A 109496-nucleotide genomic window follows, 5' to 3' on the forward strand; every position below is an offset into this window, starting at 1 on the left:
CGACGAGGCCCGGCGGCTGCTGGAGCTGCCGCCCGAGGTGGAGGGGCGGCCGGTCACCGAGCTGGGGCTCGATCCGGGGCTGGCCGAGCTGCTGGCGTCGGGGCGGGCCGCCACCGACGAGGTGCACCCGGCCGAGGGCCGGCTGCTCGCGGTGAACAACCGCCCCACCGCGCCGTTCGGCGGCGGGCCCGGCAGCGTCGCGACGATCCGGGACACCACCGAGCTGCGGGCGCTGGCCGGGCAGGCCGAGGCGGCCCGGGCCCGGCTGCAGCTGATCTACGACGCCGGGCTGCGGGTCGGCACCACCCTGGACATCGTGCGGATCGCCCAGGAACTGGCGGATGTGGCGGTTCCCCGCTTCGCGGACTTCGCCACCGTCGAGCTGGCCGAGGCGGTACTGCGCGGTGACGAGCCGCTCCCGGGCACGGGCGTCGCGGGAGGCCCGCGGATCCGCCGGGTGGCCGCCGGCGGGCCCCGCGAGGACTGGCCGTTCTACCCGGTGGGCTCGCAGATCAGCCCGCTGCCCGGCACACCGGAGGCCACCACCCTCGGGAGCGGGCGCACCACGCTGGTGGCCGACCTGCGTCGGGCGCAGGCCTGGCGGGCACGCGACCCGCGGACCGCCGACCGGATCCTCGCGTACGGGGTCCACTCGCTGATCTCCACGCCGCTGAACGCACGCGGTCTGACCCTGGGCACGGTCAGCTTCTGGCGCGCGGCGCAGTCCGAGCCGTTCGGGAAGGAGGACGTCACCTTCGCCGAGGAACTGATCTCCCGCGCGGCGATCAGCATCGACAACGCCCGCCGCTACACCCGCGATCGCCGGATGGCCGAGGCGCTGCAGCGCAGCCTGCTGCCCCGCGGACTGCCCGAGCAGAGCGCCCTGGAGGCGGCCTACCGCTACCTGCCGGCACTGCACAGGGTCGGCGGGGACTGGTTCGACGTCATCCCGCTGCCCGGCTTCCGCGTGGCACTGGTCGTCGGCGACGTCGTCGGCCACGGCCTGCACGCCGCCGCCACCATGGGCCGGCTGCGCACCGCCGTCCTCAACTTCGCCGCCCTCGACCTGCCCCCGGACGAGCTGCTCGCCCGCCTCGACGAACTGGTCGCCCGGCTCGACCAGGGCGAGGCGGGGCCGGGAGAAGGCGACGTCGAGGGCCAGGACGAGGACGAGGACGAGGGCGAGCGGGCGGTCACGGGCGCCACCTGCCTGTACGCGATCTACGACCCGGTCTCCGGACACTGCGCCATGGCGCGGGCGGGTCACCCACCGCCCGTACTGGTACACACCGACGGCAGCGTGGAGTTCGTCGACCTGCCCGCCGGCCCACCACTCGGCGTGGGCGGCCTGCCCTTCGAAACCACCGAACTCCAGCTGGCCCCAGGCACCCTCCTGGTCCTCTACACCGACGGACTCGTCACGAACCGCGAGCGCGACCTGGAGACCGGACTCGCCGCGCTGCGCCGCTCCCTGGCGCAGGCCCGTGCCGACGCATCCCCCGAGGAGACCTGCCGGGCCGTGTTCGACGCGCTGGCCCCGCCGCGTCCGAGCGACGACATCGCCCTCCTCGTCGCCCGTACGCAACTGCTCGCGCCCGACCAGGTGGCCACCTGGGACGTACCCGACGACTTCGCCGCCGTCTCCCGCATCCGCAACGCCTGCGACGACCAGCTCATCGCCTGGGACCTGGAGGAACTGACCTACACCACCGAGCTGATCCTCAGCGAACTGGTCACCAACGCCATCCGCTACGGCACCGAGCCCATCCGCGTCCGCATGCTGCGCGACACCAGCCTGGTCTGCGAGGTCTCCGACGCCAGCAGCACCGCCCCCCACCTGCGCTACGCCGACACCGCGGACGAGGGCGGCCGGGGCCTGTTCCTGGTGGCCCAGCTGGCCGCACGCTGGGGGACCAGGTACACGGCCCGCGGCAAGGTCATCTGGTCCGAGCAACCGCTGACCGCACCCGAGTTCCAGTTCGAGGCGATGCTGCTGTAACTCCCCCGCGGTGTAGCTCTCGCTCAACCTCGTCCTTCCCGGCGTCACCACCGTTGTCCGAGCTGCGATCGTGGCCCCGTCCGGATCGGTCGACCTCCTCGGCGACACCGTCCACAACGGCGCCGACGCCTGCTGAACCCTGGCCGCCGCCGTGCCCTGGGTCGCCCCTGAGCCGCAGGGTCGGCAGCGTTCGGAGCTCAACCGGCGTGGTGGCGGGAGGAGCTGTCCGGTCGCCGACCGCCGCCGTGCCGCCCTGCTGTGGCAGTGGCAGGGGTTGCCGGACCGGTCAGGTGCACCAGAACAGGAGCTGCGTGCAGGTCGGCTTCGGGCTGCTGCTCGGACTCGGCCCCGTCTGGGTCGGCTCGGGCGAGCCCGGGTGGCCGGCCGCGGGCGTCGGCTGGGTGGCCGGGACGGCCGGAGTACGGCCCGGTTCCGGTGAGGTGGAGGACCCGGGTCGGACGGCTCCGGCTGTGCCCGAGCCCGGCAAGGCGGTGGCTGAGGCATGGCCGGGCCCCGCGGTGGGGGAGGGCGAGGCGGGGTGGGGCTTCGGGGTGGGCGATGCCGGGTGGTGACTCGGGGGGAGGCTGGGGGAAGGGGTGCCGGGTGCGGTGGTGGTCGGCTGGGCACTGGGCGACCCGACAGGCTCGGCGGCGCCGTCCGAACCGTTCGACTGGAGGGCGACCGCGCCCAAGCCGATCACGGCGAGGCCCAGCACGCCGATACCGGCTGCCAATCGCCACCGCTTCAGCCGGCCGCCGGGGCGGAGATCCAGATCGGCGGCGGGCGGTTCGGCATGCGGCTCGGGCTGGAGCCCGTACGCGGCTGCGGGATGGGGCGGGGTGTCCGCCGGCAGTTCGGGTCGGGCAGCGGGTGTCCCCCAGTGGCTCCGCCTTCTGCCGACTCCAGGGAGGCGTCCGTGTCCCCCTCCCCTTCCGCGGCAGGGCGGTGGTCGGCCGCGAGAGCCGGAGCTCCTGCCTGCTCGGCGGGTGCCGTCTTCGCGGGTGCGGTGTCGGTGTCGGCGGCGGGGTGGGCGCAATCCGGGCAGGGGGTTGGGGGTCGGGCCGATTCTCGCAGGACGAGCAGTGGTCCATTCGATCTTTCCGTAGGTGACGGCGCCACCGGTACCGGCCGGTGGTCGTGCTCGGGGGCACAAGCGGAATCGCGTGCTCCGGGAGCTTGGTGTGCGGGTTGTGCAAGGAGCGGGCGTGGTTGGTAAGACTTCCGGAAAGATCTGCGCATCGGTGGCCGGAGGGCCAGGTGCACCAGAAGTCGGCCGATGGGCCGCTGGAGTGATGTGCGGCGACATGGTCGTCAATGTGGCCGTGAATGGTTTGCGGAGCCATTTCCCGCACCGCATGATCGGCCGTGTCCGGTCTTTTCCGATTTCGGGCAGTCGGTGCGGTGTCCCGCGCGAACGCTCCCGGCCGGGCGCCCGGGAGCCATGGTCCAGGTCAGAGAGGGACGGCATGTCGCAACGCTTCGGCAGGACCCGCTGGAAGCGCTTCGCCGTCATCCTGCTGCCGTGCCTCGCGGCCACCGCGGCCCTCGTGGCCGGGGTGGCCCAGAACGCGCTCGCCGCGTCGTTCCTGATCTCCGGTGAGGAGTTCAAGCTCTCCGCCGACGAGCTCCACGGTGAAGGTTTCAGCCTGTACGGCACGGTCGACCTCACCCGCGAGCACGACCCGGTGCCGGTCATGGTCACGGGGTTCGAGTCCGCCACCATCCACGGGCTCTGCCAGTCCGCCGTCTTCCCGATCCCGGTGCTCGGCACCTTCACGCTGCGGCTCACCGGGGACAAGCGAGCGGCCACCGCGAAGGGGTTCTTCATCGACGCGAAGCACTTGGCGGCCGACCAGTCCAGCGCCCATCATCTCGACATCGGGGTCGCCGCCGGAGCGCTCACCAAGGGCGAAGTCAGCAAGGGCGACCGGGAGTCGCGCTTCTTCAACCCCAACAGCCCGGCGCAGCAGGCCAGTTCGATCAACCTGACCGACGTGCGGGTGGCCGCGGTCGCGGTGGCGGCCAGCAGCTTCGATGTTCCCGGGCTGGGCGTGTCGCTGGTGCACGGCCGGGACGAGTGCTTCTGACCCGTTGCCCCGGCAGCCCGTCTCGATCCCACTGACCGTACAGGGAGGTGCCACGTGTGGAACAGAACCACGGCCCCGTGGTCCAGGCCGCGCGAGGCGATCGCCACAGCCCGGCGGGAGTTCCGGGCCTGGCGCGGCACCCGCCCCTTCTGGGCCGGCCTGCTGACGTTCGTCGGCGGCCTGCCGATCCTCTACTTCCCCTTTCCCTACGCCCACCTCACCCTGGGCGGTCTCGGCCTGGCGCTCTCCACCACTGCGGGCGCGGGCTCACTCCTCGTCGGGAGCCTGCTGATCACGCTGGGTGTCACGCTCTGGCTCCAGCAGCAGGTGCGGATCTTCGCCGGGGTCGCCGCGATCCTGCTCTCACTGCTCTCCGTGCCGGTCGCCAACTTCGGCGGCTTCTTCCTGGGCATGCTGCCCGGGCTCATCGGCGGCTCGCTGGCCTGCGCCTGGGCTCCACCGGACAACGGCGGCTGAACGTCACGGCCTTCTGGGTGCGACCCGCCAATGGCGCCGACCGGCCTACCACCCCCTGCGCCATGGACCACGCCGGCTGACGACCCGCCGCAACGACGTGAATTCTTCCGGTGAATGACGGTCTGTCGACATTGCGTATCTGTGCAACGCTGACGTGGGGGTGGACGTGGCCGACGGCCTGCCGGGCAAGAGGAAGAAGACCGAGCTCAAACCGATCGAAGAGGACGTCGAGGGCCCGGACCGACTTCTCATGGAACGTCTTCGCGAGCTGTATGCAACAGCTGGGCCAGCCTTCGGGAGTTCAGTGAGGCGATCGGGCGAGTGAGGGCACGCAAGCCCGGTACGACGGTCGTCGTCAGGCCCGGTGATCGCTCAGACGGCCCACTGCTGGTTGGTCCGGCCGTTGCAGGTCCACAGGTCGATCAGGGCGCCGTTGGCTGTGGATCCGGCGGTGACGTCGAGGCAGAGTCCGGACTGGGCGCTGGTGATGGTGCCGTCGGCGTTCACCTTCCACTGCTGGTTCGCCTGGTTGTTGCAGGTCCAGATCTCGACCTTGGTGCCGGGTGCGGTCTGGCCGTTGTACGCGTCCAGGCACATCTGGGAGCCGCCCGAGTAGACGGTCAGCTGGCGGGAGGAGGTGCGGGTCCAGGTCTGGTTCGATTGGCCGTTGCAGTCCCAGATGATCAGCTGGGTGCCCGGGGTGGTGGTCGAGTTCGGCACGTCCAGGCACTTGTTCGCACCGACCGCGCGCACCGGGCCGGCCGGGTTCGTTCCGCCGCCGGTGCCGCCCGCGACGCGGAGCATGATGGTGCCGTGCGCCGGAACCGAGGCGCTGATGGTGCCGCTGGTGGTCGACGTCGCGCCGGACCACAGGTCGGTGATGCCGTAGCTGGAGGCCCCGGTCTTGCCGATCGCGGCGACGGAGGTGCTGATGGTCGCGGTCGATCCGGTCTCGTTGAACAGGGCCACCGAGACGTCGCCGTTCGCCAGCGGCTTGGCCAGCACGTCGAGACCGCCGCCGGAGGACACCAGCGTGCCCTGCTTGCCGAGCGAGTCCTGGTCCACCGCGATCACCCCGGCGTTGGTGAGCGTGGCCAGGGTGGCCGGGCTGGCCGAGGCGATGTTGGTGCCGGCGATCAGCGGAGCCGCCATCTCCGCCCACAGGCTGAACTCCGAGCGGCTCTCGGTGTCGGTGAGAGAGCCGTTGCCGACCTCGAGCATGTCCGGGTCGTTCCAGTGACCGGGCCCGGCGTAGGAGGCCAGGTTCACGTTGCTGTGGAAGATCGACAGCATGCTGGAATAGCTGGCGTTGATGTCCCCGGTGGTGCGCCAACTGTTGCCGACACCGGCGCCCCAGGTCCACACACTGTCCTCGCCCCAACTGCACAGGCTGAACAGGATGGGCCGACCGGTCGCAGCCAGGGCGTCGCGCATCGCGGTGTAACGGGTCTGCGCGGGCGCCTCGGTTCCGTTGGGGCAGGAGTTCAGCCAACAGCCCGGCCCGGCATAGCAGTTGTCGTACTTCAGGTAGTCCACGCCCCAGGCGGCGAAGGCCTGCGCGTCCGTGGTCTCGTGGCCCAGGCTGCCCGGGAAGCCGGCGCAGGTCTGCAGTCCGGCGTCCTCGTAGATGCCCAGCTTCAACCCCAGCGAGTGGACGTAGTCGGCGGTGCCCTTGATCCCGTCCGGGAACTTGTTCGGATCAGGCACCAGGCGCCCGTCGGAGCCCCGGGTGTGGGTCATCCAGCAGTCGTCGATGTTGACGTACCCGTACCCTGCGCGCTGCATGCCGTTGTTGTGCATGGCCAGCGCCGTGCTCTTGATCAGCGGCTCGGAGACGTCGCAGCCGTAGGCGTTCCAGTCGTTGAAACCCATCGGCGGCGTGGTCGCCAAACCGTTTCCCAGGGCCGCAGCTGACGGGGCCGCGCCCAGGGAGAGCAGTGGAATCGCCAAGGACAGGAGTAACGCCGAGAGTACGCAGCCAAGCGTCCTCCGCAGCCGTGTGCGCGCCGGTGGCCGGGTGGCGCGCAGGTTCGCGTGGAGCATGGGGTCGCCTCCTGATGGAGTGGTGGGGGAGGTTTCTGTTCCTCGCGGTTCGGCATTCACCCAACTTCGTTGTGGGCATGACAAACACGCTTCGGTGGATGGCCTCACAGTTGCGGGGTGGGAACTCCGAGAAGACTCGATTGCGCAGCGAGGTCGCCGCGTGAAGAAATGGAGGACTGCACGCCGGTATTTCCGGTGCGGCTTCCCTGGCATATCGGGGCGGCGAATCCAACCGGATCTCCGGTCCGGCCTCGTGGGTGTCGGAAGAAGCGGAAGAAGCGGCGAGTTGGCGCGACTACTCGCTCGCCGTCCGACCGCGCAGTACGCCGGGTGGCCGCTCGTGGCGCTCAGGTCCGCATGCCGGCCTCCCGATCGGCGGTGGATTCGACGAGTGGATGTTAGCGCTAACAATCAATCGTAAAAAAGATCACCGAGGTGAATGTCCCCGGCGTTGGCCAATGGGAGCTTCCAATACCCTGCGTGCAGTGTCAACCCTTCTTGCAACAATGCGCGCCTCTCGGTGGTCTGAATCGCCCCGGGTTCGGTAGAGATTCAGGTCGTGGCTGTGACCAGGGTTTCGTGTTCGTCAGGTAGTAGTTGGTCTCGTACTAGACGGGCGGGGATCTCGCATCAGTGCCCGCGCGATGACGACCCGTTGAGCCTGACCGCCGGAGAGCCGCTCGCCCCGTTGACCGGCCTGGTCGGTGAGCCCAATAGGGTCCAGCAACTCGTCGGCACGGCTGAGCCGCTCAGCCCGGCCGATGCCGTGGTAGCGCGCGTGGAAGAGCAGGCTCTGCCGCAGGTCCAGGGAACGGTCCAGGTTCTGGCGTTGGGGCACGACCGCGAGCAACCGCTTGGCCGCGGCCGGTCGGGCCACCACGTCCGTGCCGAAGAGCAGGCATCGGCCCGCGGTCGGCAGGATCCGGGTGGTCAGCACGCCGACGGTGATGGACTTCCCCGCCCCGTTCGGACCGAGCGGGCCGAAGACCGTGCCCGGTCGACCGTGAAGCTCAGACCGTCCACGGCGGCCGCCGCGTGCGGGTGGTAGCGCTTGACGAGGCCGCTGACGGTGACGGCGTGGCTCATGCGTTTCTCTCCCCCTTTCGTGCGGTCCGGTTCTCGTGCGGTCCGGTCCTCGTGCGGTCGGGCTACAGACGGCCGCCGCTGTCGACGAAACCGATCAGATCCTGGATCCGATCCAGCGCGGTCACCCCGTGCACGTCCTCGACGGCGCGGGAGACCACATGGCAGATCAGGTTGCGTTCCAGCTCACCGATGCCGAGGCGGTACATGTTGAGGTACAGCCAGTTGAGTACGACCCGGTACTGCTGGAAGGCCTGCCAGCCGCCGAGTTGGTCGGCCGCTGCCCGGTGGCCGCCGAGCGCCTGGTGGAACGGGCTGCGCTCGGACCACTCGCTCCAGGTCGAACCCCATGCCTCCGGGTCGCCGTTCTCGTCGGTGTTGAGCGTCAACTCCCCGGATTCCAGGAGCCCGGCGGCCTGGTTGCGGTAGTGGAGGAGGGTGTCCGGGAGAGCGCCGAACAGGATGACCTCGTGGTGGTCGGCGGCCGCGGTGATCTCGACGACCCGTCGCCGGAAGTGCTCCGCGTTGGCCTCGTAGACCTGGTCGAACCGTGCGCGCAGGCCGTCGGGCATCTTCGCGATGAAGGCGTCGGCGTGTCCGCGGAAGGACATGTAGCCGTAGGTCACCGGCGGGAGGAACCGGTTCGCCACCGCGATGAACAGGTCCACCGCGAGCGCCATCTTCGAACCGCCGCCACGGACCCAGTCGAGGATGTCGAAGACGATGTCGTTGGTGTCGACGTAGTAGTCGGCGAGCAGGTCCGCCGCAGTCTGCCCGCCGAGCACGTGCAGGCGCTGGTCGTGGGGACCGGTCTCGACGGTGTTGTTGGGTGCCCAGGGCGTCAACGGCCCGCGTTCGCGCTCGTACCGGGCGAGCCGGACGTGCTGCGGGTGCGCGGCCCGCTCGTCCAGAACCACGGTGGACGGATGTGCCCGCAGGTACTCCTGGAGTACGTCGGCGACGGCCGGTGCGACGACGCCGTCGAAGGTCTCGGCGCTCGCCCGGATCGGAATGCGGACGTGCGGCCCGCGCCGCCAGTGCGGCTGGTAGTACACCTTGGACACGGCAGGGGCCACGGCCGTGATGAAGGGGCGCACCGCGTCCAGCAGCAGATCGGTCCGGTCGCCGTCGTGGTGGAAGACGTTCACGCTGCGCCACGAGGACTCCGTCATTTTCCATCTCCTTGACAGTTCAGCTCGATCACGTACTCGGTCACTCGGGGCGCGCCCCTGTCGTCGACGATGGCGGTCTCCGGCTCCGGTGCGACCTCCTGGAACACCGCCGCGCAGGCCGGGTCCCTGGCCAGCCGCTCGAAGGCCAGCACGAGTGGCGGTGACCCGATGTCGACGTACATCGGCTTGCGGGCACGATCGCCGGCGAACGCACCCGCCGACACGGCGCCCGTCCGCAGGACGGAGACGAAGAACCGGGGTGGGATGCCGTGCTCGGCCAGCCAGGTCACCAGTGTGAGCAGGAAGTCCGCGTCGGGCTGGCCGGCTCCGCGGCGCGGAAGCGTGCCCGGCTGGGCCACCCAGGTGGCTCGCCGGAGCACCACGCGCCCGATGGTCAGCCGCGGCGCGTGCAGCACCCGGCCCTCCCCGCTGCCGGCGCTCGCGTCGTGCTGCAGCGGTTGGTCGGGCCGCAGCAGGATGGGGTTCTCGCCGAATGCCTCGATCAGCAACGCCATGACCGGCGGGAGCAGCCGCTCGTAGGACAGCCCGCCGTGGACGGGCCGGACGGCCGACCCGTTGTCGAACAGGACCGGAAGTCCGTCCTCACCCACGCCGACCGTCAGCCGGGCGGGCGGCGGGTAGTCGAGCCGGTCCGGCAGGGTGATCTCGCGCTGGTTGAGCGAAGTGGCCTGGGTCTGGGTGAACTCCGCGTACGTCGGCGCTGGCGGGTGCACCGGGTCGACCGGGAGCGGATCCTCCCCGACCTGGTGCAGCAGTCGGCGCACCTGGGACCGGCCCCGGCCGAAGCCGGAGTTCACCGCGTTGACGATCAACGCGGTGCCGTCGTGCTGGGCGTACACGGCGACCGACCCGGCCGGGCGCACCCAGGTCGGCAGCGCGTCGAGCGCCTGCTCGATCCGCTGCCGGTCCGGCATCGCGCGCCGGATGCCGGCGATCAGGCCGACCAGGTGGCGTACCTCCGCGATCGGGCTTGCCGCGAGGGTTTCGGTCGGCCCGGCCATGTCGAAGGCGACAGCGCGGGGATGTAGCCGCATCGCCTCGCGGCCGTCGCGCACCAGTTCGGCGTAGAACCGGTCGAACGGCACCGGTGCTTGCGTGCCGAAGCGTTCCCGGACGAACGCGGCGATCGCCAGTTTGAAGGGCAGCGTGTGGTCGAAGACCGCGAGCAGCCGACAGGCGACGGCCAGTTCGTCCACCGTGTCCTGCCAGGACGGCAGGCCCGCTTCGACCACGACGCCGGGGATGACCGACTGTTCGGTGACGACCTCTCGCACCGTGCCGGTGATGCCGAGGGCCAGGAGCCGCTCGCGCAGCACCGGTCCGAGCGCGACCCGGTCGGTTCCGTCCGCGTCCCGGTACTCGCGCAGCGTCTCCCGGACCGGGGCCAGCCCGGGAACGCGTTCCGCCAACTGCCCCAGGGGGTCGACCCCGTGTTCGTCGAGGTCGGGCCGGACCAGCAGCAGACCGGACGCCAGGAGCGAGCGCAGGTATCCGGCCGCCCGCTCCGGCGGCGCGGGGAGGCCCGCGGCCAACTCGGCCAGCGTCGGCTGACCGGCGGCGGCCCGCAGGCAGTACCGCAGCGGCGGGGTGAGGGGCAGGGTGAGGAGTTCCTCGGCCGGTGCCGGGCCGAGGAACCGGACGCTGTCGGCCACGAGGCGCGCGCTCGGGTTGATCCGGACCCTCGTCCCGGCCAGCCCGGCGGTCAGCGGGGTGAGGACCGACAGGTCGAGGTCGACGACCGATCGGGCCGGCGCGGTCGCGGCCCAGCGCAGCGCCGGCCCGTCCGGGACGAACCGGCCGAGGCCGCTGGCCGTGAACGTGCTGAAGGGGCTGGTCTTGACGGCGGCGCGGGCCGCGTAGACGGCCAGCCGGATCAGCTCCTGCCGCCCGGGCTTGCGCCGGAGGACCTCGTGCAGGGTGGGGCTGGCGTGCGCGAGGCCCTGGTCGAAGCGGGGATCCGCGCCGATCTCGCGCAGGTTCGCGGCGATGGCGCGGTCCGCTTCGGCCAGCACGGTCGGCAACTGCGCGCGGTCAGCCCGGTACCGGCCCACCGCGTGGCCGAACTCGGCGATGTCCGCGGTGAGTTCGACGCCGAGGGCGGCGGCGACCGGGGGCTCGGCGAGCAGCCGCGCCGGATCGCGCAGCTGGTGCACGGTCCGGCGCAGCGCGACCAGCTTCGGTTTGGCGCCAGGGTCGCCCAACGCCCCGATCACGCCGTGGCAGCGGTCGGACAGCACCGCGGCGTCCGCCGTCAGCGCGGCCACCGCGTGCGCCGCCGTCAGCAGGGCGTGTCGCAGCCGCTCGTCGACGAGTTGGTCGAGCACGGTGGCGGGCAGGCCCGCGACGCGTACGGCGAACGTGGTGGCGTGGCTGGTCATGGGAACGGGTGGGGGTGGGGGTTGAGATCGGCGTCGGTCAGCGGGCGCGGCGCGTACCCGAGCCGGTGGGGCACCTCCCGCAGCCGGGGCAGGTCGGTGACCCTCCGGTTGCGATGGCCGAAGGTCATGGGCAGCGCGCCGGGCACGATCACCTTCACGCAGTGCAGGTCGGCGGCCTCGTGCAGCGGCGAGGTCTGGTTGACGACCACGACGTCGGTGCCACCGGCCAGCATCCGGTCCACGGCCTCGGTCAGGTCGTCCCGCAGATCGGCGTGGAACGGCCAGGGGTCGCGACCGAGTTGGTCCCAGCCGGTCCTGCGGTCGCCGGACAGCAGGAAGGAGAAGCGGTCGAACGCCTCCGGCGTGGCGCTGCACAGCGAGTGGTCGGTCATGATGCGCACCAGATCGGGATCGGCGGCCATTCGCCGGGCCCGCTCGGCCTCGGCCGGGTACCTGCGCACCTCCTGTTCGACGATGGGGGCCAGTTCGCCGAGTGCGGTGAGCACGGCGGCGACCGGGTCCAGCGCCGATCCGCTGGTGCAGACGACCCTCGGCCGGGTGGTGTCGCCGGTGGTGTCCTGCGCCAGCACCCAGAACGCGGGGATCGCCTCGGTGAGCGTCATGTCGAAGACCCGCACCCGGTAACCGGTGCGTTCGAGGCGTTCGACGACGAGCCCGACGCGCGGGTCGGGCGCCCGGGCGAGGTCCACCTCGGGGACGGGCATCCGGGCGTACCAGGTCATCAGGAACGCGTCCCGCTCGACGACCTCCAGGATCCCGTGCAGGATCGCCTCCTCCAGGCAGCCGCCGAGTGCGCAGCCGTTGGAGATCTCGAAGGTGAAGGGTTTGTCCGCTCGGGCCCCCGGTTGCATGGCCGTCCGGTAGTACGCGTACGTCTCCGGGACGAGCACCGGCCGGGCCCGGCGGAACGAGTACGCCCACACCCAGGACACCACGGCGTCCTCGGTGAACGGCTGGTAGGGGCAGTCCGGCTCCTGGTAGCGCTCCGGGGGGAACAGGCCGAGCGACCGCGGATCGAGGGCGTCCCCGGCGAGTTCGGCGTAGCTGCCGCGTACGGTCGTCCGCTTGCCCCAGGGCCATTGGCCGCCGAGCCGTTCCAGGGCCTCGGCGACTGCGGTGGCCCGGCAGGAGGCGAAGTCGCGGGTACGTCCGAACCCGGCCTCGCCGCGGTAGCCGTACTCGGCCAGGACCGCTTCGGCCAGCGGGAACAGCGAGTCGCGCAGGCCGTTGGGCGGGGCGACCACTCCGGTCTCGGCGTCCACGTACAGCTCGGTCAGCCGGGACTCGGAGAGTTCGCGGATCCTGCTGGCGCGCGCCTTGGGCTTGGGCCGCGGCAGGGGCGTGATCGCGGCTTGCGCGGCCGTGTCGTTGGGCAGCACGCCGCAGACCGGGCACAGCGGGTCCGGGAGGAACGCGTGCCGGGTCACGGACAGGTCGCGCAGGTCGAGGTACCAGCAGCAGTCCCGTGCGGCGCCCGAGTGCACCAGCTCGTGCACGGCGTCGGCGGCGAAGTCCGACAGCCAGGGGGACGGCTGGGTCGCGATCCGGTCGTCCTTGCGTAGCTCCGCGGTCCACTGGTCGCGCTGGGGCGCGCTGGAGCGCCACTTCTGCAGGCACCAGACGCAGCCGGGCTCGCCGGGCCGGACGACCGGGCCGACCACGACCCGGTCGAGCTCCGTCCACACCGGCAGCCAGGGCTCGCCCCGGTCGTGCGCCGCGGACCAGTCGCCGGTGTCCCAGCCGTCGCGCGCCACCACCAGCATCGACGGCGGGCGCCGGGCGATGGCATCGGCCAGCAGGCCGGCACCGAGTACCGCGTTGCTCATGAGCCCGCCCCGCTTCGCCCGGCGGTCGCTCCGCGGAACGCGCAGCTCGTGGTCGTTCGTTCGCTGTGCTCGTTCACGAGCGGTTCTCCCTCACCAGGTCAGCCGGAACTCGGGGCGCTGCCCGGCCGGATGCTCCGTACCGAAGTGCGCCATCAGCAGGGTCCGTTTCCGCCCCGTCAGGCCGAACCAGGCGTCCAGCAGATGGGTGAGCACGTCGTTCTGGATCCGGCTCGCCACGTCGATGGACGCGGCGGCGAGGCAGGCGCGGTGCAGCGCGGCACCGGCGGCCGCCTGCTGCACCCGGTACCAGCGGTCGCCGAACCGTTCCTCGGCGGCGTCGGCGTCTCCCACCGGCAGCAGCCACACGTTCGCCGTGCGGGCGCCCTGCTGGGTCAGCGCGGCCAGCGCGGCGTCTCGCAGTCGCTGCCGGGGATCGCCCTCGCTCACCAGCTCCAGCTGGTGCTCACCGGGAAGGTAGCGGTAGGCACCGGCCGGGATGCCGGCCACGTCGGCGATGACGCAGTAGAACTCGACCAGGTCGGCCGGCAGGTCCCAGCGTGCCTGCTGGCCGTAGGCGGTGAGGATCGTGGCCAATGCGTCGATCGACATGACCTCCCCGCTGAAGCCGCGCATGGCCGCGTGACGGGTCCGGGTCCCGGCCGCCAGATCCGGTCGCGCGTGCGGCAGGCCGATCCGCTCGGCCTCTCCGGCAGGCTCGGCCGGCAGCGGTTCAGGGCCGGGGCGGCTCTGGGCGAGCACGGCCGCGTGGGCGCCGAACGCGCGCGGGAAGGCGGCCAGTGACGGACCGCCGAACGCGGAGGGCACCGGCGGAACGAGCTCGACGACCGCGTGCACCCCCTCCTCGCGCGGGTCGAGCCCCAGCAGTTCGGTGACGTCGGCGTCGGGGAAGCACAGCCGGGCCGTGGCGTTGTCGTCGCCCGCGACCACCAGCGCCTGGGCCACCTGGATTCCCGCCTCCAGGCAGGCGAGGCGGTAGTACATCTCGCCGTACTTGGCGGCCAGCCGCCAGAACACATTGGTCTGCACCAGGACGGTGGCGGCGGGTCGGGACGCCACCCAGCTCCGGTAGTCACCCGAGCGCAGGCGCACCAGGTCGTGCCGGGCCGGGTCGTAGTAGTGGACGCCGGTGGGCACCTCCGAGTCGGGACCGGCGATCACGTACCACTCGGCGCTGTACCGGGCGCCGCCCGACGGCGTCGGGCGGCGGGTCACCAGCCACTGCAGCGGATCGTCGTCCGGGATGGCCTCGAAGCTGTCGGTGAAGGGCAGCATGTCCAGCGGGGTCAGCCACTGTGACCGGGTGATGCCGCCGAGGTCCGCGAGCAGCCTGCCCAGCCGGTGGCCGGACTTCTCCGGTGGCCAGGGCAGGGGGTGCCGCGGTGCGTCCGGGTAGCTCTTGACCACCCGGGGCGGGTACGCCTCCGGGTTCGCCACCTCGGTCGGGGAGTGCACGTCCTCCTGGTAGCGCCTTGCCGCGTTGCCCACGGGTCACACCGCGCACAGGTCGAACGCGGCCCTGGTCAGCAGCAGCCGCAGGTGGGACTCCTGTGCCAGGTTGATGCCGAGCCGGTTGCACATCAGGTGCGCGCACCGTTCCACGATCAGCTGCGGTACCAGGTGGTTGATGTGTCCCAGCACGTCGGCGGGCGCCTCGAAGCTGGGGTAGGCGTCCAGTCGGCCCAGCAACTCCAGTTCGACCAGGGTGTCGTTGAGCTCCCGCACGGTCGACAGCCAGTTGCTGACCACGGACGCCTCGGGCAGCGCGACGCCCCTCGTCGCCGCCCACACCGTCTCCAGACTGCCGCGCAGCTGGGCCTTGTTCGCGTCGAAGTGCCGCTCGAACTCCGCCGATCCCAGCAGCTCCGCCGCCGCGCCGCCGCTCTCCACCATGAACCGTGCTTGATAGGCGAGTTCGGGCAGGATGCCGGTGAACAGGGTGCGGTTGGCGGCCAGCATGGCGAAGGCGTCCATGGCCCGCTGCCCCGGGGTGCGACCTCGGGCGATCAGTTCGACCGCCAGCACGCTGGCCGCCATGAGCTGGTTCTCGACCGCGGCCAGCGCGCGGCCCGTACCGAACACCCCGGTCTCCGGCACGTAGTCGATGAACGCGACCGAGTTGTCCGGGTGCAGCACCGGGTCGTGGCTGGTCATGCGTTCCAGCTCGGCGAGACCGGGCGCGGATTCGGCGTAGTCCTGCGCGGAGATCGGGGATTGCGACGGGGACGTCCGGTAGAACTCCGCGGCGGTCTCCTCGATGACCGAACGGACCTGCTGGACGTGTTCCGGACGGGTGAGCACCCGCAGCCGCACGTGCGGGCCGCCCTCCCAGTAGCGGAGGAAGAAGAAGCCGTCGGCCTGTCCGGCCCGGCGCAGCCGTTCGACCGCGGGCCGGACGACACCGACGATCACGGCATCCTGGTCGGCGTGGTAGAAGAGGTGGGCGCTGACCCAGGTGCGATCAGACATAGGTGACTCCAGGCTCGTTGAGTTCCACGATGTACTCGGCGACGCGCTCGCCGCGGATCTGGCCGGGGTCCGGCACCATCTCGCTGATCTGCACGATCGCGTTCGGCTCGGCGAGCCGGCGTTCGAATCCGAGCAGCAGCAGCATGCTCGCGAAATCCAGGTAGTTCGGTTTGGCGTCGTTGCCCGGCCCCCGGCCGGTGCCGTCCCGGCCGATCGTGCCCGGGTCGAGCACGGTCACGAAGCACCGCTCGGGGATGCCGTGTTCGGCCAACCAACCGGCCATCCTCAGCATCCAGGCCGCGTCGGTGGTGGCGTCCGTCCGCCGGGGCAGCCGGTCCGCGCGGGTCATCCACATGGCGCGTCGCAGCACGACGTTCCCCACCATCAACCGCGGCAGGTGGAGCACGCCGTCGTCCGCGCGCGGGTCCGAGGTCATCCGGAGTTCGGTGTGCGGGCCGAACCAGGTGTTGGACTCGCCGAACGCCTCGACCATGAACCGCGCGGCGGGCGGCAGCAGCCGGTCACCGAGCCCCGGGTGCACCGGGCAGATCTGCTTGCCGAGCCGCCGCGACACCAGCGCGAGCAGCCCGTCGTCGCCGCGCCGCACGTACAGGTCGTTGACCGGCAGCAGGTCGTCGTGCTCGCGCGAGCTGCGCACACCGGGGTAGTCGACGACCAGCCCGACACCGGGCTTCCGGACGTTGATCGCGGACCGGGCCACGGCCTCGAACTCGGCGAAGAGCACGTCGTCACGGCCGGCGGCCAGCCCCGGTTCGGCCGGCGCGCCGTTGTGCAGGTCGAGCGTGTCCAGGATCTGCCGCACCCGGTTGCGGCCCCGGCCGAAGCCGCAGTTGATGTTGTTGACCACCAGTTCCGGTCCGTGCGCGGCCTCGGCGAGCTGGCAGTAGACCGCGACCGAGGTCGGTGTGCGCACCCAGGCCGGCCATTCCTCGGCCAGTGCGCGCACCTCCTCGGGACCGACGCGGACCACGCTGTCCCGGTCGGGCGTCCGTTCGCCCAGCAGCCGCTTGGCGGCGGTGCGCAGGCGGTACAGCTCGCGCACGGCCTCGACCGGGCTGTCCTGGCCGGCGAACCGGCTGTGCGTCGGCCGCGCCGCGCGCGCGGCCGGGGGCGCCTCGTCCGCGGCGGACTGTTCGGCCAGCACGTCCCGGTAGAACACCAGCAGCGGAACCTCCGCGCCGGCCGGGTAGCGGCTGTGGAACAGCGAGCTGAGCGTGAGCTTGAACGGCAGGTCGGGCCCGATCAGGCCGAGCAGGGTGCGCACCGCATCGAGGTCGTCCAGCAGCGGCTGCCAGCTCCTCCGGTCCAGCACGGCCGTCGTGCCGGGGTGCACCGCGTTCTCGTAGAAGCTGTACCGGCCGAACTCCTGGGCCAGCTTCGGGCTGTTCAGGTGGGCGTGGTCGCCCACCTCGCGCAGGGCCGTGTCCAGACCGCGGATCACGGCGTCGCGGACGGCGACCCGGTCGCCGGGCGCCTCGATCGTCGAGTAGCTCGACAGCGCCTCCTGCACCCCGTGCAGGGTGCGGTCCAGCCGTTCCAGGCCGGGCTGCCGGAGCTGGTGCAGCCAGGCGCGCAGGTCGGCGACCGGGTCCGGGGTCTGGTCGGCGAGCGGCGGCACGAGTTCCAGCACGCCCAGCGTCACCAGGCGCCGGAGGAACACGTCGACCTGGCTCCCGTCGGTCGCCTGGGCCAGGAGCGTGCCCCGCAGATCGTCGAGCGTGCTCCCGGGCGTGATCAGTTCCATCACCCGGCGCAGGGTGGGGGTGAGGGCGAGGCTGTGCACGTGCTCGGCCGGACGCCGCCCCAGGAAGACCAGCGTGTCATCGGTGGCGGTGGCGCTGGGGTTGATCCGGATCGGGCAGCGGCCGACGACCTCCGGGCGCTCGCAGACGGCGCGCGCGATCCGGTGCAGCGACCCGACGCTGATGTCGGTCGCGGTCGCCGCGGCGACCTGCCCCCCGGACAGCTCGACCAGGGCGTCGGACCGGCTCCAGGAGGCCAGGCCGCTGGTGGTGAACGTGCTGTACGGGCTGGTCTTCGCCGCCGAACGGGCGAGGTACTGCGCCAGGCGCAGCACGGTCTGGCGCTGCGGCGCGCGTCCGGTGCCGAACCACTTGCGCAGGGCCAGGAACGCGTCCGGATTGGCGTGCACGAGCCCGAGTTGGAACCCGGGCAGCCGGGCCGCGGCGCCCAGCGCCTGGCAGCTCGCGGCCCAGTCCTGTTCGAGCAGGTCCGGCAACTCGGCCGTCAGCCGGTCGCGTTCGGCGAGCCGCGCGGTCCATTCCCGGACCGGGGCGGTCAGTTCGGTGGGCAGGTCGGCCAGCCGCGCCGGATCGACCCGGCGGCCGCGGTGCACTGCCCGGCGCACCGCGACCAGTCCGGCCTTCCGCTCGCCGTCGCCCGCGGCGCCGATCGCGGTGTACAGCTGGTCCGACAGAGCCCCGGCGGCGTCGGCGATCTCGGCGCGCAGCCGCACCAACTCCCGGGCGGCGTGCCAGCTCAGCGCACCGCGCAGCCCTTCCAGCACGGCGACCGGGCTTCCGGCGAGGCGGACCACGGCGGCCGAGCCGGTCAGGTGATGCGCCTCGCCGGGGCGGGCTTCCGACAGGCTGGTCATCGGTCCACCTCCTCGGGTTCGACGGGTACGATCACGCGTCCGCCCGGCCCCGTCCGGGCCAGCAGGATCTGGAAGACCGGCGTGTGGCGTTGCTCGGTCAGCCCGAGGGCCGCGCGGACTCCCTCGGCGTGGTAGGCGTTGACGACCCGGCCGGACAGGCCCTGGGCCGCGGCCGCGACGCACACCCGGTGCGCGAGTAGCCCCGCCTCCTGGTTGATCACGCGGTAGCCGCGGTCGCCGAAGGTGTCGAACGCCCAGTCGCGGTCGCCGATGAGGTGGACGACGGCGTTCATGTTCCGGAACACCGGTCCCGGGATGGTGACGCGCTCGATCGCGGTGATGGCGTCGACGCCGCCGGCCGCGCGGGCGACCGGGTGCAGGGCGCCGGTCTGCGGGTCGAGCCGGTAGACGCCCGCGGGTATTCCGGTGAGGTCGCCGACGCTCAGGAACATCTCCAGTGGGACGGGCGCGCCGGCCGGGACGGCGTCGCTGGTGACCCCGGCGCGGGCCCGGGCCAGCCGGGCCCAGAGTTCGACGCCGTCGACCCGGGACGCGACCGGCCGGAAGATCCCCGGGCCGGAGTCCCGGGCGCGCAGGACGTCCGCCAGGTTCACCTCCGGAACCTCGGTCCCGGGCAGGGCCAGCGGTTCGCCGTCGGACACGTCCGGTACGGCCGGTTCGGCCGTGGCGAAGGCCGCGGTGTCCACGCGCAGCGACGCGCGGTTGACCTCGGTCAGCGTCGGGCAGGTCGCTGCGACCCGCAGTCCGCTGCGCACCACGTCCGGTTCGATCGGGTCGATGCCCGCGGCCAGCGCCGCGGCCGTTTCCACGACCGGGGCGCGCCGGGTGACGGCGCCGGCCAGGTGCAGTGGCATGACCAGCAGGGCCGGTTCCTCGTCGGCGTCGAGTCCGAGCAGTCGGTGGACGGGCTCGTCGACGAACTGATGGTGCAGGTGAGCCCGCAGACCCATGGACCGCGCGACCAGGTCGATGTTCCCGGCGAGCAGGCCCGCCTCCTGGGTGCACAGGCGGTAGGCGTAGTCACGGTAGATGTACGCGGCTTTGGCGAACAGCCCGGAGAGCACGAACACGGCCTCCGGCAGGCTGCCCGCGGTTCCGGTCGCCCTGGTGAGCAGTCGTCGGTGGTCCCCGTCGCGTAGCAGTACCAGCACGTCGTGGGCGGCGTCGTAGTGGTAGACGCCGTCGGCCAGGCACACGTACAGCTGGACACCGAACAGGCAGCGCGCGGACGCGACCATCCGGTGGTACGGCCAGGTGCCGTTGGTGTCGAACTCCTGCCGGGAGATGCCGTAGCCGTAGCGCAGCAGCGTCGCCAGCGCCGAGTCGTCGAAGGCCTCGACCGCGGTCAGCTTCCCGGGCACCCTGGTCGTCAGCGGGCGGCGGGGCCGACCGCGGTAGATCTTGAACTTCAGCGGCTCGTCCGGGTTGCCGTACTCCGACTGCCGGGTTCCCATCGCCTCGGCGAGGTCCTCCAGGGTGACTCGCCAGAACTCCCGGCCGACTCCGTCCTCGCGCTCGATCACGGCGTCCTCGATCACGGGAAGGGATGCGGGTGCGGATTGCGCACCTGGGGCAGCCGGGGCAGTCCGGTCACTCGCCGAGCCGTGTGCCCGAAGGTCATCGGCACCGAGCCCGGTGCTATCACCTTGACGCATCTGAAGCCTCCCGATGCCTGTTCCGTGGAGGTGGTGTCGACGGCGACGACGTCCATGCCGGCCGCGGCGAACCGCCGGACGGACTCGTCGAGATCCGCGCCGATGTCGGTGTTGCGCGGCCAGTTCCAGCGTTCGAGTCCCTGCTGCCAGGTCAACGCCACCGGGTCGTCGGTCAAGAAGGAATACCGGTCGAAGGTGGCCGGGTTCGCGGCGCAGAGCAGGTGGTCCGCCATCGACAGGACGTCGTCCGGATGGTCGGCCAGGTGCCGGGCACGGTCGAGCCAGCCCGGATCGAGCGCGAGCACGGTCACGTATTCGACGGTCTGGCTGAGTTCGTGCAGCGCGGCCAGGATCGCCTCGGTCGGGCGCAGCCCGCTGCCGCCGGTCGACACGGCTCTGGGCCGTTCGGTTCCGGTGACGTCCTCGGCGAACGTCCAGAACGACGGAATCCCGTGTTCCCGCGTGGTGTCGAAGACGCGCACCCGGTAGCCCTGGCGCTCGATGCGCTCGGCCACCAGCGCGATCCTGCGGTCGGGAACGGTGGCCGGGTCGATCTCGGGCAGCGGGGTCCGCCCGTACCAGGCCATCAGGAAGGCGTCACGCTCGGCGACTTCGAGGATGCCGTGCAGCACCGCCTCCTCGTAACACCCCCCGAGGGCGCAGCCGCTGGAGATCTCGCACGCGAACCCGGCCTCCCCGCCGGACAGCCGCAGCCGGTAGTAGACGAAGCTCTCCGGCACCAGCACCGGCCGGTCCTGGCCGAAGGAGTGCCCCCACACCCAGTTGGTCACCGCGTCCTCGGTGAACTCCCGGTAGGGGAAGCCCGGGACGCCGAACCGGTCGTCGGGGTACAGCCCCAGCGAGCGGGGATCGATCGCGTCCTCGGCCACCTCGGCGTAGCTCGCCGTCACGCTCGTCCGCTTGCTCGGCGCGTACGCGGCGAGCCGCTCCAGCGACTCCGCCACCGCGATGGCCCTCGCCGACACGAAGTCCCGGGTGCGGCCGTAACCGGCCGCCTCCATGGTGACACCGGGCACCGCCAGCACGGCCTCGGTGAACGGGAACGAGTGCTGCGCATAGGCGGTGATCGAGGGGATCAGGCCGCTCTGCCCGTCGACGTAGGTCGCGTCGAGGCCGCTGGGGTCCAGCAGGCGGACGCGGCTCGACTCGGGCGAGAGCTTGGGCCGCGGCTCGCGGAGAATCCTCGCGCCCTGTTCGGTGTCGATGGGCACTGCCGAACACGCGGGGCAGCGCGGATCGGTGAGGAAGCCGTGCCGGGACAGCGTGAGCGTGGCCGGGTCGACGGTCCAGAACCGCTGCGCCCCGGACCCGGCCGAGGCCAGCTCGGCGACGGTGTCCGCCAGGAAGGTCGGCAGCTCCCGGTGCGGCACCGCGGCGGCCATCTCGGCGGCGCGTTCGGCGGAGGCCGAGGCGGCGCGCCGGGAGCGCAGACACTCCGGGCAGCCCGGTGGCCACGGCCCGACGATCACCTGCTGCGGTTCGAGGAGCACCTGGGGCTGGTCAGCCATGGACGACCACGGCGCGCACCACGAACGGACACAGCTCGGCGACGAGCGGATCGTGGTCGAGCGGTACCGCGACCACGCGGCCGCCGTCGCGCGTCAACCTCGTGACGACCTCGTCGAGGGTCACGGACGCCGGCCGCGCCCCGGCTTCCCCGCGCAGGTGCTCGGGCAGGTCGGGCACCTGCGTCGGCGCGTAACCGGGCTGGTTCGCGGCCCGGGACTGGTAGGCGAGCAGCGTCCGCTCCAACCCCTTCTCCAACGCGACGTCGACGTCCAGATCGCTCGTGCAGGCGACGGTGGCGTCCGGAGTGGTGAACGCGAACGTGGGCAGCCCGAGCAGGTCGGAGAGGTCATGGACCTCGAACGCCTGGTCGACGATCTTCAGCAGCTTCAGGTAGCGCGCGCCGCGCGGGGCCAGCTCCACCGCGTCCAGGTCCAACCGGGGCAGCGGTTCGGTCGCGGCGGAGAGTGCCGCGGCGACGTTCTCGGTGGCCGCCGCGACCACGGCGGCGCGCACGGCCGCGGCCCAGTCGTCCCCGGAGGCCGCGGTCCGCGCGGGGAAGACCTCCGCGGCGTCGACCGCGACCGGCTCACCGGTCAGCACGTCCGAGCCGTACAGCCGGTCGCCCTTGCGGGAGTCGACCATGACGGCCGCGTAGCGCTCGAAGGCGTGCCGGACGGCCCGCTGGCGCGACTCGACCACGCTCTCGCCGCAGCCGTGGACCGGGAACGGACCGCCGGCCAGGCCGACCGGGTCCGAGACCACGACCTCGCTGACGAACAGCGGCAGTTGTTCGTAGTCGCGTTCGGTGACCTCCGCGAACACGCCGGTTCGCGGTCCGACGCAGTCCACCGCGCGCCGGGCCAGCTCCTCGTCGTCGACGGGCGCCGCGGCCGCCAGTGCGGCCAGCCGGGCCGGGTCGTCGGGGACGCCGGGCCGGGCGAGCGGGTGCGCCAGGAAGGGGTGCTTCGCGGTCTCCAGGGTCTCCAGGTCGAACCGGACCAGGTGATCCGTTCCGGCGCCCGGGTCGATGCCGGTGAGGTGCCGGAAGGCCGCGAAGCACAGCTGGTTGGCGACCAGGGCGACGGTGGGGCCGCGTAGGAAGTCGCTCGGCGCGGCCTCCGGGTGGTCGCGCAGATCCGCGCCGACGAGGTCCGGTGCGAGCGCGCGCAGTCGGCGCCAGGCGGACTCCCAGGCGGTGGCGTCGCCGTCCTTGCCGATCACCGGGCCGAGCCAGGCCTCGTCGCCCGTCACGACCGCCTGTGCGAAAGCGGCGCCCGCGGAGCTCGCGATCTGCGGAAGCAGCAGGGCGCGTTCGATCATCGGGCGGTCCGCTACGTGCAGCACCATGGTGGCGTCGGCCGCGATCCGGTCGAGCTGCTCGGCGTCGACGTCCAGGTAGGCGATCCGCTGCTCCGGGTCCTGCGCCCGGCCCGCGGCGAGGTGCTCGGCGATGCGGTCGCGGTCGAGCTCGCCGAAGGGGGCGAGGGACACGGTGCGCACGCCGGAGCGCAGCTGCGAGTTGGTCAGGGCCTGCAGCAGCGGGCCGGATCCGGCCAGCACGATGCCGCTGTCGCGGTAGTGCTCGAAGCGCAGTTCCGGCGACTCGGTGAAGTACTCGATGAAGGCGATGTTGGCCGCGTAGGTCTTGGCCAGGTCGGCGGGCAGGGTGTGCGGACGGTCGTCCAGGACGTTCTTGACGTAGCCCTTGCCGAGCAGCAGCATCGTCAGCTTGGCCAGGTTGGCGCGGCTGGCCTCGGGCGCGGCCGCACAGAGTTCGCCGAGGGTCCTGGTGCCGTCCAACAGCGGTGCGATCCGTTGGATGAACTCGTATGTCGACGCACCCTTGAGCATCGACCCGCCCAGGTTGCTACGGATGTAGGCACCCTCCGGCACGCGCATGACGTAGACGTCCCCGCGCAGTCGCGGCCGGATCCGCTCGACATTGACTTCCATGACCACCGTTTCTTCACGCCTTCGTTGATGCCTGGTCAGGAGAAGGACCGAGAGCCACCCGGTCCCCGTTCACGAACACGCACCGGCTAGAGCACAGGTGCCGGGGACATCAGCACCTGGATCAGGTGCAGGAGCAGCACGGGCAGCAGCAGCAGCAGCTGCTCTGGCCGCCGGAAGCGGACAGCTCGGTCAGGCCGTAGCCGGCCGTCACCGACGCGGGCACCACCTCGCCCAGGTCCACCAGCTCGAAGGCGCTGTCGTCCAGCACCAGGTCGTCGAAACCCTCCATGACGTGCATTCACCTCCCTTCCCGTTCGATGCCGATCAGTGGTCATCGCCGCACCGGATCAGGTGCAGGAGCAGCACGGGCAGCAGCAGCAGCAGCTGCTCTGGCCGCCGGAAGCGGACAGCTCGGTCAGGCCGTAGCCGGCCGTCACCGACGCGGGCACCACCTCGCCCAGGTCCACCAGCTCGAAGGCGCTGTCGTCCAGCACCAGGTCGTCGAAACCCTCCATGATGTGCATTCACCCCCATTCTTTTCTCGGTGCTGCCTCCCCTGTTTCGAGGAGGCAACAGTCACAGTGATTTCACCTCGGGCAGAACCTTGTCACAGAAGAGCTCCAGGGTCTGCCCAGCCTCGGCGAGCGGCATCGCGCCGAAATCGATCTGCCACAGGATTTCGTCGACGCCGCCGATGTGGTTGTTGAAGGCGCGGATACGGTCGATGACCGTGGCCGGTGAACCGACGATCGCACCGCCTTCGGTGAAAAGCTTGGCGGGCTGCAGGCCGCGCAGCATCCAGCCGAATCCGGAGTAGCCGCGGTAGGCCGAGGATTCCCGGCGGTCCCACGGGTTCACGGCCTCCGCCCACACGTCCAGGTAGCGACGCAGGTAGGTCGTGGCGATCTCCTCCGCGCGCTCGTCGGTCTCGGCGACCACCAGCGGCAGGCTGGCCGTGACCCGGGGGCGGAGCCCGGAGCCGCCGTGCGTGGCCTGGAACGCGTCGCGGTAGAGGGTCAGGTGGTCACGGAACTCGTGCGGCGAGATCATCGGGGTGATCAGCAGCCCCAGCCCTTCCGTGCCCAGCCAGGCGAAGTTCTCCGGGGTGCGCACCGCGGCACCCCACATCGGCGGATGCGGCCGCTGGGTGGGCCGCGGCAGTCCGGTCACGTCGCGATAGGAGAAGAACGGCGTCTGCTCGCTGACCTTCTCCTCGGTCCAGATCCGCCGCACCGCGCGGATGGTCTCGCGGAACCGGTCGGTGCTCTCGTCCATCTCCACGCCAAGCGCGTCGAACTCGTCGGGCAGGTAAGCCCGCGCGAAGCCCACGTCGAGCCGGCCGCCGCTGATCGCGTCCACCTGTGCGGCTTCCGCGGCCAGCTGGATCGGGTGGTGGAAGACCGGCAGCACGCAGCCGGTCATCAGCCGGACCGAACTCGTTCGGGCGGCCACGGCGGACAGGAAACCCAGCGGACTCGGGCAGTATCCGCCGTAGTGGTGGAGGTAGTGCTCGGTCATCTTGACGGAGTCCAGTCCGCCCGCCTCGGCCCGGACCGACAATTCCAGCGCGTCGCTGAAATAAGTCTGCGGAGATTTCGTCTCCGGCGTGCAGTCGGGAAGAAAGGAAAGCCCGAAGCGCACCGATACCACTCCCTAACAACCGGATATTCGCCAGATCGGCGGCTGGGGTTAACACCCGCACGATTCGGGGCCGCTCGGCGCCGTCGGGGTGTTTCGCAGCTGACGCTACATCGGGCCTGCGGGGTCGTCAATATTCAGGTGGCCAAGCCCAGTGCAGGCTCAAAAGCTCAACGGAAGCTCAAATTCATTCGGGCTCGCGCAAGTATCCCCGGAGATACCTAGGATGCCAGGAGTGCGTTATTGACGCCTCTGTCCGGCGCTGCAACGGTGTATATCCGTTGCCGACATGTGTGCGGCCGGCTCCTTGCTGCCGGGGTGAGTGTCCGGAAAGTCGCGAGACGACCCTGGAATAGGAAAGCCGCCGCACCTCCGGACGGGCATCGATGCGGGAAATCGCGCGGAACGGCGAGGGCCGGCTCCGTCAGTGACCTCGAGGCAGGAGAGGCGACGACTCCCCGTCGCGCCGAGGCGGTCGAGCCACGTGCCACTTCCGCGTGCGGAACGTCCACTCCACCCGACTGTGTACGGATGTGCAGCTATGACCTCCACGATGGACACGATCCACGTTGCCACCGCCGGCCGGCCGTCAGCACCGGCGCCCGCCAGGAAGAAGTCCGTACAGCTCGTCGAGTTCACCGCGATGCACGGCGTCCGGTACAGCGTCACTCTCGGCTATCTCAAGGCGACTTCGGTCGCTGACCCGGTCCTCGACGAGAGCTGCGACTTCCGGATCAGCGTGCGCGAGCAGAGCGGTGGCGTGCAGGCGATGACGGAGCTGCTCGACTCCTGGGACGAGCCGTTCGTCGTCGCGCTGACCGTGTTCTTCTGGAACCGCGCCCAGTCCCTGGAACTGGCCCGCCAGGTGAAGCAGCGGTGGCCGAACTGCCGTGTCGTGGTCGGCGGCAACGACGTCAGCCACCAGCAGGATCCACTCTTCACCGAGGCCCCCTGGGTGGACGTGCTGGTGCACGGCGAAGGCGAACTGCGCTTCCGAGACCTGATGCACTGCTTCCTCGTCGACGGGGACCTCGCCGCGATCCCCGGCATCAGCCACTGGTCCGACGGCGTCGTGGTCACCAACCCGGACGCGGACCGCATCACCGATCTGGAGCAGGTCGCCTCACCGATCCTCACCCCGGTGTACTCCGACGAGGAAATCGCGGGCTCGTCCATGATCGTCTACGAGACCAACCGGGGCTGCCCGTACAAGTGCGCGTTCTGCTACTGGGGCGGCGCGACGAACTCCAAGGTGCGGCAGTTCGATCTCGACCGGATCTTCGCCGAACTGGACCGGTTGATCCGGCTGATGCCCACGGACGCGACACTCTTCATCGCGGACGCGAACTTCGGCATCCTCGCCCGCGACCGGCAGATCGCGGAGCACATCGTGGAACTCTGCCGGCGCCACGACAAGCGGCTGATCATCAGCACGAACTGGGCGAAGAACGGCAACGATCGCATCGTGGAGATCGCGAGCATGCTGCACGCCGCCGACCTGACCGGTGCGATCACGCTGTCCGCGCAGTCCTTCGACACGGAGGTGCTGAAGATCGCCAACCGGGCCAACATCCGCACCGACCACTACCGTCGGCTGCTCTCCCGGTTCCGCGATCTCGACGTGCCCACCTACACCGACCTGATCTGGGGCCTGCCCGGCGAGACCTACGAGTCGTACCTCGACGGTGTCGAGGAGGTGCTGACCGCCGGCGGATCGCCGGTGATCTACCCGCTGCTCCTGCTGAACAACACCGACTACTCGCGGGAGTCCTTCCAGGAAAAGCACAAGGTGACGACGCGCTGGATGCCCTGCGACGTCACCAATCCCGACCTGGTCGCCGACGTCGTCGTCGCGCACGACACCATGACCGTCGAGGAATGGGTGCACGGCATGGGGTTCCGGGTGGCCATGACGCTGTTCCAGAAGATCCTGCTGCGCTGCGCGCTACGCGTCATCCACTCGACCACCGGTGTCCGGATGGTCGAACTGTGCGGGAAACTCTGGACGTTCCTGCTCGACGACTGCGCCGACCCGTTCCTGCGCGCCGTCGCCCGCAACGTCGCCGCCGCCCACGAGGAACCGACCGCCGTGGACATGGCGCTGCTCAGGACGGTCATCGGCGACCGGGTCGTCGTGCCCGAAGAGGTGCACTTCCAGGCGCTGCTGTGCCGCGCGATCACCACCGAGCGCGCCACGACGGACCTGCTCAACGCCGCGGTCGACTGGCTGTGCGCCGAGCTGGCCGACTCCGGATTCCGAGTCGACCGGGTGCTGGTCGACGGCGCGCTGACGCTCGACATCGCGGCGACGACGATCCTGCGCGCGAGCATGCGTGGGGACCTCGACGAGGCGCGGTTCGCCGTGCCGCGGCAGGCCTGGGACCTGCTCGTCACCTCCGGCGACGTGCCGTCGAGCCTCGACGCGACCGGGCAGGGGGGCACCGTGCGCGGCACGGTGTGGGCGCCGCCGCGCTGGGTCCACTACCCGATCAGCGTGTACGCGCTGTCGATCTGGCACGGCACCGGCCGGCCGCTGCACGACCTGCTGTTCGCACTGCCCGACCGGCTGCCGGCCCACCCGTTGACCGCCTGACCCCGTCGGCGGCCCACCCGCTCACCGCCTGACCCGGCCGGCGGCCCGCCACCGGGCTCGACCGGCCGGGCCTTGGCCAACCTGCGCGGATCCGGGTCAGAGCCAGCCGCGCGTCATCGCGGTCCTGGCCGCATCCGTCCGGTTTCGCGCGCCCAGCTTGGCCATGGCACTGGACAGGTAGTTGCGCACGGTGCCCTCGGCCAGGAACAGCCGCGCCGCGATCTCGGCGTTGCTCGCCCCCTCCGAGACCGCGCGCAGCAGTTCGCGTTCCCGGTCGGTCAGCGGATCGGCCGCGTCCCACGCGGCCACCGCCAGTTCCGGCGCGACCACCCGTTCGCCGGCGTGCACCCGGCGCAGGGCCGCCGCCAGTTCGCCGATCGGCGCGTCCTTGAGGACGTACCCGGCCACCCCGGCGTCGACCGCGCGCCGCAGGTAGCCACTGCGCGCGAACGTGGTCACGATCAGCACCCGCGTGGGGTCACCCAGGGCGTTCAGCTCCACCGCCAGGTCCAGACCGGTGCGGCCGGGCATCTCGATGTCGGTCACCAGGACGTCCGGGCGGTGCTCGCGCACTGCGGCCAGCGCGTCGTCGCCGTTGGTCGCGGTCGCCACCACCGTGATGTCCGGTTGCAGGTCCAGCAGGGACGCGAACGCGCCCAGGACCATGCCCTGGTCCTCGGCCAGCACCACCCGGATCATCGGGCCACCTCGACCGGCACCGTGATGGTCAGCGTCGTGCCGGCCGAGCCGGTGCGCTGCACCGCGCCCCCGAGCTTCGCGATCCGCTCCCGCAGCCCGGTCAGTCCGGTGCCCTCCGGAGCCTCGCCGCCGATCCCGTCGTCCGCGATCACCAGCCGCACCCGCTCTCCGTCCGTGTCCAGTCCGATGTGGCAGGTGGACGCCCGCGCATGCCGGGCCACATTCGTCACCGCCTCCCGCAACGCCAGCCCCAACGCGTGCTCGGCGGCCGCGATCAGGATCAGCCCGTCCTCGAAGTCCACCCGCAAGGTCACCCCGGTCCCGGCCAGCGCTCGCCGCGCCGCCTCCAGCTCCGCACGGATGTTGGTCTGCCGCCAGCCGGTGACCGTGCTGCGCACCGCGGCCAGGGCCTCCCGCGCGTTGCGTTCGATCTCCTCGGCCTCGGCGCGCGCCCGCTGCGGGTCGGCCAGCACCAGTTCCTTGGTCAGCTGCGCCCGCATCACCACCGCGGTCAGTGAATGCCCGAGCAGGTCGTGCAGGTCACGCGCGATCCGTTCGCGTTCCGTGATGGTCGCGAGCAGTTCGACCTGCGAGGTGCGTAGCCGCTCGTTCTCCAGCTCCTGACGCCGGTCACGCTGTTTGAGTTCGAGCAGCCCGATCACCCAGATCAGCAACAGCGCCGATACGAAACCCCACAGCCGGTAGGGCATCGGGACCTGCGACACCAGCGCCGTGACACTGTCCAGCACGGTCAGACCCGCGAACCACAGCCGGGCGTCGCGCCACGGCAGCGTGTCGCCCGCGACGGCCGCCGCGTAGATGAACAGCACGCTCGCGTTGGTGTTGAACGGCGCGGTCAGTGTGCCGATCGCGGCCATCGGCACGATCGACGACCAGATGTGGCTCGCGGACGGGCCGCGCAACAGCGCAGCCGCCCACAGCACGGCGGTGGCCGCGCACACCGCGATCGCCAGCGGCCACTCCCACCACCGCGGATCCGGTGAGAAGTAGGGCTGCGCCAGCACGAACAGCAGGTAGCCGAGGTAGACCCAGTCCCAGGTCCGCAGCCGAGCGGCCACGGACCCGGGAACGGGGGCGTCAACAGTAGTCATATCCGCGCACGACGATAGGACATGGTGGCCACCGCGGTGGCCACCGCGGTGGTGACCAGCAGGGCGAGCACGTGGATCACCACGGTGCCGCCGCCGAGTTGGGCGAGCCCGAGCTGCGCGAGGTGGTACGTGGGCAGGAACTCCGCGATGTGCCGTACCACCGAGGGCAGGAACTGGATCGGGATCCACAGCCCGGACAGCATCGCCAGCGGGAACAGCACCGCGTTGAGCAGCGCGATCGTCGCCCCCGTGCGGAACCGCAGCCCGACGGCCACGCTGAACAGCGTGAACGGGACGGTGCCCAGCAGCAGCACCGCCGCGACGCGCAGCAGCGCCCAGGCCGAGGCGTGCAGCGTGCCGAACGCCGCGGCCGCCACTCCCATCAGCGCCAGCACGCCCACCCCGTAGAGCAGCGCGGCGGCGGCCTTCGCGGCGAGGCTGATCCCGATCGGCACCGCCGAGACCCGCTTCATACGCAGCCAGCCCAGGTCCCGGTCCTGCGCCACCCCGATGCCCGGCTGCAGGGCGGCCACGGTGATCACCCCGTAGGTGCCGAAGGTGGCCACCATGGCCGTACCGGCCGAGAGCCCCTGTGTGGTGTCGTGCCCGTACACCAGGTTGAACAGGACGAAGAACCCGACGGGCATGAGGATGCTGAAGAACAGCGAGGTCGGCTCCCGCACGATCGCCCGCAGTTCGTCCCGCAACTCGACCCCGAAGATCCGTGCCGTCACCGCGTTCACGCCGCCTCCGCTCGGTCCGTCAGAGCGAGCACGGCTTCCTCCAGGCCCGCGTCCCGCACCCGCAACTCCGACAGATCCGGATCCCGGTCGAGCAGCACGCGCAGCAGGTCCTCGGGGGTGCGCGTCTGGATCCTCACCAGGTCGTGCTCGGGCGCGACCGACAGGACGCCCGGCAACCGGTGCAGTTCGTCGTGGTCGAGGCCGGTCCTGACGGTCACCGTGCGGTCCGGCAACCGTGACACCAGCTCATCCGGCGGCGCGTCCGCCAGGATCCGGCCGCGATCGAGCACCACCACCCGGTCCGCCACCGCGGCCGACTCCTCGATCAGGTGCGTGGTCACCAGCACCGCGGCGCCCTGCTCCCGGCGGCGCGCCAGGATCTGCCAGAAGTGCCGCCGGGCGTTCGTGTCCAGGCCGACCGTCGGCTCGTCCAGCACCAGCAGGACCGGCTCGGTGACCAGCGCCATCGCCAGCTGCACGCGCTGCTTCTGGCCGCCGGAGAGCTTCGACACCCGCCTGCCCTTCAGCTCGGTCAGCCCGAGTTCCGCCAGGACCGGACCGGCCGCCGACGCCCGCAGCCCACCGCGGACCGCGGCACCGGTCACCAGCTCGTTCACGGTCAGCGTGTTCGGAAAGCCCAGCGTCTGCTGCGCCACGCCCAGCCGCCGACGGGTCGCCGCGCGGCGCGGATCACCGCCCAGGATCCGTACGGTCCCGTGCTGGGGCGCGAGCAGCCCGACGGCTATCGTGACGAGGGTCGACTTGCCGGCCCCGTTCGGCCCGAGCAGTGCGACGCACTCCCCGGGATCGACCCGAAGGTCCACGCCGTCCAGCGCGACCGTCTCCCCGTACCGGTACCGTAGCCCCTCGGCTGTCATCACGGCCTGTGTCGTTCCCATGGTCACTACGCTCCCGCCCGTCGACCACCGTCGGTAGTGACGCCGCGTCACCGGCCCCGAATGACAAATGTCAACCGCTGGTGCGACTGGCCGGCTCGGCGGCGGGAGGTACCCCGGGCACGTCCGGCACGGTCGTCGGAGAACTACCGGGGCGTCGAACCAGCTCCGGGGTCGGAGCTGCGACAGTCGTGCATGCGCCGGTCGTATTCCATTTGATGTGCCCGGATCTGGTCCGTGTTCGCGACCGTCCAGGCGCACAACTGGCTGAAAGGCTCCCACAGGGAGCTGCCGAGCGGGGTGAGGGAGTACTCGACGCCGACCGGCGAGGTCGGCAGCACGCGTCGCACGATCATCCCGTTGCGTTCCAGGCGGCGCAGGGTCTGGGTGAGGACCCGCTGGGTCACGCCGTCGAGGTGACGCTTGATCTCGTTGAACCGCTTGGGCTCGTCGAGGACTGTGAGCACGGCCATCGACCACTTGTCGGCGATCTGGTCGAGGATCGGGCGGGTGGTGTCGTCGCATCGGTAGGCGATGTCGAGGGCGGCACTGGTCTCAGAAGTGGCCATGTTCGTCTCTTTCGTGATCCTTACGATGCTGAAAGTGCGACATTGATGCCGCGCATTCGGCCGAGGGACGGCGAGGGTGGGCGAAAGCGGTCAGCAGATGCCGTGGGTGATTGAAAGTCGGACCATGGTGACAGCGGGGGTGGAGTCGTCGTCGACCGCGTTGACGTCGCCAACACCCGTACCGGTTCGGACATCCGGCAGGTCGCGGCGGTGGCCGCCTCCGGTCGCTCTCTGGATTCCGGGACCAGCCCGGCGACCGCTCCACGAGTGGTTCTCGGGCCCGGCGGAGGGGAGTTCACGGCAGCGGCACTGACGGCCGGATTTCGTATCAGCGCTGTTCAACCAATCTGCGCGGAACGCGCGACGGCGGATCGATGAAGCGTGGCCTGTCGGCTGGACGCCGTGAGGCCGGACATCGTGAAGCTATGTACTTTGTGACGTTCGATCAATAGTTGGTCATGTTACCGAAACCTGACGGTTACATGACGAATGACTGACGCCGCGGCGGTACGCGTTCAGTCCGACCGCGTGGCGGCAACGGGGAGCGGTGCGCGCGGTCGGGCAGTCGACGTCGGCTCCCAGGGCCCCGGTCGAGGTCCGGGGAGGCGACGACGTCCCGCGGGCGATCAGCGGGTGGAGGCTGTGCCCAGCCACGACGGGATGGCTTCGTCCTCGCCGAGAACCCCCACGGTGCCGCAACGTGCTTCACGGCGAGCACGCCAAGCCCCATTGGCCCCGTAGCGAAGGCGGTGCATTCGGTGTCGACACCGCAGACCCGGCCGAAGCGTTCGAGATCTGGCACGAGGAGTGTGCCCGATCCAACGCCATCGTGGACGCCGCCGAATCCCTCGACGTCACCGGTCACTTCGGTAGGGACGTCTTTTCGCTCCGCTACATCCTCACCCACGTGATCGAGGAGTACGCCCGCCACAACGGCCACGCCGACCTCCTCCGCGAACGCATCGACGGAGCTACCGGGGAATGAGAGGCGGCCCCGGTCAGCTGCTCGCGCTCATCGACCAGCAAGCACCGCCCCTCGACCCGCCGAAGATCAGTTGTCCGGCCGGGCCGGGGGGTGAACTTGGACCGTTCAGTCGGACGAACCGCTCAGCTTGAGCCGGGGATTGAACGCGACCTTCCGTTTGCCGAGCAGCGGGATCGTCCCCTGCCAGCCGCGCACCGTTACCTTCGCGCGGAGGGTCACCTGCAGGTCCTCAGGTACACCGGTGTCCGCGAAGCCGGCCAGGACGCTCAGTTCGCGGTCGGCGCGCAGCGGGGTCTCGCCCGCGCGCTCGAACGTCCACTTGGCCAGCTGCATGTCCTTCCCGCTCGCCTGGAGCGTGGGGAAGTAGACGTCCTGCTCCGTGCTGCGTTCACGCGCGATCTCGGGGGCCAGCTTGGTCACCGTCTTGTCGAAGGAGAGCCCGCCGGTGCGCTTCCTGACCACCTTGACGGGCTGGTCCGCGACCTCGGAGCCGGGGCTGAGGTCCAGCACCCGGCCGGGCCTGACCGACAGGCTGACGCTCAGCCAGTGCAGCTCGCACTCGGGATGCGGGTGGCCGACGCACCGCAAGGGAATCTCGAGCACCACGCTGCCCGCGGGGGCACCGGCGTCCGGCTCGACGGGCCCGAGGCTCAAGGTGAACCGGTTGTCCTTGGCCAACAGGCGTACCTCCTTGTCGAGTACGGCCGACTCGCCGTCCCGCTCGCCCAACGCCGCCTCGTCCACCTCCATGTCGAACTCGACGCAGGCTGCGCCGTCGGGCACGTCCACCATTTCAGCTCCTCCAGATCTGAGGCTCGGTCAACCATCCCGGCGCTGCTGCAGATTTACCCGATCTGCGGGTTCAGGTCCAGTCTCCCACGACCACGAAGGCCCCCCAGTGGTAGAGGTGCCTCTGCGGGTCCGGCCCACCGGCGGACCTGAGGGCCGCCCGATGCAGGGCCAGCGGTGCACCGGCCCCCAGTTCCTCGTGGAAGGCGGTGAGCAGCTCGGCCGCGGAGTCGTCGGCGACCTGCCACTGGCTGACCACCACGCACGAGCTGCCGCCGAGCAGCAGGGCCCGCGTGAGGCCCACCGGCTCGTCCCCGGGCCGCTGCTCGTTGACCCCGGTCTCGCAGCCGCTGAGCACCACCGTCCCGCAGGCGGCGGTCTGTCCGCCGAGCAGGGCGGAGGCCCGCAAGCGGCCGTCCGCGAGATCCATGCCGCGCTCGAAGCCGTCCCCGACCGACAGGACGCCGTGGGCGGCGAGGTGGACCAGGCCGTCCTCACGCAGGGCCTCGCGCACTCGGGCCAGTGAAACGTTCGCCCCCAACTCGGCCTTCACTCCTAGGAGGTCGGCCACGACCCGGGCCTCGTGCACCGCCCTGGGCAGGTTCTGGCGCGGATCACCGAACACCGCCGCCCGCCCCCGCCTGGCCTCACCCGCCCGCCTGGGCCGCTGCCACAGCCCGTGCAGGATCGCCGCCGAGGGCGCGTAGCACACGGGGTTGCGCAACAGCAGCGGGACGCCGTCCACGGGCAGGGTGTGCAGCGGCAGTTGGTGCAGCAAGCCGTACGGCACCAGATGGACGAGATCCCCGGGAGCGGACCACTCGGCCAGCGGGGACACCAGCGGCGCGAGGCGATACCAGTCGCTCACGTCGCCCTCGTAGTCCTCCATCATCATCCGGACCCCGCCCGGCACCTGGAACCACATCCGGGCCGACTCGGCAAGCGCCTCGTACGACAGCGGCACCGCGGCCATGCGGGGTTCGTCCCAGTCCGACCGCAGTCCGTACACCAGCGTGCCGGCGGGCACGCACCGGTACTGCACGAGCAGCACGCGCCGCCCGTCCGCGCGCTGCTCCTCCGCCTTCAACGCGATGCGCAACCGCGCCACAGTCACGGGCCCGGGCAGCGGGATCCGACTGATCCGCCCTTCGTCGGACTCGCCGAGCGCCTCGACGCCGTCGAGCAGCGCCCGGGCCTTGGCCCGCTCCAGCCACCACAGGGCGGCAGAGCTGTCCCCCAGACGGTACTGCTGGAGTTCGAAGCCCAGCCGGTAGACCTCCTCCTTCCCCCGGACCGCAGCCATCCTGGCGGCCTGCGCGCGCTCCGGAGCGGTGTCCGCCACGGCGGCCTTCGACCTCAGTCGGTCGATCGCGACGGCAGCGGCGTCGAGGAGCCGGGCGCTCGCCATCCAGCGTTCCCGGCGCACCTCCTGGTCCGGGTGCCGGTCTCCCGACTCCAGGGCGTTGACGGCCCGGTGGAAGGAACCGCGCCACGCCTCGCCCGCGTAACCGGCCCGACGGCGCAGCTCGGACGCCTCCGCCAGCAGAGCGTTCGTCTGCTCATACGCGTCGGCTCCCATCCGGTTGACCTCCATCAGGGTCAGGGCCTCGAACGAGAGCGTGTCGGCGAGCAGGAGACCCAGACCGTAGCCGCGGCAGACCGCCTCGGCGAGCGTCAGATACCGGCCGCAGCCGTCCCAGTCCCGGCGGATGAACGCCTCCTGGTGCCTGAGGTGGCACAGCTTGACCAACTGAACGTGGGCCGCGAGGTCGGGCGGCGTCTGCCCGAGGAGCCGCTCCGCCGCGGCGAAGCGCTCCTCGATCTCGGCGGGGGACGACACGGGGACACCCCGGCCGGCGGCCACGGCCGCAACCCACGCCGCCGTGGCCAGGCACTGCGCCTCCTCCGACCGCAGGCCCTGCCGGTGTGCCTGCGCTGCGCCCTGCAGCAGGACGGACACCGCCTCCCCGGGGCCGGAGTCCGCCAGGTGGGTACCCAGCGACAGAGCCACGTCCGCCGCCAGTGGCGACGGATGACCGGTCGACGCCGGCCCGTCCTGGACCTCGCGCAGTGTCGCCGCAGCCTCCTCGGTCAGCCCCATCAGGGAGAGCGCCGCGCTGCGCTGCACCGCCTGGGCAACGGACTCCTGCATCGAGCCCGATTGCGGGGAGGTGTGCAGTTCGGTCTGGCCGAAGTGGCCGCGCCGGGTCAGGTCCTCCAGGAACGCCGCCTGACGGGCGCTCTCCGCCGCCCACATTCCCGACTGCTCGCTGAGGGCCTGCGCGCGGACCAGGTGCCGCTCGGCTCGGGCCGCGTCCCCGCGCACCAGGTGCCAGCTCGACAGAGTCTGGTGGACCGACAGCTCACTGCCGATGTCACCGCCTTCACGGAAGCCACGGACGGCGGCCCTGGCCATGCCCTCGCCCGCTGGGACCCCGTACCGCAGCAGCAGGTCCGCAGCCGTCCACCGCGCCCGGGCGCGGGCCATGACTCCGCCTCCCTCGCGGATCCGGTCCGCCACCGCCTCCAGCGCCCGTACTCGCGCGCCCCAGGACTCCGGCGGAGGAGGAGCGCTCCCGAAGGCGTTCGCCTCGAGGATCTCCTCCAGGTCGGCCTCGGCCTGGAGGAGGTCGCTCTCGGCCACGGACCACAGGTCACCGCGGGCCTGGGCGGTCTCCCTCGCCCGCCCCAGCCACTCTGTCGCGCCCCCCGGGTCGGCCGGTGCAAGTCGCAGCAGCCGGAACGCGCGACGCTGCACCCGCTCGGCCGAGCGCGGTGCACCCACCTCCCGGCACAGCCGTACGGCGGTCGCCGCGTGGCGCAGTGACTCCTCCCGGCGCTCCGGTCGGCCCCCTTCGAGGGAGAACAGCACCGCACTGACCAGACAGGCGAACTCGGCCGCCCCGGCCCGATCGTGCGGGGAGCTCTTCGGGGCAGCGGCCACCGCCTGGGCATCCGCCAGCAGCTGAGCCGCCAGGCCCGGCTTCGCCTCCGGCGCCCGGGCGAGCAGCGGCGGGTACCGCATCCACAGGCCGGCCGGGCTGGACGAGGCGAAGCACCCCTTGGCGCGCTGGACCATCGCGGCCGCCGCCCCGACCAGCCCTCGCTCCAGCAGCGAGCGCAGGACGACCACCCAGGCCGCCGCATCGCACCGCAGCGACTCCTCTCCCAGCTCCGAGACCACCCGCTCCAGCGCGCGGTACCGCCGCTGGTCCAGCAGGCTCTGGAGCACCGCGCCTTCCGCTGCTCCCGATCGCACCGACACCAGCTCCCCTTCCAAGGATGCGGCCGGGCCGGCCGCCGAGGGCGATCGAGCACTCCCCAGCGCCCGTCCCGGCATGCTCACAGCGTGTCCCGCACCTGCCCCGTACCGCAGGAAGTCCGCCGTATCGCAGCAGGACCCAGCGCAGGGGCGAGGAGGCCGACCGAGTCGCCCAGAGCAACATCTCCGTCCCTTCGGCCCCAGCTCTCACCGTGGATTACGACATGCTTCTCACCCAGGAGTGCGGCGCTGACCGCATCGACGATTACACCCGAGCCTGGGCGCTGTCCACCAAGGACGTCCTCGACCGGGTCAAGGGGAACGGGGACAGATCCGGCGCGACCCGTGGGACGACGGCCCCGCGCACCCCGGCGCTGTCCCTCCTCGCCTTCACGACCGGCACGGTCCTGGTCGCCCTCGTCCTGTTCCGCTGGGAGCACGCCGAGTCCCGCTGACGAGAGCACCGCACCCGAATCGGAAAGGCCCCGCCTTCCCGGACGAAGTAGGAAGACGGGGCCGCGGACGGGGCGTACGCGCGCACTCGAGGGCCCGGTCGGCCAACGTCTCTCGGTCCACCCGAATCCGACCCCGCGCTGGCGTCTACGCCGGGCTCCCGGCCGGGGAGTCCGAGCATCTGGTCGCGGACTGCCGGGCCGGCCGTCAGGACGGCTGTGATCCCCCTCTCGCGAAGTGCCCGGCAGTTAGTTGTTATCGCCACTGAGCCTGCCGGTCTCCTCTGATGTCGGCGCAAGAGGCGTCGGCCGGCCAGGGGCGGCGCGCGTGGAAGTACACGGCCGTGCAGCCGCTCCGAGCCGCCAGGAAGAGCCAGGAGCCTTTCATGCATTCCGTTCGTCGTAGGCGGAGGATCGCCGTCGTCATGGCCACCGGTGCCATAGCCATCGTGCTGAGCGCATGCGGTCCGGACAACGGCGGATACGTTGCGGACACGGCAGGTGCCCCGCCGGCGACGGCGGCAGCGACCGGCAACGCCTCCCCGGCGGCGTCCGCCTCCCCGGCGGCGTCCGCCTCCGCGACCAGTGAGGGAGCCACACCGCCTCCGGCCACGGCCGCGCCGACCAGTCCGACAGCCACCACCGCCCCCTCCAGCCAGGCCACGGCGAAGGCCCGGACCCGGACTCCGACCCCGAGCAGGTCCGAGGACCACCGGAGTTCGGACAGGGCGACGTCGGCCAACGCCCCGGCGAGCCCCGGTCGCACGACGTCCGCGCCGGCCCCGGCGAGCCCCGACACCACGGGAGCGGACCGGGCCGCCGGCAGTGCCGAGGCGCTCTCGTTGAAGCTGATCAACGAGGAGCGTGCCCGCAACGGCGTCCCAGCCCTCGTCGTCAAGGCCGACCTGACGGACTTCGCCGTGCAGTGGACCCGCCACATGCGCGAGACCGGGTTCGCCCACTCCGAGAACGCCTCCGGTGCCGGGCCCAGCCTCACCGGTAGCCGGACGCTGACCGGAGAGTGCATTGTCATGTGGAGCGACGCCTCGCTCACGGGGGAGCAGGCCGCCGAGCGGTTCCAGGAGATGTGGACCGAATCCCCGGGGCACCACGCCGCTCAGATCAACCCCCGTTACAAGGAGATCGGTATCGGCCTCTACCACGACTCCAGCGGCTGGTGGGGCGTGCACGAGTTCGCAGGCTGACGCAGGGCACCGGTGCCGGTCCGGGGACACCGCGGAGCATCCCCGCCACGTGGTCAGCACGGAGACGGCATCACCGACCGGCTTCGACCCGAGGACGAAGAACGGCGCGGACATGACGGCCAGGAAGCTTCGCCATCGTCGAACGTGCTGGTCGGGGGTGCTGGCGCGGCGGTTCTTCGGGGCACGGGTGCTGTCTCCGGAAGCGGGGAGAGGGCGGGGGAGTCGCCCGGGACCTCGTGGGCCGGGCGGCTTGTGAAGATGCCGCGGCGGCGGGCGGGGAGGTCCCGCCCACCGCCGTGTGGCGTTGGTGTCGGGCGCGAAGCCGCCGGTCGTTCAGGCCGACGCACGGGTCGCGCAGTTCGCGGCGCCGGCGACGGCGAGGTAGTTCGGGTGATGCCGACGAGCCCATCACGCTTCGTCACCACCGACTACGGGACAGAGCCATTCGTCGGCCAGGAGTCCGACACGCTAGACGGGGGCGTGACCTCACGCAGGAGCATGTGTCCAATATGTGGCATTTGATACGTTTTTGGCCATGCTGAGGATGGTGGACGTGACGGTGAGACCCGCGATTGGATTCTCGGGCATCGCCCGGGCGGGTAGTGGCCGACGTGTGCGAGGCAGTCATGGGCCGGCCGATGCACCGGCACGTCACCCTGACGCGTCCCGGGTTCCGGGTCCCGGCCGTCTGGTCGCGAGCGGATATATCGGCACCCGTAGACGATGCCGCCTGCCACGCGCGGTCTGCGCCATGGTCCTTGCCCTCGCATCCGCGCTGACCTGGGTCGTGACCGGCCCGTTGGACACCGCCCGGGCCGCGACCGCGTGTACGGCGACCTTGTGCGTCCTCAACGCGAGCGCCGCGGACGCTCTGTACGTCCACCCCGGAAGTGTCCAGGTCACCGGCAGCATTCTGGTGAACTCGACGAACAGCCAGGCGGCGCTCGTCAGCGGCGCCACCTCGGTCATCGCGAACGGGGGCACCATCGGCGGCCCGGCGGCGCCGGGCGGCTTCGCCACGTCGAGCGGCGGATCGTACAGCCCGGCCCCGACCAACCAGCCCGCCGGCACCGACCCGTATGCCTCCCTGGCCCAGTGCCCGGCCGCGTCGGCCTGTCCCACGACACCGAGCCCGCCGTTCCCCACTGTCAACCACATCTCCGGGAACCAGACGATCAGTCCGGGGGTGTACTCCAGCATCTCGTCCCTGGGGGGCATGCTCACCCTCAATCCCGGCACGTACGTCATCACCAGCACCATCGGTCTGACGATCTCGGGCGGGAAGCTGAACGGCACGGGAGTGACGATCTACCTCGCCTGCCCCTCCTACCCGACTGCGTGTGCGGCGGGCACCAGTGGTGCGCCCTTCGCCGTCCAGAGCGGAGGCAAGACCACTTTCAGCGCACCGACCACGGGGGCCTTCACCGGTCTTTCGGTCATCGCCGACCGCAACAACACCGCGGGGGTCTCGGTCGCGGGGAACGGCACCTGGCTCACCGGCGGCGGCGTGCTCTACACCGCCGCGGGGAAGCTGACGGCCGCATCCGGAGGTAAGGCCAGCTTCACCGGCGCGGTCGTGGACAGCGTTGAGACCAGCGGCAGCAACAGCTCCCAGATCAGTGTCATTCCGACCACGGGCACTTTGTCGATCAGCGTGCCGGCCCCCGCGGGCCTGGGCAGTGCGGCGCCCAGGGGCACCGTCAGTGCGGCCCTCGGCTCGGTGACCGTCTCGGACCAGCGAGGACTGAGCACCAGCTCGTGGACGGCGACGGTGTCCGCCACGAACTTCACCACTGGCGGCGCCACCGCCGCCGAGACGATCACCACCTCGAACGTCGACTACTGGTCCGGAGCCGCGACGAACACGAACGGAACCGCGACGGCCACACCGGGCCAGAGCACCGCCGCGGCCGAACAGGCGCTCAGCAGCGCGAGAACCGCCTTTACCTCCAGCGGAAGCGGAAGTAACTCCACGAGCTGGATCCCCACGCTGGTGGTCAACATCCCCGCCGCCGCGGTTCACGGCACCTATACGGGCACCGTGACCCACTCCGTCGCCTGATGTCGCGATCCCCTGCCGATGAACGCGGTCCGGGCGCGCGTCGGGTTCAGCTCGCCCGCCAGCGGCGAGCCATCCGGAAGCCGCAGGCGACCAGGAGAGCGACGGCTGACACGCCCACGGCAATGCCCGGCAGCATCGAAGCGGACTCCGTCCCGTTCGGTGTGACCGACATGCCGGTTTGGGAGCCGTTGGGGAAGGTGATCGTGGCCGTGACGGTGCGTTGGATCAGACCGCTGGCCAGTGTGAGGTGGACCTTCCAGGGGCCGTTGGGAAGCTGCTTGTCCAGGGGGACGGTAACGGGCTCGGTCTCACCGACGCCGAGCGTGGTGCCGAGGTTCGCAGTGAAGGGGCCGGCGGTGAGGGACCCCGGTCCGTCGGTCATCGACATCGATCCGGTCAGGTCGAGGGCGCGCTTGCCGGTGTTGTGGACCTTGGCGACCACCCTCGGAGTGCCGTCGGGGGCGCGCGCGGGAGTCAGCTCCTCGATCTGGAAGTCGGACGGTGGCTCGCCCCCTGGACCGACATCGAGGTAGATCCGGACTCCCACCCTGTTGACCAGGCGGACGTTCGCAGCCGGCCCGGCAGCGCCCGCGACCTGCGCCCACAGGACTGCGTACCGTTCGCCGGCGGACGCCTTCGGCGGCACCCGGACGGTGACTCGGACCACGGCCGTGCCGTGCGCCGGGACGTCACGCACGGCGGCGGACGGCGGCGTGGACGGCCGGGTGGACCCTTCCGTCTGCTGCGTGCCGCAGCCCGTCGTCTCACTGGACACATCCGAGTCCGAGACGCAGTCGTCCACGGAGACCCAGGTCGTGAGCTCGTTGGGGGTGCGGTCGGCTTCGACGGTGAAGGCGCCGCCGTTGACCGCGGCGGAGCCCGCGTAGAGGTCGACGTGCTGGTCGACGTCGGAGGTGTTCGTCACCTGCAGTCGGCGGTGGATGACGCTGCCGGGCGCCAGGTGGTCCACGATGTACATGTGTGCGCGCGGGTCGGGTTCGCGGTCCCGGGGCGCTTCGAGCAGCTTGAGGCCGATGCTGCCCTCGGCGGCGGAAGGTGGCGTCTCGCGCTGGGTGGCGGCCGCGGCCGTGCTCGGCCCGAAGGCCAGTGCGAGCACCGCCGCGGCAGTACACAACAGGCGTGCCGGGCTATGCGATCGAATGTGTCACCGTCCCGGTGTAGGCGCCGTTCACCGCGCTGTTGGGGATCGCGATGACGAGCGTGGGGTTCCATGTCGCGGAGTTGTTGCCGGTGCCCCCGGTGAGGCTGTAGGCGGTGCGGCTGACGTCGAGGGTCTGCGCCTGGCCCGCCGTGGCCTGACCGGGCGTGAAGACGCCCAAGCCGGTGGTGGAGCTCGCGGTTCCCGACCAGTAGGAGACCGCGCTGGCCGGGATCGTCTCCGCGGCCGTGCCGCCGCCGGTCTTGAAGCTGGTGGAGATCACGGACGCGGTCCAGGCGGCCGTGAGCAGGGCTCGGGTATCGGTGACTGTGACATTGCCCAGTTGTCCGCTGAGGGTGTTTCCGGGCAAGCCGCTTCCCAGGCCCGCCGAGCCCGGGACGGAGATCGCTAACGAGCCGCCCGAGACCGAGAACGTGACCGTCGTGTCTCCGGGTGCGGCGCTGGCCACTCCGGCGACAGCGACAACGGTCGCGACTCCGGCGACCACGGAATATCGGATGCGCATGGGCTTCCCTTCGTCGTCCAAGCCTGGAACGGCGATTACCCAGCTACCGTCCAGTGGCGATACATATGATTATCCGCATGCACACAGCAATAAAACTCCATTCACTCGACCAGCCGAATGCGACCACGACGGGCTGGTCCTCCACTCGGTCGGATCGGGAAACGAACACATCATCGCCGATCGGAAGGGCTTACGAAATGAAGTCATATGAGACTCACTTGACCGGATCTCGAAGGGCGAAGTCTGATATTTCGCTCCAATCCATGTTTTTGACGCCGACCCAGCGGGGATTGTACGTGTGCAGCGCGATCGCGAAAGCGATATCGGCCTGAGCCTGCGTGTCGCGGTATCGGACCGGCTGCACCGCCTCTCTCGCCTACGGGCCGGACGTCGGTGATGCGTGTCGTGTCGGCGCTCCGGCTCCCGCGGTGTCCTCAGGAAAGGTGTCTGATGTCCCACCGCCCCGGCCGCCTCAGGCGGCTCTATCGTGCGCTCGTCGTCCTGGCCCTGACGGCTGTGGTCGGCGCGCCCGGCACCGTCGCCTTCGCCGGCTCCCCGCACTCTCCCGGATCCCTGCGCCCGGGGGTGAAGTCCTGCCTCCGGCACCGGGGGCCGGTGGGGCTCGTGCGCTGCCTCGGGAACCACCACCGACCGAGCGCGTCACAGCCCCGCCTGACCTCTACCATCAACGAATTGGCGACACCCACCGCCAATTCGGCCCCGGTCGGCATCACCGCCGGGCCGGACGGCGCCCTGTGGTTCACCGAGAACTCCGCGAACGCGGTGGGGCGCGTCACCACGACCGGCACGTTCACCGAATACGCGGTGCCCACCACCGGCGCCGGGCCGGCCGATATCGTCGCCGGGCCGGACGGCGCCCTGTGGTTCACCGAGTCGAACGCCGGCAACATCGGCCGGATCACCACCGGCGGCACGGTCACCGAGTACGCGGTCCCGACCTCGGGCGCCTACCCGTGGGGCATCACCGTCGGGTCGGACGGCGCCCTGTGGTTCGCGGAGCCGGGCGCCAACCAAATCGGCCGGATCACCACCGGCGGCACGGTCACCGAGTACGCGGTCCCGACCGCTGGCGCCTACCCGCTGAGCATCACCGCCGGGCCGGACGGCAACCTGTGGTTCACCGAAGTGCTCTCCGGAAGCATCGGCCAGATCACCACCGGTGGCACGATCACCGAGTATGCGGTTCCCTCGCTTCTCTCGCTGCCCATCGGCATCACCGCCGGCCCGGACGGCAACCTGTGGTTCACCGACGCCGGAGCGGCGCAGATCGGACAGGTCACCACCGCGGGCGTGTTCACCGGCTACGATCTCACGGATGCCGTCTTCCCGTTCCCGTGGGGCATCACCGCCGGGCCGGACGGCGCCCTGTGGTTCGCCGAGAACGCCGGCAACGACATCGGTCGAATCACGACGTCGGGGACGATCTCCGAGCTGGCGATCCCGACCTCCGGCGCGAGCCCGTTGGAAATCACCACCGGATCCGACGGCAACCTCTGGTTCACCGAGAACTCCGCGAGCCAGATCGGACAGGTAGTCCCCTGACGGGACCGGCAAGGTGAACAGTCACCCAGCCGGGCCGCTCCCGCTCCCGCCATGGACTGGGCGGGAGCGGTCGCCGGCGGGCCGAGGTCGGGAAGCTGGACGACCCGACCCGGTTCTGACCCGATCCCGGGATCGGGATGACCGGATCCGGTGGCAGTCGGATCGCAAGTCCGATCAGTGCGTGCTACGAGGCACGAAAGTGTTCCGGAGAGGTACATATGACTATGCGCAGCTGGACGGCCTGACAACCATCAGGTTGCGTTGGGACCTCGACCGCGGCCATCGCCGCAGCTCCGTGCCGGAGCCGAGGGTTGACGCACATCCGCGGCCCCATGCCCCCGGAGCTGCTGAGTTCCCCGCGCAGTAGCCGGACCGCCTGCTCCAGGCGGCCGTGACCGCGGTGGACTGTGGGGGGAGACCGGGCGGCCAGCCAGCGGACAGATGCGCGCGATGTGGAACGCCGGCGACATCCCCGGCCGCATCATCGAGATCATCATCCCCAGCGGCTTCGAACGCTACTTCCGCGACCTCGCCGACCTGATGGCCGACAGCACCACCGACCGGTCCGCCTACCTCGAACTGGCCGCGACCTACGGGCTGACCTACGGCCACCCCGACTGGCTCGACGACGTCGTCCAGCGCTATGGCCTCACCCCGCCGACCCACTGACCCACACTCAGAACCTCTTCGTGGCAGAGGGCGTCCGGCCGGAGCGAAGCAGATCGAGTACAGGATCTACCGGGTCCCGTAGACCGCGCCATTCGGCTCGGCAACGGCCAGATTCCGGTGGTACCACCGGCGCAGTGCACCACCGGCCGCCGGACCGAGAACGTGGAGGCAACGCCGTCGCGCAGGGCCCGTCCGAGGCGACCGACGTGGCGGATCCGGTGGCGGTGGTGGAGCGCAGCCTCGCCGCCGCCGGCGAGGGGACGTCGGCGGGGAAGGCGCAGGCGGAGCCGGCCGGCGCCGGATGGGCTGCCGGCGGTTCCGGGGGGAGCCCGGTTGCACTGCTGCGCAGTCCCGGGTGCGTCTCGCGGACCGCCCCGAACGCGCTGGCCTGACCCGTCGCCTGGGCCCGTTTTCCTCGCCCGGGTTCCGGGCGGGCAGGGCGACGGCGGCGCGGGGATCCGACCAGATCGCCTCCGCCGGCCGGGCGCCGACTCCGCCGGTAGATCCTCGAACACCGAACGTGCCGCTCATGCCCGGGAGTTGCCGGCCGTGACAGGTCCGTCATGCACGTGTCCTCGAAGTCCTGCAGTGAGGCCAGGTCCATCACCCGAGCCACCGGAGACCAGTGGTCGAACTTGTCGGATCATCCGTGATCTGCGGGGCCGGTTGGGGCAGGCCGTGGCCGACGGCGCCGGCCGGATGATCCAGTTCGAGCCGGGTGAGGTTGAACTGGAGGTCTCCCCGGCGCTGGAGCGGTCGGGGGAGGGGCGCCGGGGTGTGTTTCTGGGGCGTGGAGCTGGGACCGGTTCGAGGAGATCGACACTGCCGACGAGGCTCGCCCCGGCCTGGTGGCGGCTGGCCCGCGCTGGCCTCTGCATCGACCGATGGGCCGACGGTGACCCCAGGAGCCCGAGCCGCACCGCGTTCTGACACACCCGAAGCAGCCGCCCCGGGAACCGGTGAGAACCGTTCCGGGCAGCAGGTGAGTTGCAGCGCCGACACCGAACCGGCTGGTGAGAAACGCCCGGAAGGCTGGTGAGTCTCCGCGCTCGTGGCCCGCCGGGTCCCGTCACGGCGGACAGTACTGGCGTTGCCACGCTGATGGTCGGTGCCGGCACGGTTGTGTTCTCGGCGTCATTTTCCGCGAATTCTCGTCGTCCGGGGCGCGTGAAGTGCGTACACGCTCCGGCGTATGCGGACCATCCGCCGGGCTCTCGTAGCGCAGATATATTATCGTCTTTAGCTCTTGTGAGCCATTTACGTTCGCCCGGATCTCCGGTTCACTGTGAGAGACGGCTTCTGCCGCGCCACCGGTACCCATTCCAAGGCCTGCGACCGGTAAGGCGCCCTCAACCTACCCGATAGATCTCGGCATCGCTTGGGGTGGCGGCATGAACATCTGTTTTCTCACGAAGTACCCGCCGATCCAGGGCGGGGTCAGCATGCACTGCTACTGGGCCGCCCGCGGCCTGGCCGAGCGGGGACACCGCGTCTTCGTGGTCACGAACGCCGACGAGGTGGAGGAGACCTTCCGGATCCGGATACCCGAGACCGACCGGGTCGGGAGTGGCGCCTACGCACCGGAGTTCCCTGAAAGCGGCGGGCGCGTGATCGTCACCAGCACGCAGCCTCCCGATCGGCGCGAGCTCTACTACGTCCCGCTCGGCAATCCGACCGTCAGCCGGCTGGCAGGCCTGGCAACCGAGCTTATCCGCGCGCACGACTGTGAAGTGATCTTCTCGTACTACCTGGAGCCGTACGGAGTCGCGGCCCACCTGGCTAGCCGGTTCACCGGGGTGCCGTACGTCTTCAAGCACGCGGGCAGCGACCTGCACCGGCTCATGCGGCTACCGGAGCTGCGGACCACCTACACCGAAGTCCTGCGCGGCGCGAACCGCCTGATCTCCCGGGGGCCCTCGCGCACCCGGTTGCTGGAGGCGGGGGTGGACGAGAGTGCGATCACTTCGTGCGCCGCCTTCGGGTTGCCCACCGACCTCTTCACCCCGGTCGGCCCGTCCCGTCCGCTGTCCCAGTGGATCGCGACCGGCCCGGAGCCGGCCCGGCCGGTCGACAGCGGACTGCCCGTCCTCGGGATCTACGGCAAACTCGGCGAGTTCAAAGGGTCGTTCGACCTGCTCCACGCCATGCGGCGGTTGTTCTCGGACGGCTTCAGATTCAACCTGGCGGCTGCCGTACAGGGATGGCAACAGGACGCCTTTACCCGGCTGGCGGGCCGGCTCGGACTCGCCGACCACGTCCACCTCATCCCGTTCATGCCGCACTGGTCCATCCCTGAGTTCATCCGCAGCTGCACCGCCGTCGCCTTCCTGGAACGAGACTTCCCGATCGCGGCGCACACTCCGACCATCCCATCGGAGATCATCGCCTGCGGCGGATGCCTGATCGTGTCCACCGAGGTCGCGCGAAAGCAGCTCTTCCGGGCCGCGATCCGGGACCGCCGCAATGTCGTGGTCACCGATCCGCTCCGCCACGACGAACTCGCGGCGGCCCTGCGCTACGCGCTCGAGGACGGCGCGCGGGCCCAGGACATCGGCCGCCGGGGACACGTGGAACTGGACTACGAACCGACCTATGAGTCCTACGTCGGGGAACTCGAGCAACTGCTCATCAGCGTTGCCGCGGAGCCGACCGGCTCATCCTCCCCGAGCCGAAACCCCGACACCGCCGGTGCCGACCCGGCCGGGGTGGCGCAAGCCCTGCCGGGCCTCTACCCGCGCACCCAGGCCTTGCTGACGGCCGACGACGAGCGGAGGCTGCACCGGGCGGCACAGGTCGACGGCAGCCATCGCGACGCGGCGGACCGGCGCGCCCTCGCGTTGAGGGTCGGCCAACTGCTCCTCAGTGTCCTGCCGCCGCACGCCGTCGTGGCCCGCGAGGTGTGCCGGTACGAGTACAAGATCCATGAGTGGACGCGCGACGCGACCAAGGACAAGCCGACCACCCCGTCGGTAGCGGAACTCGGCTGGCGCGCACGGCCCGACCAGGCGCGGCCACGACTCGTGGGCCAGGCGGAGATCGTCGAGTTCAGCTGCGATGTGGAACCGGTGCTCGAGGCGCTGGCCGCCGGGCGCGAGGCGCCGGCCGGAGAGGGGCCGCTGAAGGTCCTGTTCCACGAGGCGACGGCGCCACTGCGGGTGAGCGAGCCCACCGCGTGGGTCGTCGAGCTGCTCCGCGCCGGGGACCTGACCGTCGATCAGATCGCCCACCTGGCGCGCGAACGGTACGACGCGATCGGTCCGCACTCCGACCGGACGTCGGCGGCACAGTGCCTCGACGTCCTCGAAGGCCTCTACTGGGAGGGGGTGGTCACCTTCGGCTGACGCAGTGGCGCACACCGGCCGTGCCCGCGGCGCGCGCCGGGGAGAACGGCAGAGCCCGTCCGTACACCGGACGATCGCGAACGACGAAACCATGAAAGGGGAATGACATGAGCGACCAGAACAAGAGCCAGAAGATCGAGGTGCGAGGCAGTGTCGACGCCGCGAAGTACCACGCGGCCAAGGCGCTCGGCGGCGAGAACACGATGTTCGAGCTGCGTGCGATGAAGCCGAACCGCGGATCCAACGCGGCGGTGGCCAACTGCATCGTGTGCCTGATCTGCATCGTGTGCGCGGCCGGTTCGCCCGCAGCGGCGTGAGCCGTCCCGATCGCGACGACCTGGTCGGCGCGTGAGGGAACACCGGCGACATAGGGCGGCGAAGGTGATCCGCTGCTTTGCGGCGGCGGGGTCCCGGGCCGAGAACGCGCCCCCAACCGGGCGCTTCGAGAGCCACGCGGGCACCTTCGCCGGCCCGACAGGGCGGCCCCGGGCTGCCACCACGTCACTTGACCACCCCGAACCGGCAGGAGTGATGCGACCATGCGCGAACCGTCCGTTCTCGGAGTCGGGCTCGGCTACCGACAGGAGCTGCGGGAGGCAATCCTCGACGCGGCCGACTCGATCGACTTCCTTGAGCTGATCACCGACCAATACATCGACATGCCACCGCACAAGGCGGTGGAGGCCCGCGAACTGGCCGACAGATTCCCGATCCTGCTGCACGGCGTCGACCTGTCACTGGGCACGGACCAGCCCCCCGACACCGAGTACGTCAAGAAGATCCAACAGCTGGCCGAGCGGACCGACCCCGAGTGGGTCAGCGACCACCTCTGCTTCACCCAGGTCCCCGGCCTCAACCTCGGACAGCTGACCCCGCTCGCGTTCACCCCGGAGACCACCGAGATCGCCGCTCGGAACATACGCCTGGTCGCCCAGGAGCTCGACCGGCCCTTCGCAGTGGAGAACATCTCGTACTACTTCCGTGTGCCGTGGTCCACCATGAGCGAGGCAGAGTTCATCACCGAAGTGGTCACCCGGGCCGACTGCCATCTGCTGCTCGACCTGACCAACGTGCTCAACAACGCGACCAACCTGGGGTTCGACGCCGCCGACTTCCTTGACCGGATCCCCTTGGAACGCGTGCTGCAGATCCACCTCGCCGGCGGCTACTGGCAGGACGGCGTGCTCCTGGACACCCACAGCCACCCCGTCCCGGCACAGGTCCTCGAACTGCTGCTCGACTTCGTCCCGCGCATGCCCGCCCTCAAGGCCGTGATGATCGAACGCGACCAGAACTTCCCACCGCCTGCAGAACTGCTTGCCGAACTCAACGGCATACGACAGGCCCTGGCGCCCGCCTGGCCGCCGGCCTCGCCACGCGGAGGCGGCAGGTGAGCGAGCACATGAGTGAACTTCAGCGTCAGCAGGCACTGGCGCGCTTCCTGACCGACCCCCGGGCCCGACAGGCCGTGCTGGCCGAGCAACCGGACCCACTCCCGTGGGCCGACCGCGAACTGAGGGATCGGCTGAGCGAACTGGACCAGCCGCGCACCTCGATGTACTCCCACCTGCTCCTGGTCAACCGCATGACGAAGGTCACCGATGCGCTCCCGCTGGTCAGCTGGGCCCTCGGGCAGCGCCTGTGGGAGCTGGCGCCGGAGTACAACACGTGCTGCCCGCCCCGCCGGCCGAAGAAGCAGGACGAGGCCTTGGCATTCGCCGGCTTCCTCCGCACGAAGCTGGGGTCCGACCTCAACGAACCGGCGTGGCTGGCCGACGTGCTGAGCTACGAGGTGGCGGTCCTTCGGATCCGTTTCTTCCCTGGCGGCCCGCCCGCCGGCGCCCTGCCGGCGGCGCCGACGTTCTCGCGGGAGGAGCTCCATCGGGTACGGCCCCGGCTCACCCCCGCCACCAGTCTGCTGGCCCTGGACCACGACCTGGAGGAGATCGGCGACTGCTTCGAGCGCGGCGAGACGCCGCCCCGAGCGCAGCGGCGCACGATGCTTCTGCTGCTGCAGGCCACACCCGAGGGCAGCGTTCACCAGGACGAGGTGAACCCGGCTGTTGCAGCCTTCCTCAGGGCCTGCTCCCCGGAGCGCACCCTGACCGAGGTGATCGAGCGGGTGGCCCGGGAGTTCCAGCCGGTCCCGCCGCCGGAAACGCTCCGGGAACAGTGCCTGGCGCTCTGCGCCCAGCTGGTACAGCGCGGAGTGCTCACGCTGCAGGCGGCCTGAACCCGGGCGGGCCGAGCGTCCCGCGGTCGGGTCCCGCCGATCCGCCGACGAGGCATCTGGCTCCGGGCTCCGTGGGCCACCGAGGTCGCCGTCCCCACCGACCTTGCAAGGGTCAGTCCGTCAAGGGTGAGCGGGTCACCGCTGCGATCGCGGCCCTGGTGGAGCGCTTGTCCGGGCTGGCGATGACGGTGCGCAGGTTCATCCCCGGCGAGGACCACACCGAGCAGCTCAACCACGTCACCCAGGCCATGCGCGACCTGCGCGAGGAGGAACGTCGAGGCCTGTTCGACTACCCCGGCGGCGACGACGAATACTCCGAAGCCCTCGAAGTCGTCGTCGACGAACGCCGCCGCCTTGCCATCACCGCGCTCGGGCGCGGAACGCCGCTGGCCGGCAACGCCGGCCTGGTGACCTCGTCCCTGGCGATGTGCGACCTGATCGCCGCATCGGGTGTGGCCTTCAGGGCGGTGGCCTGCCCGTCCTTCATGCACAACCTGCTCAACCAGGTCCGTGCGATCAAGGAACAGGGCAGGTTCTTCATGATGACCGACCCGGACCTGAAGGCCCCCGCGGTCGCCACACGCGACATCGCCGCCACCGCTGCGCAGCTGCTGCTCGACGACTCATGGCAGGGGGTCGGCCAGGTCGCCTGCCTCGGGCCCGAGGACCTGTCGCCCAACGACATGGCACGGATCATCTCCGAGGTCCTCGGCACCGAGATCGGCTACCAGCAGATCACGGGCGCGGCGTTCAAGGAGCGCATGGCCGGCTTCGGGATGACCGACGCGATGGCACAGGGCATGGTCGACATGTTCGACGCCAAGAACCAGGGCCTCGACAACGCCGAGGCGCGCACCGCGGAGTCGACGACCCCGACGACGTTCCGGCAGTGGTGCGCGGAGGTCTTCAAGCCGGCCGTGACGGCCTGAAATCCGCTGTCCACCACGTCACTTCGCCACTGATCGCTCTGTGCCGGCATCACTCGTCGGCGCAGAGCGATCAGTGGCCGGAAGCCCCGTGGGATCTGACGAACATGTTCGTGGCGAGCTTGTTCGTGACGAACATGTTCGTTACTGTGGGCGGCATGAACTCCCGGAACCCCGCACCGCGCAGTCGCCGTGAGCGGCCCGCCAAGCCCGCCCTGAGCTACGAGGGAATCGTCGCCACCGCCGTCGGCGTGATGCGGGCCGAGGGGCTGCAGCGGGTCACGATGCGGCGCCTGGCCCAGGAGCTCGATACTGGTCCGGCCTCGCTGTACGTGTACGTGGCCAATACCGCGGAGCTCCACGCGGCGATCCTGGAAGAGCTGCTCGGCGCGGTCGACCTCGGTCCGGTCAGTGCGGCCGGCGACTGGCGCGACCGGCTCGCGGCGGTCCTCGGCTCCTACACGCGGGTGCTGTTCGATTACCCCGGCCTTGCGCACTCGGCGCTGGTGGCCCGGCCCTCCGGGCCGAACTACCTGGGGCTGGTCGAGGCGCTCCTCGCGCTCCTGCACGAGGGCGGGATTCCCGACGCACAGGCCGCCTGGGGTGTGGACGTCCTGCTCCAGGTGGCCACCGCCACCGCCGCCGAGCAGTCCGTGCGGGACCGCGACATCGCCGCCGAGGACGAGCACGACGCGCTGGTGGACGCGCTGCGACAGGTCAGCGCTGAGACGTACCCGCGGATCGCGGCCCTGGGTGCCGACCTGGTCTCCGGAGCGCCTGAGCAGCGCCTGGCCTGGATCTTCCGCGCGGTTGTCAACGGTGTGCAGGCCACCCCCCGGCAGCCGGACTGATCGCAGCCGGCACCGCACCGGGTCATCCCGGCACCGGGTCATCCCGTTCCTGGTCGTCGAATCCCGTCGAATCGAGGTACCACCTTGACCACCACGACGCACCACTCCATAGCCATCGTCGGCGCGGGCCTCGGCGGCCTCACCCTCGCCCGCGTCCTGTACACCGCCGGAGTCGAGGCGGCCGTCTTCGACCTGGACGCCGACCGGCACGCCCGCACCCAGGGCGGCATGCTCGACATCCACGAGGACTCCGGCCAGGTCGCCTTGCGCGCGGCCGGACTGCACGAGGACTTCCTTCGGCTCGTGATGCCCGGCGGGGAGGCCATGCGGGTCCTGGACCGGCACGCCACCGTCCGCTTCGCGGAGAGCGACGACGCCTCCTCGCACACCCGACCCGAGGTCGACCGCGGCCGACTGCGTGACCTGCTCCTCGACTCCCTGCCCGACGGCATGGTCCGCTGGGGCGCGAAGGCCACCGCGACCCGCACGCTCGCGGACGGCCGCCACGAGGTGGCGCTCGCCGACGGCACCGTGTTCACCACCGACCTGCTGGTGGGTGCCGACGGTGCCTGGTCGAAGGTCCGCCCGCTGGTGTCCAGCGCGGTGCCCGCCTACACGGGGGTGTCCGTCGTCGAGGGCGACCTGCTCGACGCCGACACCCGTCACCCGCAGGCGGCTGCGATCGTCGGCGGCGGCATGCTCTTCGCGCTCGGTGGCGGCCAGGGTTTCCTCGCCCACCGTGAGTGGGACGGCAGCCTCCACGTCTACACCGCCGTCAGGATGTCGCCCGATTGGCTGGAGGGCATCGACTTCACCACCCCCGACGCGGCGAAGTCCGCGGTGCTGGAGCAGTTCGCCGACTGGCATCCCAGTCTGCGGGCGCTGGTCGCCGACGCCGACGGCCCGCTCGTGCCGCGGCCGATCGTCGCCCTGCCCGTCGGTCACCGCTGGGAGCACGTGCCCGGCGTCACGCTGCTGGGCGATGCCGCCCACGTCATGTCCCCGTTCGCCGGCGAGGGCGCCAACAACGCCATGCAGGACGCCGCCGGACTCGCCCGGGCGATCCTCGACCACCCCGGCGACACCGAGACCGCGCTCGTCCGCTACGAGCAGGCGATGTTCCCCCGCGCCGAGGCCGCCGCCGCCGACTCCGCCGCCAACCTCGCCCTGTGCTTCGCCGCCGACGCGCCCCAGGGCCTCGTCGACCAGTTCGCCTCCCGCCAGGAACAGTCCGCGTGAACCGCCCGACCAGCGAGGAGCTCACCACATGACCACCCCGACCCCGACCGGCCGGCAGGTGCTCCTGTGCCCCGGTGTCACCCTGGCCGTACGCGAGAGCGGGCACGGCGCCCCCGTCCTGCTCCTGCACGGCGGACCCGGCCCCGACAGCCTCACCCCACTCGCCGAGCACCTCGCCAACCGCCACCGCGTCCTGCTTCCCGTCCACCCGGGCTGGGACGACACCCGCCGCGTCCCCGAGCTCACCACCGTGGGCGACCTCGCCGAGGCGTACCTGGCACTGATCCGCCAGCTCGACGCACATCCGACGGCCGTCGTCGGCAGTTCCTTCGGCGGCTGGATCGCCGCCGAGATGGCCCTGCGCGACACCGGCCGACACCTCGACCGGCTCGTCCTCATGAACGCCATCGGCCCTGCCGTGCCCGGCCACCCGCTGTCCGTCCCCGGCCCACCGACCGGACCCAGCGGCAACGCGGCAGTGCGGCCCACCGGTGACAGCGAGAGCGAGGCACCGCGCCGAATCTCCTCGCCCGCCGGCCTGGCGGCGCTGCGCACGTACACGGGGCCCACGATGCAGGACGAGGGCCTGCTCGGCCGCCTCAAGGACGCAGGCCGGCCCGTGCTGGTCGTGTGGGGCGAGGACGACACGGTCGTCAGCCCCGACTACGGCCGCACCTACGCCGCCGCCTTCCCCGACGCACGCTTCGTGCCCATCCCCGGCGGGGGCCACCTGCCCATCCGTGAGCAGCCGGCCGCGACCTTCGCCGCCATCGACGGATTCCTCGACGCGCTCGCAGCCCCGAACACGCCCTGACCGGGACGGGTGGACCCAACCTGCTCGGACGGATCGAATCCACCTGGGAGCAGCGGAAGTTGGCCTCATCCCCGAGCCCGGCTTCGACTTCGTCGTGTCCGAGAAGTGCGGCGCCACCGGGGAGTGCGATCGGTACGCATCGGCGTACGGCGGCCGGGTCCTGGACATCGAGTACGGCGACGCCTCCTTCGTCAGGGTCGCCAAGGCGTGCGACGGCTGGAAGTCGTCGATGTCCGTGGGCTGGTGCGATCGCGACCTCACCGCCCCCGGCGACTCGAAAGTGCGTCTACCGGAAGTGCGCGTGACGCAGCTACCGTGCCCGCTGTGTGCACCTTCCTGGCGAACGCGCCAGCGACAAGGTCCCGTTCGGTGACGCGGCGAGCAGCCGGTTGCCCTGGGGCGGGCACAGTGCCCATTCGGTGGCAGCATCGCACTGTCCGGCGGATCGCCAGGCTCCAGGCCATGAGCAAGGCCCCCCGCCTTGACGGTCCGGGCCTGCCTGACCCGTCGGGAGCCCGGCTGTGGACCCGGCGAGTTCCCTCACGCAGACGAGGAAGAGTGCACCGCCCCATGTTCGGACCGAAGCGTGGCACTGATGGAACATCAGTGCCACCTCAACGACGAGGAGCCCTGACGGTGACGAAGAAGCGCGGCTCCGACGGGACGTTCGCCTTCGAGGTCCTGGAATCAGGCGGCGCGCAGCTCGGGTTCGACCTCTTCCGCGGCAGCTGGGAAGCACAGGTGGACGAGGAGTATCCCGCACCCGCCTTCGCGCCCGGCGCCGCGGGCGACTTCCGGATCAGCGTGCGCGCCGTCAAGGTTCACGACCTGGTGATCGCCGATGTTCGCGGCGCGTCGATCACCGGCACCAACCGCGGCACCCCCGGCGACCACGACGATCGGGTGCTGATGCACGTGGTCCGGCCCCGCTTACGGAGCTTCAGCAGGTCTCGGGCCAGTGAGGTCGTCGGGCGGGCGGGAAACCTCATGCTCCAGCGCGGCGGCTTGCCGGCCTCGGAGGAGGCCGGGCGCATGTCGGCGAAGGTGCTGATCATGCCGGCGTCCGTGCTGGGGCCGCTGATCCGCGACCGACTGGTCACCGGCTCGGTGGCATCGGCTGAGGCGCGCCTGCTCCTGGCCCACATGAGCCTGGTCAGTGAGGCCTTCGCGGGTCTCACACCGGGCGGTGCACGGGCCGCGCACGATGCTCTGATCGAATTGGTCAAGGGGCTGCTGAGGGGCCAGGCCGACAGCACCGAGCCTCAGCCGGCCCTCGTACTGGCCCAGGCAGCGAAGGAACTGGTGGACCGGCGAGTAGCCGACGCGGAGCTTTCGCCGTCGATGCTGGCCAGCGAACTCAACGTTTCCTTACGGACCCTGCACCGGGCCTTCGCGGCGGCCGGCGAAAGCGTCGCCGCCTACGTCCGTCGCCGCCGGCTCGAACAGGCCCGAAGCCAACTGGCCGAGCTGACAGGCCAGTCCAGCGTCTCGGAGATCGCCGCCCAATGGCACTTCGCCGACAGCAGCCACTTCATCAGGGCCTTCAAGCGTCAGTACGGCCAGACACCCGGTGAGTTCGCCCGTCAGGCCGGCGGCCAGGACGCGAGCAGTGAGGCCGTTCACCGCCAGGCCGCCCTGCCGATTCCGTTCCCGTCCATTGGCGCCGGCGGTGCGGCGCGGGGCTGACGTCCGCCGAAACCGCCCGCTTCTCGTCCGGGTCATGAGCCGCCATGAGATGAGCCCGCTGTGCCGTGGCGCTGATGTTCCGCCCGCCTGGCACTGCCGTACAAGCCCGCGCGGTGCCGTCCGACCTAGCGTGAGCGACCAGAAGCAACGGCCCGCGTCCCGTCGCGAACCCGATGGACCGGCCAGGCCCCATACCCGCGACAACACGGGCAGGGCCCGGGTGAACCGGACCCCGCCCCACATCCTTACGAACGAGAGGACTCCCCGTGCGCATCCCCCGGCTCATCGCCGCCGGCGCCCTTGCCGGAAGCCTGTTGCTGCTCACCGCGCCGGCCCACGCCGCCACCGCCCAGACAACCGCCGTCACCGCCTACGGCTACAACGACAACGACGACGGCAACGGCAACTCCGGCACCGCGCGGATCTCATACCCGCAGATCCACACCCAGGCAACCGAGGGCAGCGGCAGTTACGACGACCCGGCCACCTTCGCCACCGATCCCAACGAGTACCCTCCCGGCACCATCATCTACGTCCCCCACCTGCAGAAGTACTTCATCATGGAGGACGGCTGCGTGGAGTGCACTGCGGACTGGCAGAACGGTGTCCACCACGTCGACCTGTGGATGGGTCCGGCCGCCCCGCAGCCCGAACCCGCCCTCGCCGACTGCGAGAAGTACGTCACCCGATCCTCCGCCGACATCCTCGTCAGCCCGGACCCGGGCCTGCCCGTGGACACCACCCCGATGTTCGCGGACGGCCAGTGCACGGCCGTCATCCACTGACGCCCGCTCATCTCGACGACCAGGGCGGCGAGGACGCGACTGAAGGCGCCCTACAGGACCCGAACGAACGGCCTTGCCGGCCCGGTCATCCCCCTGGAGTGACTCATGCTCTCACGACGCACCTTCCTCGCCGCCTCCGCAGCCGCGCTCACCACCCCGGCCTGGCTGTCCGGGCTCGCCTCGCCGACCGCTGCCGCCGTGCCCCTGCCGATCACGCTGCGGAACAACTCCGCTTCCAACGCCGCCGTCTACGCCTACATCTCCGGTACGGACGCCGGTGGGTGGCCCGGCTTCGTTGGACCGGACGGAGTCTTCAACCGGCTGCCGAGTCCTTCATCGCCCCTCACACCCGCGCCCGACCACTCCATCGCGTTGGGCCCATCCGGCAGTTCCACCACGCTTACCCTGGCCGAATACGTGATCGGCGGCCGCGTCTGGTTCTCGGTCGATCAGAAGATCCAGTTCTTCGTCAATCCGCCGAGCGGTAGCGGGGCGCCCGACCTGGTCCAGCCCGGGTTCACCAGCTCCGACCCCAACTGGCTGACCGACTGGACCTTCTGCGAGTTCACCTACGACAGCGCGAACCTCTACGCCAACATCAGCTACGTCGACCTCGTCGCCTCCCCCATCTCCCTGCAGACGACCGGCAGCGCCGGTCTGCAGACCGTCAGCCCGCTCCCCGCCGGTGCCCTGACCTCCATCGCTTCCGGGCTCATCGCCCAGCACGCGAGCGACGGCGCACCCTGGGACACCCTCGTAGCCACCGGCAGCAGCGGCGCCGTGCTCCGGGTCATGTCCCCCATGCACTCCACCGCCGACTTCGGCGGGTACTGGACCCCCTACCTCGACCAGGTGTGGAGCCGCTTCGCAAGCACACCACTGACGATCAACACCCGGTCCCTCGGCACGTTCACCGCAACGGTCTCGGGAGGCGTTCTGACCTTCTCAGGCCTGGAGGACAATGGCGTGGCCTTCACGATGCCGAGCGCCGCCGACATCTTCAGCTGCAACGGCGGACCGCTGTACAACTCCGGTGGCGACGCCCGCTCCGCCGTGGCCGCCCGCCTGGGCGCCGCGCTGAACCGAAGCACCCTGCTACTCGCCGGAGGCGAGAACCAGCCCGACGGCGTTACGGCCTCGCAGTACTACACGGATGCGATCACCAACCACTACGCCCGGCTCGTCCACCAGTACGCGTCCATCGGCTACGCCTTCCCGTACGACGACGTCGGCCCCACCGGGAGCGCGCCCGTCGACGGACACGTGCAAGACCCCGCGCCGACCTCCTGGACGATCTCCCTCGACACCACCGTCACGGGCTCCGGCGCCGCCGCGGCGACCCGGGCGACCGGGTCGCAGACGCGCTCGCTCCCGCCGCTGCTGCCGCAGCGCACGGACGGCTGAACCGCGACGGCCGGTGAGGCGCCGCCACCTTTGCCCGGGTCTCATCCTCCGCTCATCCGGCATCGGTGACAGTGAAATCGTGCTCGGCACCACCCGGCAGGGAAGCGGCCGCCACGTATTCACCATCCGAAGGATCGGAGGAGTCGATGATGCGCTCACCACGAGCAACGAGCAGTGTGACAGTCACGGCCATCACAGCGGTGACGATGTTGTCCCTCATCGCGGGGGGCGCACCGCGCGCCCTCGCGGCGAACGACGACAGCCCGCGTCCGATGGCTCGCGCCTCCGCGGTGGCGGCTGCCCCGACCGCCGGTTCGATCTCCGATTCGGATCCCGGCCAGAAGCAGGTGGACCCGCCTTCGGCGGGCGCGACGTTCGACTACCAGATCGGAAAGGCCTATCCGGCCCCCGATGGCGTCCGCGTGGTCTCCCGGGACAGCGGCGCGAGCCCCCAGCCCGGGCTCTACAACGTCTGCTACATCAACGCGTTCCAGTCCCAGCCCGGCGCCGAAGGCTGGTGGCAGAGCAATCACCCCGACCTTCTGCTGCGCGATGCCGACGGCGGATTGGTCATCGACAAGGAGTGGAACGAGCCGCTGCTGGACATCTCCACCGACGGCAAGCGCGCCGAGCTCGCGGAGATCGAGTACGGCTGGATCGACGGCTGTGCCGGCAAGGGATTCCAAGCGGTCGAGCCCGACAACCTCGACTCGTACGGACGATCGAGCGGCTTGCTCGACCCGTCGCACGCCGTCGCCTTCGCGACACTCCTCGCCCAGCGCTCCCACGCCGACGGCCTGGCGATCGGTCAGAAGAACACCGCGGAACTCCTCGACCGCCGTCAGGAGATCGGCTTCGACTTCGCCGTGTCCGAGCAGTGCGGCGCCACCGGGGAGTGCGGTCAGTACGCTTCGGCGTACGGCGGCCGGGTCCTGGACATCGAGTACGGCGAAACCTCCTTCGCCAAGGCGTGCGACGGCTGGAGGTCGACGATGTCCGTGGTTCGGCGCGATCGCGACCTCACCGCCCCCGGCGACTCGAAGTACGTTTACCGGCAGTGCTCGTGACGCGGCCAACGGAAACGGCGGTGTGCCCGTCCGGTGCCTTCGACACCACGGAACCAGACGACGCGCAGCTCGGTTTCGACCTCGTCCGCGGCAGCTGGGAAGCACGGGTGGGCGAGGCGTATCCCGCACCCGCCGTCACGCCCGGGGTAGTGAGCGACTTCCGGATCAGCGTGCGCGCCGTCGAGGTTCACGACCTGCTGCTCGCCGATGTCCGCGGCGAATCGCTCACCGGCACCAACGGCGGCATCCCCGGTGATCGCGACGATCGGGTGCTGATGCACGTGGTCCGCCACCGGCCACGGAGTTCCAGCAGGCGTCACGGCGAGGTCGTCGTGCGGGCGGGGCGCTTCATCCTCCGACGAAACGGCCCGCCGACGTTCGAGGAGACGCGGCGCATGTCGGCGAAGGTGCTGATCGCGCCGGCGTCCGTGCTGGGGCCGCTGATCCGCGAGCGACCGGTCACCGGCTCGGCGGCATTGCCCGAGGCGCGCCTCCTCCTGGCCCACATGAGCCTGGTCGCCGAGACCTTCGCGGGTCTCACACCGGTCGGCGCGCAGGCCGCACATGACACTCTGGTCGAGTTGGCCAAGGGAGTGCTGAGAGGGCGGGCCGACAGCACCGAGCCCAAACTGGCCCTCGTACTGGCGCAGGCGGCGAAGGAGTTGGCAGACCGGCGACTCGCCGACCCGGAGCTCTCCCCGTCGATGCTGGCCCGTGAGCTCAACGTTTCCGTACGGACCCTGCACCGGGCCTTCGCGGAAACCGGGGACGGCATCGCCGCGTACGTCCGGCGCAGCCGGCTCGAACAGGCACAACACCAACTGACCGATCCGGCGAGCCAGTCGAGCGTCTCGGAGATCGCCGCCCGCTGGCACTTCGCCGACAGCAGCCATTTCATCCGAGCCTTCAAGCGTCAGTACGGCCGGACACCCGGTGAGTTCGCCCGCGCGGCCGGCGGCCAGGACCGGGGCACGGGGAACAACTCGTCCGCCTGAGCTCCGTGATTCGCCGTCAGTCCGCCTCGGCGTGTGGTGGCGCTGATGTTCTGCCGGGCCTGGCGCTGGCGTACAAGCCCGCGCGGTGCCGCCCGGCCTAGCGTAAGCGACCAGAGGCAACGGCCCGCGCCCCGCCCCGAACCCGGCGGATCGGCCGGGCCCCGTGCCCGCGACAGGCGATGGACAACCATCAGACGAACCGTCAACCAGCAATGAGGAGAACCTTGATGCGTATCGGCACCTCCCTGAAGCGACTGTGCACCGCCGCCACCGTAGGCGTGGTGCTGCTGGCCATACCCACCGCCGCCTCGGCGGCCACGCCCGACGTGGTCACCGAGACGGCGACCGGCGCGGGCAGCCAGTCCTTCGCCCTCACGATCGACGACGGCCCGAGCCCGACCTGGACGCCCCAGGTGCTCGACGTGCTCAAGGCGCACGGCGTGCACGCGACCTTCTGCATGATCGGCGACCACGCCGCGGCCTACCCGGACCTGGTCCAGCGGATAGCCGCCGAGGGCCACCGTCTGTGCAACCACACCATGCACCACATCAACCTGACCACCCAGAGCCCGGACCAGCAGCGGGCCGACATCCAGGCCGCCTCCGACGCCATCCACGCGGCGGTCCCGGGCGCCAACATCGACTACTTCCGCGCGCCGGAGGGCGCCTGGACCGCCGATGCGACCCAGTACGCCGCCCAGCAGGGCATGCAGCCGATCGGCTGGTCGGTGGACACCGAGGACTGGCGCACCCCGGGTGTCGACACCATCTTCCAGAACTACAAGCGGCAGTTCAGCGGCGGCGGCGTGATCCTCATGCACGACGGCTCGCAGGAGAACGACCGCAGCCAGAGCGTCGCGGCGATGGACCAGATCCTCAGCGACCTGGCCAACAACAACTTCACCGACGACGTTCCGGCCGTTCGCTGACCGCCCGCTTCCGGCCACCCACAGGTCCCGTAGCGCCCGGGCGGATCCGTGTCCTCGGGCCTCGCGCACCGCGCGGGGCCCGAGGGGGACGAGAGTAGCTGGGCCCCGGCCGTTCCTGTCCTTCTCCACGTGCGCCGCGCCCGGCCCACTCCACGAACACTCCCGATCGGAGCGCATCATGCGCCGTATCCGCGTACAGTGCCTCATCGCGGCCGTCGCCGCCTCGGTGGTCCTCGCCGGTTCGGCCGCGCTCGCCGGCCGTCCCCCCGCGGCCGCCGTGGCACAGCGCGCCTCCGCTGACGGCGGGATGACGGATGATCAGCACCGCCGGGCCGACCAGCTGATCAGCATCTTCGAGAACAGCACGACCGAGATCCAGTACGGCTATGCGCAGGACCTCGGCGACGGCCGGGGCGTGACGGCGGGCCGGGCCGGCTTCACCACGAGCGACGGCGACGCGCTCCAGGTGATCCAGGCCTACACCGGTCTGGTGCCGGACAACCCGCTCGCCCGGTTCATCCCCGAACTCCAGCGACTGGCCGCCGCCGGCAGTGCCGACACCTCGGGCCTGCCCGAGGCCGACTACCTCGCCGCCTGGCAACAGGCGGCAAACGACGCGGTATTCCGCCAGGTGCAGGACGAGCAGGTCGCCCAGCGGTACTTCGCCCCCGCCATGGCCGACGCCGGCCAGCTCGGCCTCAGCACCGCGCTGGCCCGCGCCGAGCTGTACGACGCCTCGATCCAGCACAGCAACGGCAGCGCGTACGACGCACTGCCCGCGCTCATCAGCCGGACCGACGACAAGGTCGGCGCGCCGGCCGCCGTGGGCGAGGCGGCATGGCTGGACGCGTTCTTCGACGTCCGGATCGACGACCTGCTGAACCCCGCCAACTCCGCCACCAAGGACGAGTGGTCGAAGTCGGTCGACCGGGTCGAGTGCTTGCGCCGGATCGCCCGGAGCGGCAACCACAACCTCGACGGCCCGCTCACCGTCACCGCCTTCGGCTCCAGCTACACCCTCGCCTGATCCCCGAGGTCACCCGACCGGCCAGCAGGCGCACTTCACCCTCGTCACCCTCGCGACCACGGGTCCCGCGCCGACCGGGCCGAGCCACCGGACGGCCCCAGCCGCAGGCCCACCGACGCAACCACCACTCCCGAACTCACCATGAAGGAAGACCATGCCCCGATCGAACCGCATACGTCTGTGGGCCGGCAGCCTGCTCGCCGCCGGATCACTCACCCTCCTCGCCGCCGGTCCCGCCACCGCCGACGTCCCCGTCGACCAGCCGGTCGACGGCACCGCGACCTACTACAACGACGCCGGCAACGGAGCCTGCGGCACCCCCATCAACGCCTCCACAGACCTGCTGGTCGCCGTTCCCGCCGCCTACTGGACCGCGGCCAACCCGAACAGCGACCCGCTCTGCCAGGGCGTCTCGGTGCAGGTGACCTACAACGGCACCACCATCACCGTTCCCGTCGCCGACAAGTGCCCCACCTGCGACCCCGCCCACATCGACCTCAGCGCCCCCGCCTTCCAGCAACTCGCCGACCCCAACCTCGGCGTCATCAACGTCACCTGGACCTTCGTTCAGAACAACGGCAGTTGAGCACCGCGCCCACTCCGGCGACAGCGGTCCCGTCGAAGCCGCGCAGGCCGCTCCCCGGGGTCGTTGCCGTTCCGCTGGACGAGTGGCTCGCCCCGGGCGCGGTACGGGTGGCCCTGAACGCGGTCGAACCCGGCATCTGGGCCTGAACGCGGTTCAGGTAGTGTCCGTTTCACCCGAGACGGCCTCGTAGTACCTCGCAGTACGTCGTACACCGGACGCACCGCGCACGCGTCCGCGTGCCGCCCAGCCCGCACGTTCGTCCGTGTCCGCTGGAACCGGGCAGCCCCCGTCCCCGGGGCTGCCCGGTGGGAGCCCGAGGAGCATCCCGTACGCAGGCCACTGTCCTACGACCGACACGATCGTGCCGTGACCGGGCGCATCCCACCCTGGTGGAGTGCGACGAGGAGGGCGGCCGCCGTCGCAACGGCAGCTGGGACGGCGTGGTTGGTCCGGGCCCGCCTCACGGGTGCGGCCCGCCCGGCCGAGCGTGAGGCCGATCTCGGCCCGGTAGGCTCACCTGTCGTGCGCGTACTGGTGATCGAAGACGATGCGGACCTGGCCCCGGTGGTCGTGCGGGGGCTGCGGGAGGCGGGGTTCGCCGTCGACCTGGCCGGTGATCTGGCCGAGGCCGACCTCAAACTGGCCGTCAACGGCTACGACTGCGTGGTGGCCGACCGCTCCCTGCCGGACGGGGACGCGCTCACGCTGGTCGCTGCCCTGCGCAGGGCGGGCTCCAGCCTTCCGGTGCTCCTGCTCACCGCGCTGGACGCCGTCGCCGACCGGGTGGCCGGCTTCGAGCACGGCGCCGACGACTACCTCGTCAAGCCGTTCGCGTTCGCCGAGCTCAACGCCCGGGTGCGGGCGCTGTGCCGCCGGGACCAGCCCGCGCGGCTGCCCGAGCTGCGGGTCGGCGAGCTGGACCTCGACTTCCCCCGCCGCCGGGTGCGCCGCGCCGGTGTGCTGCTCACCCTGACCGCGAAGGAGTTCGCGGTCCTGGAGGTGCTGATGCTGCGGGCCGGCGAGGTGGTCACCCGCAGCGAGCTCATCGAGCGCTGCTGGGACGAGCACACCGAGCCGCTGTCCAACGTCGTGGACGTCCTCATCGGCCAGCTGCGCCGCCGACTCGGCCCGCCCGAACTCATCGAGACGGTCCGCGGCGCCGGATACCGCCTCGCCGATCCGGCCGATCGCCCGTGACCGGGCGTACGCCCGCCGTCGCACGCCTGCACCGCGTCCGGTGGGCGATGACCCTGCTCTTCGCCGCCACGACCGCGGCCTGCCTGGTGGTGCTCGCCGCCATCGCCGTCCACACCGACAGCCAGTCCCGTGCCCGCGGCCTGGACGACACGGTGAGCCACGGCGCCGACGGCCTGGCGCGCGTCCTCTACTACGACGACAGCGGAGTACTGCGCCTCGACGGCATCTACGACGACAGCCTCGCCGATCACGCCATGGCCCTCGGCGTGATCCAGGCCGCCCCGGGCGCGGCTCCGCAGCTGCGCCACGCCCAGCCCGCGCGAACCGCCCTGCCGGAGCAGACCCGGCTGGAGGAGCTCTGGCGGACGGTCCAGCAGGAGCAGGAGACCGTGGTGGTCACCGCCCCCACGGCCGACGGCCGTTCGTACCGCTGGGCCGTGGCCCCGGTCTGGGACGGCAAGATCCTCGGCTCCGCCGTCCTGGTCGGGGCAGACCCCGCGCGCGGCGAGGCGGACCACGCGCGGCTGGTCGAGTGGCTGGCCGCCGGCTGCGCCGCGCTCGTGCTGGTGGCGGCCGCAGTAGGCCACCTGCTGACCGGGCGCGCCATGCGACCCGCCCTGCGCGGACTCGAACAGCAGGAGCAGTTCCTCGCCGAGGCCGCGCACGAACTGCGCACACCGCTGGCCACCCTGCGTCTGGTCGTGGAGCACGGAACCACCGCCGAGGGCGGGGCGCCGGCCGCCCTGAACGAGGCGGTCCGGCTGGTCGACCGGCTGGGGCGCCTGGTCACCGGACTGCTGGCCCGGGCCAGGGCCGAGGCGGGCACCCAGGAGATCGAACGCACCCCACTGCGCCTGGACCAACTCGTCGAGCAAACCGTGCAGGAGCTGCCGGACCCGGCCGGGGTGACGGTCAGCGCCGAGGCGGTCGTCGTCGAGGGGGATCCCGAACTGCTGGCCCAGGCGGTCCGCAACCTCGTCGAGAACGCCCTCCGCCACGGCGGCGGCACTCCGGTCGAGGTCACCGTCACCGCCGGCCGGGTCGCGGTGCGCGACCACGGCCCCGGCGTGCCCGCGGGGGAGGGCGAGCGGGTCTTCGAGCGCAGGGTCGCCGGAGCGGGGAGCACCGGTACCGGCACGGGACTGGCCATCGTGCGCTGGGTGGCCGAACTCCACGGTGGCACCGCCCGTTTGTCGCAGGCTTCCGGCGGCGGGGCCGTGGCCGAGCTGTGCCTGCCGGAGCGGACGAGCAGCTGAACCGCGAGGGCCGGCCGGGCGCCGGCGACACCGTTCCGGCGCCTCATGCTCCGCTCATCCGGCGTCGGACACAGTAGAGCCGTCCACTCGTCCGGGCCGTGGCCCGGTGTCGGTCGCGGCGACCGGGGCAGGGACGGTTTCCCGCATGAACTGGAGCATTGATCGTGCATGTGAGCAGGGTTCTCTCCCGGCGCTCGGTCGTGGCGCTGACGGCATCAACCGTCATCGCCTCGTTTCTCACCACCGCCTGTTCGGGCGGCGGGAGTTCCGAGGAGGCGCCCTCATCGTCCCAGGGGACACCGGCCGCGACCGGCGCGCCTTCGGGCGAACCCGGCGGGCGACCGTCCCAGGTGACGCTTCCCCCGGTGCACGCGGGCATCGACTACCAGCTCGGTGGTCCCTCCACCCCCGCGCCGGGTGTGACCGTCCTCGCCCGTGACCACACGGCGCCGCCCGCGCAGGGCAGCTACAACATCTGCTACCTCAACGGCTTCCAGGCCCAGCCCGGTGCGGAGAAGGAGTGGGAGGCCGACCTGCTGCTCCGTGACCAGGCCGGGAAGGTCGTCATGGACAAGGAATGGGGGGAGGCGATGCTGGACATCCACACCGAAGCCAAGCGCAAGCGGATCGGGCAGAAGCTGAACACCTGGATCGACGAGTGCGCGGCCAAGGGATACCAGGCCGTCGAAGCCGACAACTACGACACGTACACCCGGGCGCCGGACGGGCTGCTGACCGCGGACGACGCCAAGGCGTTCCTGTCCCTGCTCGCGGCGCACGCGCACGAGAAGGGCTTGGCCGTCGGTCAGAAGAACACCCCGGAGCTCGCCCCGGCCCGCAAGGAGGTCGGCGCCGACTTCGCGGTGGCGGAGGAGTGTGGCCAGTACAACGAGTGCGGCGACTACACCGCCGCGTTCGGCGACCATGTGATCGTGATCGAGTACACCGACTCCGGCATGAAGACCGCGTGCCGAGGCTGGGGAGACAGGATCAGCATCGTGCGGCGGGACAAGAAGCTCGTGCCCGCAGGCAGTGTGGGACACCTCCGCCAGACATGCGGCACGTCCTGATCCCCGAGAGCGAGGCCGTGAGGGGCGTGGGGCGCGGGACACGGGTCGCGGCCGGGCTGGGAGTCGCCTTGGTGCTGGCGCTGACAGGCTGTGAGCTGCCCGCGAGCCCGTCCCCGCCTCCTTCCTCCCCGTCCTGGCAACTGGCGTGGTCGGACGAGTTCGACGGTGCGGCCGGCGCCGCGCCAGACCCGGGCAAGTGGGGCTTCGACCGCGGCGGCGAGCCGCAGTGGGGCAACGACGAGTGGCAGTACTACACCGACCGGCGCGAGAACGTGTCGCTCGACGGATCCGGCAACCTCGCGATCACCGCCCGGAGGGAGAGCCTGCCGGGGATGGCGCCGTGCGAGGCGGGAACCTGTGACATCACTTCCGGCAGGATCACCACCAAGGAGCGGTTCGCCCGCGCGTACGGGCGGTTCGAGGCCCGGATCCGCGTTCCCACGGGGTCGGGGCTGTGGCCGGCGTTCTGGATGACGGGTGCGGACATCGACCAGCACCCGTGGCCCGCCAACGGCGAGATCGACGTCATGGAGGTCCTTGGCAACGATCCCGCCACCGTCCACGGAACGGCACATGGTCCCGGAAGCGGGGACAGCGGCATCGGCGGCAGCATCGGGCTCCCCGCCGGGGCGCGGCTCAGCGACGGCTTCCACACCTACTGAGCGGCTCGGACCATGACCGCCCGCCCCTCCCGGTCGGCGGCGGGCGGGCTCCGGCGGGCCCGGGGCATTCCCCCCGGGAGTGGCGGTGCCGGGGGATTCCCGCCCCGGTCGGCGGGCGGCAGCGCGGTCCCCGCCGGGGTGAGCGCCACCGAGCGCCGGTCGCGGTCGAACAGCCGCACCCCGAGGTCGCGTTCGAGTGCCTTGATCTGCTGCGACAGCGAGGGGCCGGCGATCAGCAGGCGCGTGGCGGCCCGGCCGAAGTTCAGTTCCTCGGCGACCGTGACGAAGCACCGCAGTCGGCGCAGCTCCACGCCCCACATGCTACGAGCGCTGGGAGGCTGCGCCCATCAGCAGGAAGGGCGCCGGTCGTGGCGCCCGGTCCGGTGACGGACGCACGATGAACACAGGGCGGCGCACCGCACGGCGGAGCGCCCCGCAGCGCCCCGCCCACTCACCGAGCACCCCTGTACGGAGCCTGACATGATCCAGTTCCCGCACGAAGCCCTGAACGAGTTCCTGGTCGAGATCACCACCACCGTGCCCGAAGGCACCCCCGCGGAGGAGGTCGACCGCCGCCGCGCCGCCGAGGCCGTCCGCGCCCGCGAACTGGCCGCTGCCGGCCGCCTGGCGAGGCTGTGGCGCCCGGTCGGCGAGCTGCGCAGCATCGGCATCTGGCGGGCCGCAGACGAGGACGAGCTCCGCGAGAAGGTGCTCGGCACCCTCCCGCTGCGACCGTGGATGACCCTCACCGTGACCGCCTTGGAATCCCACCCCAACGACCCGGCCCGCTGGGCGCCGTCGGGCTGCTCCTGAGGCCGTTGACCAGCGTCGCACCCTGGTTGACCCTGGCCGCGGCTACCGGGCCCGTACTGCCGCGGATCGGGGCGAGAGGCGTGCACTCGACTCGTGGAGACCGCCGGATCGCCCCTACCACGGCGCTCCTGCTCGTTGCGGCCGTCACCGTCGCGCTCGCTACGACACGGCGGTGACCCGGGCAGGCGGAGGCGGGCGGCAGTGGGCCGAGCCCGCTGGTCGGGGGCGTCTCAGCCGCCGTCCCGGACCGCGGTGAGGCACTGCTCGTAGAGGTCCGCCGGAGCCGCAGCACGTCGGAGGGTCTCGGCCGCAGCGGTGACGTCACCCCGGATGTCGAGGCGATCGGGCCGAGCTGGCCAGGGCGGCCGCTGGTGATGGTTCGCTGGCCGCCAAGCTTTGGTAATGATTTCCATCTCGCTCTCGAAGTAGCTGGTTATGAAAACCGTTTCCATCTATGGTGATGCCGTCCAACGGAGCCGGACCCCGCCCAGACGGCGGATCCGGCAGGTTTCGAGGAGCAATCCGCCATGCGTGTCGTCCCGTTCAGCAAGCCCCGCCGCCTTCCGAGAATCGTGCTCGGTGCGGCCGCGGTCGCAGCCCTCGTCGCGACCAGCGCGTGCTCCACCAGCTCGCCGGCGAAGAGCACGTCCGCGGGGTCGAGCGGCACCGCGAGCTCGAAGGTGATCCAGGTCGTCGCGGCGGAGAACTTCTGGGGCTCGATCGCCACCCAGCTGGGCGGGGACCACGTGAAGGTGACGAGCGTGATCACCAACCCGGACACCGACCCGCACTCGTACGAGCCGACCGCCGCCGACGGCCGCACGGTCGCGGGCGCGGACTACGTGATCAGCAACGGGATCGGCTACGACGCCTGGTCGGACAAGCTGCTGTCCGCGAACCCGGCCTCCGGTCGCACCACGCTGAAGGTCGGTGACCTGCTGGGCAAGAAGGAGGGTGACAACCCGCACCAGTGGTACTCGGCGGACAGCGTCACCAGGGTGATCGACCAGATCACCGCCGACTACAAGAAGATAGACCCGGCCGACGCGGCCTACTTCGACACCCAGAAGAAGACCTTCACCACCCAGACGCTGGCCAAGTACAACCAGCTCGAAGCCGACATCAAGGAGAAGTACGCGGATACCCCGATCGGCGCGTCCGAGTCGATCGTCACCCCGATGTCCGAGAGCCTGGGCCTGAAGATGCTGACGCCCGAGACGTTCCTGGACGCGGAGAGCGAGGGCACGGACCCGACCGCCGCCGACAAGGCCGCCATCGACCAGCAGATCTCCGGCAAGCAGATCAAGATCTACATCTACAACACCCAGAACTCCAACCCCGACGTCGTGGCCCAGGTCAACGCCGCGAAGGCGCAGGGCATCCCGGTCGCCCAGGTCACCGAGACCCTCGCCCCGGCGGGTGCCACCTTCCAGGACTGGCAGACGCAGGAGCTGCAGGGCATCGCGGACGCGCTGAAGCAGGCGACGGGCAAGTGAGCATCCACCCGATCGAACGGGTCCGTAGCGAGATGGGCCGTACCGAGATGGAGCGCAACGCGCCCGGTGGGGAGTCGGTGCTGTCGCTGCGCGGTGCGGCCGTGCGCGTGGGCGGGCGGACCCTGTGGTCGGGTGTCGATCTGACCGTGGGGGCCGGGGAGTTCACCGCCGTCCTCGGCCCCAACGGCGTCGGCAAGTCCACCCTCGTCAAGGTCCTGCTGGGGATCCTCCCGGCGGCGGCCGGCGAGGTCCGCGTTCTCGGCGCGGCACCCGGGGAGCGGAGCACCGCGGTGGGCTACCTGCCGCAGCGCCGCAACTTCGACGCGAGCGTCCGCATCCGTGGGGTGGATGTGGTGCGGCTGGGCCTGGACGGGGATCAGTGGGGGATCCCCGTCCCGGGCCTGGGCCGGGCGAAGCGCCGGGCGGCGCGTGAACGTGTCGAGCAGGTCATCGAGTTGGTCGGCGCAGCCAAGTACGCGCACCGGCCGATAGGGCAGTGCTCGGGCGGTGAGCAGCAGCGGCTGCTGATCGCCCAGGCGCTGGTTCGGCGTCCGCGCGTGCTGCTGCTGGACGAGCCGTTGGACAGCCTGGACCTGCCCAACCAGGGCGCGATCGCCGGGCTGTTGGGCCGGATCTGTCATGAGGAGGGGGTGTCGGTGGTGATGGTCGCGCACGACGTCAACCCGATACTCCATCACCTGGACCGGGTGGTCTACATCGCCGAGGGCGGCGCCGTGGCCGGCACCCCGGCCGAGGTGATCACCTCCGAGACGCTGACCCGGCTGTACCGCACGCCCGTCGAGGTGCTGCGCACGAGCGACGGCCGACTGGTGGTGGTCGGGCAGCCGGAGGCCCCGGCCGTCCACACCGACCGGCACGGCGGGGGAGGCCGGGATGATCACTGATGTCGTTCCGCTGGCCTCCGACGCGACTTCGCCGGTGTTCTCCTGGAAACTCCTCGCGGACTTCCAGGACATGTGGTCCTACCTGTACATGGTGAACGCCTTCGGGCCGGGCTGATCGTGGCCGTGGTGTGTGCGGTGGTGGGCTGGTTCATGGTGCTGCGCCGGCAGACCTTTGCCGGACACACGCTCTCGGTCGCGGCCTTCCCCGGTGCCTCGCTGGCCGTCCTGGCCGGTTTCTCCACCTCGCTCGGCTACTTCGGATTCTGCGTAGCCGCGGCTCTGGTGATAGCAGCGATGCAGCGCGAGGGCCGGGACGGCGGCGCGGAGGAGTCCGCCGTCACCGGTACGGTCCAGGCGTTCGCGCTGGCCTGCGGCTACCTCTTCATCAGCCTGTACAAGGGCCTGCTGGAGGGGCCGACGGCGCTGCTGTTCGGCGACTTCCTGGGCATCACCACCGGCCAGGTGGTGACCCTGGCGGTCGTCGGCGCTGTGGTGCTGGCGGTGCTGGCGGTGATCGGGCGCCCGTTGCTGTTCGCCTCGGTGGATCCGGAGGTGGCGGCCGGGCGGGGCGTGCCGGTGCGGCTGCTGGGCACGCTGTTCCTGGTCCTGCTGGGCGCGGCCACGGCCGAGGCCAGCCAGATCACCGGCACGCTGCTGGTGTTCGCGCTGATGGTGATCCCCGCCGCGACCGCCCAGCAGCTCACCGCCCGGCCGGGGCTGAGCCTGCTGCTGTCGGTGCTCCTCGCTATGGCGGCGTGCTGGGCGGGACTGATCGCGGCGTACTACCAGCCGTACCCGCTGGGCTTCTTCGTGACGGGCTTCGCCTTCGCCGCCTTCGTCCTCGCCCACCTGTTCCGCTTCGCCCGCGAGGCCGCCGGCCGTCGGGCGCCACTACAGATGGGGAGTGCCGCATGAGTACGGTCATCAGCCAGGCGTTCTTCCAACACGCCCTGCTCGCCGGGACGTTCATCGCGCTGGCGTGCGGTCTGGTGGGCTACTTCCTGGTGCTGCGCGCCCAGATCTTCACCGGTGACGCGCTCAGCCACGTCGCGTTCACCGGCGCGATGGCCGCCCTGGCCGGCGGATACGACCTGCGCCTCGGGCTGTTCGCCGCGACCATCAGCGTCGGCCTGCTCATCGGCGGTCTCGGCCGCCGGGGCCGGGCGGACGACGTGGTGATCGGCAGCGTCTTCGCCTGGATCCTCGGCCTGGGCGCGTTCTTCCTCACCGTCTACACCACCTCGCGCAGCGGCGCCCAGGGCGGCGCCGGAACGAGCGTGCTGTTCGGCTCGATCTTCGGCCTGCACGGCAACCAGATCACCGTCGCGGTCGCCGTCGCGGGCGCGGTCTGCCTGATCGTGCTGCTGATCGCCCGGCCGCTGCTGTTCGCCACCCTGGACGAGGCCGTGGCTGCCGCCCGCGGAGTGCCGGTACGGGTGCTGGGCTTCATGTTCCTCGCGCTGGTCGGCGCCTGCGCCGGCGAGGCCACCCAAGCCGTCGGCTCGCTCCTGCTGCTGGGACTGCTCGCCGCCCCGGCGGGCGCGGCGATCCGACTCACCGACCGCCCGTACCGCGCGCTCGCGCTGTCCGCCGCGCTCGCCGTCGCGGAGATGTGGGGCGGCCTGCTCCTCAGCGCGGCGGCGCCGAAGCTGCCGCCGAGCTTCGCGATCATGGCGGTCGCCACCGCCGTGTACGCGGCCACCTTCCTCGTCCGCCCGGCCCGCGCCGCCCACCCTGCGACGGCCTGACCAAGCGGGGAAACGGGGGAGAGGATGACCGACACGAAGCCGACCGCCTTCGCCGACGCCGCCGAGCGGGCCGAACGCCGTCGGGCCAACGGCACACCCGTTCGTCCCGCAGCCGGTGACGTCGAGCTGATCGGCCGGCCGACCCCGCGCCGCGCCGAGGTCCTCCAGGCGCTGGCCGAGTCCGAGGAGTTCGTCAGCGCCCAAGTGCTGTACGCCAGACTGGTCCAGGCCGGCTCGCGGGTGGGCCTGAGCACCGTCTACCGCACCCTGACCGCCCTCGCGAAGGTCGGCCGAGCCGACGTCGTGCGAGACGCCAACGGTGAGCGGCTGTTCCGCTACCGGCCCGGCCCCGATCACCGGCACTACCTGATCTGCCGCGAGTGCGGCCTCAGCCGGCCAGTGGACTCGACCGCCGTCGAGGCCTGGGCCGAGCACATCGCCGAGATATCCGGCTTCGGCGAGGTCCACCACACCGTCGAGCTGGCGGGCATCTGTCCCAACTGCCGTACTGCCGGCTGACCAGCGGTCGGCCCCGACCAAACTTCCCTACCGAGGAAGGCACTCGCCATGCCCAGACCGGCCTCCCCGCGCCTCGCGGCGCTGTCGAGCGCGCTGAAGAACCAGACCCGCGAACTGCTCGCACTGGCCGACGACGACATCGTCATGATCCGCCAACTCGACTGCACCGAACCGGGATGCCCACCGGTGGAGACGGTCGTCGCTGTGCTGCCGCCCTCGGGTGCCACGCGCCGCTGGACGCTACACCACCCCCTGGACGAGATCACCCCCGAACTGCTCGCAAGCGCCCTGGCCGAACCGCCGGGCGCTCCGGAAGGAGAATGACCATGACCACCCCCGAGACCGAGCCGATCGAGGCTGCGACGACCGAAGACGGCCGGGTCCCCGTCACGGTGCTGACCGGCTTCCTCGGCTCCGGCAAGACCACCCTGCTCAACCGCATCCTCACCGAGCAGCACGGGCTCCGAATCGCCGTCATCGAGAACGAGTTCGGCGAGGTCGGCGTCGACGACGCCCTCGTGCTCGATGCCGAGGAGGAGATCTTCGAGATGAACAACGGCTGCATCTGCTGCACCGTGCGCGGAGACCTCATCCGCATCCTCGGCGCCCTGATGCGCCGCCGCGAACGCTTCGACCGCATCGTCATCGAGACCACCGGCCTCGCCGACCCCGCCCCCGTCGCCCAGACCTTCTTCATGGACGACGAGATCTCCTCCCAGCTGCGCCTGGACGCGATCGTCACGCTGGTCGACGCCGCCCACGTCCTCGAGCACCTCACCGAGGTCAAGCCCGAGGGCGTCGAGAACGAGGCCGTCGAGCAGATCGCCTTCGCCGACCGGATCGTGCTCAACAAGACCGACCTCGCCACACCGGAGCAGATCGCCGAGGTCACCTCCCACATCCGCGCGATCAACGCCCTGGTGGAGATCATCCCGGCCCAGCAGGCCAAGGTGAACCTAGAGCGGGTGCTCGACGTGCACGCCTTCGACCTCGACCGGGTCCTGGAGGGCGACCCGACGTTCCTCACCGAGACCGAGCACCAGCACGACACCACGGTCACCTCGGTCGGCATCGACCTGGAGGGCGAGTTGGACGAGGAGCGCCTGAACTCCTGGCTCGGGCAGCTGCTGCGCACCCGGGGCGCGGACATCTTCCGCTCCAAGGGCATCCTCGCCATCGAAGGGGAGGACCGGCAGTACATCTTCCAGGGTGTCCACATGCTGCTGGAGGGCGAGAACGGCCGCGAGTGGCGCGCGGGCGAGACCCGCCGCAACAAGCTGGTCTTCATCGGCCGCAACCTCGACCGCGAAGCCCTCAACGCGGGCTTCGCCTCCTGCCTCGCCGGAGTAGCCGCATGACCATCGCCACGTCGAATGCCCTGTGGACCACGGAGGTCGACGACGCGCCGGTCGCCGTCGCCACCGGCGGTGGCCTGGTCGCGATCGCCGGCGCGGCCGGGACGGCGTGGATCCTGGACGCCGCGGAGGGGTTCCCGGTGGGAACGGTGACCCTGCCGGGCGGCCTGCTCGCGCTGGAGTTCTCCCCGGACGGTGCCCACCTCGCGCTGGCCGGTCCGGCCGGGTACGGCCTGTGGCGGCGCTCGGACGGCCGTTTCCTCGGCTCGGAGACCGGTTCCTGGTCGGCTGCCGTGAGGTGGGCCTCGCCGGACCGGGTCGCCGTCGCCACCGGTCGCCGGGTGCACGTCCTGGACCCCGACGGCGTCCGCCAGTGGGGCACCGACCTCGCGCCGAGCACCGTGACCGACCTGGCCTGGCTGCGGGACGGCCGACGCCTCGTCAGCTCCGCCTACGGCGGCGTCCGCTGCCACGAGCGGCACAGTGCGCAGCCGGTTGCCGAGTACAAGTACGTGGGTTCCCACCTCGCCATCGCCCTGAACCCGAACGGCCGTTGGATCTGCACCGGCAACCAGGACGCCAGCATCCACATCTGGCGCACCAGGGACGGCGACGAACTCACCATGCACGGCTATCCCGACAAGATCGCCCGCCTCGCCTTCGACGGCACCGGCCGCTGGCTCGCCTCCGACGGCGCCCCCGACATCACCGTCTGGGACTTCTCCGGCAAGGGCCCCGCCGGCACCAAGCCCCGCGCGCTGCGTGCCCACGAGACCGTCACCGCCCTCGCCTGGCGGCCCGGCAGCGGCGCGATCCTGGCCAGCGCCGGAGCCGAGCAGAAGGTCGCGCTGTGGCGGGCCGACGGCGGACGAGCCGGGGCGCTGCTCAGGCCCGTCCACGAACGCGAACTGCCGGAGCCGGTCACCGCACTCGCCTGGGCGGAACCGGACGTGCTGGTGGTCGCGGACTACGAGGGGCGGGTGGAGGCATGGCCGATGCCGGACGACCTGAGCCGGTGACCCTACGGCCAGGAGGGCGGCCGTGCACGGTGGTCGTCTGCCGCGGCTGCTGCTGCGGCAGTGTCCGCAAGCACACCGGAACCGACCACGATGGCCAACTCGCCCGGCTCCGGGCGGCGGCGGAGGAATCCGGCGGCGCGCTGGTGGTCCGGACGACGGACTGCCTGGACGCCTGCCTCCAGTCCAACGTCATCGTCGTCCAGCCCTCCAGTCACGGCCGCACCCGCGGCGGCCGTCCGGTCTGGCTGGGGTGGGCGCTCGACGACGACAGCATCGCCCTCATCCTCGACTACGCGCTCGCGGGCGGGCCCGGCCTTGCCGAACTGCCCGCCGCCCTTGATCTGCAGCGCATCACGCCGCCTCGGACGCCCGCCATCACCCGGCGCAGTTGAGGCCCTCGGCTGCTTGCCGCCGGCGCGAAGGCCCGGGTGGTCCTTGGAATCAAGGACCACCCGGGCCTTCGCGCGCGATCTGCGGCTCAGCCCCGGCGTCGGGCGGCCTGGGCGCCGTAGCGGCGCTCGAAGCGCTCGACGCGACCGGCGGTGTCGATGACGCGGGCGGCGCCGGTGTAGAAGGGGTGGCTGGCGGAGGAGATCTCCACGTCGATCACGGGGTAGGTGTTGCCGTCCTCCCACTCGATGGTCCGGTCGCTCGTGGCCGTCGATCTGGTGAGGAATGTCAGTCCGCCGACGCGGTCGCGGAAGACGACGGGGCGGTAGGCGGGGTGGATACCGGGCTTCATGGGGCTACTCCTCGGGTGGGTTTCTGGGGTCAACGCTCTTCGCGGAAGTCGACGTGCTGGCCGAGGACCGGGTCGTACTTGCGCAGGACGAGGCGGTCCGGGTCGTTGCGGCGGTTCTTGCGCGTCACGTACGTGTAGCCGGTGCCGGCGGTCGAGCGGAGCTTGATGATCGGGCGCAGGTCGTTGCGCGCCATGGCGTCCTCCTGGAGCGGATCGGTGGCGGGTGAGCCGTCATCATAGCGAAATGGTTTTCGTTTCCATCTAGCTGTAGAGTGGCAACGCCAACCGAGGCCACGGCATTCCCGAAGCCGGAGCCGCATCCGTGGCTGCGCACCGTCCCATCCATCCGGAGTCGCGATGTCCGCCCACTGCCAGCTCACCGGCCGCAAGCCGGGATTCGGCAACACCATCTCCCACTCGCACCGCCGCAGCAGCCGCCGGTTCGACCCCAACATCCAGCGCAAGCGCTACTGGATTCCCAGCGAAGGCCGCTACGTCCGGCTCACCCTCAGCGCCAAGGGCATCAAGACCGTGGACACGATCGGCATCGAGGCCGTCGTCACCCGCATCCGCGCCCGAGGGGAGAAGGTCTGATGGCCAAGCGGAGCAAGATCGCCAAGAACGAGCAGCGCCGGGCCGTTGTCGCGCAATATGCCGAGCGCCGCGCGGAACTCAAGCGGATCATCGCGTCCCCTGCGAGCAGCCCGGAGGACCGCGCGGCGGCCCGGGCCGAGCTGCAGCGCCAGCCGCGCGACGCCAGCGTGACGCGGGTTCGCAACCGCGACAGCGTGGACGGCCGCCCGCGCGGCTACCAGCGCGCCTTCGGCCTCTCCCGGATCAACCTGCGCACCCTCGCGCACGCCGGTCAGCTGCCCGGGGTCCGCAAGTCGAGCTGGTAGCCCGGTCCGCGGGCCGGTCGCGTCGCGGGCTGCACCGGGATCGCCGCAGCCCGCGACGCGACCCGACTCCCTCGGACTTCCGGACCGGCGTCGCAACGCCGACGCCGCAACGCCGAAAGGAAGACGCAATGCCTGACGACACCCGCCTGCCGGTGGTGGTCGTCGCCGGCCTCCACGAGGCCGAGCGCCGCCAGGCGGTCCTGGAACTGCTGAGCGGCGGCGGGAACGCCGTCGTGCTGCACCACGACCTCACCGACGCCGCCCTCCACGGCCGGGTCCGGCGGGACATCCTGGACGCCGCAGGGTCGCGCAGCGAGTCGGACGTCCCGCTGACGCACGACTGCCCCTGCTGCGCACTGCGCGAGGACCTGCTCCCCGAACTGTTCGACCCGCTGCTGCTCGAACTCGGCCGGGTCGGCCGCCCGGACGCGGCACGCTACGCCGAGGTCATGATCGGCGAACCGGGCTGGACCGAGAAGCTGGCGCTCGACGGGCCCGTGGACGCTGTGGTGTCCACCGCGGCGCTGCACTACCCGCGGCCGGACCGCCTGGGGGAGATCTACCGGGATTTGGCGGACGTGCTGCGACCCGGCGGAGTGCTGGTCAACGGTGACCACCTGACACTGGAGGACCCGGTTCTCGCCCGCTTCAGCCGGACGGTGGGGCGGTGCCGCGCCGAGCGCCGGGGAAGGCGTGGCACCGGGGAGGACTGGGCCGGTTGGTGGGCCGCCGCAGCGCAGGTCCCGGAGTTCGCCGAACTGCTCGCGGCCAGGCAGCGGCAGCTCCCACCGGCCGACGGTGACGGCAACGGACTGTCGGCGGCCGGGCACGAGCGGTTGCTACGGCAGGCCGGGTTCCGCCGTGCCGGGCCGGTCTGCCAGTACGGCGACAGCTGCGTCCTGGTGGCCGTGCGCTGAAGCCGGGCCGGTCAGTGGTCGTCCCAGTGGCCCGCGTGGGCGGCGTGGCGGTGTCCGTCGTGGACGTAGTCCACGTGGTCGCCGTGGGGGACGGCGGTGTGGCCGCAGCCTTGCCCGTGCTCGTGGGCGTGGCTGGAGTGTTCGACGTGGCCGGTCGACTCGCACTCGTCGACGTGGCCGTTGTGGACGCGGTGCAGATGGCCGTCGTGGACGTAGTCCACGTGGTCGGCGTGCGGCACCGCCACGTGGCCGCAGCCCTGGCCGTGGTGGTGGCCGTGCTCGCTGTGGGTTCGGTGGTCGACCGGTGCGCTCATGACGTTCGCCTTCCCTCTGTCCATCTTCAAATCTACGCATGACCGGCAAAACGGGCGATGAATCGTCGCGCGGCACCTGAACTGTTGCCCCCCGCAGGGTTATTGAAAAGCATTATCGTTTCACCTTAGGGTTGGGGAACCGTCCATGAATGAGGGCAAGGTGACGCATCGTCGGATATCCCAGAGATCGATGCTCGGCTTGGTGGGCGCGGGCGTGGTGCTCGGCAGCGGCCTGCTCACGGCGTGCAGCAGCGGATCGAGCGCCCGCGCGCCACTTGCCACGCAGAGCCCCACGGCCTCCGCCCCGCCCCGCCGAGGGGGCAAGCTGCGGGCGGCCTTCGCCGGATCCAGCGCCGAGTCCACCAGCGTGCTCCAGGCGACCGGGAGCGCGATCGACTACGTCCGGGCCCGGCTGATCTGGGACACCCTCGGCGAGATCGAGGGCAGCGCCCCGGTGTGGCGGCTCGCCGAATCCGTCGAGCCCAACGCGGACGCCACCCGCTGGACCGTGCGGCTACGGGACGGCGCGACCTTCAGCGACGGACGCAAACTCACCGCCCAGGACGTGCTGTTCAGCCTCCGCGCACTGGCCTCCAGCCCCACCGTGCAGAGCGGGCTGCTCGGCGGGCTCGACGCCGGGGCGTCCGCCGTCCGCGACGGCCCCGACGGCTTCTTCGACCTGGTCCTCGCCCAGTCGATGTTCGTCTTCCCCGACGGCACCACCGACCTCGCGCACGCGCCCGGCTCGGGACCGTTCGTCCTGAAGAGCTGGACGGCCGGCAGCAGCTCACTGCGGCGCGCAGGCCGTCCCGGTTGTGCAGCAGGTGGTTGAGCAGGATGGTCTTGCCGGCGCCGAGAAAGCCGGACGTGGGTGGACGCCGGTGAGCGCGGCGCCTGTCTGGAGGAGCTGTCCGGCCAGTTGTCGGCGGCCCACCCAACCCGCCAGCGCTTGCCGCCCGTACCGGGGCCAGGGCCGGGCCCGACCGGCGTGGCAGCGCAGGTAGCCCCGCTCACAGGTCCGCCACAGCGGCGTGACCGGGCGTGACCCGGTCCGCCCAGCACAGGGTGGCGGCGCGCCCCGTCGGCACCGCACGGATCTCCGGCGTCCAGGCGGCGTCTGGAACGCGGCCCCGGCGGAAGGACAGCGGGCCGTGGGAAGTCTCGCAAATTCCTTAGCGGTCCCTCTGGTTCGCTGACTGTGCCGAGAACGGCCCGCGAGCAGTGGCTGAAGGGGAACGGATGTCCAAGCGTGCACTGATCACCGGGGTGACCGGCCAGGACGGGTCGTACCTGGCCGAACACCTCATCTCCCTCGGGTACGAGGTCTGGGGCCTCACCCGAGGGCAGGCGAACCCGCGGAAGGACCGGGTCAGCAGGCTGATCCCGGACCTGCGGTTCGTCGACGGCGACCTGATGGACCAGGGCAGCCTGGTGTCCGCCGTCGACTCGATCCAGCCCCACGAGGTCTACAACCTCGGGGCGATCTCGTTCGTGCCGATGTCCTGGCGCCAGCCGGAACTGGTCACCGAGGTCAACGGCACCGGCGTGCTGCGGGTGCTGGAGGCTATCAGGATGGTGAGCGGGATCAACAAGCCGGCCGGCTCCGCCGCCGGTCCCGGGCGGATCCGCTTCTACCAGGCCTCCAGCTCCGAGATGTTCGGCATGGTGGCGGAGTCCCCGCAGACCGAGCGGACCACCTTCCACCCGCGCAGCCCGTACGGCGTGGTGAAGACCTACGGTCACTACATCACGCGCAACTACCGCGAGTCCTATGGAATGTACGGAGTCTCGGGGATCCTGTTCAACCACGAGTCGCCGCGCCGCGGGGCCGAGTTCGTGACCCGGAAGATCTCCCTCGCGGTGGCGCAGATCAAGCTCGGTCAGCAGGACCGGCTGCTGCTCGGCAACCTCGACGCCGTCCGCGACTGGGGTTTCGCCGGGGACTACGTGCGGGCCATGCACCTGATGCTCCAGCAGGACCAGCCCGGCGACTACGTCATCGGCACCGGGCAGATGCACTCGGTGCGGGACGCGGCGCGGATCGCCTTCGAGTGCGTCGGGCTCGACTGGGAGGAGTACGTCGAGGTGGACCCCGCGCTCGTGCGGCCCGCCGAGGTCGAGACGCTCTGCGCGGACGCCGGGAACGCGCGGCAGAGGCTCGGATGGGAGCCGGAGGTCGACTTCCCGGAGCTCATGCGGATGATGGTCGAGTCCGACCTGGAGCAGGCACGGCTGGCCCGCGACTACGGCGAGGTGCTGGCCGACGCGCGCTGGTGACGTCGGGCCCGGCACGGCAGCAGGGCGGGGCGGGGCGGTGGGGAGGTGAAGCCCCCACCGCCCTATCGCCGTTCGGAACCGGGCCGGTCGGGGGAGCGGGAGAGCTCCAGGATCGCCAGCGCGATCTCGGCGCCCTGGTTTCCGAACCGGGCGGCGTAGCGGCGCAGCATCGCGTTCTCCTGGGCGAGGCTGGTGGTCGGCAATCCGGCGGCGCGGCGGCTGAGCTGGTGGCCGCGGGCCAGGCGGACGCGTCGGGCCAGCTGGGCGATCAGCTGCTCGTCGAGCGCGCTGAGTTCGGACGCCGCCTGGTCCGCGGCGGTCTCGGTGGAGGGCCCCGGCACTCTCGGCGCGTCGCCGTGCGGGAAGGGTTCGGGCATGGCGGTGATCCTCATCGACGTCGGGGCACCGCGCCCGGTCGGGCCGCGCCCATGGCTCGCGCAACTGACGATCCAGCCGAACGGTCCGGCAATTCCCTACAGTCCAGTGGCAGTTCGGCGGAGATCGACAGACCCTAGGGAAATTCGGCGGGGCCCCGATCGAGACTGGGCGCTGGAGTGCGGGAATGCGAGCGCCGCGCGTGCCGGGCACGCGGGCCGTCCTCAAGCGGATCCCTGCCGTTCGCCGGTCTTCCAGATGGGTTGCGTCGATGATGGACAAGGAACAGAAGCTCCGGGACTACCTCAAGCGGGCCAGCGCGGACCTCCAGCGCTCCCGGCAGCGGGTGGACGAGCTGGAGGCGGCCGCCCGGGAGCCGATCGCCATCGTGGGGATGAGCTGCCGCTTCCCCGGCGGGGTCGCGTCTCCCGAGGACCTCTGGGCGATGCTCGTCGCCGGCGAGGACGGCATCACCGGCCTGCCCACCGACCGCGGCTGGGAGCTCGACCCGGCATCCGGGCCGGTCGACGTCCGGGGCGGGTTCCTGCAGGGTGCCGCCGACTTCGACCCGGGCTTCTTCGGTATCTCGCCGCGTGAGGCGCTGTCCATGGACCCACAGCAGCGCGTCCTGCTGGAGGCGTCCTGGGAGGCCATCGAGCGGGCGGGCGTCGACCCGAGCAGCGTCCGCGGCACCCGCACCGGCGTCTTCGTCGGCGCGATGCCGCAGGACTACCGCACCGGGCCGGACGACGACGTCCAGGGCTTCGTGCTGACGGGCAACGCGACCAGCGTGATCTCCGGCCGCCTCTCCTACGTCCTCGGCGCCGTCGGCCCGGCCGTCACCGTCGACACCGCGTGTTCGTCGTCGCTCGTCGCACTCCACCTGGCTGCGCAGTCGCTGCGCGCGGGGGAGTGCGGCATGGCGCTCGCCGCGGGCGTCACCGTCATGTCGACCCCCACCACCTTCGTCGAGTTCGCCCGCCAGGGCGGCCTGGCCTCGGACGGTCGGTGCCGCTCCTTCGCCGACGCCGCGGACGGCACCGGATGGGCCGAGGGCGTCGGCGTGCTCGTCCTGGAGCGGCTTTCGGTGGCCCGGCGCAACGGGCACCGGGTGCTGGCCGTCGTGCGCGGCACCGCCGTCAACCAGGACGGCGCCTCCAACGGGCTCACCGCGCCCAACGGGCCGTCCCAGCAGCGCGTCATCGAGCAGGCGCTGCGCAACGCGCGGCTCTCCGCCGACCAGGTGGACGCGGTCGAGGCACACGGCACCGGCACCGTCCTCGGTGACCCGGTCGAGGCCCAGGCGCTGCTCGCCACCTACGGGCGCGGGCGGGACCCGCAGCGCCCGCTGCTGCTCGGCTCGGTGAAGTCGAACCTGAGCCACACCCAGGCCGCGGCCGGCATGGCCGGGGTGATCAAGACGGTGCTCGCGCTGCGGCACGAGCTGCTGCCGCGCACCCTGCACGTGGACGAGCCGTCGACGCACGTCGACTGGGAGTCCGGCGCCGTCCAGCTGCTGACCGAGGCGACGCCGTGGCCGCGGGGCGCGGAACCGCGCCGGGCGGGCGTCTCGTCGTTCGGCCTCAGCGGCACCAACGCGCACGCCATCATCGAGGAGGCCCCGGCTGGGGAGGAGGCGCCCGCGTCCGAGGCCGTCGAGGCCGGGGTGCTGCCCTGGCTGGTCTCCGGCCGTACCCCCGAGGCGCTGCGGGCCCAGGCCGGGCGGCTCGTCTCGTTCCTGGCGGCGGACGCCGAGGGCTCCGACACCGACCTGGCCCACGCGCTCGCCACCACCCGGGCCGCCCTGGAGCACCGCGCCGTCGTCACGGCGACCGGACGCGCCGAGGCCGTCGCGGCGCTCAGCGCGCTGGCGGACGGCGGGGGCGACGGCCGGGCCGTGCTCGGCACCACCCACGGCCGCGGCAAGCTCGCCTTCCTGTTCGCCGGCCAGGGCTCGCAGCGCCTCGGCATGGGTCGCGAACTGGCCTCCCGATTCCCGATGTTCGCCGCCGCCCTGGAGGAGGTGCTCGCCGAGTTCGACGGCCGGCTCGACGCCCCGCTGCGCGACGTGATCCGGGGCGCCGACGAGGAGGCGCTGAACCGCACGGGCCACGCCCAGCCCGCGCTGTTCGCCGTCGAGGTCGCGCTGTACCGGCTGCTGGAGTCCTGGGGCGTGCGCCCGGACTTCCTGGCCGGCCACTCGGTCGGCGAGATCGCGGCCGCGCACGTCGCCGGGGTGTTCACCCTCGCCGACGCGTGCGCCCTGGTCGCCGCCCGGGCCCGCCTCATGCAGGCCCTCCCGGCCGGTGGCGCCATGGTCGCGGTGCAGGCGGGCGAGGACGAGGTCCTGCCCCTGCTCGGCGACGGCGTGTCGCTGGCCGCCGTCAACGGCCCGCAGGCCGTCGTCGTCTCTGGTGAGTGCGCCGCGGCCGAGGCCGTCGGCGCGCACTTCGCCGAACTCGGCCGCAGGGTCCGGCGCCTGCGCGTGTCGCACGCCTTCCACTCGCCGCTCATGGACCCGATGCTCGACGAGTTCCGTGCCGTCGTCGCCGCCCTGGACCCGCAGGCGCCCGCGGTCCCGGTCGTCTCCACCCTCACCGGCACGCTCGCCACCGTCGAGCAGCTGACCTCCGCCGACTACTGGGCCGACCAGGCCCGCCAGGCCGTCCGGTTCGCCGACGCCACCGCATGGCTCGGCGGCCACGGCGTCACCCTCTTCCTCGAGCTCGGCCCCGACGGTTCCCTCGCCGCGCTCGCCCAGAGCGCCCTCGACGAGCCCGCCAGCGAAGGTTGCAGCGCCCTCGCCGCACTGCGCCCCGGCCGCGACGAGACCGAGGCACTCACCGAGGCCCTGGCCGGGCTGCACGTGCGCGGCGTGCCGGTGCGCTGGGACGCCTACTTCGAGGGCACCGGCGCCCGCCGTGCCGACCTGCCCACCTACGCCTTCCAGCACAAGCGCTACTGGCCGAAGAGCGCGCTCTCGCGCACCGGCGACGTCCGCGCCGCCGGGCTCGGCTCGGCCAACCACCCGCTGCTCGCCGCCGCCGTCTCGCTCGCCAACACCGACGGCCTGCTGCTGACCGGCCGGCTCTCGCTGCGCACCCACCCGTGGCTGGCCGACCACGCCGTCGACGGCACCGTCCTGCTGCCCGGCACGGCCTTCCTGGAGCTCGCCGTGCGCGCGGGCGACGAGGTCGGCTGCGAGCGCGTCGAGGAGCTGACGCTCACCGCGCCGCTGCCGCTGCCCGAGCAGGGCGGCGTGCAGGTACAGGTGTGGGCCGGCCGGGCCGACGCGAACGGACGGCGCAGCGTCGGCGTCTACTCGCGGCCCGAGGGCGACGAGGACGCCCCGTGGACCCAGCACGCCGACGGAATCCTGGCGGCCGACGGACCCGGCCCCTTCGCGGAGGAGTTCACGCAGTGGCCGCCGGCCGGTGCACAGGCGCTGGACCTGGGCGGCCTGGACGAACGCCTCGCCGCCGCCGGCTTCCGCTACGGCCCGGCGTTCCGCGCGCTGCGTGCGGCCTGGCGGCGCGGTGCGGACGTGTTCGCCGAGGTCGCGCTGGACGAGGGCGCGAGCGGCGAGGCGGGCGCGTTCGGGATCCACCCGGCCCTGCTGGACTCGGCGCTGCACGCGACGGCGTTCCTCGGGCTCCGCGGGGTGCCGTTCTCCTGGCAGGACGTCAGCCTGCACGCCGCGGGTGCGTCGGTGGCGCGGGTACGCCTGTCCGCGACCGGGGACGACTCGGTGTCGGTCAAGGTCGCCGACGCGGCGGGCGGCCCGGTCGCCTCGGTCGGCTCGCTGCTGCTGCGGGCGCTCCCGGCGCCGGCCGGCGCGGGCGTCGGGCCAGTGCCGGACGCGATGTTCGAGCTGCGCTGGTCCCGGCCGCGCGGCGGCGCACCGGCGCCCGCCTCGGTGGCCGTCGCGGCGGCGGACCCGCTCGGCCTCGGTGTGCTGCCGACGGCGGGCGAGGGCCAGGCAGAGGTGGTGCTCGTGCCGCTCGCGGGCGACCCGGCCGACCCGGTCGGGTCCGCCCACGCGCTGACGGCCCTGGCCCTGGCCCGGATTCAGGAGTGGCTCGCCGAGGGCGCGCCCGGCCGGCTGGTCTTCGTGACCCGGGGCGCCGTCGCCACCACCGCGGACGCCGAGGTCACCGACCCGGCCGCGGCCGCCGTGTGGGGTCTGGTGCGCTCCGCGCAGGCCGAGCACCCGGGCCGTTTCGGCCTGGTCGACCTGGACCCGGCCGGCGGCCCGCTGCCCGGGCGCGCCCTCGGCGGTGACGAGCCGCAACTGGCGGTGCGCGGCGGCGCGGTGCTCGCGGCCCGGCTGGCCCGCGCCGGCGCGGTGGCCGCCGTCGGCACCGCGTGGAACCCGGACGGGACCGTCCTGATCACGGGCGGCACCGGCGGTCTCGGCGCCGTCCTCGCCCGGCACCTGGTGGCCGAGCACGGCGTGCGCCGCCTGGTGCTCGCGAGCCGCCGCGGGGCCGCGGCCGAGGGTGCCGCCGAACTGGCCGCGCAGCTCACCGAGGCCGGCGCCGAGGTCGCCGTCGAAGCGTGCGACCTCACCGACCGCGCCGCCGTGGAGCGCCTGGTCGCGGGGGTGCCCGCCGCGCACCCGCTGACCGCCGTGGTGCACGCCGCCGGAGTCCTGGACGACGGCGTCGTCGAGCACCTCACCCCGGAGCGGCTCGCCGCAGTCCTGCGGCCCAAGGCCGACGCCCTGTGGCACCTCCACGAGGCCACCCGTGGCCCCGGCCTCGCCGGATTCCTCGTCTTCTCGTCCTTCTCCGGGACCGTCGGCGCGGCCGGCCAGGCCAACTACGCCGCCGGCAACGCCTTCGCGGACGCCCTCGTGCGCACCCGCCGGGCCGCCGGGCTGCCCGGGCTCTCGCTCGGCTGGGGCCCGTGGGCCGCCGTCGGCGGAATGACCGGCGGGCTCACCGACGCCGACCTCGACCGGCTCGCGCGGCTCGGCACCCCGGCGCTCTCCGAGGCGGACGGCACCGCGCTGTTTGACGCCGCCCTCGCCCGCCCGGAGGCCGTCCTGCTGCCCGTCCGCCTCGACCTCCCGGCGCTGCGCGCCCGGGGCGAGGTGCCGCCGCTCCTGCGCGGTCTGATCCGCACCCCCGCGCGGCGCGCCGCCGTGACCGCCACCGAGGCGGCGGGCGCCCTCGCCCGCCGCCTCGCCGGACTGGACACGCGCGCCCGCACCGAGGCCGTCGTCGACCTGGTCCGCGCCCAGGTGGCGGCCGTCCTGCGGCACGCCGACGCCTCCGAGGTCGACCCGCACCGCCCGTTCCAGGACCTCGGGTTCGACTCGCTCACCGCCGTGGAGCTGCGCAACCGCCTGAGCGCCGCCACCGGGCTGCGCACCTCCGCGACCGTCGTCTTCGACTACCCGAGCGTCACCGCCCTCGCCGGGCACCTCCTGGACGGTCTGACGGGCGGCCCGGCCCCCGCCGCCGCGGCGCCCGTCCGCGCGGCGGCCGACGACGACCCGGTCGTCATCGTCGGCATGAGCTGCCGCTACCCGGGCGGCGTCGCGTCCCCCGAGGACCTGTGGCGCCTGCTGCGCGAGGGCACCGACGCGATCTCGGGCCTGCCCACCGACCGCGGCTGGGACGTCGAGGCGCTCTACCACCCGGACCCGGACCACCTCGGCACCAGCTACACGCGCTACGGCGGATTCCTTCAGGGGGCCGCCGACTTCGACCCCGGCTTCTTCGGCATGAGTCCGCGAGAGGCGCTGGCCACCGACGCCCAGCAGCGCCTGCTGCTGGAGGCCTCCTGGGAGGCGGTCGAGCGGGCCGGGATCGACCCGGTGTCGCTGCGCGGCAGTCGCACCGGCGTGTTCGCCGGTGTGATGTACAACGACTACTCGGCGCTGCTCGCCGGCGGGCGCTTCGAGGGCCACCAGGGCAGCGGCACCTCGCCCAGCATCGCCTCCGGCCGCGTCTCCTACACGCTCGGCCTGGAAGGCCCGGCCGTCACCGTCGACACCGCGTGCTCGTCCTCGCTCGTCGCCATGCACTGGGCCATGCAGGCCCTGCGCGCCGGCGAGTGCACGCTCGCCCTGGCCGGCGGCGTCACCGTGATGTCCACCCCGACCTCGCTGATCGAGTTCTCCCGTCAGCGCGGCCTCGCGCCCGACGGGCGCTGCAAGGCGTTCTCCGACCGGGCCGACGGCGTCGGCTGGTCCGAGGGTGTCGGCATGCTGCTCCTGGAGCGACTCTCCGACGCGCGCCGCAACGGCCACCCGGTGCTGGCCGTCGTGCGCGGATCGGCCGTCAACCAGGACGGTGCCTCCAACGGGCTCACCGCCCCCAACGGGCCGTCCCAGCAGCGGGTCATCCGTCAGGCCCTGGCCGCCGCCGGGCTGGCGACGGCCGACGTCGACGTCGTCGAGGCGCACGGCACCGGCACCTCCCTGGGTGACCCGATCGAGGCTCAGGCCCTGCTCGCCACCTACGGCCAGGACCGCGAACTCCCGCTGCTCCTCGGCTCGGTGAAGTCCAACCTCGGCCACACCCAGGCCGCCGCCGGCGTCGCGGGCGTCATCAAGGCGGTGCTGGCGATGCAGCACGGCGTCGTGCCCCGCACCCTGCACGCGGCCGAGCCGTCGTCCCACGTGGACTGGGACGAGGGCGCGGTGGAGCTGCTGACCGAGGAGGCACGGTGGCCGGAAACCGGCCGCCCGCGCCGCGCCGGCGTGTCCTCCTTCGGCTTCAGCGGCACCAACGCGCACGTGATCCTCGAGCAGGCCCCCGCCGTCGTCGTGCGGGACACCGCCCCGGCCGTGACGGAACCCGTCCTGCTGTGGCCGCTGGCCGGCCGCAGCCCGGCCGCGCTGCGCGACCAGGCCGCCCGTCTGCGGGCCTTCGCCGCCGCCGACCCGGACGCCGGCCCGTCCGACCTCGGTCTCTCGCTGGCCACCACGCGCTCCGCCTTCGACCACCGCGCCGTCGCGGTCGGCGCCGACCGCGACGAACTGCTCGCCGCCCTGGCCTCGCTCGCCGCGGGCGAGTCCGCCGCCGGACTGGTCGCGGGCGAGACGGGCGCCGGGAAGCTCGCCGTGCTGTTCGCCGGTCAGGGCGCCCAGCGCCTCGGTGCCGGACGCGAACTCGCCGGGCGCTTCCCGGTGTTCGCCGAGGCGCTGGACGAGGTGCTGCGCGAATTCGGTCCCCGGTTGGAGCGCCCGCTGCGCGACGTGCTGTGGGGCGAGGACGAGGAGTTGCTGAACCGCACCGGCTGGGCGCAGCCCGCGATCTTCGCCGTCGAGGTCGCGCTGTTCCGCCTGGTCGCCTCGCTCGGCGTGCGCGCCGACGTCCTGCTCGGCCACTCCGTCGGCGGGATCGCCGCCGCGCACTGCGCCGGGGTGCTGTCGCTCGCCGACGCGTGCGCGCTCGTGGCCGCCCGGGCCCGGCTCATGGACGCGCTGCCCGGGGGCGGTGCCATGGTCTCCGTCGAGGCCGCCGAGGACGAGGTGCTGCCGCGTCTGGTGCCCGGCGTGTCCGTCGCGGCCGTCAACGGGCCGCGGGCCGTGGTGATCTCCGGCCTGGAGGACGAAGTCCTGCGCATCGCCGGGGAGTTCGCGGCCGAGGGCCGCCGGACGAAGCGGCTGCGCGTCTCGCACGCCTTCCACTCGCCGCTGACGGAGCCGATGCTGGAGGAGTTCCGGCGCACCGTCGTGGAGCTGGAGTTCCGCGCGCCGGCCATCCCGCTCGTCTCCGACACCACCGGCGAACTCGCCACCGAGGCCGAGCTGTGCTCGCCCGAGTACTGGGTCGAGCACGTCCGCCGGGCCGTCCGTTTCGCCGACGGCGTCCGCGCCGCCCGCGCGGCCGGCGCCGCGACCTTCCTCGAACTGGGCCCGGACGGCGTGCTGTCCGCGCTCACCGAGGAGATCCTGGCCGACGACACCGCCGCGACCGCCGTCCCGCTGCTGCGCGCCGGGCGGCCCGAGGAGCGGACCGCAGCCCTCGCCCTGTCCGCGCTCCACGTGCGCGGCCACGCCCTGGACTGGGCCGCGCTGTACGCGGGCACCGGCGCCCGCCGCGCCGGCCTGCCCACCTACGCGTTCCAGCACGAGCGCTACTGGCCCGAGGCCGAGCCCGCCATCGCCGCCCCGGCCGCCGACCCCGCCGACTTGGCGCTGTGGGGCGCCGTCGAGCGCGGCAGCGCCGCCGAACTCGCCGGCCTGCTCGGCCTGCGCGACGAACAGCACGCCGGCCTCTACGCCCTCCTGCCCGCCCTCGCCGACTGGCGCCGCACCCGGCACGAGAAGGCGCAGCTGGACAGGGCCCGCTACCGAGTCCACTGGCGGCCCGTCCGCCCGGCGGCCGCACCCGTGCTGGACGGCACCTGGCTGGTCGTCACCACCGACGCCGTCGACGACGCCGAGCTCCTCGACGCGCTGCGCGGCCACGGCGCCCGCCTGGAGCGCCTGGCGCTCGACGGGGACTGCCGCGACCGTGCGGAACTCGCCCGCCGCATAGCGGACTTCGGTGAACTGAGCGGCGTCCTCTCGCTCGTCGCGCTGGCCGACCGGCCGGTGCCCGGGCCCGGCCTGCCCGAGGGCGTCGCGCTCGGCGTCGTCCTCGCCCAGGCCCTCGGCGACCTGCGCTCCGCCGCGCCGCTGTGGACCGTCACCCGCGGGGCCGTCTCGACCGGGCCCGCCGACCCGCTCACCAACCCCGTCCAGGCCGCCGCGTGGGGCCTCGGTCGGGTCGCCGCCCTGGAGCGCCCGCAGGCGCCGGGCGGGCTGGTCGACCTGCCGCCGGTGCTGGACGCGCCGACCGTGCAGGGCCTCGTCGGTGTGCTCGCGGCGAGCGGGCGGGGGAACGAGGACCAGGTCGCGCTGCGCGGCAGCGCTGTCCACGGCCGCCGCCTGGTGCGGCACGCCGTCGACGAACTGCCCCGCGCCGAGGAGTTCACCGCGGAGGGCACCGTCCTCATCACCGGCGGCACCGGGGCGCTCGGCACCGAGGTCGCCCGCTGGCTGGCCCGCAGCGGCGCCCGGCACCTTCTGCTCACCGGCCGCCGCGGACCGGACACGCCCGGCGCCGCCGAACTCGTCGCCGAGCTCGCCGAGCTCGGCGCCACCGCGGCCGTCGTCGCCTGCGACGTCGCCGACCGGGACGCGCTCGCCGCCGTCCTCGCCGCCGTCCCGGCCGAGCACCCGCTGACCGGCGTCGTGCACGCCGCCGGCGTCGGCCAGGCCGCCCCGCTCTCGGACACCCCGGTCGCCGAGGTCGCCGAGCTCACCGCCGCCAAGCTTCAGGGCGCCGCCCACCTCGACGCCCTCCTCGCCGACCACGACCTGGACTTCTTCGTCCTGTTCTCCTCCGTCGCCGGTGTCTGGGGTGGCGCCGGCCAGGGCGCCTACGCCGCCGCCAACGCGTACCTCGACGCCCTCGCCGAGAACCGCCGCGCCCGCGGCCTGACCGCCACCTCGGTCGCCTGGGGCCCGTGGGCCGGCGCAGGCATGGCCGCCCATGAGGTCGTCGCCGACGGACTGCGCCGCCAGGGCCTGCGCTTCCTCGCACCGGAGACCGCGCTCACCGAGCTGCGCCGCGCGATCGTCCACGAGGACGTCGCCGTGACCGTCGCGGACGTCGACTGGGAGCGCTACGCCCCGGTCTTCACCGCGGCCCGGCCGAGCGTGCTGTTCGACGAGCTGCCCGAGGTCCGGGCCCTCGCCCGCGGTGCCGCGGCCGACGCCGGCGCCGCCTCCGACCTCGTGCGCCGCCTGCGCGGCCTGGCCGGGCCGGAGCGCGACCGCCTGCTCGTCGACCTGGTGCGCCGCGAGGCCGCCGCCGTCCTCGGCCACGGATCCGTCGACGGCGTGCCCGAGAAGCGCGCCTTCCGCGACGCCGGGTTCGACTCGCTCACCGCCGTCGAACTGCGCAAGCGCCTCGCCGCGCTGACCGGCCTGCCGCTGCCCAGCACGATGGCCTTCGACCACCCGACGCCGCTCGCGCTCGCCGCCTTCCTGCGCGGCGAGCTGCTCGACGGCCCGCAGGACGCGACGGCGCCGCAGGTCGCCGCGGACCCGGACGAGCCGATCGCCATCGTCGGCATGGGCTGCCGCTTCCCCGGCGGTGCCGCAAGCCCCGAGCAACTGTGGCGGCTCGTCGCCGGGGGCACGGACGCCATCTCCGAGTTCCCGGAGAACCGCGGCTGGGACACCGGCCTCTACGACCCCGACCCGGACGCCCCCGGACGCACCTACTCCACCCGGGGCGGGTTCCTGCACGAAGCCGGCGAGTTCGACGCCGCGTTCTTCGGCATCTCCCCCCGTGAGGCCCTCGCCATGGACCCGCAGCAGCGCCTGCTGCTGGAGACCACCTGGGAGGCCCTCGAATCCGCGGGCATCGACCCGACCTCCGTGCACGGCAGCGCCACCGGCACCTTCATCGGGTCCACGTACCAGGAGTACGGGCTCGGCATGGACGACGGCTCGGCCGGGCACGCCGTCACCGGCACCAGCCCGAGCGTGCTCTCCGGGCGCCTGGCCTACCTGTTCGGCCTGGAGGGGCCGGCCGTCACCGTCGACACCGCGTGCTCCTCCTCGCTCGTCGCGCTGCACCTGGCCTGCCAGTCGCTGCGCGGCGGCGAGAGCTCCCTCGCGCTCGCCGGCGGCGCCACCGTCATGACGAACCCGAACGCCTTCATCGCCTTCAGCCGTCAACGCGCCCTCGCAGCCGACGGCCGGTGCAAGGCCTTCTCCGAAGCCGCCGACGGCATGACCCTCGCCGAGGGCGTCGGCGTCGTCGTGCTGGAGCGGCTCTCCGACGCCGAGCGCAACGGGCACGAGGTGCTCGCCGTCGTCCGCGGCTCCGCGATCAACCAGGACGGCGCCTCCAACGGGCTCACCGCCCCGAACGGGCCCTCCCAGCAGCGCGTCATCCGCCAGGCGCTGCACAACGCGGGCCTCACCCCCGGCGACGTCGACGCCGTCGAGGCGCACGGCACCGGCACCGCCCTCGGCGACCCGATCGAGGCCCAGGCCCTCCAGTCCGCGTACGGGCGCGACCGCGACCCGCAGCGCCCGCTGCTGCTCGGCTCGGTCAAGTCCAACATCGGCCACACCCAGTCGGCCGCCGGCGTCGCGGGCGTGATCAAGATGGTCCAGGCGCTGCGCCACGGTGTGCTCCCGGCCACCCTGCACGCCGATGAGCCGTCCTCGCACATCGACTGGACGCCGGGCACCGTCACCCTGCTGAACGAGGCCGCGCCGTGGCCGGCCGGCGAACGGACCCGCCGCTGCGCCGTCTCCTCCTTCGGCATCAGCGGCACCAACGCGCACGTCGTGCTGGAGGAGGCGCCCCCCGCCTCCCCGACTCGAACCGCCGAGGTGTCCGACGGCGTCCTGCCGTGGGTGCTCTCCGCCCGCACCCCCGCCGCGCTGCGCGCCCAGGCGGCGCGACTGGCCGACCACCTCGACGCCGAGCCGGAGCTGCGCCCGCAGGACGTCGCCCACACCCTGCTGACCACCCGCGCCCTCTTCGAGCACCGTGCCGTCGTGCTCGGCGCGGACGCGGCCGAACTGCGCGAGGGCCTCGCCGCGCTCGCCGCCGGCGCCTCCGCGCCGAACGCCGTCCAGGGCCTCGCCGAGGACAGGGGCCGCACCGTCTTCGTCTTCCCCGGCCAGGGCTCCCAGTGGGCCGGCATGGGCGCCCGACTGCTCGACGAGTCGCCGGTGTTCGCCGAACGCGTCGCCGAGTGCGCGGCGGCGCTCTCCGCACACGTCGACTGGTCGCTGCTCGACGTGCTGCGCCAGGCCGAGGGCGCGCCCGCCCTGGAGCGCGTCGACGTCGTCCAGCCGGCGACCTTCGCCGTCATGGTGGCCCTCGCCGAGGTCTGGCGCGCCCACGGCGTCCAGCCGGACGCCGTGGTGGGCCACTCCCAGGGCGAGATCGCCGCCGCCGTCGTCGCCGGGGCGCTCTCCCTGGAGGACGGCGCCCGCGTGGCGGCCCTGCGCAGCCGGCTGATCGGCCGCGTTCTGGCGGGCTCCGGCGGGATGGTCTCCGTGCCGCTGTCCGCCGAGGAGGCCGAGGAGCGGCTGAGCTCGCGCTCCGGCGGGCTCGCCGTCGCCGCCGTGAACGGGCCGCGGACCGTCGTCGTCGCCGGTCCTGCCGGCGAACTCGACGAACTGATGGCCGAGTTCGAGGCCGAGGGCCTGCGTGCCCGGCGGATCAACGTGGACTACGGCTCGCACTCCGCCCAGGTCGAACTCCTCAGGGACGACCTGCTGGCCGACCTCGCCGCGGTGCACCCGCGCGCCGCCGAGGTGCCGTTCTTCTCCACCGTCACCGGCGACTGGCTCGACACCACCGCCATGGACGCCGACTACTGGTACCGCAACCTGCGCAACCCGGTCCGTTTCGACCCGGCGGTGCGGGAGCTGATGGCCCAGGGCCACGGTCTGTTCGTCGAGGTCAGCCCGCACACCGTGCTCACCATGGCGATCGAGGCCACCGCCGAGGACCGTGGCGACCGCGCCACCGCCGTCGGCACCCTGCGCCGCGACAAGGGCGGCGCCGACCGCTTCCTCGCCTCGCTCGCCGAGGCCTTCGTCCGCGGCGGACGGGCCGACTGGTCCTCCCGCACCGCCGGCGGGCGCCGCGTGCCGCTGCCCACCTACGCCTTCCAGCGCGAACACCTGTGGGCCGTCGCGCCACGCCCCGGCGGGGAGCCGGAGGACGGCGAGTTCTGGAGCGCCGTCGAGGAGGCCGACGTCGAGGCGCTCGCCGCCCGGTTGCGCATCGACAGCGGCGCGCTCGCGCCGGTGCTGCCCGCGCTGTCCGACTGGCACCGCCGGCGGCGGGAGCGCTCGACGGTCGACTCCTGGCGCTACCGGGCGACGTGGAAGCCACTGACCGCCGCATCCGCCCGCCTGGACGGCACCTGGCTCCTCGTCACCGCCGAGGGCGGCGAAGGGGAGGACGTCGCCGAAGCCCTGACCGCGCACGGGGCGACCGTAAAACGCCTCGTCCTGGACGACGGCTGCACGGACCGCCAGCGGCTCGCCGCGCTCCTCGAGTCCACGCCCGACGACCTCACGGGCATCGTCTCGCTGCTCGCCACCGCCGAGCAGCCGAGCGGGCGTCACCCCGCCCTGCCGGCGGGCGTCGCGCTCACCCTCGCCCTGGTCCAGGCCCTCGGAGACGCCGGGCAGGACGCGCCCCTGTGGTGCCTCACCCGCGGCGCCGTCGCCGCAGGCCGTACCGACCGGGTCGTCAACCCGGTGCAGGCGCAGGTCCACGGACTCGGCTGGACGGCCGCGCTGGAGTACCCGCAGCGCTTCGGCGGCGTCGTCGACCTGCCCGACGTGCTCGACCGGCGCGGCGGCGAGCGGCTGGTCGCCGTGCTGGCCGCCCGCGGCGAGGACCAGGTGGCGATCCGCCCCTCCGGCGCCTTCGCCCGCCGCATCGTGCGCGCCGAGGCCGCCGCCCGCCGGGAGGCCCGGCCGCTGCGCGGCACCGTCCTGATCACCGGCGGCACCGGCACCCTCGCCCCGCACCTGGCGCGCCGGCTGGCGGCCGAGGGCGCCGAGCGGATCGTGCTCACCAGCCGCCGCGGCGCCACCGCGCCGGGCGCCGCCGACCTGCTCGCCGAGCTCGCCGCCGCGGGCTGTGCGGCCGAGATGGCCGCCTGCGACCTCACCGACCGCGAGGCCGTCGCGGCGATGCTCGCCGACCTGGCCGCCGCCGGCCACGAGGTGCGCACCGTCGTCCACACCGCCGCCGTCATCGAGCTGCTGTCGATCGACGAGACCACCCACGAGGCCTTCGCCAAGGTCCTCCACGCCAAGACCGCCGGGGCCCGCCACCTCGACGAGCTCCTGCCCGACGACCAGCTCGACGCCTTCGTGCTGTACTCCTCCACCGCCGGCATGTGGGGCAGCGGTCGACACGCCGCCTACGTGGCCGGCAACGCCTACCTCAACGCGCTCGCCGAGCACCGCCGCGCCCGCGGCGGCCGGGCCACCGCCGTGTCCTGGGGCATCTGGGCCGACGACCTGAAGCTCGGCCGCGTCGACCCCGGCCAGATCCGGCGCAGCGGCCTGGTCTTCATGGACCCCTCGCTCGCCCTGGACGGGTTGCGCCAGGCCCTGGACGCCGACGAGCAGGTGCTCGCGATCGCCGACGTCGACTGGGAGCGCTACCACCCGGTCTTCACCTCCGGCCGCCCGACCGCCCTGTTCGAGGACGTCCCCGAGGTGCGCCGGCTCGCCGAGGCCGCCGAACGCCCGTCCGGGGATGGCGAGTTCGCCGCCCGGCTGCGCGCCCTGCCGGCCGCCGAGCAGGAGCGCCGGCTGCTGGACCTGGTCCGTGGCGAGGCGGCCACCACGCTCGGCCACGCCTCGCCTGACGTGCTGTCCGAGCAGCGGGCCTTCCGCGACGTCGGCTTCGACTCGCTGACCGCCGTCGACCTGCGCAACCGCCTGGCCGCCGCGACCGGGCTCGCACTGCCGAGCACCCTCGTGTTCGACCACCCGAACCCGCTGGCCCTGGTGCGCTTCCTGCGCGAGCGGATCGCCGGCGCCGCCGGTGGCGGACCCACCCCCGTGGCGGCCGGCGCCGCACCGGACGAGCCGATCGCCATCATCGGCATGAGCTGCCGCTACCCCGGCGGGATCGCCTCGCCGGAGGACCTGTGGCGGCTCGTCACCTCGGGCGGCGACGCCATCACCGAGTTCCCCGCCGACCGCGGCTGGGACACCGAGGGCCTGTACGACCCGGACCCGGACGCGCCCGGCCGCACCTACTCGGTGCGCGGCGGGTTCCTCCAGGGCGTCGCCGACTTCGACGCCGCGTTCTTCGGCATCTCCCCGCGCGAGGCCCTCGCCATGGACCCGCAGCAGCGCCTCCTCCTGGAGACGGCCTGGGAGGCCATGGAGCGCGCCGGCCTCGACCCGGCCGCCCTGCGCGGCAGCCTCACCGGCACCTTCATCGGCGCCAGCTACCAGGACTACAGCCCCGGCGACTCCGCCCAGGACGGCGCCGAGGGCCACCTCGTCACCGGCACCATCCCGAGCGTCCTGTCCGGCCGCCTCTCGTACACCTTCGGCTTCGAGGGCCCGGCCGTCACGCTCGACACCGCCTGCTCGTCCTCGCTCGTCGCGCTGCACCTGGCCTGCCAGTCGCTGCGCAACGGCGAGAGTTCGCTGGCGTTGGCCGGCGGCGTCAGCGTGATGGCCACGCCCAACGCGTTCATCGGATTCAGCCGCCAGCGCGCCATGGCCGTCGACGGCCGCTGCAAGGCCTACGCCGAGGCCGCCGACGGCATGAGCCTCGCCGAGGGCGTCGGCCTCGTCCTGGTCGAGCGCCTCTGCGACGCCGAGCGGCTCGGCCACCCGGTGCTCGCCGTCCTGCGCGGCTCCGCCGTCAACCAGGACGGCGCCTCCAACGGCCTCACCGCGCCCAACGGGCCCGCCCAGCAGCGCGTGATCCGCGCCGCCCTCGCCAGTGCCAGGCTCGCCCCGGGCGAGGTCGACGCCGTCGAGGGCCACGGCACCGGCACCAGGCTCGGCGACCCGATCGAGGCCCAGGCGCTGCTCGCGACCTACGGTCAGGACCGCGAACTGCCGCTGCTGCTGGGCTCGGTGAAGTCCAACATCGGCCACACCCAGATGGCCTCCGGCGTGGCCGGCGTCATCAAGACCGTGCTCGCGCTGCGCACCGGCGTGCTCCCGGCCAGCCTGCACATCGACCGCCCGTCGACGCACGTCGACTGGACGGAGGGCGCCATCGAGCTCCTCGCGGAGGCCCGCGACTGGCCCGAGACCGGGCGTCCGCGCCGGGCCGCCGTCTCCTCCTTCGGGCTGAGCGGCACCAACGCGCACGTGATCCTCGAACAGGCACCGGCCGCCGCTGCGGCAACTGCGCCGACGGACGGCGACACCCTGCCCTTCACGCTGTCCGCCCGTACCGACGAGGCGCTGCGCGCCCAGGCCGGGCAGGTGCTCACCGCGCTCGACGAGCGGCCCGAACTGCCGCTCGCCGACCTGGCGTTCTCCCTCGCCATCACCCGCACCGCGCTCGACCGCCGTGCCGCCGTCACCACCGGCGACCGCGCCGAGCTCCGGCGCGCGCTCGCCGCCGTGCGCGACGGCCTGCCGGACGCCGCCCTCGTCACGGGCCGGGCGGCCGCCGGCGGCCTGGCGTTCCTGTTCACCGGCCAGGGCAGTCAGTACCCGGCCATGGGCAGGGAGCTGTACGACCGGTACCCGGTGTACGCGGAGGCGCTGGACGCCGTCCTCGCCCGCTTCGACCTCGACTACGAACGGCCCGTCCGGGACGTCCTGTTCGCGGCGGAGGGTTCGGCGGAGGCCGCGCTGCTGGATGACACGGCGTACGCGCAGCCTGCGTTGTTCGCGCTGGAGGTGGCGCTGTTCCGGCTGGTGGAGTCGTGGGGTCTGCGGCCCGATTTCGTGGTGGGGCACTCGATCGGTGAGATCGCGGCGGCGCATGTGGCGGGGGTGTTCTCCTTGGAGGACGCCTGCACGCTGGTCGCGGCTCGGGCCCGGCTGATGTCCGAACTCCCCGGTGGGGGAGCGATGGTGTCCGTCGAGGCGACGGAGGCCGAGGTGCTGCCGCTGCTGACGGACGGGGTGTCGGTCGCCGCCGTCAACGGGCCCAGGTCGGTGGTGCTCGCGGGCGACGAGGACGAAGTCCTCCGTGTCGCGGGCGAGTTCGTCGGTCGGCGCACCAAGCGACTGCGCGTCTCGCACGCCTTCCACTCCCCGCACATGGAGCCGATGCTCGACGCCTACACCCGCGTCGCCGCCACGCTCACCTACGACGCCCCGGCGATCCCGCTGATCTCCACCGTCACGGGCGCGCCCGCCACCGCCGACGAGCTCGCCGCGCCCGCGTACTGGGCCCGGCAGGTGCGCGGCACCGTCCGCTTCGCCGACGCCGTCCAGGCCCTCGCGGGCCACGGCGCCGCCGCCTTCCTCGAACTCGGCCCGGACGGCGTCCTCACCGCCGCCGCCCGCGACACCCTCGGCGACGGCGCCCGCCTCACCGGCGTGCCCGCGCTGCGCCGCGGCCGGCCCGGCGTCCCGACCCTCACGGCAGCGCTCGCCCGGCTGGCCGTCGGCGGCCTGCGCCCGGACTGGGCGGCCGTCTTCACCGGCACCGGCGCCCGCCGCGCCGACCTGCCCACCTACCCGTTCCAGCGGGCGCGCTACTGGCCGGAGGGCCGGTCCGTCCCGGCGGTGGGATCCGACCCCGTGGACGCCGAGTTCTGGGCCGCCGTCGACCGCGGCGACCTCGGGGCGCTCGGCACCGGCCTGGACCTCGACCGCGACACCGTGACCGCCCTCTCCACCTGGCGTCGCGCCCGGCGCGAGCGCTCCACCGTCGACGCCTGGCGCTACCGCGCCGCCTGGACGCCGCTCGATGCCACGGGCGCCGCGGCCCGGCCGTCCGGCCGCTGGCTGGTGCTCGCGTCGGACGACGCACCGTGGGTGGACGGGCTCGTCGACGGGGTGACCCTCCGGGTCTCCGGCGACCGGTCCGCGATCGCCGCGCAGCTCCGTGAAGTGACCGCGGAGGAAGCCGGGTTCACCGGCGTCCTGTCCCTGCTCGCCCTCGGCGACGACGCGCTCGCGACCACCGTCACCGCCGTCCAGGCCCTCGGCGACGCGGACCTCACCGCCCCGCTGTGGTGCCTCACCCGCGGAGCCGTCGCCACCGGCCGCTCCGACCGCCCCGCCGACCCCCGGCAGGCCGCCGTCTGGGGCCTCGGCCGCTCCGCCGCCCTCGAACTGCCCACCCGCTGGGGCGGGCTGATCGACCTGCCGGAGCAGCTCGACGACACCGCGCTGCGCCGCCTGGCCGCCGCGCTCGCCCGCACCGACGGCGAGGACCAGCTCGCCGTCCGCGCCTCCGGCACCTTCGCCCGGCGCCTCGTGCGCCACCCGCTGCGTCACCCGCTGGGCGAGCGCCCGGCCGCCCGGCCGTACGCCCCCGCCGGCACCGTCCTGATCACCGGCGGCACCGGCGGCCTCGGCGGGCAGCTCGCCCGCCGCCTCGCCGCCCAGGGCGCCGAACACCTGCTGCTGCTCAGCCGCCGCGGCGCGGACGCCCCCGGCGCCGAGCAGCTGCGGGCCGACCTCGCCGCCCTCGGCGCCGACGCCACCCTGGCCGCCTGCGACGCGGCCGACCGGGACGCCCTCGCGGCCGTCCTCGCCGCCGTCCCCGCCGACCGGCCGCTCACCGCCGTCTTCCACACCGCCGGCGTCGTCGCCGACGGCACCCTCGACACCCTGACGGCCGAACACTTCGCCGAGGTGTACCGCCCCAAGGTCGACGCCGCACACCACCTCGACGCGCTGACCCGCGACACCGACCTCGCCGCATTCGTCCTGTTCACCTCCACCGCCGGCACCATCGGAGCCACCGGACAGGCCAACTACGCCGCCGCCAACGCCCACCTCGACGCCCTCGCCGAGCAGCGCCGTGCCGACGGCCGCCCGGCCACCGCGATCGCGTGGGGCCCGTGGGCCGGCGACGGCATGGCCGGGGCCGCCGTCGAGCAGCGGGTGCGCCGCGGCGGCTACGTCCCGATGACGCCGGAGCGCGCCCTGACCGCCCTGGGCCACGCCCTCGACCACGACGACACCGCGCTCACCGTCGCCGACGTCGACTGGCAGCGCTTCGCGGCGGTGTTCACCGCGCAGCGGCCCGTCCCGCTGGTCACCGCGCTGGCCGGACCGGTCGGCCGGTCGTCCGCGGCCGCCCCGGACGCCGGGCTGCGGCAGCGCCTCGCCGACCTGTCCGAGCAGGCCCGGGAGCGGTTCGTCCTCGACTTCGTGCGCACCCGCGTGGCGGCCGTGCTCGGCCACGCGGGCGGCGAGCGCGTCGGCGCGGACCAGCCCTTCACCGACCTCGGCATGGACTCCCTCACCACCGTCGAACTGCGCAACGCCCTCACCGCCGCCACCGGCCTGACCCTGCCCGCCACCCTGGTCTACGACCACCCGACCCCGGCCGACCTGGCCGTCCACCTCCTCGCCGAACTCCTCGGCACCCTGCCCGCACCCGACCGGGCCCCGGCGGGGCGCGACGTCGCCGACGACCCCGTCGTGATCGTCGGCATGGCCTGCCGCTTCCCCGGCGGCATCGAGACGCCCGAGGACCTCTGGCGCCTCCTCGGCGACGGCGCCGACGCCATCCGCCCGTTCCCCGCCGACCGCGGCTGGGACCTCGACGCCCTCGGCCGCGGCGGCTCCGCGACCCTCCACGGGGGCTTCCTCGACGGCGTCGGCCGCTTCGACGCCCGTTTCTTCGGCATCTCGCCCCGCGAAGCCCTCGCCATGGATCCCCAGCAGCGACTCCTCCTGGAGACCTCCTGGGAGGCCCTGGAGCGCTCCGGCATCGCCCCCGACCGGCTGCGCGGCAGCGACACCGGCGTCTTCGTCGGCACCAACGGCCAGGACTACCTGAACGTGCTGCGCCGCGGCACCGCCGACGTCCGGGGCCACGCCGCCACCGGCAACACGGCGAGCGTCCTGTCCGGTCGCCTGTCCTACACCCTCGGCCTGGAGGGGCCCGCCGTCACCGTCGACACCGCGTGCTCCTCCGCCCTCGTCTCGCTCCACCTGGCCGCCCGCGCGCTGCGCGCCGGGGAGTGCTCGCTGGCCCTGGCCGGCGGCGCCTCGGTGATGTCCAGCCCGGACGCCTTCGTCGAGTTCACCGCGCAGGGCGGATTGGCCTCGGACGGCCGCTGCAAGCCCTTCGCCGACGCAGCCGACGGCACCGCGTGGTCCGAGGGTGCGGGTGTGCTCGTCCTGGAGCGGCTCTCCGACGCCCGCCGGCTCGGGCACCCGGTGCTCGCGGTCGTGCGCGGCAGCGCCGTCAACCAGGACGGCGCCTCGAACGGGCTGACGGCCCCCAACGGACGGGCCCAGCAGCGGGTGATCCGCGCGGCCCTCGCCGACGCGGGCCTGACCGCCGCCGAGGTCGACGCCGTCGAGGCGCACGGCACCGGCACCGCCCTCGGCGACCCGATCGAGGCGCACGCCCTGCTGGCCGCCTACGGTCGGGAGCGCGAACTGCCGCTCCTGCTCGGCTCGGTGAAGTCCAACCTCGGCCACACCCAGGCCGCCGCCGGCGCCGCCGGCGTGATCAAGACGGTGCTCGCGATGCAGCACGGCGAACTGCCGAAGTCACTGCACGTCGACGCGCCCTCCCGACACGTCGACTGGACGGCCGGCGCGGTGGAGCTCCTGACGGAGGCCCGGGACTGGCCGCGGACCGGCCGCCCGCGTCGGGCCGGCGTCTCCGCCTTCGGCGTCAGCGGCACCAATGCGCACGTGCTGCTGGAGCAGGCGCCTGGGGTTCCCGATGCGACCGGCCCGGTGTCGGCCGTGGGCGCGGCGCCCTGGGTGGTCTCGGCCAAGTCCGAGGCCGCGCTCAACGCTTCGCTCGGGCGACTGGTCGAGGTGGACGGGCCGTCCGCGCTCGATGTGGCCTACTCGCTGGCCGTCGGACGGGCCTCGCTCGGGCACCGGGCGGTGCTGCTGGACGGTGCGGAGGTAGCGCGCGGGGTGGCCGGGGAGCGGTCGACCGCGTTCCTGTTCTCCGGGCAGGGCGCGCAGCGGCTCGGCATGGGACGGGAGCTGTACGCCCGCTTCCCGGTGTTCGCCGAGGCCTTCGACGGCGTCTGCGCACGGCTCGACCAAGTGCTGGAGCTGCCGCTGCGGGACGTGGTCTGGGGGGCGGATGCGGAGCTGCTGAACCGGACGGAGTACGCCCAGGCCGGGCTGTTCGCGGTCGAGGTGGCGCTGTACCGGCTCGTCGAATCGCTCGGCGTGAGGCCGGAGTTCGTGGCCGGGCACTCGATCGGTGAGATCGCTGCGGCCCACGTGGCCGGCGTGTTCTCGCTGGAGGACGGGTGCACGCTGGTCGCCGCGCGCGGTCGGCTGATGCAGGCGCTGCCGGAGGGCGGCGCGATGCTGGCCGTGGAGGCCTCGGAGGACGAGGTCCGGCCGCTGCTCGACGAGTCGGTGTCGATCGCCGCCGTGAACGCGGCGACCTCGGTGGTCGTCGCGGGGGCGGCGGAGGCCGTCGCCGCGGTCGAGGCGCACTTCGCCGACCGGCGGACCACACGGCTGAAGGTCTCGCACGCCTTCCACTCGCCGCTGATGGAGCCGATGCTCGACGAGTTCCGGTCCGTGCTCGACGGGCTCGCGTTCGCGGAGCCGTCTATCCCGCTGGTCTCCGCCCTGTCCGGTGCACTCGCCGAGGGCCTGACGGAGCCCGAGTACTGGGTGCGGCACGTCCGGGAGACCGTCCGCTTCGCCGACGGCGTCCGGGCCCTGGAGGAGGCGGGTGCCACCGCCTTCCTGGAGCTCGGCCCGGACGGTGTCCTCGCCGCCCTCGCCGAGCGCGGCCTCGGCGAGGGGAGCGTGACCGCCGCCACCCTCCGGCGCGACCGGCCGGAGGGGAACTCCCTGGTCACGGCACTGGCCCAACTGCACGTCGTGGGCGTGCCGGTGGACTGGGTCCGGCTCTTCGACGGCACCGGCGCCGGCCGCGTCGACCTGCCCACCTACCCGTTCCAGCGCGAGCTGTACTGGCCGGAGCGCGCACCCGAGCCCGTGGGCGTGGACGACCCGGCGGACGTCGCGTTCTGGTCCGCCGTCGAGCGTGCCGACACGGCCGCGCTCGGCACGACGCTGGGCCTGGACGACGAGTCGTCGCTCAACGCGCTGCTGCCCGCCCTCTCGGCGTGGCGCCGCCGCCGTACCGAGCGGACGGACGCGGACCGGCTGCGCTACCGGGCGGTCTGGAAGCCGTACGGGGCTCCCGCCGGACCGGAGGTGCTGCCGGGGACGTGGCTGGCGCTCGTGGCGGAGGGACAGGACGACACCTGGACGTCCGCAGTGCTCGCCGCTCTCGGGGCGGACGTCGTCCGGGTGGCGGGTGGTGCTGTGGACCTGGTCCCGGTCGTGGGGCCGATCGCCGGCGTGGTGTCCCTGCTCGCCGCCTCCGGTGGCGTGCCCACCGGACTCGCCCGGCCGGACGTCCTGCTCGCCGCCCTCGGCGAGGCGGGCGTCGAGGCCCCGCTCTGGTGCCTCACCCGGGGCGCCGTCGCCGTCGGCGCGAGTGAGGCCCCCCAGGACGCCGCACAGGCGGCCGCCTGGGGCATCGGCCGGGTGGCCGCCCTCGAACACCCGCAGCGCTGGGGCGGGCTGATCGACCTTCCCGAGGCCCCCGACGCCCGTACGGCGGCCCGCCTGCGCGCCCTGCTGACGGCCGGGGACGGCGAGGACCAGCTGGCACTGCGCCCCGCCGGCGCCTTCGCCCGCCGCCTCGTGCGCGCCACGACGCCCGACGCCGCACGCCCGTGGACCCCGCGCGGCACCGTCGTGATGGTCGGCGACCCGGAAGGCCACGCGGCCCCCGCCGCCCGCTGGCTCGCCCACGCGGGCGCCCGGCAGCTGGTGCTGCTCGCCGCGGACACCGCCGTCGACGGCGAGGCTGTCGACCGGCTGCGCGCCGAGCTCGCCGAGTACGGCGCCGAGCTGACGCTCGTCACCGGCACGCCCGGCGACCCGGAGGCCGTCGCCGCCGTCCTCGGGCTGCCGGACCTCTCGGCCGTCCTCTACACGGGCCGGGCCGGAGAGCCCGCCGACCACCTCACCGGGCTGCTCGCCGACCTCGACGCGCTCGACCAGGCGTTCGCGGACCGGGAGCTCGACGCCTACGTGCTGTTCGGGTCGATCACCGGCACCTGGGGTGTGAAGGGCCGGGCCGCCGAGGCCGCAGCCAGCGCCCTCCTCGACGCCGTCGCCCAGGGACGCCGCGCCGCCGGGCGGGCCGCCACCGCCGTCGCGTGGGGCGCCTGGACGGGCAGCACGCCCGACTCCCTGGCCGCGCACCTGCGGGCCAACGGGCTGCCGCCGATGTCGCCCGACCGCGCCCTGGCGGCTCTCGCCGCCGACCTCGACGGCCCCGCCGTCACCGTCGCCGACGTGGCGTGGGAGCGCTTCGCGCCCGCTTTCGCCGAGGCCCGGCCGACGCGGCTCTTCGCCGACCTGCCCGAGGCCCGCGTCGCCGCGGAGCCGGAGGAGGCGTCCGGCGCCTCCGGCCAGGCCGACGCGCTGCGCGCCGGGCTGCGCGAGCGGTCGGCGGCCGAGCGCACCGAGGCGCTGCTCGTGGTCGTCCGAGCCGCGTCGGCCGCTGTGCTCGGCCACGCCGACGCGGACGACGTGCCCGCCGGGCACCTGTTCAAGGACCTCGGCTTCGACTCACTGACCGCCGTCGACCTGCGCGACCGGCTCAACACCGCGACCGGCCTGCGCCTGCCGGCGACCCTCGTGTTCGACTACCCGACCCCGGCGGCCCTCGCCGCCCACCTTCGCGCCGAACTCTTCGGCGAGGCGCAGGAGGCGGAGCGCTCGGCGGCCGCCGCCGACACGGACGACCCGATCGTGATCGTCGGCATGGGCTGTCGCTACCCGGGCGGCGTCCGGTCGCCCGAGGACCTGTGGCGGCTGCTGCGGGAGGGCGCCGACGTGATCGGGCCGTTCCCGGCGGACCGCGGCTGGGACCTCGACCGGCTCGCCCACGGCGACCGCGACGGGCGCGGACGCAGCGTCACCCGGCAGGGCGGGTTCCTGTACGACGCGGCCGAGTTCGACGCCGCCTTCTTCGGGGTGTCCCCGCGCGAGGCGATGGTCGTCGACCCGCAGCAGCGGCTCGTGCTGGAGACCGCCTGGGAGGCGCTGGAGCGCGCCGGGATCGACCCGGCGGGCCTGCGCGGCGGCGACACCGGCGTGTTCATCGGCGGCGGCAGCGGCGACTACCGGCCGGCCGTCGGCCAGCTCGGGCACGTCGAGACCGCGCAGTCCGCGAGCCTGCTGTCCGGCCGGCTCTCCTACACCCTCGGTCTGGAGGGGCCGTCGGTCAGCGTGGACACCGCGTGCTCGTCCTCGCTGGTGGCCCTGCACCTGGCCGCCCAGGCGCTGCGCTCCGGCGAGTGCTCGCTGGCCCTCGCGGGCGGCGTGACCGTGATGTCGAGCCCGGTCGGGTTCGTCGAGTTCGGCGAGATGGGGGCGCTGTCCCCGGACGGGCGCTGCCGCACCTTCTCCGATGACGCCGACGGGACCGCGTGGTCCGAGGGCGTCGGCGTCCTGGTGGTCGAGCGGCTCTCGGACGCCGAGCGCCGGGGCCACCGCGTGCTGGCCGTCCTGCGCGGCTCCGCGATCAACCAGGACGGCGCGTCGAACGGCATCACCGCGCCCAACGGCCCGTCCCAGCAGCGCGTCATCCGGCGCGCCCTGACCAACGCGGGCCTGACCGCCGCCGAGGTCGACGCCGTCGAGGCGCACGGCACCGGCACCAGGCTCGGCGACCCGATCGAGGCCCAGGCACTGCTCGCGACCTACGGTCAGGACCGCGAACGGCCGGTCCTGATCGGTGCGCTGAAGTCGAACCTGGGCCACACCCAGGCGGCCTCCGGCGTGGCCGGCGTGATCAAGATGGTGCTGGCCATGCGACACGGCCTCCTGCCGCGCACACTGCACGTCGGCACGCCGTCCTCGCACGTCGACTGGACGGCCGGCGCCGCCGAGCTCCTCACCGAGGAGACGACGTGGCCGACCACCGGTCGCCCGCGCCGGGCGGGCGTCTCCGCCTTCGGCGCGAGCGGCACCAACGCCCACGTCATCGTCGAGGCACCGCCGGCGGCCGAGCCCGCCGAGGAACGCCCGGACGACCGGCCGCTGCCCGTCCCGCTCTCCGCCGCGACGCCCGCCGCGTTGCGCGAACAGGCCGCCCTGCTGCTCGGCCACCTCGACGCCCACCCGGAGCTGACGGTCCGCGACCTCGGCCACTCGCTCGCCACCAGCCGCACGCTGCTCGACCACCGGGCGGCCGTGCTCGCCGCCGACCGCGCCGAGTTGGCTCAGGGCCTGCGCGCCCTCGCCGACGGCCGGCCCGCGGCGCAGCTCGTCCAGGGTTCGGCCCTGGGCGGGAAGACCGCCTTCCTCTTCCCCGGCCAGGGCTCCCAGCGCCCCGGCGCCGGGCGGGAGCTGTACGCCGCCCACCCCGTGTTCGCGGACGCGCTGGACGCCGTCCTCCAGGGTTTCGAGGGACGGTTGGCCGGACCGCTGCGCCCGGTGCTGTTCGCGGCGGAGGGTTCGGCGGAGGCGGTGCTGCTGGACGACACGGGGTACGCGCAGCCGGCGTTGTTCGCGCTGGAGGTGGCGCTGTTCCGGTTGGTGGAGTCGTGGGGTCTGCGGCCGGACTTCGTCGTCGGGCACTCGATCGGTGAGGTCGCGGCGGCGCACGTGGCGGGGGTGTTCTCGCTGGAGGACGCCTGCACGCTGGTGGCGGCCCGAGCCCGGCTGATGTCGGAACTCCCCGGTGGGGGAGCGATGGTGTCCGTCGAGGCGACGGAGGCCGAGGTGCTGCCGCTGCTGACGGACGGCGTGTCGGTCGCCGCCGTCAACGGGCCGCGGGCCGTCGTCCTCTCGGGAGACGCCGACGCCGTCGAGCGCATCGCCGCAGGTTTCGCGGCCGACGGGCGCAGGACTAGGCGTTTGCGGGTGAGCCATGCGTTTCACTCCGTACACATGGACGCCATGCTCGACGACTTCGAGCGGACCGCCCGGGGCCTCAGCTACGCCGCCCCCCGCATCCCGCTCGTGTCCAACCTGACCGGAGACACCGGAGCGGAGTTCGGCGCGGGGTACTGGGTGCGCCATGTCCGGGAGGCCGTCCGCTTCGCCGACGGCGTCGCCGCCCTCACCGCCCGCGATGTGCGCCGTCACCTGGAACTCGGCCCGGACGGCGTGCTCTCCGCGCTCGTCCAGGCCACCGCGGCGGCGGACGCCGACCCGGCGCGCCCGGTGGTCACCGCCACCGCGCTGCGCCACGGCCGCGACGAGCGCACGACCCTGCTCGCCGCCGTCTCCCGCCTGCACACCGACGGGCTCGCGCCGGACTGGTCCGCGGTCTTCGCCGGCACCGGCGCCCGGAGGGTCGACCTGCCCACCTATCCGTTCCAGCGGCAGCGCTACTGGCCCGAGCAGTCGTTCGGTCAGGCGGCGGCCCCGGCCGTGTCCGCCTCGGACGGGGAGTTCTGGACGGCCATTCGCACCGCGTCCCTCGACGCGCTCGCCGGCACCCTGGACGTCGACGGCGACGCCCTCGCCCAGGTGCTTCCCGCCCTGCGCGACTGGCACGACCGGCGCGAGGAGCAGGCCGCCTTGGACGCCCGCCGCCGGCGGATCGTCTGGAAGCCGCTCGACCGGCCGCGCGCCGCGGCCCCGGCCGGCACCTGGGTCGCCGTAGTGCCCTCCGGCCACGGCGACCCGGCCTGGACGGACGAGGTCCTCGCCGCGCTCGGCACGGACGCCGTCCGGCTGACCGTCGAGGCAGGCGCCGAGCGGGCCGGCCTCGCCAAGCAGCTCGCCGAACTCCCCTGTGCGAGGGGCGGGATCGCCGGGGTGGTGTCCCTCCTCGCGCTGGACGAGTCCGCGCTCGACGAGTCCGCGGACGGCAGTGCCCCCGCCGGGCTCGCCCGCACCGCAGCCCTGGTGCAGGCCCTCGGCGACGCCCGGATCGGCGCCCCCCTGTGGTGCCTCACCCGGGACGCCGTCGGGGCCGCCCCCGGCGACCGCGTCACCGGCCTGGCCCAGGCCGCCGTCTGGGGCCTGGGCCGGGTGGCCGCGCTCGAACTCCCGCAGCGCTGGGGCGGTCTGATCGACCTGCCGACGAGCCTCGACCGGCGCACCGCCGCCCTGCTGGCCGCCGTCCTCGCCGATCCGGACGGGGAGGACCAGCTGGCCGTGCGGCCGACCGGAATCCTCGGCCGGCGCCTGGCCGCCACGTCCGGCGGCTCCGTGAGCGATCCGGCGGACTGGGAGCCGACCGGCACCGTCCTGATCACCGGCGGGACCGGCGCGCTCGGCGCCGAGGTCGCCCGCGGTCTCGCCGCCGCCGGCGCGCGGCACCTGATGCTGCTGAGCCGCCGGGGTCCGGATGCCCCCGGGGCGGCCGAACTCCGCGCGGAACTCGCCGCCGCCGGCACCGCCGTCACCGTCGTGGCCTGCGACGCCGCCGACCGGGAGGCGCTCGCCGCCGTCCTGGCCGGCGTGCCCGCCGAGCACCCGCTCACCGCCGTCGTCCACGCCGCCGGCGTCCTCGACGACGGCGTCATCGACGGCCTCACCCCCGACCGCTTCGAGGACGTCTACCGCGCCAAGGCCACCTCGGCGCTCCTGCTCGACGAGCTGACCAGGGACCACGACCTCGCCGTCTTCGCCCTGTTCTCCTCCGCCTCCGCGGCCGTCGGCAATCCCGGCCAGGGCAACTACGCGGCCGCCAACGCCGTCCTCGACGCCCTCGCCGAACGCCGCCGCGCCGACGGACTCGCCGCCACCTCCCTCTCCTGGGGCGCCTGGGCCGGCGGCGGCATGGCCGCGGACGCCCGGGCCGGCGAGGCGGCCCGCCGCACCGGCATCAAGCCGCTCGACCCGGCCGTCGCGGTCGCCGCGCTGCGCCGCGCCGTCCTCGACACCGCGCCGACCACCTTGGTCGCCGACGTCGACCCGGAGCGCTTCGTGCGCGCCTTCACCGCCCTCCGCCCGAGCCGGCTGCTCGCCGAACTCCCCGGCTACGCCGACGCCCAGGGCCCGGGCGAGGACGGCGGCGACGGCCGCGAGCTGCGCACCGAACTGGCCGGCCTCAGCCCGGCCCGCCGCTCCGCCGCCCTCCTCGGGCTGGTGCGCGGCCGCGCGGCCGAGGTGCTCGGACTGCCCGGCATCGAGGCCGTCGGCCCCGAGAGGGCGTTCCGTGACCTCGGGTTCGACTCGCTCGGCGCGATCGAGCTGCGCAACCGGCTCGGCGCCGCGACCGGCCTCGAGCTGTCCCCGACGCTGGTCTTCGACCACCCGAGCCCGACCGAGCTCGCCGCGCACCTGGGCGGCCTGCTGGTCGACGAGGGCGACGGCGGGGAGCCCACCGACCCCGAGCGCGACCGTCTGCGGGCGCTCGTCGAGTCCGTCCCGCTGGAGCGGCTGCGGCGCAGCGGCGTCCTGGACACGCTGCTGAGGCTCGCCGACGGCGCCGCGGACGGCGATCCCGAGGAGGCCGACGCCATCGACGCGATGGACCTGGACGACCTGGTGCAGGCCGCCCTGAGCAACGACCCCGACCACGCCCAGGACTGACGGAGCAGCCAGCCATGACCACGCCCCATGACAAGGTAGTCGCCGCTCTCCGGTCCTCGATGAAGGAGACCGAACGGCTGCGCAAACAGAACCGCCGGCTGCTGGCCGCGGCCGCCGAGCCCGTCGCCATCATCGGCATGGGCTGCCGCTACCCCGGCGGCGTCGCCTCTCCCGAGGACCTCTGGGAGCTCGTGGCGGGCGGCACCGACGCCACCGGCGGCTACCCGGAGGACCGCGGCTGGGACCTCGGAGCGTTGGCGGGCGCCGATGTCGACGAGCGCGGCACCCGCGTCTCGCGGCGCGGCGGCTTCCTCGACTCGGTGTCCGGCTTCGACGCCGACTTCTTCGGCATGTCGCCGCGCGAGGCCGTCTCCACCGACCCCCAGCAGCGCCTGCTGCTGGAGATCTCGTGGGAGGCGTTCGAGCGGGCCGGCCTCGACCCGACGGCCTTGCGCGGCAGCCGCACCGGCGTCTTCCTCGGGACCAACGGCCAGGACTACGCGTACCTGCTGGTTCGTTCCCTGGCCGACGCCACCGGCGACATCGGCACCGGCATCGCCGCTTCGGCGCTCTCCGGACGCCTCTCCTACACCCTCGGGCTGGAAGGCCCCTCAGTGACGGTCGACACCGCCTGCTCGTCCTCGCTGGTCGCCCTGCACTGGGCGGTCCAGGCGCTGCGGGCCGGCGAGTGCACGCTCGCCGTCGCGGGCGGCGTCAACGTGATGGCGACGCCCGGCTCGCTGTTGGAATTCTCCCGGCAGGGCGGGCTGGCCTCGGACGGGCGCTGCAAGGCGTTCGCCGACGGCGCCGACGGGACGGGCTGGGCCGAGGGCGTCGGCGTGCTGGTGCTGGAGCGGCTCTCGGACGCCCGCCGCAACGGGCACCACGTTCTCGCGGTCGTCCGGGGTTCGGCGGTGAACCAGGACGGCGCGTCCAACGGCTTCACCGCGCCCAGCGGCCCCTCGCAGCAGCGGGTGATCCGCCAGGCGCTGGCCGCCGCCGGGCTGTCGGCCGCCGAGGTCGACGCCGTCGAGGGCCACGGCACGGGGACGCCGCTGGGCGACCCGATCGAGGCCCAGGCGCTCCTCGCCACCTACGGACAGGGGCGGGAGGACGGCCGGCCGCTGTGGCTGGGCTCGGTCAAGTCCAACATCGGCCACGCCCAGGCGGCGGCCGGGGTCGCGGGCGTGATCAAGATGGTGCAGGCGCTGCGGGCCGGCGTGCTGCCCAAGACACTGCACGCGGACGTGCCGTCCTCGCGGGTGGACTGGTCGGCGGGCGCGGTGCGGCTGCTGACGCAGGCGCGGGAGTGGCCGCTGGACGAGCGGCCGCGTCGGGCGGGCGTGTCGTCGTTCGGGATCAGCGGGACGAACGCGCACGTGATCGTCGAGGAGGCGGTGGAGGAGGCTTCCGAGGAGGACTCTTCGGCCGACGGCCCGTCGGTGGTGCCCGGTGTGGTGCCGTGGGTCGTCTCGGCGAAGTCGGAGGCCGCGCTGGACGCGCAGCTGGAGCGGCTCGCCGGGGTCGGGGGTGCT

79 protein-coding genes and 4 pseudogenes are annotated in these 109496 nt (G+C 72.7%); 51 read left to right on the forward strand and 32 right to left on the reverse strand.

The window, feature by feature from the left end; translation table 11 throughout:
* The 4 genes and pseudogenes from ACWCYO_RS13930 to ACWCYO_RS13945 all read left to right on the forward strand — a co-directional run.
* Nucleotides 1–1999, forward strand: a 1999-nt coding sequence (locus tag ACWCYO_RS13930) for a SpoIIE family protein phosphatase (protein ID WP_449784374.1), incomplete at its 5' end; no start/stop codon positions are given.
* 290 nt (nt 2000–2289) lie between these two features.
* On the forward strand, nt 2290–2571 hold the full coding sequence (locus tag ACWCYO_RS13935) for a hypothetical protein (RefSeq protein ID WP_270148992.1): 282 nt from the start codon (nt 2290–2292) through the stop codon (nt 2569–2571).
* Between the two features lie 894 nt (nt 2572–3465).
* A complete protein-coding gene (locus tag ACWCYO_RS13940) occupies nt 3466–4086 on the forward strand; it encodes a DUF6230 family protein (RefSeq protein WP_270148994.1) in 621 nt (206 codons plus the stop codon).
* 99 nt (nt 4087–4185) lie between these two features.
* Nucleotides 4186–4545 (forward strand): annotated as a pseudogene (locus ACWCYO_RS13945) (DUF6114 domain-containing protein); the annotation flags it as partial.
* A 390-nt stretch (nt 4546–4935) separates the two neighbouring features.
* Here ACWCYO_RS13945 and ACWCYO_RS13950 read toward each other — a convergent pair.
* The 14 genes from ACWCYO_RS13950 to ACWCYO_RS14015 all read right to left on the reverse strand — a co-directional run bounded on the left by ACWCYO_RS13950 (nt 4936) and on the right by ACWCYO_RS14015 (nt 25032).
* A complete protein-coding gene (locus tag ACWCYO_RS13950; protein WP_449784375.1) occupies nt 4936–6435 on the reverse strand; it encodes a glycoside hydrolase family 27 protein in 1500 nt (499 codons plus the stop codon).
* Nucleotides 6436–7192: 757 nt separating this feature from the next.
* Nucleotides 7193–7555, reverse strand: coding sequence for an ATP-binding cassette domain-containing protein (locus ACWCYO_RS13955; protein WP_449784421.1), 363 nt, complete (start codon nt 7553–7555; stop codon nt 7193–7195).
* 199 nt (nt 7556–7754) lie between these two features.
* The gene (locus ACWCYO_RS13960) at nt 7755–8861 is read right to left on the reverse strand and encodes a thiopeptide maturation pyridine synthase (RefSeq protein WP_270148999.1); all 1107 of its coding nucleotides are present in this window, start codon (nt 8859–8861) and stop codon (nt 7755–7757) included.
* A complete protein-coding gene (locus ACWCYO_RS13965; RefSeq protein WP_449784376.1) occupies nt 8858–11260 on the reverse strand; it encodes a lantibiotic dehydratase in 2403 nt (800 codons plus the stop codon). The genes ACWCYO_RS13960 and ACWCYO_RS13965 overlap by 4 nt, the downstream gene beginning before the upstream one ends.
* A complete protein-coding gene (locus ACWCYO_RS13970) occupies nt 11257–13107 on the reverse strand; it encodes a TOMM precursor leader peptide-binding protein (RefSeq protein WP_449784377.1) in 1851 nt (616 codons plus the stop codon). The genes ACWCYO_RS13965 and ACWCYO_RS13970 overlap by 4 nt, the downstream gene beginning before the upstream one ends.
* A gap of 90 nt (nt 13108–13197) precedes the next feature.
* On the reverse strand, nt 13198–14613 hold the full coding sequence (locus tag ACWCYO_RS13975; protein WP_449784378.1) for a nitroreductase family protein: 1416 nt from the start codon (nt 14611–14613) through the stop codon (nt 13198–13200).
* 3 nt (nt 14614–14616) lie between these two features.
* Nucleotides 14617–15594, reverse strand: a complete 978-nt coding sequence (locus ACWCYO_RS13980; protein ID WP_270149006.1) for a lantibiotic dehydratase C-terminal domain-containing protein — start codon at nt 15592–15594, stop codon at nt 14617–14619.
* Nucleotides 15587–18232, reverse strand: coding sequence for a lantibiotic dehydratase (locus ACWCYO_RS13985; RefSeq protein WP_449784379.1), 2646 nt, complete (start codon nt 18230–18232; stop codon nt 15587–15589). The genes ACWCYO_RS13980 and ACWCYO_RS13985 overlap by 8 nt, the downstream gene beginning before the upstream one ends.
* Nucleotides 18229–19791, reverse strand: a complete 1563-nt coding sequence (locus tag ACWCYO_RS13990; protein WP_449784380.1) for a hypothetical protein — start codon at nt 19789–19791, stop codon at nt 18229–18231. The genes ACWCYO_RS13985 and ACWCYO_RS13990 overlap by 4 nt, the downstream gene beginning before the upstream one ends.
* Nucleotides 19788–21437, reverse strand: a complete 1650-nt coding sequence (locus tag ACWCYO_RS13995) for a TOMM precursor leader peptide-binding protein (protein WP_449784381.1) — start codon at nt 21435–21437, stop codon at nt 19788–19790. The genes ACWCYO_RS13990 and ACWCYO_RS13995 overlap by 4 nt, the downstream gene beginning before the upstream one ends.
* Nucleotides 21430–23391 carry a hypothetical protein gene (locus tag ACWCYO_RS14000; RefSeq protein WP_449784382.1) on the reverse strand — a complete coding sequence of 654 codons (1962 nt, stop codon included), beginning with the start codon at nt 23389–23391 and terminating at the stop codon, nt 21430–21432. The genes ACWCYO_RS13995 and ACWCYO_RS14000 overlap by 8 nt, the downstream gene beginning before the upstream one ends.
* 121 nt (nt 23392–23512) lie before the next feature.
* A complete protein-coding gene (locus tag ACWCYO_RS14005) occupies nt 23513–23689 on the reverse strand; it encodes a thiomuracin/GE37468 family thiazolyl RiPP peptide (RefSeq protein WP_270149015.1) in 177 nt (58 codons plus the stop codon).
* 49 nt (nt 23690–23738) lie between these two features.
* Complete coding sequence (locus ACWCYO_RS14010) at nt 23739–23915, reverse strand: thiomuracin/GE37468 family thiazolyl RiPP peptide (protein ID WP_270149016.1); 177 nt, start codon at nt 23913–23915, stop codon at nt 23739–23741.
* Nucleotides 23916–23967: 52 nt separating this feature from the next.
* Entirely contained in the window at nt 23968–25032 is a 1065-nt protein-coding gene (locus tag ACWCYO_RS14015; protein ID WP_270149018.1) for an LLM class flavin-dependent oxidoreductase, read from the reverse strand.
* A gap of 550 nt (nt 25033–25582) precedes the next feature.
* On the opposite strand from ACWCYO_RS14015, the gene ACWCYO_RS14020 reads away from it, so the two are divergent.
* On the forward strand, nt 25583–27622 hold the full coding sequence (locus tag ACWCYO_RS14020) for a radical SAM protein (protein ID WP_270149020.1): 2040 nt from the start codon (nt 25583–25585) through the stop codon (nt 27620–27622).
* A 96-nt stretch (nt 27623–27718) separates the two neighbouring features.
* Here ACWCYO_RS14020 and ACWCYO_RS14025 read toward each other — a convergent pair whose 3' ends face one another.
* The 5 genes from ACWCYO_RS14025 to ACWCYO_RS14045 form a co-directional block, all read right to left on the reverse strand.
* Nucleotides 27719–28321 carry a response regulator transcription factor gene (locus tag ACWCYO_RS14025; protein ID WP_270149022.1) on the reverse strand — a complete coding sequence of 201 codons (603 nt, stop codon included), beginning with the start codon at nt 28319–28321 and terminating at the stop codon, nt 27719–27721.
* Nucleotides 28318–29433, reverse strand: a complete 1116-nt coding sequence (locus tag ACWCYO_RS14030) for a sensor histidine kinase (protein ID WP_449784383.1) — start codon at nt 29431–29433, stop codon at nt 28318–28320. Before ACWCYO_RS14030 ends, ACWCYO_RS14025 begins: the two co-directional genes overlap by 4 nt.
* Complete coding sequence (locus ACWCYO_RS14035; protein WP_449784384.1) at nt 29430–30176, reverse strand: ABC transporter permease; 747 nt, start codon at nt 30174–30176, stop codon at nt 29430–29432. Before ACWCYO_RS14035 ends, ACWCYO_RS14030 begins: the two co-directional genes overlap by 4 nt.
* A complete protein-coding gene (locus ACWCYO_RS14040) occupies nt 30173–31075 on the reverse strand; it encodes an ABC transporter ATP-binding protein (protein ID WP_449784385.1) in 903 nt (300 codons plus the stop codon). Before ACWCYO_RS14040 ends, ACWCYO_RS14035 begins: the two co-directional genes overlap by 4 nt.
* Nucleotides 31076–31218: 143 nt before the next feature.
* Nucleotides 31219–31641 carry a winged helix-turn-helix transcriptional regulator gene (locus ACWCYO_RS14045; RefSeq protein WP_270149027.1) on the reverse strand — a complete coding sequence of 141 codons (423 nt, stop codon included), beginning with the start codon at nt 31639–31641 and terminating at the stop codon, nt 31219–31221.
* A 700-nt stretch (nt 31642–32341) separates the two neighbouring features.
* Here ACWCYO_RS14045 and ACWCYO_RS14050 point away from each other — a divergent pair.
* Entirely contained in the window at nt 32342–32626 is a 285-nt protein-coding gene (locus ACWCYO_RS14050) for a mycothiol transferase (protein ID WP_449784386.1), read from the forward strand.
* A gap of 105 nt (nt 32627–32731) precedes the next feature.
* Here ACWCYO_RS14050 and ACWCYO_RS14055 read toward each other — a convergent pair whose 3' ends face one another.
* Together ACWCYO_RS14055 and ACWCYO_RS14060 are read right to left on the reverse strand one after the other, a co-directional pair.
* A complete protein-coding gene (locus ACWCYO_RS14055) occupies nt 32732–33418 on the reverse strand; it encodes a hypothetical protein (RefSeq protein ID WP_270149028.1) in 687 nt (228 codons plus the stop codon).
* Between the two features lie 70 nt (nt 33419–33488).
* The gene (locus tag ACWCYO_RS14060; RefSeq protein ID WP_449784387.1) at nt 33489–36680 is read right to left on the reverse strand and encodes a CHAT domain-containing protein; all 3192 of its coding nucleotides are present in this window, start codon (nt 36678–36680) and stop codon (nt 33489–33491) included.
* 221 nt (nt 36681–36901) lie between these two features.
* On the opposite strand from ACWCYO_RS14060, the gene ACWCYO_RS14065 reads away from it, so the two are divergent.
* Nucleotides 36902–37132, forward strand: a complete 231-nt coding sequence (locus ACWCYO_RS14065; RefSeq protein ID WP_270149031.1) for a hypothetical protein — start codon at nt 36902–36904, stop codon at nt 37130–37132.
* A 253-nt stretch (nt 37133–37385) separates the two neighbouring features.
* Here ACWCYO_RS14065 and ACWCYO_RS14070 read toward each other — a convergent pair whose 3' ends face one another.
* The gene (locus tag ACWCYO_RS14070; RefSeq protein ID WP_449784388.1) at nt 37386–37985 is read right to left on the reverse strand and encodes a hypothetical protein; all 600 of its coding nucleotides are present in this window, start codon (nt 37983–37985) and stop codon (nt 37386–37388) included.
* Here ACWCYO_RS14070 and ACWCYO_RS14075 point away from each other — a divergent pair.
* Nucleotides 37972–38334, forward strand: coding sequence for a CAP domain-containing protein (locus ACWCYO_RS14075; RefSeq protein WP_270149033.1), 363 nt, complete (start codon nt 37972–37974; stop codon nt 38332–38334). The two genes, ACWCYO_RS14070 and ACWCYO_RS14075, sit on opposite strands and share 14 nt — an antisense overlap.
* 751 nt (nt 38335–39085) lie before the next feature.
* Nucleotides 39086–40396, forward strand: coding sequence for a hypothetical protein (locus ACWCYO_RS14080; RefSeq protein WP_449784389.1), 1311 nt, complete (start codon nt 39086–39088; stop codon nt 40394–40396).
* A gap of 46 nt (nt 40397–40442) precedes the next feature.
* Here the strand turns inward: ACWCYO_RS14080 and ACWCYO_RS14085 are convergent, their stop codons facing one another.
* Together ACWCYO_RS14085 and ACWCYO_RS14090 are read right to left on the reverse strand one after the other, a co-directional pair.
* A complete protein-coding gene (locus ACWCYO_RS14085; RefSeq protein ID WP_449784390.1) occupies nt 40443–41531 on the reverse strand; it encodes a peptidase in 1089 nt (362 codons plus the stop codon).
* Nucleotides 41532–41544: 13 nt separating this feature from the next.
* Nucleotides 41545–42102: a hypothetical protein gene (locus tag ACWCYO_RS14090; RefSeq protein ID WP_449784391.1), complete on the reverse strand. Its 558-nt coding sequence runs from the start codon at nt 42100–42102 to the stop codon at nt 41545–41547.
* 672 nt (nt 42103–42774) lie between these two features.
* Between ACWCYO_RS14090 and ACWCYO_RS14095 the strand changes: the two genes are divergently transcribed.
* The 15 genes from ACWCYO_RS14095 (at nt 42775) to ACWCYO_RS14165 (ending at nt 57592) form a co-directional block, all read left to right on the forward strand.
* Nucleotides 42775–43644: a Vgb family protein gene (locus tag ACWCYO_RS14095; RefSeq protein WP_270149039.1), complete on the forward strand. Its 870-nt coding sequence runs from the start codon at nt 42775–42777 to the stop codon at nt 43642–43644.
* 441 nt (nt 43645–44085) lie between these two features.
* Complete coding sequence (locus ACWCYO_RS14100) at nt 44086–44313, forward strand: hypothetical protein (protein ID WP_449784392.1); 228 nt, start codon at nt 44086–44088, stop codon at nt 44311–44313.
* 588 nt (nt 44314–44901) lie between these two features.
* On the forward strand, nt 44902–45243 hold the full coding sequence (locus ACWCYO_RS14105) for a trypco2 family protein (RefSeq protein WP_449784393.1): 342 nt from the start codon (nt 44902–44904) through the stop codon (nt 45241–45243).
* 461 nt (nt 45244–45704) lie between these two features.
* Nucleotides 45705–47654, forward strand: coding sequence for a glycosyltransferase (locus ACWCYO_RS14110; protein ID WP_270149042.1), 1950 nt, complete (start codon nt 45705–45707; stop codon nt 47652–47654).
* A 107-nt stretch (nt 47655–47761) separates the two neighbouring features.
* Nucleotides 47762–47971 carry a hypothetical protein gene (locus ACWCYO_RS14115; protein ID WP_270149043.1) on the forward strand — a complete coding sequence of 70 codons (210 nt, stop codon included), beginning with the start codon at nt 47762–47764 and terminating at the stop codon, nt 47969–47971.
* Nucleotides 47972–48193: 222 nt separating this feature from the next.
* Nucleotides 48194–49048, forward strand: a complete 855-nt coding sequence (locus ACWCYO_RS14120; protein ID WP_270149044.1) for a DUF692 domain-containing protein — start codon at nt 48194–48196, stop codon at nt 49046–49048.
* Between the two features lie 8 nt (nt 49049–49056).
* On the forward strand, nt 49057–49887 hold the full coding sequence (locus ACWCYO_RS14125; protein WP_449784394.1) for a PqqD family protein: 831 nt from the start codon (nt 49057–49059) through the stop codon (nt 49885–49887).
* A gap of 158 nt (nt 49888–50045) precedes the next feature.
* A complete protein-coding gene (locus tag ACWCYO_RS14130) occupies nt 50046–50816 on the forward strand; it encodes an NmrA family NAD(P)-binding protein (protein WP_449784395.1) in 771 nt (256 codons plus the stop codon).
* A gap of 155 nt (nt 50817–50971) precedes the next feature.
* Nucleotides 50972–51664, forward strand: coding sequence for a TetR/AcrR family transcriptional regulator (locus tag ACWCYO_RS14135; RefSeq protein ID WP_449784396.1), 693 nt, complete (start codon nt 50972–50974; stop codon nt 51662–51664).
* An 84-nt stretch (nt 51665–51748) separates the two neighbouring features.
* Nucleotides 51749–52903, forward strand: coding sequence for an FAD-dependent oxidoreductase (locus ACWCYO_RS14140; protein WP_449784397.1), 1155 nt, complete (start codon nt 51749–51751; stop codon nt 52901–52903).
* A 28-nt stretch (nt 52904–52931) separates the two neighbouring features.
* Nucleotides 52932–53717 (forward strand): alpha/beta fold hydrolase, encoded by a 786-nt coding sequence (locus tag ACWCYO_RS14145; RefSeq protein WP_449784398.1) that lies wholly within the window; start codon nt 52932–52934, stop codon nt 53715–53717.
* Nucleotides 53644–54090, forward strand: coding sequence for an endo alpha-1,4 polygalactosaminidase (locus tag ACWCYO_RS14150; protein WP_333493521.1), 447 nt, complete (start codon nt 53644–53646; stop codon nt 54088–54090). The genes ACWCYO_RS14145 and ACWCYO_RS14150 overlap by 74 nt, the downstream gene beginning before the upstream one ends.
* Nucleotides 54091–54353: 263 nt before the next feature.
* Nucleotides 54354–55403: a helix-turn-helix domain-containing protein gene (locus ACWCYO_RS14155; protein ID WP_270149053.1), complete on the forward strand. Its 1050-nt coding sequence runs from the start codon at nt 54354–54356 to the stop codon at nt 55401–55403.
* Between the two features lie 266 nt (nt 55404–55669).
* Nucleotides 55670–56188 (forward strand): hypothetical protein, encoded by a 519-nt coding sequence (locus ACWCYO_RS14160; protein WP_449784399.1) that lies wholly within the window; start codon nt 55670–55672, stop codon nt 56186–56188.
* A gap of 105 nt (nt 56189–56293) precedes the next feature.
* Complete coding sequence (locus tag ACWCYO_RS14165) at nt 56294–57592, forward strand: beta-1,3-glucanase family protein (protein WP_333493522.1); 1299 nt, start codon at nt 56294–56296, stop codon at nt 57590–57592.
* Between the two features lie 52 nt (nt 57593–57644).
* Here the strand turns inward: ACWCYO_RS14165 and ACWCYO_RS14170 are convergent, their stop codons facing one another.
* The gene (locus ACWCYO_RS14170; RefSeq protein ID WP_449784400.1) at nt 57645–57812 is read right to left on the reverse strand and encodes a hypothetical protein; all 168 of its coding nucleotides are present in this window, start codon (nt 57810–57812) and stop codon (nt 57645–57647) included.
* A 52-nt stretch (nt 57813–57864) separates the two neighbouring features.
* Between ACWCYO_RS14170 and ACWCYO_RS14175 the strand changes: the two genes are divergently transcribed.
* The 9 genes from ACWCYO_RS14175 (at nt 57865) to ACWCYO_RS14215 (ending at nt 66381) form a co-directional block, all read left to right on the forward strand.
* A complete protein-coding gene (locus tag ACWCYO_RS14175; RefSeq protein WP_449784401.1) occupies nt 57865–58659 on the forward strand; it encodes an endo alpha-1,4 polygalactosaminidase in 795 nt (264 codons plus the stop codon).
* Complete coding sequence (locus tag ACWCYO_RS14180; RefSeq protein WP_449784402.1) at nt 58650–59654, forward strand: helix-turn-helix domain-containing protein; 1005 nt, start codon at nt 58650–58652, stop codon at nt 59652–59654. The genes ACWCYO_RS14175 and ACWCYO_RS14180 overlap by 10 nt, the downstream gene beginning before the upstream one ends.
* Nucleotides 59655–59881: 227 nt before the next feature.
* Nucleotides 59882–60583 carry a polysaccharide deacetylase family protein gene (locus ACWCYO_RS14185; protein ID WP_270149063.1) on the forward strand — a complete coding sequence of 234 codons (702 nt, stop codon included), beginning with the start codon at nt 59882–59884 and terminating at the stop codon, nt 60581–60583.
* 178 nt (nt 60584–60761) lie between these two features.
* A complete protein-coding gene (locus tag ACWCYO_RS14190; protein ID WP_449784403.1) occupies nt 60762–61610 on the forward strand; it encodes a chitosanase in 849 nt (282 codons plus the stop codon).
* Between the two features lie 154 nt (nt 61611–61764).
* Entirely contained in the window at nt 61765–62196 is a 432-nt protein-coding gene (locus tag ACWCYO_RS14195) for a cysteine/serine endopeptidase inhibitor (protein ID WP_449784404.1), read from the forward strand.
* Nucleotides 62197–62718: 522 nt separating this feature from the next.
* Nucleotides 62719–63393: a winged helix-turn-helix domain-containing protein gene (locus ACWCYO_RS14200; RefSeq protein ID WP_270149069.1), complete on the forward strand. Its 675-nt coding sequence runs from the start codon at nt 62719–62721 to the stop codon at nt 63391–63393.
* Nucleotides 63390–64649 (forward strand): sensor histidine kinase, encoded by a 1260-nt coding sequence (locus ACWCYO_RS14205; protein WP_270149071.1) that lies wholly within the window; start codon nt 63390–63392, stop codon nt 64647–64649. The genes ACWCYO_RS14200 and ACWCYO_RS14205 overlap by 4 nt, the downstream gene beginning before the upstream one ends.
* A gap of 170 nt (nt 64650–64819) precedes the next feature.
* Nucleotides 64820–65719, forward strand: coding sequence for an endo alpha-1,4 polygalactosaminidase (locus ACWCYO_RS14210; RefSeq protein WP_270151397.1), 900 nt, complete (start codon nt 64820–64822; stop codon nt 65717–65719).
* Between the two features lie 71 nt (nt 65720–65790).
* Entirely contained in the window at nt 65791–66381 is a 591-nt protein-coding gene (locus ACWCYO_RS14215; protein ID WP_449784405.1) for a glycoside hydrolase family 16 protein, read from the forward strand.
* A 104-nt stretch (nt 66382–66485) separates the two neighbouring features.
* On the opposite strand, the pseudogene ACWCYO_RS14220 reads toward ACWCYO_RS14215, so the two are convergent.
* Nucleotides 66486–66701 (reverse strand): annotated as a pseudogene (locus ACWCYO_RS14220) (LysR family transcriptional regulator); the annotation flags it as partial.
* A gap of 184 nt (nt 66702–66885) precedes the next feature.
* Between ACWCYO_RS14220 and ACWCYO_RS14225 the strand changes: the two are divergent.
* From ACWCYO_RS14225 to ACWCYO_RS14275, 11 genes are all read left to right on the forward strand, one after another.
* Complete coding sequence (locus ACWCYO_RS14225; protein ID WP_270151398.1) at nt 66886–67194, forward strand: muconolactone Delta-isomerase family protein; 309 nt, start codon at nt 66886–66888, stop codon at nt 67192–67194.
* A 527-nt stretch (nt 67195–67721) separates the two neighbouring features.
* A complete protein-coding gene (locus ACWCYO_RS14230; protein WP_449784406.1) occupies nt 67722–68690 on the forward strand; it encodes a metal ABC transporter solute-binding protein, Zn/Mn family in 969 nt (322 codons plus the stop codon).
* On the forward strand, nt 68687–69595 hold the full coding sequence (locus ACWCYO_RS14235; RefSeq protein WP_270149077.1) for a metal ABC transporter ATP-binding protein: 909 nt from the start codon (nt 68687–68689) through the stop codon (nt 69593–69595). The genes ACWCYO_RS14230 and ACWCYO_RS14235 overlap by 4 nt, the downstream gene beginning before the upstream one ends.
* The gene (locus ACWCYO_RS14240; protein WP_449784407.1) at nt 69585–69710 is read left to right on the forward strand and encodes a hypothetical protein; all 126 of its coding nucleotides are present in this window, start codon (nt 69585–69587) and stop codon (nt 69708–69710) included. Before ACWCYO_RS14235 ends, ACWCYO_RS14240 begins: the two co-directional genes overlap by 11 nt.
* A gap of 11 nt (nt 69711–69721) precedes the next feature.
* Complete coding sequence (locus tag ACWCYO_RS14245) at nt 69722–70510, forward strand: metal ABC transporter permease (RefSeq protein ID WP_449784408.1); 789 nt, start codon at nt 69722–69724, stop codon at nt 70508–70510.
* Nucleotides 70507–71343 (forward strand): metal ABC transporter permease, encoded by an 837-nt coding sequence (locus ACWCYO_RS14250; RefSeq protein WP_449784409.1) that lies wholly within the window; start codon nt 70507–70509, stop codon nt 71341–71343. The genes ACWCYO_RS14245 and ACWCYO_RS14250 overlap by 4 nt, the downstream gene beginning before the upstream one ends.
* A gap of 24 nt (nt 71344–71367) precedes the next feature.
* Complete coding sequence (locus ACWCYO_RS14255) at nt 71368–71862, forward strand: Fur family transcriptional regulator (protein ID WP_449784410.1); 495 nt, start codon at nt 71368–71370, stop codon at nt 71860–71862.
* A gap of 48 nt (nt 71863–71910) precedes the next feature.
* Nucleotides 71911–72186: a hypothetical protein gene (locus ACWCYO_RS14260; protein WP_449784411.1), complete on the forward strand. Its 276-nt coding sequence runs from the start codon at nt 71911–71913 to the stop codon at nt 72184–72186.
* A 2-nt stretch (nt 72187–72188) separates the two neighbouring features.
* The gene (locus tag ACWCYO_RS14265) at nt 72189–73220 is read left to right on the forward strand and encodes a CobW family GTP-binding protein (RefSeq protein ID WP_449784412.1); all 1032 of its coding nucleotides are present in this window, start codon (nt 72189–72191) and stop codon (nt 73218–73220) included.
* The gene (locus ACWCYO_RS14270; protein ID WP_449784413.1) at nt 73217–74236 is read left to right on the forward strand and encodes a WD40 repeat domain-containing protein; all 1020 of its coding nucleotides are present in this window, start codon (nt 73217–73219) and stop codon (nt 74234–74236) included. Before ACWCYO_RS14265 ends, ACWCYO_RS14270 begins: the two co-directional genes overlap by 4 nt.
* Entirely contained in the window at nt 74206–74628 is a 423-nt protein-coding gene (locus tag ACWCYO_RS14275; protein ID WP_449784414.1) for a (2Fe-2S) ferredoxin domain-containing protein, read from the forward strand. The genes ACWCYO_RS14270 and ACWCYO_RS14275 overlap by 31 nt, the downstream gene beginning before the upstream one ends.
* An 86-nt stretch (nt 74629–74714) precedes the next feature.
* Here the strand turns inward: ACWCYO_RS14275 and ACWCYO_RS14280 are convergent, their stop codons facing one another.
* Nucleotides 74715–74978 (reverse strand): type B 50S ribosomal protein L31, encoded by a 264-nt coding sequence (locus tag ACWCYO_RS14280; protein WP_270149083.1) that lies wholly within the window; start codon nt 74976–74978, stop codon nt 74715–74717.
* 29 nt (nt 74979–75007) lie between these two features.
* Nucleotides 75008–75172 (reverse strand): 50S ribosomal protein L33, encoded by a 165-nt coding sequence (rpmG, locus tag ACWCYO_RS14285; RefSeq protein WP_270149084.1) that lies wholly within the window; start codon nt 75170–75172, stop codon nt 75008–75010.
* A gap of 163 nt (nt 75173–75335) precedes the next feature.
* Between rpmG and rpmB the strand changes: the two genes are divergently transcribed.
* From rpmB to ACWCYO_RS14300, 3 genes are all read left to right on the forward strand, one after another.
* Complete coding sequence (rpmB, locus tag ACWCYO_RS14290) at nt 75336–75572, forward strand: 50S ribosomal protein L28 (RefSeq protein WP_449784415.1); 237 nt, start codon at nt 75336–75338, stop codon at nt 75570–75572.
* Nucleotides 75572–75877: a 30S ribosomal protein S14 gene (gene rpsN, locus ACWCYO_RS14295; protein WP_449784416.1), complete on the forward strand. Its 306-nt coding sequence runs from the start codon at nt 75572–75574 to the stop codon at nt 75875–75877. The genes rpmB and rpsN overlap by 1 nt, the downstream gene beginning before the upstream one ends.
* Before the next feature lie 128 nt (nt 75878–76005).
* Nucleotides 76006–76794, forward strand: coding sequence for a methyltransferase (locus ACWCYO_RS14300; protein WP_449784417.1), 789 nt, complete (start codon nt 76006–76008; stop codon nt 76792–76794).
* A gap of 11 nt (nt 76795–76805) precedes the next feature.
* Here the strand turns inward: ACWCYO_RS14300 and ACWCYO_RS14305 are convergent, their stop codons facing one another.
* The gene (locus ACWCYO_RS14305; protein ID WP_270149088.1) at nt 76806–77108 is read right to left on the reverse strand and encodes a hypothetical protein; all 303 of its coding nucleotides are present in this window, start codon (nt 77106–77108) and stop codon (nt 76806–76808) included.
* Nucleotides 77109–77298: 190 nt separating this feature from the next.
* Here ACWCYO_RS14305 and ACWCYO_RS14310 point away from each other — a divergent pair, with 190 nt between their 5' ends.
* The gene (locus ACWCYO_RS14310) at nt 77299–77940 is read left to right on the forward strand and encodes an ABC transporter substrate-binding protein (protein ID WP_449784418.1); all 642 of its coding nucleotides are present in this window, start codon (nt 77299–77301) and stop codon (nt 77938–77940) included.
* On the opposite strand, the pseudogene ACWCYO_RS14315 reads toward ACWCYO_RS14310, so the two are convergent.
* Together ACWCYO_RS14315 and ACWCYO_RS14320 are read right to left on the reverse strand one after the other, a co-directional pair.
* Nucleotides 77897–78046: pseudogene (locus ACWCYO_RS14315) on the reverse strand (GTP-binding protein); the annotation flags it as partial. The gene ACWCYO_RS14310 and the pseudogene ACWCYO_RS14315 sit on opposite strands and share 44 nt — an antisense overlap.
* Nucleotides 78034–78217: pseudogene (locus ACWCYO_RS14320) on the reverse strand (DUF72 domain-containing protein); the annotation flags it as partial. The pseudogenes ACWCYO_RS14315 and ACWCYO_RS14320, both read right to left, overlap by 13 nt.
* Before the next feature lie 130 nt (nt 78218–78347).
* Between ACWCYO_RS14320 and ACWCYO_RS14325 the strand changes: the two are divergent.
* Complete coding sequence (locus tag ACWCYO_RS14325) at nt 78348–79385, forward strand: GDP-mannose 4,6-dehydratase (protein ID WP_270149089.1); 1038 nt, start codon at nt 78348–78350, stop codon at nt 79383–79385.
* Between the two features lie 62 nt (nt 79386–79447).
* On the opposite strand, the gene ACWCYO_RS14330 is transcribed toward ACWCYO_RS14325, so the two are convergent.
* Nucleotides 79448–79762: a hypothetical protein gene (locus tag ACWCYO_RS14330; RefSeq protein WP_449784419.1), complete on the reverse strand. Its 315-nt coding sequence runs from the start codon at nt 79760–79762 to the stop codon at nt 79448–79450.
* 272 nt (nt 79763–80034) lie between these two features.
* Between ACWCYO_RS14330 and ACWCYO_RS14335 the strand changes: the two genes are divergently transcribed.
* Nucleotides 80035–107961, forward strand: coding sequence for a type I polyketide synthase (locus tag ACWCYO_RS14335; protein WP_449784422.1), 27927 nt, complete (start codon nt 80035–80037; stop codon nt 107959–107961).
* Between the two features lie 14 nt (nt 107962–107975).
* Nucleotides 107976–109496 (forward strand): type I polyketide synthase (locus ACWCYO_RS14340; protein WP_449784420.1); only part of this gene is annotated, 1521 nt, incomplete at its 3' end.

This window comes from Kitasatospora sp. NPDC001683 (assembly GCF_053596495.1).

What these genes read in the sequence shown, in the direction of transcription:
- ACWCYO_RS14040 (WP_449784385.1), bottom strand. Translation starts at nt 31,075, where the DNA reads ATGGGAACGACACAGGCCGTGATGACAGCCGAGGGGCTACGGTACCGG.
- ACWCYO_RS14260 (WP_449784411.1), top strand. Translation starts at nt 71,911, where the DNA reads ATGCCCAGACCGGCCTCCCCGCGCCTCGCGGCGCTGTCGAGCGCGCTG.
- ACWCYO_RS14100 (WP_449784392.1), top strand. Translation starts at nt 44,086, where the DNA reads ATGCGCGCGATGTGGAACGCCGGCGACATCCCCGGCCGCATCATCGAG.
- ACWCYO_RS14275 (WP_449784414.1), top strand. Translation starts at nt 74,206, where the DNA reads ATGGCCGATGCCGGACGACCTGAGCCGGTGACCCTACGGCCAGGAGGG.
- ACWCYO_RS14010 (WP_270149016.1), bottom strand. Translation starts at nt 23,915, where the DNA reads ATGCACATCATGGAGGGTTTCGACGACCTGGTGCTGGACGACAGCGCC.
- ACWCYO_RS14120 (WP_270149044.1), top strand. Translation starts at nt 48,194, where the DNA reads ATGCGCGAACCGTCCGTTCTCGGAGTCGGGCTCGGCTACCGACAGGAG.
- ACWCYO_RS14080 (WP_449784389.1), top strand. Translation starts at nt 39,086, where the DNA reads ATGGTCCTTGCCCTCGCATCCGCGCTGACCTGGGTCGTGACCGGCCCG.
- ACWCYO_RS14125 (WP_449784394.1), top strand. Translation starts at nt 49,057, where the DNA reads ATGAGTGAACTTCAGCGTCAGCAGGCACTGGCGCGCTTCCTGACCGAC.
- ACWCYO_RS14335 (WP_449784422.1), top strand. Translation starts at nt 80,035, where the DNA reads ATGGACAAGGAACAGAAGCTCCGGGACTACCTCAAGCGGGCCAGCGCG.
- ACWCYO_RS14270 (WP_449784413.1), top strand. Translation starts at nt 73,217, where the DNA reads ATGACCATCGCCACGTCGAATGCCCTGTGGACCACGGAGGTCGACGAC.
- ACWCYO_RS14330 (WP_449784419.1), bottom strand. Translation starts at nt 79,762, where the DNA reads ATGCCCGAACCCTTCCCGCACGGCGACGCGCCGAGAGTGCCGGGGCCC.
- ACWCYO_RS14005 (WP_270149015.1), bottom strand. Translation starts at nt 23,689, where the DNA reads ATGCACGTCATGGAGGGTTTCGACGACCTGGTGCTGGACGACAGCGCC.
- ACWCYO_RS14030 (WP_449784383.1), bottom strand. Translation starts at nt 29,433, where the DNA reads ATGACTACTGTTGACGCCCCCGTTCCCGGGTCCGTGGCCGCTCGGCTG.
- ACWCYO_RS14135 (WP_449784396.1), top strand. Translation starts at nt 50,972, where the DNA reads ATGAACTCCCGGAACCCCGCACCGCGCAGTCGCCGTGAGCGGCCCGCC.
- ACWCYO_RS13940 (WP_270148994.1), top strand. Translation starts at nt 3,466, where the DNA reads ATGTCGCAACGCTTCGGCAGGACCCGCTGGAAGCGCTTCGCCGTCATC.
- ACWCYO_RS14305 (WP_270149088.1), bottom strand. Translation starts at nt 77,108, where the DNA reads ATGAGCGCACCGGTCGACCACCGAACCCACAGCGAGCACGGCCACCAC.
- ACWCYO_RS14300 (WP_449784417.1), top strand. Translation starts at nt 76,006, where the DNA reads ATGCCTGACGACACCCGCCTGCCGGTGGTGGTCGTCGCCGGCCTCCAC.
- ACWCYO_RS14165 (WP_333493522.1), top strand. Translation starts at nt 56,294, where the DNA reads ATGCTCTCACGACGCACCTTCCTCGCCGCCTCCGCAGCCGCGCTCACC.
- ACWCYO_RS14255 (WP_449784410.1), top strand. Translation starts at nt 71,368, where the DNA reads ATGACCGACACGAAGCCGACCGCCTTCGCCGACGCCGCCGAGCGGGCC.
- ACWCYO_RS14055 (WP_270149028.1), bottom strand. Translation starts at nt 33,418, where the DNA reads ATGGTGGACGTGCCCGACGGCGCAGCCTGCGTCGAGTTCGACATGGAG.
- ACWCYO_RS14145 (WP_449784398.1), top strand. Translation starts at nt 52,932, where the DNA reads ATGACCACCCCGACCCCGACCGGCCGGCAGGTGCTCCTGTGCCCCGGT.
- ACWCYO_RS13995 (WP_449784381.1), bottom strand. Translation starts at nt 21,437, where the DNA reads ATGGCTGACCAGCCCCAGGTGCTCCTCGAACCGCAGCAGGTGATCGTC.
- ACWCYO_RS14240 (WP_449784407.1), top strand. Translation starts at nt 69,585, where the DNA reads ATGATCACTGATGTCGTTCCGCTGGCCTCCGACGCGACTTCGCCGGTG.
- ACWCYO_RS13980 (WP_270149006.1), bottom strand. Translation starts at nt 15,594, where the DNA reads ATGTCTGATCGCACCTGGGTCAGCGCCCACCTCTTCTACCACGCCGAC.
- ACWCYO_RS14025 (WP_270149022.1), bottom strand. Translation starts at nt 28,321, where the DNA reads ATGATCCGGGTGGTGCTGGCCGAGGACCAGGGCATGGTCCTGGGCGCG.
- rpmB (WP_449784415.1), top strand. Translation starts at nt 75,336, where the DNA reads ATGTCCGCCCACTGCCAGCTCACCGGCCGCAAGCCGGGATTCGGCAAC.
- ACWCYO_RS14065 (WP_270149031.1), top strand. Translation starts at nt 36,902, where the DNA reads ATGCTTCTCACCCAGGAGTGCGGCGCTGACCGCATCGACGATTACACC.
- ACWCYO_RS13950 (WP_449784375.1), bottom strand. Translation starts at nt 6,435, where the DNA reads ATGGGTTTCAACGACTGGAACGCCTACGGCTGCGACGTCTCCGAGCCG.
- rpmG (WP_270149084.1), bottom strand. Translation starts at nt 75,172, where the DNA reads ATGGCGCGCAACGACCTGCGCCCGATCATCAAGCTCCGCTCGACCGCC.
- ACWCYO_RS14265 (WP_449784412.1), top strand. Translation starts at nt 72,189, where the DNA reads ATGACCACCCCCGAGACCGAGCCGATCGAGGCTGCGACGACCGAAGAC.
- ACWCYO_RS13970 (WP_449784377.1), bottom strand. Translation starts at nt 13,107, where the DNA reads ATGAGCAACGCGGTACTCGGTGCCGGCCTGCTGGCCGATGCCATCGCC.
- rpsN (WP_449784416.1), top strand. Translation starts at nt 75,572, where the DNA reads ATGGCCAAGCGGAGCAAGATCGCCAAGAACGAGCAGCGCCGGGCCGTT.
- ACWCYO_RS13985 (WP_449784379.1), bottom strand. Translation starts at nt 18,232, where the DNA reads ATGACCAGCCTGTCGGAAGCCCGCCCCGGCGAGGCGCATCACCTGACC.
- ACWCYO_RS14000 (WP_449784382.1), bottom strand. Translation starts at nt 23,391, where the DNA reads ATGGAAGTCAATGTCGAGCGGATCCGGCCGCGACTGCGCGGGGACGTC.
- ACWCYO_RS14310 (WP_449784418.1), top strand. Translation starts at nt 77,299, where the DNA reads ATGCTCGGCTTGGTGGGCGCGGGCGTGGTGCTCGGCAGCGGCCTGCTC.
- ACWCYO_RS14020 (WP_270149020.1), top strand. Translation starts at nt 25,583, where the DNA reads ATGGACACGATCCACGTTGCCACCGCCGGCCGGCCGTCAGCACCGGCG.
- ACWCYO_RS14325 (WP_270149089.1), top strand. Translation starts at nt 78,348, where the DNA reads ATGTCCAAGCGTGCACTGATCACCGGGGTGACCGGCCAGGACGGGTCG.
- ACWCYO_RS14280 (WP_270149083.1), bottom strand. Translation starts at nt 74,978, where the DNA reads ATGAAGCCCGGTATCCACCCCGCCTACCGCCCCGTCGTCTTCCGCGAC.
- ACWCYO_RS14170 (WP_449784400.1), bottom strand. Translation starts at nt 57,812, where the DNA reads ATGAGGGACAACATCGTCACCGCTGTGATGGCCGTGACTGTCACACTG.
- ACWCYO_RS13960 (WP_270148999.1), bottom strand. Translation starts at nt 8,861, where the DNA reads ATGACGGAGTCCTCGTGGCGCAGCGTGAACGTCTTCCACCACGACGGC.
- ACWCYO_RS13965 (WP_449784376.1), bottom strand. Translation starts at nt 11,260, where the DNA reads ATGACCAGCCACGCCACCACGTTCGCCGTACGCGTCGCGGGCCTGCCC.
- ACWCYO_RS14250 (WP_449784409.1), top strand. Translation starts at nt 70,507, where the DNA reads ATGAGTACGGTCATCAGCCAGGCGTTCTTCCAACACGCCCTGCTCGCC.
- ACWCYO_RS14185 (WP_270149063.1), top strand. Translation starts at nt 59,882, where the DNA reads ATGCGTATCGGCACCTCCCTGAAGCGACTGTGCACCGCCGCCACCGTA.
- ACWCYO_RS14110 (WP_270149042.1), top strand. Translation starts at nt 45,705, where the DNA reads ATGAACATCTGTTTTCTCACGAAGTACCCGCCGATCCAGGGCGGGGTC.
- ACWCYO_RS14045 (WP_270149027.1), bottom strand. Translation starts at nt 31,641, where the DNA reads ATGGCCACTTCTGAGACCAGTGCCGCCCTCGACATCGCCTACCGATGC.
- ACWCYO_RS14175 (WP_449784401.1), top strand. Translation starts at nt 57,865, where the DNA reads ATGGCTCGCGCCTCCGCGGTGGCGGCTGCCCCGACCGCCGGTTCGATC.
- ACWCYO_RS14230 (WP_449784406.1), top strand. Translation starts at nt 67,722, where the DNA reads ATGCGTGTCGTCCCGTTCAGCAAGCCCCGCCGCCTTCCGAGAATCGTG.
- ACWCYO_RS14195 (WP_449784404.1), top strand. Translation starts at nt 61,765, where the DNA reads ATGCCCCGATCGAACCGCATACGTCTGTGGGCCGGCAGCCTGCTCGCC.
- ACWCYO_RS14115 (WP_270149043.1), top strand. Translation starts at nt 47,762, where the DNA reads ATGAGCGACCAGAACAAGAGCCAGAAGATCGAGGTGCGAGGCAGTGTC.
- ACWCYO_RS14190 (WP_449784403.1), top strand. Translation starts at nt 60,762, where the DNA reads ATGCGCCGTATCCGCGTACAGTGCCTCATCGCGGCCGTCGCCGCCTCG.